Origin of the sequence: Olleya sp. UBA1516 (assembly GCF_002323495.1) — a bacterium.
In the GTDB taxonomy this organism is placed as follows: Bacteria; Bacteroidota; Bacteroidia; order Flavobacteriales; family Flavobacteriaceae; genus Olleya.
This window is the reverse complement of sequence record NZ_DCQO01000019.1, coordinates 1-98,113: the sequence shown is the minus strand read 5'-3', so window position 1 is coordinate 98,113 and position 98,113 is coordinate 1. Positions and strand designations below refer to the sequence as shown.

Sequence of the window (98,113 nt, the reverse complement as noted above, 5' to 3'; positions counted from 1 at the left end):
TTATAACTTGCTCCCCCTCTTAGGCTCGAACTAAGTACCCTCTGATTAACAGTCAGATGCTCTAGCCAACTGAGCTAAGGAGGAGTGTTTTTCGCTATTGCGAGTGCAAATATAAAACGTTTTTTGACTTCTGCAAAACAAAAATTAATTTTTTTTAATTAAATATTGCTTTAAAGATATCATTACCGTTTGCAAACAGCACTAAAGCAATCAAAATGAAGAATCCAACTAGCTGTGCTTTCTCTAAAAACTTTTCACTTGGCTTACGTCCAGAAATCATTTCGTATAATAAAAACATAACATGTCCTCCATCTAAAGCCGGAATTGGAAGTAAATTAAGCACACCTAACATAATTGATAAAAATGCTGTTAAACCCCAAAAGTCTGGCCAGCTCCAAGTACTTGGAAACACATCGTAAATAGCTTTAAAGCCTCCTACACCTTTATATGCTCCTGTGCTTGGATTAAAAATAGCTTTTAATTGTCCAAAATATGAGACGATCTGACTTTTAAATTTTGTAGCTCCTACTCCAAAACTTTCAAAAAACCCATATTCTTGTCTTACTATATCATAATATCCTAGGGACTGCAACTCTTTAGCACTTGCAGACGTGATTATATCTAATTTACCTTTATCGTCAACGATTAGTTCTCTACCAACAGTCATATTTCCTCTTCTAAAAATAGCGCTTATCGTTTGACCTTTGTTAGCTTCTAAAATTGGCTCTATTTGGTCATAAAACTCTGCAGGCTGACCATTTAAAGCATACATTATGTCTCCAGTTTTAATATCTACATTTTTATTTAACGAGGTATCTAAAACTTTATTGACAATAAAAGGTTTACGCATCCCAAACAAGCTTCTATCCTTACTTGAAGACAATTGACCTAAAAAGTCTACAGGAAGATCTATTGTGTTAGTAACGCCTTCTCTTTTATAAGTCACGCTGTTTGCTCCAATTATATTTTTGCTAATGTCAGATCTATTAATGATGTCAACATCGTCTACCTTTATAATTTGATCACCTGTTTTAAAGCCTAAATCTGTTAATAATGGATTTTCAATTAAAAAACCACCTTTAATACTAGAGGCAGCTATATCTGTATCTCCATATGCAAAAGACCCAATAATATAAATTACCAATGCCAAAACAAAGTTTACAAAAACACCACCTAACATTATAATTAATCGTTGCCAAGCTGGTTTAGATCTAAATTCCCATGGTTGAGGTGGTAAAGCCATTTGTTCTTTATCCATACTCTCATCAATCATTCCTGCAATCTTAACGTAACCTCCTAAAGGTAACCAACCAATTCCGTAAACGGTTTCTCCAATTTTCTTTTTAAATAACGAGTATTTTACATCAAAAAATAAGTAGAATTTTTCAACTCTAGTTTTAAATAATTTAGCAGGAATAAAATGTCCTAATTCGTGTAAAACAATTAATAATGACAGACTTAACAAAAACTGTCCGATTTTTATAATAAACTCCATGTAGTGTTTCTATTCTTTTTAATAATCGCCAAAAGTAAGTATTTACACTTAGTTTAAAAAGCAATAGCTTTAATGGTTTTAAGAATTAACAAATTTTATGAGTAATGTCATGGGACTTGCTAAACTTTTCATCGTATTTTTGTATAATAAAATTAAAACCTACAAAATGCTTTCTTTTTTCAAGGATTATAAGTTGTTTGCTATTGTTTTTGGTATAATTTCAATAATAATAATTTCTATTTTTTACAATATTCTAAAAGTAGAAAAGCCTTTACCAATTTATCAACCAGCAATGGTTAATACTGAGTTGGTTGATAGCACAATCCAACATCAAATTAATTATCATAAAATAGCCGACTTTAGTTTAACTAATCAAAACGGTAAAACAATTACTCAAGCAGATTATAAAGATAAAATTTACGTAGCAGATTTCTTTTTTACTACTTGTCAAACCATTTGTCCAATAATGACTGACAATATGGAAAAAATCCAGAAAGAGATTATTAATGATGATGATGTTATGTTACTATCCCATTCTGTTACTCCAGAGATTGATACCGTTGAGCAATTAAAAAGCTACGCTATAAAAAAAGGAGTTAATGATAAAAAATGGAATTTAGTAACTGGAGATAAAGGTGAAATATATAGACTAGCAAGAAAAAGCTATTTAGCAGTAAAAGACGACGGAATGCCTGATGATTATGGGATGGTCCATACTGAAAACTTTATGCTAATTGATAAAAAAGGTCAAATTAGAGGGTATTATGATGGTACCAAAACAGAAGATATTACTACACTTTTAAACGATATTAAAAAGTTAAAAAAGGAATACGAAGAGTAGTTTTTAGCTTTCAATTTTTTTAAGCTGAAATTTTGCCATACTTTTGCTTCTTTAAAATCAATCTAAATAAGCTTGAACCATACATTAGACACATTAAAAAGAGGAGAACGCGCTATAATTATAGACGTGTCTTCACATTTGATACCATTAAAACTCCTAGAAATGGGTTGTTTACCAGGCAATAGTGTAGAACTGGTTCAGGTCGCTCCATTTGCAGACCCATTGTACCTAAATATAAATGGAAGTCATTTAGCCATCAGAAAAGAAACCGCTATTCATATCATTATCGAAAAAGAAGTTTAATGAGTAAGCAAATCAACATTGCCTTAATTGGTAATCCAAATACTGGAAAAACATCTGTTTTTAACGCCTTAACGGGTTTAAACCAAAAGGTAGGAAACTATCCTGGAATAACCGTTGAGAAAAAAGAAGGGATTTGCAAATTACCTAGAGGTGTTAAAGCACACATCATTGACCTTCCTGGTACATATAGCCTAAACGCGTCGTCTCTAGACGAAAACGTAGTTATAGAATTATTACTAAACAAAAACGATAAAGATTTTCCGGATGTTGCAGTCGTAGTTAGTGATGTTGAAAACTTAAAACGAAACCTACTACTTTTTACACAAATAAAAGATTTAGAGATCCCTACAATCCTAGTCATTAATATGGCTGACAGGATGAAATACAAAGGAATTTCATTGGATATTGAACATTTAGAAAAAGAATTACAAACTAAAATAGCGGTTATTAGTACCAGAAAAAATGAAGGTATAGATAACTTAAAACAGTTAATTTCTAATTATAAAGAACTATCAACTACGCCTTGCTTAAATGCATCGGAAATAGATAAAGAATATTTTGACAAATTAAGAAAAGCCTTCCCTAACCAATTACTTTACAAATTATGGTTAGTAATTACCCAAGATGTCAATTTTGGTAAGATGGATCGTAATGAAGTCGAAGCTATTGCTAGTTTTAAAACTAAATCTAAAAGTGACTTAAAACGTTTACAACAAAAAGAAACCATTAAGCGCTATCAATTTATAAATAACACGCTTAAAAAAGGACAAACCATAGATGCTAGTCAAGCTAAGGATTTACGCACTAAATTTGATCGCATACTTACGCACAAGGTTTGGGGTTATGTTATTTTCTTTTTTATACTACTAACTATTTTTCAAGCCATTTATGACTGGTCAACAGTACCAATGGACTTTATTGATAGCGTGTTTGCAAGTCTAAGTGATTGGGTTAAAAACACACTTCCTGAAGGTGCTTTTACTAATTTATTAGCCGAAGGTATCATATCTGGTTTAGGAGGAATAGTTATATTTATTCCTCAAATAGCCTTTTTATTCTTGTTTATAGCAATTTTAGAAGAAACCGGTTATATGAGTCGCGTTGTCTTTTTAATGGACAGAATTATGCGTCGTTTTGGTTTAAGCGGAAAAAGTATTGTGCCTTTAATTTCAGGAACTGCATGTGCTATTCCTGCTATTATGGCTACCAGAAATATTGAAAGTTGGAAAGAACGATTGATTACTATTTTAGTGACGCCTTTTACAACATGCTCTGCAAGATTACCTGTATACTTAATTATAATAGCATTAGTTATTCCGGAAGGACGTTTTCTAGGGTTAAGTTACCAAGCTTTAACCTTAATGTTATTGTATTTACTAGGTTTTGGAGCTGCTGTTATTTCGGCATATATTTTAAATAAAGTATTAAAAATAAAAAGTAAAACGTTTTTTGTGGTTGAAATGCCAAACTACAAATTACCATTATTTAAAAACGTTGCGCTTACAGTTTTAGAAAAAACAAAATCGTTTGTCTTTGGAGCTGGAAAAATAATACTAGCAATTTCAATTATACTTTGGTTTTTAGCATCTTATGGTCCAGGAGAACAATTTAATAATGCAGAAAATATTGTTACTACAGAGTATGCTGCTCAAAATTTAAATGAAGAAGAACTTAATCAAAAAATCGCTTCTCACAAACTAGAGCATTCGTTTATTGGTATTGCAGGACATGCTATTGAACCCATAATTAGACCATTAGGTTACGATTGGAAAATAGGAATTGCAATAGTTAGTAGTTTTGCTGCAAGAGAAGTTTTTGTTGGTACTTTAGCAACCATTTATAGTGTTGGTAACGATGATGAAGACACTATTAAAAACCGAATGGCAGGTGAGGTTAATCCAATACTAGGAGGCCCTTTATTTAATTTTGCTTCAGGTATTTCATTATTACTTTTTTATGCTTTTGCAATGCAATGCATGAGTACTTTGGCAGTTGTTAAAAAGGAAACTAATACCTGGAAATGGCCAACGTTGCAATTGGTAATTATGACAGCAATTGCATACATATCTGCATTAATAGCTTATCAATTTTTAAAATAAAATTATGAACGCAATTATCCAAAACATACTGGTATTTATCACGCTAGGGTTTGCTTTATTTTTTCTTTATAAAAAATATTTCGTTAAAACGAAATCTAAAAAAGCCTGCGGAACTGACGACTGTGGTTGTCACTAGCAATAAATAGTATTAACACAACTATACCTCTTTTAAAAACAAGTTTTTAGCTACGTTTTGAGAGACCATTAACTCATGCTCTCCAAACTTAATTTTAACTGAGTTATCGTAAGGCTCTTTTTGGACAACAACAATCTTAGTTCCTAAAGCTATTTTATTACCATCTAAATATTTTAAAAACGCTGAAGAAGTATCATCCACACCTACACATTTATAAGTCTTTCCTATAATGGCTTGTGATAACATGATTTTTTCGATGTGTTTAAAATTTCCATGTTTATCCGGAATTGGATCTCCATGTGGATCATGATTAGGATACTCTAAAAAAGCATCTAATTCATCAATCAATTTTTCTGATCTGATATGTTCTAAATGCTCAGCAACTTCATGGACTTCATCCCAAGTAAAATTTAATTTTTCTACTAAAAACACTTCCCAAAGTCTATGCTTTCTAATAATATTAATAGCAACGGATTGACCTTTTTCGGTTAAATTAACACCTTGATACTTTACATAGTTAGCATATCCTTTTTCAGATAATTTTTTAAGCATATCAGAAACCGAAGACGCTTTAGTCTGTATAGATTCTGATATAGCATTAGTACTAACAACCTCTGCACCTTGCTTACCTAAGTGATAAATTGCTTTAATATAATTTTCTTCTGTAAGTGTAATCATAAACCTTATATGGATATAAGACAAATATAAGAATTAAATAAAACAAATAATAAATTTAGACTAATCTAAATTTATTATTACATTTGTAAAAAAAATATTTTAAGACATGAAGTATCTAATTACAATTATGTTTTGTTTTTCAGCTTACAGTCAAGCCCAAAATGCTTTTGAAATATCAGGTGTAGTTACCTCAAACGGACTACCACTACCCTTTGCAAACGTTTATCTTCAAGGCACAACAAAAGGAACTACAACATCAAGTAATGGATCCTTTACTATCCAAAATATAACAGAAGGACAATACACACTTACCGCTTCATATACTGGATTTAATACCTTTAAAAAAAGAATTGAGGTTATAGATGATTTAAAAATAAATTTTGAATTAACCCAAAATCAATCGTTAGATGAAGTCGTTGTTACCGGAACTTTAAAAGCAGTTAATAGATTAGAAAGTCCTGTTCCTGTTGAAGTATATACTAGCGAATTTTTAAAAAAGAATCCTACTCCAAATATTTTTGAAGCGCTTCAAAATGTAAACGGAGTGAGACCTCAACTAAACTGTAATGTATGCAATACTGGAGACATCCACATAAATGGTTTAGAAGGTCCTTACACTTTAGTTTTAATAGACGGAATGCCAATTGTTAGTGGTTTATCTACGGTTTATGGCTTGTCAGGAATTCCAAATTCATTAATAGATCAAATCGAAATTGTAAAAGGTCCTGCTTCGTCTTTGTATGGTAGCGAAGCTGTTGGTGGACTAATAAATGTCATTACTAAACATCCTGACAATGCACCACTGTTTTTTGCAGACAGTAATGTTAGTGGTTGGGGAGAAATAAACACAGATGTTGGCTTTAAAACTAATGTTGGGAAAAACACAAGTGTTTTGGTAGGCGTCAATTATTTTAACTATAGTAATCCAATTGATAATAACAACGACAATTTTACAGACTTAACATTACAGGATCGTATTTCTGTTTTTCAAAAATGGAATTTTAAACGTAAAAACAATAAAAAACTATCTATAGCTGGTCGCTTTTTTTATGAAGATCGTTGGGGAGGAGAACTACAATGGAACAAAAATTATAGAAGAGGAAATGAAGTCTACGGAGAAAGCATTTATACAACTAGGTATGAACTTCTAGGTGAATACCAACTTCCTGTAAAAGAAAACATGAATTTTCAATTTTCATATTCAGATCATGACCAAAATTCAGTGTATGGTGACACACCATACTTAGCACAACAACGTATTGCTTTTGGACAATTAACTTGGGACAAACCAACAAAAAACAATGATTTATTATTTGGTGTAACAGGACGTTACAATTACTACAATGACAACACAACAGCAACTATTGAGGCTGACAAGATATTTATTCCTTCAATATTTATTCAAGATGAAATAACATTAACAGAAAAACAAAAACTATTGTTAGGACTTAGGTATGACTATGATAAAAGACATGGTTCTATAGTAACACCAAGGTTAGCTTACAGATACAAACCAACAAACAATGATATATTTAGGATTAATGCAGGTACAGGGTTTAGGGTTGTCAATTTATTTACAGAAGAGCATGCTGCATTAACAGGATCAAGAGAGGTTGTTATTGAAGAAACTTTAAATCCGGAACAATCGTATAACATCAACCTTAACTATCTAAAAAAAATATATACAACAAAAGGCATGATTTTTACTGTGGATGCGTCCTTGTGGTACACACATTTTACAAATGCAATTATACCAGATTATGACACAAATCCTAATCAAATAATTTATGATAATTTAGACGGTTATTCTACATCAACAGGAGCAAGTTTAAATGTTGATGCTATTTTTGGTAGTGGTATAAGAGGAAGTTTGGGTGTTACTTTCCAAGATGTAAATCAAACTGAAAATGACATAACAACCAGACAAATTTTAACCGAAAAATTCACAGGTACCTGGTCTTTTTCATATAAAAACTACCCAACAAATTTAACCTTTGACTACACAGGAAACATTTATGGACCAATGCGCTTACCCTTATTAAGCGATCTAGATCCTAGACAAGAATATTCTCCTACGTGGAGTATTCAAAACATTCAAGCAACCTACGATGGACTTGAAAATTTTGAAATTTATGGTGGCATTAAAAACTTACTAAATTGGACACCAAATAACGGTAACCCTTTTATCATTGCCAGAGCAGATGATCCTTTTGATAATAATGTACAATTTGATGCGCAAGGTAACGCACAAGCAACACCAGACAACCCTTATGGATTAACATTTGACCCTTCATATGTATATGGACCAAACCAAGGCAGACGAGTTTTCCTAGGTATAAGGTATACATTAAACTAATTGTTTGTACTTTAGTACTTTCGTAATAAATATTTAGACCAATGAAAAAATTAATACTTCTTTCCATAATAACCTTAGTTTTTTTTAGCTGTAATGACACTACAAAAGATAACGGGAAGTTAAATATTGTGACTACAACCACAATGATTACTGATTTAGTAAAAAATATTGGTAAAGACAGTATAAATGTTAATGGTTTAATGGGAAGTGGTGTGGATCCACACTTATACAAAGCAAGCGAAGGTGATGTATCCAAACTTGTAAATGCAGATATCATTTTTTACAATGGATTACACCTAGAAGGAAAGCTTGTAGAAGTCTTTGAAAAAATGGGAAACACAACCAAAACACCTATTGCTTTAGGAGAAGACATTGACAAAAAAACATTGATAGGCTCAGATTATTTTGCTTCTAATTACGATCCACACGTTTGGTTCAATATTGAATATTTTAAGCAATTTGCTCAAAAAGTTACCGCTGTTTTAATCGAAAAAGATTCAAAAAACTCAAAATACTATAAGGCAAATGAAGATGAATACATAGCAAAGCTAAATACACTTCAAAAAACAATTACATCAAAAATTGAAACACTTCCAAAAGACAAACGCATATTAGTGACAGCACATGATGCTTTTAATTATTTCGGAAAAAATTACGGATTTGAAGTCGTAGGTTTACAAGGTTTATCTACAGCAACTGAAGCTGGTGTAAAAGATGTTCAAAATTTAGCTAATTTTATAATTGAAAAACAACTGAAGGCCATTTTTATTGAAAGCTCTGTACCAAAACGCACCATTGAAGCGCTACAAAAAGCAGTAAACTCAAAAGGACATAATGTACAAATTGGAGGCACATTATATTCTGATGCTTTAGGAAGCGCAGGAACTATTGAAGGCACCTATATTGGTATGTTTGAATACAATGTTAACACTATTGTTAATGCTTTGAAGTAAATTAGTATAAACAATAGTTATTTCAAATAATGAGATCCTGAAACAAGTTCAGAATGACGCGACACTAACTAAAATAGGTTTGCTGTAACTATATTTTTTGATTCGTTTTTTTTTAATAAAAATGAATATATTTTTAATTTAGTAAAACTCCCAATGACTTGGGAAATAGTTATGAAACAAAAAATAGCAGTAAAAGTAGACGACCTAACAGTAGCATACAACTACAAACCAGTACTTTGGGATATTGATTTAGAAATCCCCGAAGGTGTCCTTATGGCAATTGTTGGACCAAACGGAGCAGGAAAATCAACACTAATAAAATCTATTTTAGGCATATTAAAACCCATAGCTGGTAGTGTAACTATTTACGACAAACCATATGATAAGCAACGAAAACTAGTCGCTTACGTACCACAAAAAGGAAGTGTAGATTGGGATTTTCCAACCACAGCTTTAGATGTTGTGACTATGGGTACTTATGGAAGTTTAGGATGGATAAAACGACCAGGACAAAAAGAAAAGAAAGCCGCATTAGAAGCCTTAGAAAAAGTAGGTATGTTACCCTTTAAAGGTAGACAAATTAGCCAATTGTCTGGAGGACAACAACAGCGTATATTTTTAGCTAGAGCATTGGTTCAAAATGCATCTATTTATTTTATGGACGAACCTTTTCAAGGTGTAGATGCAACTACAGAAATTGCTATTATTAATATTTTAAAAGAATTACGAAAAGCCGGAAAAACAGTTATTGTAGTGCATCACGATTTACAAACCGTTCCAGAATATTTTGATTGGGTTACTTTTTTAAATGTGAAGAAAATAGCAACAGGACCGGTTAAAGACATCTTTAATGATGACAACTTAACCAAGACTTATGGTATTAATTATAAAGTAAGTATTCAGGAATAATGGATTTACAAGAATATTTTTCTTTGGTTTTTAGTGACTACACCTTAAGGACCATCACACTAGGAACTGCTATTTTAGGAGCAGTAACCGGTATGCTTGGAAGCTTTGCAGTGCTACGAAAACAAAGTTTACTTGGGGACGCTATATCACATGCTGCTTTACCAGGAATTGCAATTGCATTTTTAATTACAGGTGCAAAAGACAGTAATACATTACTTTTAGGAGCCTTAGTAAGCGGATTAATTGGAACCTTTTGGATTAGAGGTATTGTAAAAAAAACACATCTAAAAAGTGATACCGCTTTAGGATTAATATTATCTCTGTTTTTTGGGTTTGGTATGTTATTACTGACATTTATTCAAAAACAACCCAATGCTAATCAAGCAGGTTTAGATAAATATTTATTTGGTCAAGCTGCAACTTTAGTTGAAAGCGACGTTTGGCTAATGGCTATAGTTACAGCATTATGCCTATTTGTATTGTTGTTATTTTGGAAAGAATTTAAAATCTTACTCTTTGATGCTGATTACACTAAAACTTTAGGTTTTAACACTAAAGTCATCGACATTTTAATTACCAGCTTTATAGTCTTAGCCATAGTTTTAGGACTACAAACAGTTGGTGTTGTTTTAATGAGCGCCATGTTACTGGCTCCTGCTGCTGCTGCAAGACAATGGACTAACAGTTTATCAAAAATGGTGCTTTTAGCAGCTATATTCGGAGCGTTTTCTGGAGTTTTTGGAACAGCTATAAGTGCTAGTCAAACTAATCTATCTACAGGACCTGTTATTGTATTAGTCGCTGCTGTGTTTGTAGTAATCTCGTTTGTATTTTCCCCAAGTCGAGGTTTATTATTTAAACAAATTAGATTTATAAAAAATAGACGCGATTTAGAGCTTCATAAAACCTTGGCCTTTATGTATCATATTGCTGAAACACACGAAAATATTTCGCATCCACATACCGTAAAGCTTCTTAATAATTTTCAAGGGTTTACACGTAAAACACTACAAAAATTAGTAGAAAAAAATTATGTTACTTTGGATGGAAACATGTGGAGTTTGACAAAAATAGGGTTTGATACTGCTTCCAACCTTTATACAAAACAAACTACAGAAGATGAATAGTGCTCAAATAGAAATACAATTAATTGCTAGTTTAGTCGCAATTGCATGTGCTATTCCTGGTACCTTTTTAGTACTACGTAAAATGGCAATGATAAGCGATGCAATAAGCCATTCCATCTTACCAGGAATTGTAGTTGGTTTTTTTATTACGCAAGATTTAAATTCGCCATTACTAATTGTATTAGCTGCATTAACAGGTGTAATCACAGTAGTATTAGTAGAATATATCCAAAAAACAGGTTTAGTAAAAGAAGATACAGCAATAGGATTAGTGTTTCCTGCATTATTTAGTATTGGTGTTATATTAATCGCTAAAAATGCTAATGATGTCCACTTAGATGTTGATGCTGTTTTGGTAGGCGAATTGGCTTTGGCTCCTTTTGATAGGCTAATCGTTTCAGGTGTGGATATTGGCCCAAAATCGTTGTGGATTATTGGCATAATATTGCTAATTACAATTACGCTTTTGATTGCCTTTTTTAAAGAATTAAAAGTAAGCACCTTTGATAAAGGTTTAGCTGCTTCATTAGGCTTCTCTCCTGCAATTATACATTATGGATTAATGACAGTGTCTTCCGTTACAACGGTTGGTGCTTTTGATGCTGTTGGAGCCATTTTAGTTGTAGCATTAATGATTGCGCCTGCTGCAACCGCTTATTTACTAACTACCAACTTAAAAAAGATGCTAGCTTTAGCTGTGTTTTTTGGAGTATTTAGTGCTATTTCTGGTTATTGGTTAGCGCATTTATTAGACGCATCCATTGCAGGATCTATTACCACAATGTTAGGCTTATTGTTTTTAGCTGTGTACTTATTTGCACCTAGCAAAGGTGTAATTGCAGTTATGTATCGCGAAAAACAACAACGCACAGAAGTTAGCCTATTGACCTTTTTACTACATTTAAAAAACCATAATGAGGTTGAAGAACGTCACGTAAACCACTTAAGAGAACATATAAATTGGCAAAAAGTAAGAGCCAAAACGGTATTAGAATTGGCTCTTAAAAATAATATGATTGTTGTTAATAATGATATTGTATCATTGACTAAAAAGGGAGACACCTTTACCTCCAAAGCAATTGATTATATTATCACTAATAAAGATGCGCAGATAGAAGATATGAAGGACGATTTCTTTTTGTTTAGAGGATAAAGTCATTGCGAGGTACGAAGCAATCTGCTTGTCGTGAACTATATTCTTAGACTGCTTCGTACCTCGCAATGACACTTGCACCTCGCCAATAGGCGCTAATTAAAATCATTATTCAATTTTTGTAATTCAGATTTCAGCTGGTCTAAACTCACTGCTTTAAAATCAAATTTAAGCTCTGAAATTTCTTTAGTTGTAGCGTTTGTAATCCCTAAAAACAAATGACCCTCAATCATCTTTATCGCAACTATAACAACCTCTTCATTTAAAGCTACAGTACCAAAATCGTAAACACCATTAACCCTTCTACTTGGTAAAATAGAATTGTAAGATTTAAACACTATTTTGACATCTGCTCCGTTTGCATCCTTTATTTTTAGTTTAAATTTTATAGCATCTTTATTACTTCTAATAAAATGATCACAATTAATCCAACCTAATTTTGAACCATAAAAAGCATATCTAGACACATCATTAGCTGTTATAGTACCAACTAATCCTGTGGTCGTGGAATCTTTGTTTTGTAATCGCTCTTCAAATTTTTTCTCAAAAGACGTTTTATCCTTTATAGTAATAACACTTGGATTATTTTTTGTGCTACCATCAATATTAAAATTAATTGGTAAGCTATAAGGTACAATTACTGTGTAATCACGTTGCTTCCCTGGTTTTAGTTTTGGTATCAATTTTAAAACTCTAATAGCCTCTTTAGCCAATAAAGTATGCGCTGCAGAAGCCTGAATATCAACAACCTCTCCTTCTTTATCAATTTTAAACGATGTTGAAATTTTATGTTTTCCAGTTAGCTTTAAATCTTCAGCTATACTAGCATTAAAGTTTTTGGCTATTAGATTTGAAAGCGCTTGATCAAAACATTGTTTTTTCGCTGTGTTTGTACCATTTTCACATCCAGGAAACACAGGAACTTCTTCTACATATTGAATCGGTACTTCCACGTCTTCTTCTTCAATTAAAACCATTTCAGAAGTAGTTAAAACAGCATTACTTTTATGTGTGATATTATCTAAAGTCCAATTAACGCCATCTTTAATTTCTTCACCTAAAAAAAGCTGCATATCTTTTTTCTTACTTGCTTCTGAAGAGAATATATATTCAATACTGCTTCCAGGTTTTAACTGTAATTGTTTATTATCTTTTAATGCTTTTATTAACAGCATTCCTCCTGTTTCCAATTGTTTGCCATCAGATTTAGTAGTTAGATTGGCTAGCAACATATCTGATAATTTATAATACTCTGTAACTTCTATATTAACCTTTCCTCTAGCTAATTTCCCGTTTACATCAATAAAACATTTTGCTGGAATGATTAAAACTGTACCTTCCTTAAACGTTATTGTTGTTTCTTTTTCGTTATTAATCGTTTTTGTTTCCGGTTGTTTTTTTACTGAATTGTAAAATGATGATAACTCGTCGTTAATGAGTTTTGTTTCAGTAATTTTTTCAAGTTTTTTAGTACTTGAATTTACAATGGTTTCAGTAGATCCAAATTTTCTTTCATCTTTTTGAATATTTATAATAATTGAATCGTTTTTTGGAATTATATGCTTATAAGTTGGAAAGTTTTCTTTAAATTCTTGTTGAGTATAAGATCCTATTTTTTCAATTATAATAGTATCCTTTACAACTGTTATTCCTCCATAAAGATTAGTTAAACTATCTACTTCTACTTGTTTTACTATTCTTTTTACAACTACAAATTTCTTTTTTGAACTATCAATTTCTTTTAAGGTTTCTACTTTATCAATACTTGATATTGAATCAATATTAGTTTCAATTAAATTTTGATTTTTATGGTCAAAATCTTGAGTTGTTTCTGTTTTTAAAAGCAAGTTATAAGCTAAGATTAAAACTAAAGCAACAACACTTATTAAGCCAATAATTTTAATCCATTTTAGTTTAATATAACTGGTTTTTGCAGACGCAATTTCAGCTTTAAGTTGTGTGCGTTTTATACCTTCTAAGGCTATTAAATGCTCTTGGTAAATTGCATTAAATTCCGCATTAGTTTTAAGTTTGTTTTCAAAAGCTAAAATCTCTGTATTTGATAATTCTTTATTTAAATATTGATTGATTAAATCTATATGTTGTGTGTGATTTTCCATGTCTGAGCCGAATTAAGATTGATAATTTTTATGAAAGATGTCTTTTGCTTTTTTCAAGCATTTATACTTCTGGTTTTTAGCAATTTTTTCTGATTTAAATTGCATTGTAACTGCTATCTCTTTAAAAGGAATTCTTTTTAAATAAAATAGCTGAAGTAATTGCTGACATCGTTCTCCTAATTCGCGAAAAGCGTTCTCGGCAAAGCGATATTTTTTTTCTTCTAATACATGTTGAAATATTGAGACTTCGTTATCTTTTAAATCATGAAGCTCTTGGGTAGAAAATTTGTTTTGCATATCCTTCCATACAAATCTAGATACGGAATATAAATAGGTGTAAAACGAAGCTGTTAATTTAAAATCAGACTGTTCTAAATTACGATTTAGGATTATTAATGCTTCCTGAAACACATCTTGTGCATCAGATTGTTTCCCACCTTTGGATAAGACTAGTTTTTCTATTCTAGGATATAAACTATACAGCTGTTTAAACGCTTTGTCGCGTTGACCTGTTTTAAAGAATTCTAATATTTTTTTATCATTCATAAAATATCTTTATTCTTTAATGGTCAAAACATAAAAAGGTCTCCTATAGTTTTATTAAAATCGTCTCTCCTCTTGTAAAAACTCGTAAGCTTTTTGGACTTGTTTAAACTTATCCTCTGCTCCTTTTCTATGCTCTTCTCCAAGATGCTCTACACGATCTGGATGGTATTTTTTAGCCATATTACGGTAAGCCTTTTTAATTTGATCTACTGTGGCTGTTTTGTCTATTTCTAAAATAGTATAAGCATTATTGCTACTGTTATAAAACATAGCTTTAATACTAGAATAGTCACGACTACTGATGCCTAAGTAGTTAGACATTCGGTTAATTTGATCCTCTTCATCATCGGTAACCATTCCGTCTGCTTTTGCAATTCCGAATAAAAAATGTAATAATTGCAAACGTGATGCATGATCCATCATCTGTTGGATTTGCCCACAGACATCTCTTGTAGACACGTTTTGATTACTTATATTTTTAAATAATTTAAAAGCCTTATTTGCACGATCTTTACCGTAAAGCTCAACAAATTTGTTACGCACAAAATCCAATTCGCGTTGGTCTTGAACACCATCTGCTTTTATAATTACAGACGCTAAGATTAGTAAACTAACCTCAAAATCTCCTGACGTTGTTTGCGCACGACGTTGTTGTTGGGTTCTGTAATTAGGCTGTGTTCTGTAATTTGGTTCTCTTTTTTGCTGTTTGTTTGGGTTACCATTTCCTAAAAGGTTTCCTTTTTCTGACATAGCATCTCCTAGACTACCAATTGCCAACCCTATAATTGCACCAATTGGACCACCTAATGTCCATCCTAAAGTTGCACCTATCCATTTTAATCCAGCCATAAATTTTGTTCTAATTTTTTAAAAAGTAAATATACTACTTTGTTGGTATACTTTTAATTGCTTTTGTTACTGTTGTTTGCTGTTTAGTGCGTTAAGGATGGAGCGGTCTGTCTGAGCTCCTCGCAGAGAGCGAGTAGCGATAGCCTGACCTTATGACACCATAAGTGTTATAAGGTAACGCCATAATAATTTTTGCATGGTTTTTGATTATCTTTGCATGAGATAGATTTATAAATAAAAAATTACAAGAATATGTATCCAGCAGAATTAGTAAAACCAATGCGTGAGGACTTAACTAACGTAGGTTTTGAAGAATTACATACAGCTGACGCAGTAAATACTGCAATTGCAAAAGAAGGGACAACTTTAGTGGTTGTAAATTCGGTTTGTGGTTGTGCAGCTGCTAACGCAAGACCAGGAGCAAGAATGAGTTTAGCAAATGACAAAAAACCTACACATATAGTAACGGTTTTTGCAGGTGTTGACAAAGAGGCTGTTGATCAAGCAAGAGCACACATGGTACCTTTTCCTCCAAGTTCACCAAGTATGGCTTTGTTTAAAGATGGAGAATTAGTACACATGCTAGAACGTCACCATATTGAAGGTAGACCAGCAGAATTAATTGCTGAAAACCTTATTGATGCTTATAACGAGCATTGTTAAGCCTTTTTTAAAGGACAACTTAAGCTAAGTATTACAGAAAAACCACGTTTTTTAAACGTGGTTTTTCTATTTTTGATAGATAGAATTTTTATTAGAAAATGAGAAAAATTATTGCCTATCCTTTATCTGTTATTTATTTCCTGTTTTTTGGGTTAACATTAGTTATTTTTCACCCAATACAATGGATATGTTTTAATGTTTTTGGATATAAAGCACATAAAAAAAGTGTGGATTACCTTCAGTTTTGTTTAATGCGATGCGTAAACCTATTAGGCTCAACACACAAATTTATAAACCCTTATCCTTTAGATAATTCTCAACCTGTTTTAATTGTCTCTAACCATCAAAGTATGGCAGACATACCTCCATTAATGTGGTATTTTAGAAAACACCATGTTAAATTTGTTAGTAAAAAAGAGTTAGGAAAAGGACTACCAAGTGTATCCTACAACTTGCGTCATGGTGGCTCTGTATTAATAGATCGTAAAAATCCTAGGCAAGCCATTGTGGCGATTAGGAAATTTGCAGATTATATAGAAACTACTAATCGTGCTGCTGTTATTTTTCCGGAAGGTACCAGAAGTCGTGATGGACAACCTAAACCTTTCCATACTAAAGGTTTAGAAACTTTAATAAAATATGTGCCAAGCGCAGTAATAATACCTGTAACTATTAATAATTCTTGGAAGAATTTACGCTACGGTAAATTCCCTATGGGAATAGGTAACAACATCACCTTTACAGCTCATAAACCTGTTAAACCTATTGATTTTGAAACTACTGAAGCCTTATTAAATCACATAGAAACTACCATTAAAAATAGCATAAAAATATAACGTTATGTCATCAAAAAATGTAAGATTAGAAGTCATGTCTTTTTTAGAAAAAGATATTGATGCTTTAATAGAAAAATATTTAATCCCTGTTGAAAAAATTTGGCAACCCTCAGATTTTTTACCAAACTCTGAAGGTCCTAACTTTTTTGAAGAAGTAAGAGAAATTAGAGAATTGTCTAAAGAATTGTCTTATGATTTTTGGGTGGTTTTAGTTGGTGATATGATTACAGAAGAAGCTTTACCAACTTACGAATCTTGGCTTATGGATATAGAAGGAGTAGAACAAGATGGTAAAAATGGTTGGGCAAAATGGATTAGACATTGGACAGGCGAAGAAAACCGTCATGGTGATGTTTTAAACAAATACCTATACCTTTCTGGTCGTGTTAATATGCGCGAGATAGAACAAACCACACAACACCTTATTGCAGATGGTTTTGATATTGGTACAGCTAGAGATCCTTATAAAAACTTTGTTTACACCAGTTTTCAAGAATTAGCAACTTATGTTTCACACAATCGTGTAGCAAAATTAGCCAAAGAAAAAGGTAATAAGCAATTAGCAAGAATGTGTAAAATAATTTCGGGAGACGAAATGAGACACCACCATGCTTATAGCGAGTTTGTTGAACGTATTTTTAAAGTAGACCCAAGTCAAATGATGCTAGCGTTTCAATACATGATGAAACAAAAAATTACAATGCCTGCTCACTTTTTAAGAGAATCTGGAGGTAAAATTAGCACTGTTTTTGACGAGTTTTCTAATACTGCACAACGTATAGGTGTTTACACATCTATGGACTATATAGACATTTTACAAAAATTAATTAAGCGTTGGGAAATTGACAAAATAACAGACCTTAACGACGACGCTGAAAAAGCACGTGATTACTTAATGAAACTTCCAGACCGAATGTTACGTTTGGCAGACCGAATTAAAATTCCAGAAAATTCTTATCAATTTAAATGGGTTGAACCAGCCAAACTATAGTTTATGTCTAACCAAGAGCTAATTGAAGCCACTAAAACCTTTGTAAAAGACACTTTAAAAGATGCCGAAGGTGGACACGATTGGTTTCATGTGGAGCGTGTCTATAAAAATGCACTACTAATAGCTAAAGGCGAAACCGTTGATCCATTAGTTGTAGCGCTTGGCGCTTTACTACATGACATTGCAGATAGTAAGTTTTATGATGGTGATAGTACCATTGGTCCAAAAGTCGCTGGTGCTTTTTTGTTAAAACACAACGTAGACTCGGCAACCATTAATCATGTTATTAAAATTATTGAAAACATTTCTTATAGTTCTAATATAGGCTTAGAAAACACATTTAGGTCCATCGAGTTGGACGTTGTGCAAGATGCTGACCGTTTGGATGCTTTAGGAGCTATTGGTATTGCGCGCACTTTTAATTATGGAGGCTTTAAAAACAGGACTATATATAATCCAGACATTAAGCCTAATTTAAATATGACTAAAGCAGAATATAAAACATCTAACGCTCCAACAATTAATCATTTTTACGAGAAATTACTACTTTTAAAAGATAAAATGAATACCACTACTGGTCATAAAATTGCTAAACAACGACACCAATATATGGTAGACTTTTTAAAACAATTTGATGCAGAATGGGAAGGTGAGAAATAAAAAAAAGGTTATTTTAAGTTAGAAAATACTAACATTAAAATAACCTTTTTTACTGATTAAATGTGCTTACTCCATATAAGTAAAAGTAGTCGTATAAACACTTACGCTGTCATCCTCTAAATCTGTAGACGTTACAGTTCCTGTTGAAGGGTAATTTTGAGCATCATAAACATAATTAGCAACAATCTGATAGATTGGTGTTAAATCTTCATCTTTATAAGTAATTTTTTTAATGTTATTTGTAGGTAATAATAATCTAGCTTGTACAATTTCTGGTGCTTGAACATCCATACTAAAGTTTAAATCTACATTATCCAACACATCAATAATTCCGGCTGCTTCTAGCGTGTAAAAAAATGGATTTGGTGTTGCGTCGTATTCAATTTCCGCAAAATATTCCACTACACTCATTGTATTGGCAACAAAGTCAAACTCTTCTTCTAAAAATCTAATACTAACAGGATTCATGTTACTATCATATTGCAAAACTTCTCCAGTTTCAAAAGCATCATAAGGCGATTCATACAATTCTTCTACATTTAATGTTTCACCTTCTCCTGTTACATTTGTTAAGTTGTCATTGTCATAAACTAATATGCTAGTTTCTACACCATCTGTGATGTTAGAGACTTGATTATTTCCGTTATAATTAATGGTAACAGATTGGTTTTCTGAAGCATCTTGAGCAGACACAACAGACAAATTAGTGATTAATTTAACTGTGGCATTTTGATTTGCTTGGTTAAATTCGTCCGTTGCAGAATCTTCGCTACAGCTCATAAAAACAGCTAAAACAGTAAGTAAAGTAATTTGTAATTTTAGTTTCATAAATAAATTATTGATTAATTAAATTATTAAATAAGTCACGAAAATAACAAAATTTATAAATTTAAGACTGCACCATGGATTTTATTTCGCTTCTATATTTTGATGCGCTTTTACCAACCACTTCGTTAAAGACTTTGTTAAAATGAGAAAAGTTATTAAAACCACATTCAAAGCAAATATCTGTAATACTACTTTGGCTTTCTGTTAGTAATTTTGTGGCATAAAAGACACGATATTCGTTTACAAACTGCGTAAATGTTTTTCCTGTAATCTTTTTAAAATAACGACAAAAAGCTGGTACAGTAAGACTTACCTCCTGTGCTATTTGATCTAATGTAATATGGTTTTGAAAATTTTTATTAACGTATTTATAAATTTTATCAATCTTATTAGTGTCTTGTGGTTGGGTTTCAAAAACGTAACCGTTTTCATTAAGTAATGTATAATCATTGGTTATTGCCAACAATTCTAGAATTTCTAAAAGTTTAGCAATTCGTTTTATACCTTCATACTTAGGAAGCTTTTCTATTTTAGGACCTACTATTTTTTTTATTTCTGGCTTAAACAGAATTCCCTTTTTTGCGCGCTCCAACAATTGCAAAATATTTTTCATTTCTGGTAATGCATTAAGCGCGTCACCTAAAAATTGAGGATGAAATTGCACCAAGGTTTCTTTTCCTTTAGAAGTTAAACGGTCTGTAAATCCATTATGTGGCAAATTAGAACCAATTAATATTAACTGACTATTATTAAAGTATGACAAGTGATTACCTATATGTCGTCTTCCTTTTCCTTTATTAACATACACCATCTCTACCTCTGGATGAAAATGCCAAAACGCATCACTTCTTTTACGTTTTTTAGTTTTTTGAACCGCAATTATAGAGCTTCCAAAACTAGGTGTAATTTTTTTAAATGTAGGTTTAGTATTCACTGCATTAAACTTTTGACAAAATTACAACAACTTATAGTATGGTTGTATGCTAATTTAGCATTAATATGTGTTATTTTAACCTATAACGTTTTCGTAACACGTAATTAAGTTAAAATAGCATATAAAGTTGCCAAATGACTTGTTATTAAAACTACTCTTCTATATTAACTTTGCACCTGTAATCCTTAAAAAGATTTAGATTATGAAAAAAATTATGAAACACATTTTAGCTTTAGCAATCGTATTTGCTACGCTAAGCAGCAACGCAACAGAAGCCGTAACTTTTACAAACAAAGAGGACGGAAAAACGTTATTAATGTTTGAAAACGTTAGCCAAGGTGATCAATTATTAGTTAAAGATGCTTTTGGAATTATTTTATATAAAGAGTCTATCGAAAAAAGCGGTCAATATAATAAGTCATTTGATTTGACATCTTTACCTGATGGAAGTTATATTTTTGAATTAGATAAAAAACACCAAATTAGAACTTACCCATTTAAAGTAGATTTATCTGTAGTTACTTTTAATAAAGCTAAATTAATGGTAATTAATAAACCTGTGGTTAGCGCTAAAAACAATATGGTGTATGTAACATCATACAACCAAAACCCTACAGATTATAAAATTGAAATTTTTTACAACACTAACGGAAGCTATTTTGAAAAAATACATACCGAAACCGTTAAAGATGCTATCAATTTTGGTAAAAAATTCAAATTATTAGAAGATAAAAAAGAAGATTATAAAGTCGTTATTACTTACGAAGGACGCACATTTACATCAATTGTCAACTTTTAGTATTAGTATCCAAAAAACAAAAAAAGACGCAATAATGCGTCTTTTTTTTGTTTAATATTTAGAAAGCTATTTTTTAGTTTCCAGGAAAATCTGCTTTACGTTTTTCTAAAAAAGCAGTTGTACCTTCTTTAAAGTCTGCTGTACCAAAACAAGCACCAAATTCCTTAATTTCTATATCAAATCCATTAACACCATCTGTGTAGTTAGCATTTATTGCTTGAATAGCTTTACCAATTGCTACGCTTGAATTACGCATAATTTTACTTGCTATTTTTTCGGCAAGAGGTATTAATTCTTCTAAAGCTACAACGTGATTAACTAACCCATAATTTAATGCTGTATCAGCATCAATCATTCCTGCAGTCATAACCATTTCCATTGCACGACCTTTACCAACTAATTGTGGTAAACGTTGCGTACCACCATAACCAGGTATTACACCTAAGCTTACTTCTGGCAAACCCATTTTTGCGTTATCACTGGCAATTCTAAAATGTGCAGCCATCGCCAACTCTAATCCTCCACCAAGCGCAAAACCATTGACAGCTGCAATAACAGGAGTTTGTAAATTTTGAACAAAGTCAAATAACATTTCCTGACCAAGCGCAGCTAATTTACCACCATTTTCAACAGTAAAATTTGCAAACTCGCTAATATCTGCTCCTGCAACAAATGCTTTTTCTCCGCTTCCGGTTATAATAATCACCTTAGTGTCTGCATCTTTATTTGCATTATCAAATGCATGATGAAGCTCAGTAATAGTAGCCTTATTTAACGCATTTAATTTTGAAGGCCTATTAATTGAAATAGTTGTTATTCCGTTTGCTGTTTTAGTAAGTATGTTTTCGAAATTCATATGTAAATGTTTTAATATTCTTTTGGAAATGAAACCGTAAAGGTTGTTCCAACATCTTTAACAGATGTAAAGGTAATTGTTCCTTGATAGGTTTCTACTATATTTTTTACCATTGCCAAACCAAGACCCATTCCGCTAGACTTTGTTGTAAATTTTGGCTCAAAGACTTTGTCTTTATTTTGATCAGAAATCCCTATTCCGTTATCCGAAATAGTTAAAACAACACGATTGTTATCCTCAATTACTTTTACAATAATTTGAGGTATCCTATCATCTGGAATGGCTTGTATTGCATTTTTAACCAAATTGGTAATCACTCTAATTAATTGGGTACGATCAAATTTGGCAATAATTTCTTCTTTTTCTGGTGCAAATTGGATATAATCTTCATTAAAAATATCCAACGCTAAGTCTACAATTTTAACCACATCAAGTAGTTCGTTTTGTTGTGCTGGCATTTTAGCAAAATTAGAAAAAGCACCTGCAATTGCACTCATAGTATCAATTTGCTGTATTAGTGTTTTACTATACTCATCCAATTTTTGTACTATATCTGGATCTTCAGGATTAAACTTACGCTGAAAACTTTGAACCGTTAAACGCATTGGTGTTAATGGGTTTTTAATCTCATGAGCTACCTGTTTAGCCATTTCTCTCCAAGCTTGTTCACGCTCGCTTTTAGCAAGCTTAACAGCACTTTCTTCTAACTGATCAATCATGCTATTATATGCCTTTACTAAAGTAGAGATTTCTTCTGTTGTACTTTCTATTTCTATTTTTTCATTACGTTTTTCTAAACGTGTTTGATTCATTTTATCACTAATAGTTTTTAATGTTTTAGTTATATATTTTGACAAAAAATAAGCTAAAACAATCGCTATAATTAACATTAAAAGGTAGGCGTATCCCAAACGCTCAAAAAACTCATTTAACTCTTTAGATAAAAAGTCATCATTTTCTAAATAAGGTAAATTTAATATGGCTAATGGTTTAAATTTCTCATCGACAATGTAGGTATAAGACGATCTAAAACTTTCTCCTTTTTCTTCTCTTAACTCGACAAATCTATGAGTAGTGGTATTAGATAATGTATTAAGCGCTTCCGCTTTTACGCATTTTTCTGCAATATCATAAGGCAATGCTGCTTTGGAAGAAATTAGCAAGGACCCTTCTAAATCGTACAAGTTAACCTGAAGTCCATGTACGTTAGCTATTTTATAGATTTCATCTTTAAAAATTAATGGTAACTTTTCTGGAACCACCTCAAAAGAAGTTTCTTTAATAATAAAGTTAATGTGACGTTTTATACTAATTTCTTTTCTTTCTAAACGTAACTTATGGTAATCTTGAGTTTCTTCGCTATACTGATAAGCAGCAACTAATGCAATTAAAATGGATGCCAAAAGGACCAAAAAAATCATCGCAAAAAAAATGCGAAGTCGTAAAGAAAGTCTAGTAATTTTCATTGTTTAAATATAACAATAATCACACCAAAAACATAAGATTTAGCAATGCTTAGATTAAGCTTTTGGATTTTTCTCTCTGATGCGCTTATAAACCTTAAAGCCTAACATAAGTAAAACCCCTAAAACAAAAATACCTATAACGCCAAACATCCAGTTTATGGCACTTTTAAGTATTACTAAAAAGACAACTGCAAAAAGAATAAATGTAGCACCTTCATTATACATACGCATAAAATTTGAAGATTTTTTAACCACATCATTTTGTAATTGTTTAAAATAAACATGTGTTTGAAATTGATATAAAAATAACAATACCACAAAGGTTAACTTAACATGCATCCAAGGTTGCTGTAACCAAAACGGTTGTAAAATTAATAACCAAACTGCAAAAATTGTAGCTAATATAGCACTAGGCCAAGTAATAATAAACCATAAGCGTTTAGCCATAAGCTTTAACTGCTCTCCTAAAATTTCTTTATCTGGAGAGGGTTTATAAAAGGCTTCTATTTGATAAACAAATAATCTTGGTATATAAAATAAACCAGCAAACCACGTGACTACAAATATGAGATGTAACGATTTAATGTAATTATAGTACTCCATAGTTTTTTTTAAAATAACTAGTTAAATATAGGCAATTACTAATTTAGTTTAAGCTTTACTTCCCTACGTAAAAAGAAAGCGGTTACGATTGTAGATAAAATATCCGAAATTGGAAAGGACATCCAAATACCAAATTCGCCAAAATACATTGGTAATATATACATCAAAGGAATAAAGAAAATAGCCTGTCTTGTTAAGGTTAAGAATAACGCAGGTAAAGCCTTCCCTACTGCCTGAAAATAAGCAGCTCCAATTAACTGAATTGCTAATATAGGAATGGCAGCAAAAGTCCAACGCATATTGTTTGGTGTCACTTTTAAAACCTGTATATCTGTTGTAAATAATTTAGTAATAGCTTCTGGAAACAACATTAAAATAGCAAAAACTATAGTTGCCAAAATAGTCGCGTATTTAATAGCAACATAAATTACCTGTTTAACACGATCATACTGCTCTGATCCAAAGTTGTAACCTGCTATAGGAATAAATCCTTGCGTTATACCAAACACAGGAAATAACGCAAACATACTCATCCTTCCTACAATTGCATAGGCTGTTACAGATGTTTCGCCACCAAAATCAAACAAGGCATTATTAACTAGTAAGAAAGTAACACTAACTACAGCTTGTCTTGATAGGGTTACAAAACCTAACGAACCGATTTCGGTGACTATTTTTTTATGTAATTTAAAATGAGAAACGTCTATTTTCAATTCAGAATTATCTGATAAAAAATACCAGAAAATAAACAAAAATGACACGATATATGAACCAGTTGTAGCCCAAGCAGCACCAGACATTCCCATATCTAATATTCCAATAAAAATATAATCCAATACTAAATTTCCAACAGAAGGAATTAGCATAGCATACATTGCAAATTTAGGTTTACCTTCTGCACGTATAACACTATTACCCATCATTACGAAACCCAAAACAGGAACTCCGTATAGGATAATCTCATAATATACTTTTGCTGGATCAAAAATAGCACCTTTACCTCCAAAAGCAGGAATTAATTGGTCTACAAAATAAAGCCCAAAAGCAGCAAAACTTACAGTAAACAGCAATGTTAAAGAGACCTGATTACCAAAGGTTTTTAAAGCTTTTTCTTTATTGTCTGCACCTAAAGCACGCGAAATAATTGAAGAGCCTCCAATACCAATACTCATCCCTAAAGCAGCAATAAAAAAAGAGACTGGTAGCACAACATTTATAGCTGCAATTGCTGTAGACCCAATCCATTGACCAACAAAAATAGTATCCACTAAAATATTTAGTGACATTACCAAAATACCAATAGATGCAGGTACTGCTTGTTTTATCAAGAGTTTGCTTATGGCTTCTGACCCTAAGTTTGAAGATTTGCTTGTCTGCATTATCCCTTAACAGCAGTTTTAGACCAATCGTTAATCCAATCTGCTAATAAGTTTACCCAATTTTGATCTGTATTTAAACAAGGTATTGTTGTAAAGCCCTCACCTCCAACTTCATGAAAAATTTCTTCTCCTTCCATTGCTATTTCTTCCAAAGTCTCTAAACAATCGCTAACAAAAGCAGGTGTAACAATCGCCATGTTTTTTATGCCTTGTTTACCTAAACGCTCTATAGTACGATCTGTATAAGGTTGCAACCATGGATCAAAACCTAATCTAGATTGAAACGAGGTAGAATACGTATTGTCTTCCAAACCTAAATATTGTCCAACTAATCTGGTAACCTCTTTACATTGGTGTCTATAACAAAACTCATGTGCTTTACTTGCGGTTTCGCAACAACTACCATCAATTTTACAATGTCCATTAGTAATATCGCTTTTTCTAATATGTCGTTCTGGAACACCATGATACGAGAATAATAAATGCTCGTAATTTTCACCTTGTAAATGTCCTTTGATAGACTCGGCTAACACTTTAATATAATCAGGCTTGTTATAAAAAGCCGGTAAGCTATCAATTTTTAAATTAGGAAAATTGGCTTGTCTAACCTCCTCTGCTAATACCAAAATGGTTTCGGTAGTTGCCATAGCAAATTGAGGATATAACGGAATTAAAAAGACGTCTTCCACACCTTTATCAACCAATTCTTGCAGCCCTTTTTTAATAGTCATACTTCCGTAACGCATAGCTAGAGCTACCGGAAAGTCTACTTTTTCTTGAACCTTTTCTTGTAACTGCTCTGAAAGCACAATTAATGGTGACCCATTATCCCACCAAATTTTCTGGTAAGCTTTTGCACTTTGTTTAGGTCTAGTGTTTAAAATTATTCCTTTAACTAAAAGCGTCCTAGCCCAAAGCGGAACATCAATAACACGCTCGTCCATTAAAAATTCTCCCAAATATTTTTTAACATCTTTTGGAGTCGGACTTTCTGGTGACCCTAAATTTACAAGTAGTATTCCTTTTTTCATCTGTTATCTTTTTCAGATGCAAAAATACAACTCTAATTTAAAATATATAATAAACTTAAGACGTTGATTATACTTATAGCTTATTATAATATAATCAAAATCTTTCAGTTAAAATTAAGTTTGATATATTTACGAGTAGATATTATTAATATATGAAAAATTACATATTTGCACTTTTCTGTGCAATTTCATTTACCTCACTTTCACAAAATCAAAATAACGATCAAAGTTTGCTTTGGGAAATCTCTGGAAACAATTTAACTAAATCGTCATATATTTATGGCACAATGCACGTTAGTGCAAAAGTTGCTTTTAGACTAGATGATGTTTTTTTTAAGGCTTTAGAAAACAGTGAGAGCATTGCTTTAGAGTCTGACCCTTCCACTTGGCTAGCCTTTAATTACCAAACAACGACTTTAACTCCTCAAAATTACTCTCAGAGCTATGACAAAAATTTTTACTCAACACTTTTTGGAATAGAACATCCAGAAGAAGTTGCTATTAGAGGTAGCATAAGATCTGATAACAGAATGATTAATGGTTATCTGTATCGTAAAGATGGTTATGCCGATAATTTTGAAGAAGAAACCTACTTGGATATGTTTATTTATCAAGCTGGCAAAAAGAAAAATAAAGCCATTTATAGCTTAGAAGATATTGAAGAGTCTCGCTATTTAGTATCCAAAGCACAACGTAACGCAAGAAAAAACAAAATAGACCCTTGGTTAACTAAATTGTATGAAAAAGAAAACCCATATTTAGTTCAAGAAAACACTTATAGAGATCGCAATTTAGCTTTATTAGACTCTATCGGAGTTGCTTCCAACACGGAGTATTTTAGAGAAAACATGTTATACATACGCAATGCCAATATGGTACATGTTTTAGACTCATTAATGCAATCACAATCCGTATTTGCGGGTGTTGGCGCTGCACATTTACCAGGAAATAAAGGGATGCTTAAAATGCTTGAAGAAAAAGGTTACACAGTAAAACCTTTACTATCTAAACAAACGACCGTAGCACAAACTAAAAAAGAACAAATTGAAGCATTTATTGCACCAACTAGCATTACAAAACAAAGTACACCTGACGGTTTTTTAACCCTAAAGGCTTTTACGGAACTGTATGAGTTTTATTATGGTGGTCAAAAATATTACATATCACCAGACATGACCAATGGTGCGTATTTAACTATTAGTAGGTTTAATACTTTTGATTATTTACCAAACGACAAAGAAATTTCTTTAGATAGATTAGATAATTTTTTATTTGAGGATATTCCTGGAGATATTATCAAAAAAGAAATACTATCCAATCCGTATCCAGGTATTAGTATTTTAAATAAAACTAAAAAAGGTGACTATCAAAAATATCATATATACAAAACACCTTTAGAAGTAGTCGTGATAAAATTTGCTGGTCAAAAAGAGTATGTTTTAAAAAATGAAGCACCAATATTTAGATCTATAAAATTTAAAACACCAACTAATACATTAACAACCTTTACCTCTGCCTACAATAAATACAAGGTTAATTTTCCAGAATACCATACCACAGATAACGTCCAAAATGCAGGACAAAAATTAATCCAAGGTAAAATAAAAGACGATTATTATTTTGTAAAAGAAGTCGCTTTTAACGATGTCTACTACATCGAAGAAGATAAATTTGAAGCTAAATATATCGTCACTAACTTTTTCAAAGATTTTGAAATTGAAGATTCTACTGGAGAGTACAAAAACAACAAATATTATAGTTATGAAGGTATAGCAAAAAAGGACTCAACGTCTTTAGAAAACATCCACTTAAAAAGCATAGTAAAAGACGGAAGCTACTTTTTATTAGGCTACATTGGTACTAATAAAGACTTAGCAGACAACTTTTTTAAATCCTTTAAATTTACACCTATTAATCAGGAAGGGTTCACAAAAATAATTGACACATCGTTACATTTTTCTGTAGTCACTAACACAAAATCAACACCTCCATACGACTATTACAGCTATAGTGCACCTAAAGATTACGAAGAAAAAACTAAGCGTACCACTTACTATTCAAAATCAAATGAGCAAGTATACATAAGCAAACTAAAATTTCATGACTTGCAGATGTATAAAAATGTAGATAGCCTATGGAATGAAATTGATGCAGAATTAAAAGCTGTTGAAAAAATTGACGGATTCAAAAAATATAACATTTCTGACAAGAAAAAGTACAAAAAAGATAATCAGTATGTTTATGAGTACACCTTAAAAGACTCGTTAAGTGCAAAAGCAATCTTAGTAAAAAACATACTTAATAAAGGTGCTCTTTTTGAAATTAAAAGCCTAACAGACACGCTATCAAAACCAACACCTTTTATCGCTAATTTTTATAATACATTTCAACCTTTGGACACGTTGTTAGGAGAATCTGTTTTTAGTGACAAAACTGAACGTTTTTTTAAAGCACTACGTGATAACGACAGCATAGTATTTAAAGCAAAAAATAAAGTAAAGTTTAATAAATCTAACGCAAGTACTATGATAGATTTGATTAAAAACTTTGATTTTCCGGATAATAAAGAAGATTTTAAAACTTTTTTAATTTCAGAATTGGCAAAACTTGAAGACCCTAGAACAGATGCTTTTTTAAATAATTTATACGAAGAGTCTTACTCTAAACCTGATATTCAAAACACTATTTTAAGGTCACTTTTAAATAAATCAACAAAAAAATCTTACGCTACTTTTTTAGACCTACTTAATAAAGACCTACCCTTAAGTGGATCTATTAGCTCAATGTTTTATAATTATAACGACTCCTTAGCGCTTAAAAAAACACTTTTTCCTGACCTTTTAGAATATACATCAATTGAGGAATATAAAGAGCCTATTTACGAGCTGCTAGCAAAACTAAAAGACAGTAGTGTTATTAAAACAAAAGCATATAAAAAATACAGAAAGCAATTAATAAAAGATGGTAAAATAGAAGTTAAACGAAGCCTAAAATCTAAAGCAAGTTATAATTACAGATCTTATAGTAGCTCATTATATGCTTTTGTAAAATTAATTTTTCCGTTTAGAAAAGAAGCCGAAGCTAAAAACTTTTTTAACAAACTATTAGATAGCGACAATGTCACTGCCCTTACAACATATTATGTATTACTAGAAGAAGCTGGAGAAGCAATACCAGAAAAATTAAAAGAAAAAACAATAGACGACTATAAAAACCAAGCCAACCTAGTAGACAAAATGTATCGTAAAAAGCTATACAAACCGTATCTAACAGAAAAAATTAGTCAAGAAATGTATGCTAAATCTAGTTTGTTTGGAAACACGACTATCGAAAAAGAAAGAGATTCCATTCATTTTTTAGGCAAAAAAACCTTTAAAACAGACGACGATCAAGAGGGAGACATGTATTTTTATATGTTAGTACAAAAAGAGGATAAGGATGAAACCAAACGTTTATATTATGCAGGATTTTTAAAATCTAAAACAAAAGACAGACTCCAGACCGAAGTCTATTATGACTCTGGTTATAGTGGTAATTATATCGATCAAAACGAGGAAGAAGATAAATTAATGAAAGATGTTTTAGACCTAGTTATCCATAAAAACCGAAGACGACTAGACGATAGTGGTTACTAAATAAAAAAAGCGCTTAATAAATTAAGCGCTTTTTTTTTATATGGACTGTATGTACTTTTTAGGAGTAATCCCATACTTTTTTTTAAAAGCAGCAATAAAATGGCTAGCTGTACTATATCCAACACGCAAACCAACCTCGTTAACATTGTGCGAACCTGTCTCTAAAAGCTTTCTTGCAACCTCCATTTTATAATCAAACAAAAAACTAAAAACAGAGTCTCCATAAATCTGCTTAAAACCTTCTTTTAATTTTTTAAGCGATAAATTTATTTCTTCAGACAGTTCTTGTAAAGTTGGTGGCTCTGCCATTCTAGCAATTACAATATCTTTGGCTTGTTTAATTTTAGCAACATTAGATTCATCTACTAAAAAGGGACACTGATCAATGTTTGCATCCTCTCCTCTATTAAAATACAAGCTAAGTAACTCATATGCTTTTCCTTTAAAATACAAGGTTTTAATAGATGAGTTTAAGTTATAATTAATAATTTGATTTAATGCAATAGCCATAGATGGCGAAATCTTTCCATCCTTATAATATTTTTTATCCTTATTATCACTACTTAAAAACGTGATATAATCGGCTTCTTGAGAAAACAAACCATGAAACTTTTTTATAGATATTAAAACAGAAACTAACCAACAATCAGGCTTTACATGTAGATTAATAGGCAAGTCCTTTTGCGGATTATAAAGCAGCAATGAGGTTTCTTCAGCAATATTTAAAACGTAGTTACCATTGTTAAATATAAAGTCACTATTACCCTTTAAACAAAAATGAAATTGAATAAAACCACTATCAATAAAGCGCTCAACAATCTGATTATTAGACGTTTCATTTTGATAAGTTAAAACAAAAACATCCTGATCAACCTGTGTTTCGTTAAACGAACCTTCAGCGACATTTTTAAGATCTTTAATAAGTGCCATAAAATTATTTTATTTAGATTGATTCTAAATAACAAGCTTTAAAACCATTGATTTCACTACAAAAATATGATAAATATCATTGTTACGTTAAAATAACGATTAAAAAACCACAATCGTTATTAAAAGTTCTTTTAGCGTTACTTTTTAAATAATATACAACATAAATTTGCTAACAATAAAGTCCCAGTCAGGTAAATGGAGCACTATCACATGTCAACAGGTACATATTTTTACGCGTTAGGTTTAAGTTATAAAAAGGCAGATGCAGAAATTAGAGGTCATTTTAGTTTAGATGAATCTTCTAAAGAAGCCCTTTTAAACCAAGCTAGATCAAACGGAGTAGAAAGCCTAATCGTAACGTCAACTTGCAATCGTACAGAAATTTACGGTTTTGCAGAACACCCATATCAATTAATTCAACTATTGTGCGATAACACAAAAGGAACTATTGAAGAGTTTCAAAAATTTGCATATATCTATAAAGGCAAAGAGGCTATTTCGCATTTATTCAGAGTTGGTTCTGGATTAGACAGCCAAATTTTAGGAGATTTTGAAATAATTGGACAACTTAAAAAAAGTACTATCGAGTCTAAAAAACATGGCTTACTAAACCCTTTTATTGAGCGTTTAGTAAACTCTGTAATTCAAGCAAGCAAACGCATTAAAACCGAAACCGAAATTTCTTCTGGTGCAACAAGCGTCTCTTTTGCTTCTGTGCAATACATTTTAAATACTATTGAAGACGTAACCAACAAAAACATACTATTGTTTGGTACTGGAAAAATTGGACGTAACACCTGCGAAAATTTAGTAAAACATACTAAAAACGAGCAAATCACATTAATAAATCGTACCAAAGGAAAAGCAGAAGCTGTTGCTGGTAAATTTAATTTAGTGGTTAAGGATTATGCAAACCTACAAGAAGAAATAAATGAAGCTGACATTTTAATTGTAGCTACTGGAGCGCAAAACCCAACGGTTGATAAACAATTAATTCAATCTAAAAAAGACTTATTAATTTTAGATTTATCTATTCCTAAAAACGTAGACGAAAACGTAACAGATTTACCTAACGTAAAACGTATACATTTAGATGATTTATCGCAAATTACCGATGAGACTTTAGAGCGTAGAAAACTACAAATACCTTTAGCAGAAAGTATTATTGAAGACATAAAAGCAGACTTTATAGGATGGTTAGAAACCAGAAAATTTGCTCCAACAATCAAGGCTTTAAAACATAAACTACAAGGTTTTAAAAATGCCGAGTTAGATACACAACGCAAAAAAATGGCTAACTTTAACGAAGAACAAGCCGAAATTATAAGTAATAAAATTATTCAAAAAATAACCAATCATTTCGCTCATCATCTAAAAGATGATGCTTTCTCAACAGACGAAAGTTTGGAATTAATAAAAAAAGTGTTTCAACTAGAAAACACCGCAAAGCATGTCTAAAATAATTAGAATCGGAACTCGTGATAGCGAGTTAGCTTTATATCAAGCAAAAGCAGTACAAAGTCAATTACAAGTATTAGGTCATCAAACCGTATTAGTCCCTATAAAATCTACAGGAGACATCGTACTTGACAAACCACTTTACGAGCTAGGTATTACAGGAATTTTTACACGTACTTTAGATATTGCCATGCTAAATGGAGATATTGATATTGCAGTACATTCCCTAAAAGATGTACCAACACTACTGCCAAATGGTATTGTACAAGCTGCAGTATTAAAACGTGGTAATGTTAGGGACACTTTAGTCTTTAAAAATAACGAAGAATTTTTAGGGTCAAGAGAGGCAACCATAGCAACCGGAAGTTTACGTAGACGTGCACAATGGTTAAACCGTTTTCCAACACACACCTTAGTAGATTTAAGAGGAAATGTAAACACTAGATTACAAAAACTAGAAGATAGCGATTGGAATGGAGCTATTTTTGCTGCTGCAGGTATTGGTCGTTTAGACTTAAGACCAGAAGACGCTGTTAATTTAGATTGGATGATTCCTGCGCCTGCACAAGGTGCAATTATGATTGCTGCTTTGGCTGACGATGAAGAAACCTTAGCAATCTTATCAGAAATAAATCATCCAGAAACTGAAATTTGTACCAAAATAGAACGTGCTTTTTTAAACAAACTTGAAGGTGGTTGCACTGCTCCAATTGGTGCTTTAGCCTTTATTAAAGATGAAGAGCTAACTTTTGAAGGGATACTTTTAAGCAAAGACGGAACTAAAAAAATACAGGTTAAACGCGTTAAAGCAGTAGGAGAACATCATGATATTGCAGAATGGTGTGCCAATTACATTTTAGATCGTGGTGGTAACCGTTTAATGGACGAGCTTAAAGAGTCTCATATACCAACAAACATCTATTCTACCAAATCTTTAACTGAAGATCAACGCTTTTTATTTAATGAAAAAGTAAAAGCAGAAAGCTCTGATTTTGTAAAGATTAGTTTAAATAGAATACACCCAAGATTTGTTAAAAACGAAATAAAAAACGTAGTTATAACTAGCCAAAATGCTGTTGAAGCATTATTAAATAATTATTCTGCTATAGAGCTTCAATTTAAAAACATATACTGTGTAGGTCGTCGTACCAAAAAAATGATTGAAAAGCGTATTGGTAAAGTCACTCACACTGAAAAAAACGCAAAAAAACTAGCGCAATATTTAGTAGATTTTATTGAAGGCACAGAAGTAACTTATTTTTGTAGCGACTTAAGATTAGATGATTTACCATCAATTTTAAAAGAAAACAATATCACAGTTAACGAGATTGAAGCTTATCAAACTAAGCTTGACAGCATCAGTCTTCCAGAAAGTATTGAAGGTGTTATGTTTTACAGCCCTTCAACAGTGCAGAGTTATAAAAAAGAAAATGATGCTAATGGTATTGCTTTTTGTATTGGCGAAACTACCGCTAAAGAAGCAAGCAAACATTTTAAAGATGTACGTATAGCAAAAGTACCAACGGTAGAAAGTGTAATAGAGTTAGTAAACCAACATTACATGTCATAGTCCACCAAAAGGACATCATAAAGTATCAAGTAATAATAATTTAAAAGATTTTCCGTCTACGCGGAAAGGACACAAGGATATGTTGAAAAACGATTTATTTTTAAGAGCATTAAAAGGAGAAACAGTAGAGCGTCCACCAGTTTGGATGATGCGTCAAGCAGGTCGTTACCTTCCAGAATTTATGGAAATAAAGGCTAAATATGATTTTTTTACACGTTGTCAAACGCCAGAATTAGCTAGCGAAATCACTGTACAACCAATCCGTCGTTACGGTATGGATGCTGCTATTTTATTTAGTGATATTTTAGTTATCCCACAAGCTATGAATATTGAGGTACAAATGAAACCTAATTTTGGTCCTTATTTACCAAATCCAATTCGTACACAAAAGGACGTAGATAATGTTATAGTACCTGATGTAAAGGAAGCTTTAAACTATGTTTACGAAGCCATAAAAGCAACTAAAGAAAAACTTAACAACGAGGTGCCATTAATAGGTTTTGCAGGCTCACCTTGGACTATCTTATGCTATTGCGTGCAAGGTCAAGGCTCTAAAAACTTTGATAAAGCAAAAGAGTTTTGTTTTACAAATCCTATCGCTGCACACCAATTATTACAAAAAATAACAGACACAACGATTGCTTACTTAAAAGAAAAAGTAAAAGCAGGTGTTAATGCTGTACAAGTATTTGATTCTTGGGGAGGCATGTTATCTCCTGTAGATTACCAAGAGTTTTCTTGGCAATACATTCAACAAATCATAGATGCACTAAAGGACGAAACACCTGTTATTGCATTTGGTAAAGGTTGTTGGTTTGCATTAGAAGAAATGTCTAAATCTGGAGCATCTGCTTTAGGTGTAGACTGGACATGTTCTGCTAAAAATGCACGTTATTTAACTGGAGGAAACATCACACTTCAAGGAAATTTTGATCCTACTAGATTATTCTCTCCTCCTGCCGAAATTAAAAAAATGGTACACCAAATGATTAACGAGTTTGGTAAAGACAAATACATTGTAAACCTTGGTCATGGTATTTTGCCAAACATACCACTAGAAAATGCAAAAGCATTTATAGACGCTGTAAAGGAATATAAAGCGTAACAAAAACTTACTCTTAGCGTCTTATTAGTTATGATACAAAACATAATAAAAGGAATAAACGGATACTCTGGTGCATTTGCACTAATTTCAAAACTTAAACTTTGGAAGTATTTTTTTATTCCTATTATTATTAGTATTCTAACAGCAACTGTTATTGGATTTACAGCTTATGGACTTTCTGATAATGTTGGACAATTCATAGCAAAAATTTGGTTTTGGGAATGGGGTAAACAAACCTTTGCAACTATATCTACGGTCATTGGAGCCATCATTATTATAGCGTTAGGCATAATACTATACAAACACATTATTATGGCACTATCTGCTCCGTTTATGAGTCCTGTGTCAGAAAAAATAGAAACGCATCTCACTGGTGTGGTAAAACATAACCACAGACAAACATCGTTTCAAGAACAGCTTTGGCGAGGCATTAGAATTAACATTAGAAACTTAGGTCGCGAGCTACTAATTACTATGCCTATTTTATTGCTTAAATTTATTCCTGTAATTAATATCTTTTCAACAGCAATATTAATAATGGTACAATCCTATTATGCAGGTTTTGGTAATATGGATTACACCTTGGAGCGTCATTTTAATTACAAAGACAGTGTAAAGTTTGTTAGAGATAATCGTGGACTAGCAATAGGTAACGGACTTGTTTTTATCCTGTTTTTATTTATCCCAATTATTGGTGTAATTTTAGTACTACCCTTAAGTGTAACTGCAGCAACAATTACTACTGCAAAACGTCTTAAACCCGAAAATCAAAACATAATCTAATGATTGCAACTTTTGATAATTTTGAAATCAATCCCATACACAATGGAGATGCATGGAAAATTTGCGATTTCATGGTTACCAATCAAGACAGATTAAAACGTTATTTTCCTAAAACATTACAACAAAACCTAACACCTACTTTATCACAACTATTTGTAGATAAAAAAGTAAAACAATATAATAATAAAGAAGAGTTTTTATTCACTTTAAAATCTAGCGAAACTAAAACTTTAGCAGGACTAATTTATATAAAAGAAGTGGACCATCACATCAAACAAGGTGAGTTTGCCTATTGCATTGATTACAACTTTCAAGACAAAGGACTAATCACAAAGTCTGTTGCTGCATTATCATCTTACGCCTTTAAAAATCTAGATTTAAACACACTACAAATCATCGTTTTTAAAGACAATATTAGCAGTGTTAAAGTGGCAAATAACAATAGTTTTAAATGGATTAAAACCTTAAAAAACGAATTTACTCCAATTGGTGAAAACCCGCTTGATATGGAGTTATACGAATTACATAATGAAAGATAAATTTTTTGAATACATACATCAATTACAAGACAGCATAACTGCTGGATTAGAAAAAATAGATGGCAAAGCAACTTTCCAAGAAGACATTTGGAAACGACCAGAAGGTGGTGGAGGACGCACACGAGTTATAGAAAACGGAAATGTTTTTGAAAAAGGTGGTGTTAATATTTCTGGTGTACACGGTAAATTACCAGACAGCATGCAAAAATATTTTGGTGTTGAAGATGCCGATTTTTTTGCTTGTGGATTAAGTCTAGTTTTACATCCAAAAAATCCAATGGTGCCTACTGTACACGCAAATTGGCGTTATTTTGAAATGTATGACAAAGACGGAAATATTGTAGACCAATGGTTTGGTGGCGGACAAGACCTAACACCTTATTACTTATTTGATGAGGATGCAACACACTTCCATCAAACATGTAAAACAGCTTGCGATAAGCATAACCCAGAATTTTACCCAAAATATAAAGCACGTTGTGACGAGTATTTTTACAACTCACATCGTAATGAAGGACGTGGTATTGGAGGTTTATTTTTTGATTACTGCAAAGCTTCAGAAGACATGAACATGCAAAACTGGTACGATTTTGTAACAGAAGTTGGTGATAGTTTCCTAGAAGCCTATGTACCTATTGTAGCAAAAAGAAAAGATTTAGACTACACTAAAGCACAACGTGATTGGCAAGAAATAAGACGTGGACGTTATGTTGAGTTCAACTTAGTACATGATAAAGGAACCCTTTTTGGTTTAAAAACAAATGGACGTATTGAAAGCATTTTAATGAGCCTTCCGCCACATGTGCAATGGGTTTACGACCATCATCCAGAAACAGGAAGCGAAGAGGAAAGGTTAATTAAAGTATTACAAAACCCTAAGGATTGGGTCTAAAATGAATTGCTACTGCGGAAATAATAAAAGTTATAAAACCTGTTGTGAAGTGTTTCATTTAAATAATGGAAAAACCGAAACAGCAGAGCAATTAATGCGCTCAAGATATAGCGCATTTGTATTAGCAAATGGCGATTATTTAATGCAAACACACCATATTTCTACTAGACCAATTTCAGAAAAAAAAGCAATTGTAAAATGGGCTAAATCTGTAGAATGGATAAAACTTGAGATTTTAAAAACAACTGAAGGTTTAAGTAATAATGAAGATGGTACAGTACTGTTTAATGCCTATTTTTATGACAACGGAAACGTTGATGTAATACATGAAAACTCTGCCTTTATAAAAGAAAACAACAAATGGTATTACTTAGGTTATGCCAAAAAATAATATAATTATGTATCCAATTAAAAGAAATAGACGATTAAGAACAAACGAAGCTATTAGAAGCTTAGTACGAGAAACAATAATCTCTCCAAACGATTTTTTAGTACCTCTTTTTATTGTCGAAGGAAAAGGTATTAAGGAAGAAATTGCATCTATGCCAAACTACTATCGTTACAGCTTAGATTTATTACAAGCCGAAGTTAAAGAACTGTGGAAACTAGGTTTAAAATCGGTATTACTATTTGTAAAAGTTCCAGACCATTTAAAAGACAATAAAGGGACAGAAGCTATTAATCCTGATGGATTAATGCAACGTGCCATAAAAACAGTTAAAAATGCTTGTCCTGACATGTTAGTAATGACAGATGTAGCATTGGATCCTTATTCAGTATATGGACATGACGGAATTATTGAAAACGGAATAGTTGTCAATGATGACACTGTAGACGTTTTAGCAGACATGAGTGTATCACACGCTCAAGCTGGAGCAAATTTTGTTGCACCAAGTGACATGATGGATGGTCGCATACTGGCCATTCGCGAAGCTTTGGAAGACGAAGGATTTACAGATACAGGTATTATGAGCTATTCAGCTAAATATGCCTCAGCTTTTTATGGTCCTTTCCGTGATGCTTTAGACTCAGCTCCTGTGGATGCACAAGATATCCCGAAGGATAAAAAAACCTACCAAATGGATTATGCTAATCGTTTTGAAGCGCTACGCGAAACCGAAATGGATATAGATGAAGGTGCAGATATTGTAATGGTAAAACCAGGATTATGCTACCTAGATATTGTCCGAGAAATTAAAAACGAAGTCGACGTACCTGTTGCTGTATATCAAGTCTCTGGAGAATATGCAATGCTTAAGGCTGCTGCCGAAAAAGGTTGGCTAGACCACGATGCTGTTATGATGGAACAAGTTACAGCTATCAAACGTGCTGGTGCAGATGTAATTGCTAGTTATTTTGCTAAAGATATTGTAAAATTAATATCGTAAATTCGCAGTACATTAATTAAAAATCAATCCATGGGATTACTACTATTTTACGGAGTTATATCAATATTTTTTTCGTTTTTATGCTCTATTCTAGAAGCTGTTTTACTAAGTGTTACTCCAACATTTATCAACCTAAAAAAGCAAGAAGGTAAAGCGTTTGCAACAAATTTAGAAAATCTTAAAAAAGATGTAGATCGACCTTTAATTGCTATTTTAACACTAAATACAATCGCACACACTGTTGGTGCAATTTTAGTCGGTAAAGAGGCAGAAGGACTTTACGGAAGTGGTGATGGATACGGAGTATTTATAGTGTCTGCAGTTATGACTATTTTAATATTAGTCGCTTCAGAGATTATTCCAAAAACAATTGGTGCAACCTATTGGAAAAGTTTAGCTGGTTTTACAACAACAGCACTTAATATTTTAATTTTCCCATTAAAATGGACTGGATTATTATGGTTAATGCAACTTACAACAAAGTTAATTGGTGGTAAAGGTCATGGTAGCGTACTAAGTCGCGAAGGGTTTTTGGTTATGGCAGATATGGCTCATGAAGAAGGTGTTTTTGAGGGTAACGAAAGCAGAATTATTAAAAACCTGTTAACATTTAAAGAGGTTTTTGCTAAAAACGTAATGACACCTCGTACTGTAATGCAATCTGAAAATGAAACCACAACTGTGGAAGACTTTTTTAATAGAAACATGAACCTTCGTTTTTCAAGAATTCCTGTGTATTCTAAAACAGAAGATAATATCAAAGGATTAGTTTTAAAAGACGAAATTTTTAAAGAAATGGCTTTAGGAAATGGATCTAAGAAGTTAGTCGAATTAAAACGAGACATTATTATCGTAGATCGTAACTTACCTATTCCAACACTTTTTGAACAACTTGTAGAAACTAGAAATCATATGGCTTTAGTGGTAGACGAGTATGGATCTGTTAGTGGAATTGTAACTATGGAAGATGTTATAGAAACGCTTTTAGGCATGGAGATTATGGACGAAAGTGATAATGTAAGTGACCTACAAAACTTAGCTAGAAAAAGTTGGGAAGCGCGTGCTAAAAAACTAGGCATATTAGACGAAAACAACCCTGAGTAACAATGGAAACATGCATTATCAAATCACCTTTAGGTTTTACTAAAATAACAGGTGATGTTAATGGTATTGCATCAGTAATCGTTTTAAATTCAGAAGAACAAGTTTCGGTAAAAATACCTAAGGTTTTAAATGACTGCGTCCTTCAGCTTAACCAATATTTTGAAGGTTCACGAGAACAATTCAGCTTAAAGCTAAACCCAAAAGGTACCGCTTTTCAAAACAAGGTTTGGGACGCCTTACTAACCATTCCGTTTGGCAAAACCACATCTTATCTCCAGCTTTCAAAACGATTAGGCGATGTAAAAGCAATCAGAGCTGTTGCTAACGCTAATGGTAAAAACCCATTATGGATTATAATACCATGTCATAGGGTTATTGGCACAGACGGAAGCCTAACAGGATACGCAGGAGGTTTACACCGCAAACAATGGTTGTTAGACCATGAAAGTCCGTATAAACAGCAATCTTTATTTTAATGTACAAAGTACTCTCTCAATTTTTAACACGTTTTGTTAAACCAGCAACCATATATAAATACGGTTTTAACTGGTCACCAATGTATAGGCGCACAACCGCTAGACTTACAGAAGTTAGCGATGATTTACACTATGTCAAAATACGCTTAAAGCTTAATTATAAAAATCGTAATTACGCTGGATCTATGTTTGGTGGTAGTATGCTATCTGCAACAGACCCTATTTACATGATACAACTTATTCAAATTTTAGGTGACGACTATGTCGTTTGGGATAAAGCAGTTACTGCTAAATATAAACGTCCTGGTAAAAGCACGATTTATGGTGAGTTTGTTTTTACTAAAGAAGAAATTGAAGCCTTAAAAAATCAATTAAAAACAGAACAACAAGTTGATATTATCAAAACAATGCAATTGGTAAATACCAAAGCTGAAGTTATTGCAGAATTTTCCAAAACGCTATACATCGCGCAAAAAGCATACTACAAGAAAAAGCTTGCGCTAAGACTTAGCAAATAATAAATTTTGATTCATAATTTTATTATATTTAAAATCTAAACTAATAAAATAAATGAAATTCTTAAAAAAGCTTCTTAAAGTGCTTGTAGTTCTTTTTGGATTACTAATCGCAACCCTTTACATAACAGACACAGACTACTTAATTAAAGCTGTACGTACCATTTACATGCGTGGTTATACAACCGCCTTTTTAGATGACTACAAAAAATTTGATAACCAAGAGGTAAAAAATGGAACACCTCAACCTTGGCCTAATCATATTAACTACAATACAGTAACAGAAACCGAAACATTGCAAAAAGCCAATAAAGATTGGGGAACAATAGCATACGTTATTATAAAAAACGATAGTATCTGGTTTGAAAACTACTATGATGGTTACAACAAAGACTCTAAATCTAACTCGTTTTCTATGGCTAAAAGTTATGTCTCTGGGCTTATGGGAAAAGCGATAATGGAAGGTTACATTAAAAGTTTAGATCAGCCAGTTTGTGACTTTTTACCAGCATTTTGTAATGGCGAAGCAGCAAAAATGACTGTTGGAGATTTGTCTAGCATGTCCTCTGGCACCAATTGGGATGAAGCATACTACTCGCCTTTATCTATTACTACACGTGCTTATTTTGACGATGACTTAGCTAAAGTTATGAATGGTTTAAAAGTTGTAGACCAACCTGGTCAAGCTTTTAAATATGCTAGTGGAGACACACAAATGTTAGCAATGGTTATTGAAAAAGCAACAGGTAAAAAAATGTACGATTATTTAACCGAAAGCTTTTGGAAACCATTAGGTAGTGAAAACGAAACCTTATGGCAAGTCGATAGTGAAACACACGATTTAGTAAAAGCCTATTGCTGTATAGCTAGTAACGCTAAAGATTTTGCAAGATTTGGTAAACTATACAAAGACCATGGAAAATGGAATGGACAACAAGTTCTAGATTCTGCTTTTGTTGCTAAATCCTTAAAACCTCGTTTTACAGCTAGTCCAGAATATGGCTATGGTTGGTGGTTAAAAAACCAAATTGGTAAAGACTTTTTCATGATGCGTGGACATTTAGGACAATATGTAATTGTACAACCAGAAGACAATGTTATAATTGTACGATTAGGACATCAAAAATCTCCAGATGCTGGTGTTGGTGTATTTACTAATGATATTGCCTTATACATTGATGAAGCTTATAAAATGCTAAATATGAAACCTTGATATTTTGTTATTTAACATAGTGTTAGTTAATACGCTTTTAATTTATTCATTTTTTTGAGTAAACTAATCAACCATGAAAAAACTAATTTTTACATTTTATGTACTCTTATTGTGTAACAGTACGTATGCACAAGACTCATTAAATATTGACTTTGAAATCCTGAAAGAGAAAGAGGCTGTTGGATGGTCTTCCTTTGGAAACAAAGAATATAATATTGTTTATGACACAGCAATTTCTCAAAACGGAGTAACATCTGCATCTATAGAGGGTAATGGTAATACTGATGAGTTTCGAGTTTTAACATATACTATTCCTGCTGATTTTGGAGGAAAAAAAATAAAGCTAACTGGCTATTTAAAAACTGAAAACATAGTTAATGGTTGGGCTGGTTTATGGATGCGAATTGATCCAGATATAAGTATTGATAACATGGAATCAAGAAAGGTCCAAGGTACCACAGATTGGAAAAAATACGAAGTAGAATTAGAGACTAATAACAATGCAACATCTATTTCCTTTGGTGGTTTAATAGTTGGAACAGGAAAAATATGGGTAGATAATTTTAATATAACAGTTGATGGTAAACCACTGGATCAAGCTCCTGAGAAAGAATTGGACAAAGAATTTGATAAAGGTTCTAAAATCTCAATAGATTTATCTCAAAAAAACCAAATAGAAAATTTAACGCTTCTGGGACGAATTTGGGGTTTCTTAAAATACTACCATCCAGAAGTTGGAAAAGGAAATTTTAATTGGGATTACGAATTATTTAGAATATTACCAGATTATCAAAAAGCTAAATCTAATACAGATCGAGATAAAATCCTTAGTAATTGGATAGATAATTTAGGAACTGTAAAAATCTGTAAAAAATGTAAACCATTAGACGAAAATGCTGTTTTAAAACCTAATTTAAGTTGGATTACAGATGGTAATTTATCTAAAGATTTAAGTGGCAAACTACAGTTTATCACCCAAAATAGACACCAAGGAAACCATTATTATATTGATATGGTTCGCGGTGTTGGAAATCCAGAGTTTAAAAATGAAAATCCCTATGCTAACATGCCATATCCAGATGATGGTTTTAGATTATTATCGGTTTATAAATACTGGAATATGATTAATTATTTTTTTCCTTATAAACATATAATGGATAAAGACTGGAATGAAAGTTTAAAAGAAAATATTCCACCATTTATAAATGCTAAAAACGAATTAGAATATGAATTAGCAGCTTTAAAGATGATTGCAGACATTAAAGACACTCATGCTAATCTTTGGGGAGGACAAGATAAAATTAACGAAATACTTGGTGACAACTATCCAAATTTCCATGTTTCATTTATTGAAAACAAGCTGGTTATAGACAACTTTTATAACGAAGACAATGCTAAAAACGGTTTGAAAATAGGAGATATTATTACGCGTATTAACGGAAAAAAAGTTGAAGACATTGTTAGAGATAATCACGATTTTTATCCAGCTTCAAATCAACCAACACGCTTAAGAGATTTCAGTTTTAATTTATTACGCACAACAAGTGACAGCATAAGCATTGAAATAGAAAACAACGGAAACAAATTAATTAAAGCAATACCTGTCTATAACAAAAAAGACATAGCTGGTTTTTACAAATGGTATACTAAAGATGAAAATATTAGTAGTTTTAAGCTACTTAAAAACAATATTGGTTACGTTTCTCTTAAAAACATTAAAAACAAAGACGTGGACAAAATAAAAAAAGAATTTAAAGACACCAAAGGGATTATTATAGACATTAGAAACTACCCATCAGCCTTTATGCCTTTTACACTTGGTAGCTTTTTTACTTCATCTAAAACACCTTTTGTGAAATTTACGACAGGTAATATAGATTATCCAGGAGAATTCACGTTTGGTGACAATTTATACATTCCTTCAAAAAGAAAAACATATCAAGGTAAAGTAATAGTATTAGTAAACGAAATATCTCAGAGCGCAGCTGAATATACAGCTATGGCATTTAGAGCAGGAGATAATGTTTCTATAATAGGTAGCACAACAGCTGGAGCAGATGGTAATGTATCTACAATTTATCTTCCAGGAGGATTAAGAACTATGATTTCTGGAATTGGCGTATATTATCCTGATGGTACTCCAACCCAACGTGTTGGAATCGTACCAGATATTGAGGTAAAACCAACGATTAAAGGACTAATAGAAGGACGTGATGAATTGATTGAAAAAGCAATAGAAATCATTGATGACGCTAAAATTATACCAATAAACGCTAAAGATTGACCACTAATGATAACCAAACTCAACCTTGAAAACATCTTATTTCTAGACATAGAAACCGTTCCGGAAACACAACATTTTTCTGATTTAGACAAAACTAAGCAAGATCTTTGGGACGCTAAATCACGTTACCAACGCAAGGAAGAGTTTACAGCAGAAGCGTTTTACGATCGTGCTGGTATTTGGGCTGAGTTTGGAAAAATAGTATGTATTTCGGTTGGATACTTTACCATTAAAGGCGACACACGCTTGTTTAGAACAACATCCTTTTATGGAGAAGAACGTAAACTTTTAGTCGAATTTAAAAACCTTTTAATTTCTCATTTTAGTCAAACAAAGCATTTACTTTGTGCACATAACGGTAAGGAGTTTGACTTTCCATACATCGCTAGACGTATGATTATTCATAACATAGAATTACCTCATAAATTAAATCTTTTTGGTAAAAAACCTTGGGAAATTCCGCACTTAGACACCATGGAATTATGGAAGTTTGGTGACTACAAAACGTATACATCATTAAAGTTAATGACTAACGTTTTGGGCATTCCTAGTCCAAAAGATGATATTGATGGTAGCGAAGTTTATAAAACTTACTATGAAGACAATGACATTGATCGTATTATTATTTATTGCGAAAAAGACACCATTGCAGTAGCACAAATATTTTTACGTTTACGTGGCGACTCCATTCTTACTGATGATGAAATCATTCATATTTAAATAAAAACAAGGGTATTACATAAATAAAAAGCCTCAACTTACGTTGAGGCTTTTAGCAATAAAAAAATGATTGATTAATTAAGACTAATTGTTATTGCTTTATAAATTTTCTTGTTTCAATAGTATCATTTACTTCAAATTGTATTAGATATAATCCAGCTTCAAGCTTACTTACATTAATACCGTTTGATGTTGTAACACCTTTAACGACTTGTTGTCCTATCATGTTAATTACCGTAAATGGTAAATCCTCTATATTAGTTTTAACAAATAAGGCATCACCTTTTACTGGGTTTGGATATACAGCAATTTCTACTCCTAGATGTTGTACAAACCCTTCGTTAGATGTTCTTGCTGTTCCGCAAGCACCTAGATTAGTCCATCCACTTGCTGTTCTTTCATATAAATTACCTAAATAGGTTACTTGGTCTCCAACTGAGTAAGATTGGCTACCATTATATTCTGCAACTCCTGCACACTTATCTGCAGATCCATTGGTTAAACTTATAGCGTCTACTGCCATATCACCTTGCCAAGTTGTACCTGTTGTCCCATCAAATCTTAATCTTACTGAATTTCCTGAGTAAGAGGACAAATCTACATTTGCATCTAACCAAGAATTACCTTGATTACCAGATCGCGTCCAAATTGTTGACCAAGTTGATCCATTGTTAGTACTAATAGCTAAACTTAAACTTCCCATTGCAGATGTACCATACATATGATATTTAAAGCTAAAGTTTCCGTTATTAATTCCAGATAAATTAAAACAAGGCGATACTAATAAGGCACGTTTAGTAGAATAATTTGGTGCTGAAGACTCCATGAATACATATTGAGATCCTTCACTTGCGCTAGATGGTCCAGTGTTACTTGACGGAGTAGACCCACTTCTTCTAGTCCAATTAAAGTCGTCACCACTACCTTGTGTCCAAGCGCCAAAACCTGATTCAAAACCTTCGTTATAAGGAAAAGAAGAAATTGCTCCAGAACAACCAGTAGTACTTGCTGGACTTACTACAATACTTCTAGAGACTTGGTTTGCTGCATTACCTGCTGCATCACTAACATTATAGTTTCTTGTATACGTTCCTGCTGTATTAGTATTAACTGTTCCTGAAATTACAATACTAGAAGTAAGGTTTCCATCAACATTATCCGTTGCTGTAGCACCTTGTTCTGTATATGTATCACCAACGGTTAAGTTAATCGTAGATCCTCCAATTAAACTAATAACTGGTTTAACAGTATCTGCAGCTCCAACCGTTAAATTAATAGTGTAATCTTCCACTTCTCCATAAGAAAAAGTTTCACAAGATGTAGGCACTGCATTATATTTCATAGATACTCTTAACCTAGTGCTACCTGTAACAGCACTACTTGGCACTGTAAAGCTTCCTGTTGCTGGAGTTGCTGTTGATGCAGCTTTAGAGAAAATTTGTTCTCCTGAATCTGTAAAATCACCATCGTTATTATAGTCAATCCAAGCTGCATAACCCTCTGCATAAGTGGTTCCTGTCCAAGTTGGTGTAATTGTAATAGTATTAGAAGATCCTTTAGTTAAATTAGTTGTTATGCTAGTAAAATCTGAATATAATTGTGCTCCTGAGGCATTGTTAATAGACCCTACCTGAACACGACTAATATACTCGTCACTAACACTATTCCCTTGCGAAGCACAATATTGCGTACCTGTTGTGCAAGGTGTACATGCAGAACCACCACAATCAACTCCTGTTTCGTCTCCATTTTGAACACCATCTGTACAAGTTGGTGTAGTTCCACCTCCTCCACACTTATCAGATAATCCTAAAGCTGCACGAGGTCCACCACTAAGTAACGTTGCTCGCATACGCGCTTTTTGTCCTTGTGTAAATAAATTCATACAAGAGTCATTAGTGTAATCCATATAGTTTTGCACCATATCTGTAGATCCACAAGAGACTTGTCCTACTGGACATCCACCATTTGATGTTTGATGTGTAGGTGTATCACTTACAAAATCATTACCACAATTAGCATCTCCCCAAATATGACGTAAATTTAAAAAGTGACCTACTTCGTGTGTTGTTGTTCTTCCACCATCAAAAGGCGCACTAACATTACCTACTCTACCAAAGTAATTGTAACCCATTACAACACCATCTGTTGCTGCGCTACCACCAGGAAATTGAGCATAACCTAAAATAGTATTTCCTCCACTTGTCATTTGTGGTACAATCCACATGTTTAAATACACACTAGTATTCCATGGGTTAACACCTCCAGTTGACGTTCTCTTCATATCATCAGACGTTCCCCAATCTTGACGTGTCACTTGTTTTCTAGTAATACCTGTTGTTGTATTTCCGTTTGGATCAATGGTTGTTAAACAAAACTGAATTTCAGAATCAGCTGCCTGTGACCACGTATTATCTGCATCAGGATTAGTACGTCTAAAATCTTCGTTTAAAACATCTAATTGTGACTGGATTTGAGCTACACTAATGTTTTCGGTACTGTTTCTATACAAAACATGCACTACGACTGGTATAGTAATTATGCTTCCATCAATTCTCGCATTTTGGGATTGTGCAACACGTTGTTGCGTAAAAGCTTCGATCTGATCCATCCTTTGCTCTAGGGTTGGATCTAATTGTTTTCTGTATTCTAAGTTCTCCATTGTTGAACAATTTCTATCTTGCTGAGCAAAAACAGAAAGCGTTAACAAAAAACTTAATAATGATAAAGTAATTGTTTTTTTCATATTAATTATTTAATAGATTATTATAATTATTAATGATTTGTTACGTAAATTATTAAAACTTTAACAATAAATCATTTTTAACCATTTGTTTTTCGATTAAAAACAACGTATTAAAAAACATTCGCTTTTAAGTGTGGTTTAACCCACAATCATTTGAAAGAAATTAATTACTTTTACCCTATATGAGCGAGATTTTACTTAAAACAGAAGGTCTAACAATTGACGTAAAAAATGGATCTGACTACAAGACCATTATTAATAACATTTCATACCATATTAATACTAACGAAATTGTTGGTGTAGTAGGAGAATCTGGTTCTGGTAAATCCGTATCGTCTTTAGCTATTTTAGGGTTGCTATCTAAAGCTATTTTTAAAATAACTTCAGGAAGTATAATTTTTGAAAATAAAGACTTAACAACTTTAAGTAATAAAAATCTGCAAACCATAAGAGGTGCTAAAATTGGAATGATTTTTCAGGAACCAATGAGCTCTTTAAATCCATCTATGACATGCGGTAAGCAAGTTGAAGAGGTCTTACATCAACACACTTCTTTAACTAAAAAACAAATTAAGGCAGAAACACTAGTATTACTCGAAAAAGTAAAACTTCCAAATCCTGAACGCGTTTATCAAGCTTATCCTCACGAAATTTCTGGTGGACAAAAACAACGTGTCATGATTGCTATGGCAATTGCATGTAAACCTCAACTACTTATTGCTGACGAGCCAACCACAGCTTTAGATGTGACGGTTCAAAAAGAAATAATTAGTCTATTAAAAGAGCTACAAACCGAAACTAAAATGAGTATTATTTTTATTACTCACGATTTAAGTTTAATATCAGAAATTGCAGACCGAGTGCTTGTTATGTATAAAGGTCAAATTGTAGAGCAAAATACTGCTAACACAATTTTTAACAAGCCAAAAGACAATTATACTAAAGCGCTTATTAAATCTAGACCATCATTAGATGTTAGACTTAAAACACTACCAACAATAGCTGATGTATTAAAAAATGAAGTTTCGGAAGTAGTCGTGACTAGCGCTATGCGTCAAATTCAGCATAAAAAAATATATGCTAAATCACCATTATTAGAAGTTAAAAATCTTGAAAAAGAATATATTTCTAAATCAGGTTTTTTTGCTAAAGCAGAAACATTTAAAGCAGTTAATAACGTTAGTTTTAATTTGTACGAAGGTGAAACTTTAGGACTAGTAGGCGAATCCGGCTGTGGTAAATCTACCTTAGGAAACGCCATCCTACTACTAGATAAAGCCACTAAAGGTCAAATTTTATATAAAGGCAAAGACATTACCAATTTAACTAAAGCTGAAACAATAGCTATTAGGAAAGATATTCAAATCATTTTTCAAGATCCTTACGCCTCACTAAACCCAAGGCTAACTATTGGTAATGCTATCATGGAACCTATGAAAGTGCATAATTTATATACTAATGATACTGAAAGAAAAGCAAAAACTTTAGAGATATTAAATCGTGTTGGACTAGATGACACTGCCTATAATAGATATCCACATGAGTTTTCTGGAGGACAAAGACAACGTATAGGAATAGCGCGTACTATTGCATTACAGCCTAAATTAATTGTTTGCGACGAGTCTGTGTCTGCTTTAGACATATCTGTACAAGCACAAGTTTTAAATTTATTAAATGAACTAAAAGAAAAGTTTGGTTTTACCTACATTTTTATTTCTCACGATTTAGCAGTAGTAAAATACATGAGCGATCAACTTTTAGTAATGAATAAGGGTAAAATAGAAGAATTAGCTGATGCTGATATAATATACAACACACCTCAAAAAGCCTATACAAAAAAGCTAATTGCTGCCATCCCAAAGGGACTATAGCATAAATACTTTTTTGGTTAAATAGAAAACGCTGCTAATAAAATTAACAGCATTTTTAAATCCTTTTCTTAAATTCTTAAAAAACATAGTAGGTCAAGTTTTTGATAAATTTGAAACAAAAAAGTATTAAAAATAGATTAAGTCATGGTAGACTTGGGTTATTTCTAATGGTTAGGTTTGGGATTGTAAACATACAACCTCTTTTCATGATAATCAGACAAAAAGCATTATTATTCGATGAAATACAGTTAATTTTAACATTTAGTGTGTTTACTAGACCTTTTTACTTTGTTTTTTTAGCTTGTTTAGTAGTCAAAACACCTCTAGTAGGATAGTAACTTCTACCGTAATTAGAACGTCTATCCTCACCTAATCTAGCTGCCACTTGGTTAGTCATTTTAATTACAAACACCTCCTCAGCATTTGGAAACGACAAATCGCGTCCATCTGCATCTATTTTTTGACCTTTAGACGTATGATTTCTCTTTCTAGCTAAATAATCTTCTGTGTCATATAACTCATTATAACAATGGATTAATTCATGAGATAATAAGGATACAGGAGAATTGTATCCTTTATTGCGTTTAAACCATCTTTTTTTATGATTTTTCCTAAAAATAACACCATGTGTATCGTAAAACATAATGGTGTTATATTTAGGGCTGTAAGCATTTTTTTGACCTGAAACAATTGTTATATTATTATCTACGTCTTGAATTAATACATCAATAACATCAACATTATGTGTTTGATTGTCCTCTTTAAAAGTTATGGTAAGCGCACTACTTTTTACTAAAAAATCCAAAGCAATGGTCACATTTTTTAAAAACCGATCTTCAATTATATCATGATTTCTATCTAATACATAATGATAGTCTACAAACTGATTACTTAAGGTCTTAATACGCATTATTATATATCCATTTCTGGGATATCCCCTTCAATAATCAAATGACCTTCAGTAGCTTTTTGAATTTGATCTACAGTAACTCCTGGTGCACGTTCTAATAGTTTAAAACCGCTATCTGTAACTTCAATAACAGCTAAGTTGGTAACAATTTTTTTAACACAACCAACACCTGTCAAAGGAAGACTGCACTTTTTAAGCAGCTTAGATTCGCCTGCTCTGTTGGTATGCATCATTGCCACAATAATATTTTCTGCACTAGCTACAAGATCCATAGCTCCACCCATACCTTTAACCATTTTACCTGGTATTTTCCAATTGGCAATATCACCATCTTCCGACACTTCCATAGCACCTAAAATAGTTAAATCAACATGTTGTCCTCTAATCATAGAGAAGCTCATCGCTGAATCAAAAAAGCTAGCTCCTGGTAAGGTCGTAATGGTTTGTTTTCCTGCATTAATAATGTCTGCATCTTCTTCTCCATCAAAAGGAAAAGGTCCCATACCTAAAACACCATTTTCAGATTGAAATTCTACTTCAATATCCTCACGTACATAATTGGCAACTAACGTTGGAATACCAATTCCTAAATTAACATAGTAGCCATCTTGTACTTCTTTAGCTATTCGCTTTGCTATTCCTGTTTTATCTAACATAATGTATGTCTTTAACTTCTTTGTCTAACTGTTCTTTGCTCAATTCTTTTCTCATATTTTTCACCCTGAAAAATACGTTGTACAAATATACCTGGAATGTGTATTTGATTAGGATCTAAATCACCAACCGGAACCAACTCTTCCACCTCAGCAACAGTAATTTTAGCTGCTCCAGCCATGCACGGATTAAAGTTTCTAGCTGTACCTTTAAAGATTAAATTTCCGGCTGCATCACCTTTCCATGCTTTTACAAAAGCAAAGTCTGCTTTAAAAGCGTGTTCTAGCACATACATTTTACCATCAAATTCTCTAGTTTCTTTTCCTATTGCTACTTCTGTACCAAAGCCTGCTGGAGTAAAAATAGCTGGAAATCCTGCTTGAGCAGCACGACAACGTTCGGCTAAAGTCCCTTGCGGAATTAGCTCTACATCTAATTCGCCAGACAACATTTGTCTTTCAAACTCGTCATTTTCTCCAACGTAAGAAGAAATCATTTTTTTTATTTGCTTTTTTTGAAGTAGTAAACCTAAACCAAAGTCATCAACACCTGCATTATTTGAAATACAAGTTACACCTTTAACATTACGCTTTACCAGCTCTGCAATAGCATTTTCCGGAATACCGCTAAGACCAAAACCACCTAACATAAAGGTCATATTATCTTGCACACCATCTAAGGCATCTGAAACTGAATTAACTGTTTTTAGAATCATTATTTTCTAATTTTTTGTGGTTTAAATTTAATAAATAAAAAAGCCATTCTGAAGAGAATGGCTTTTAATTTTTAAGTTACATTTCTAACTCATCTGGGACTTCGTCATCTAATAAGTCTAACCCTTGCGAATTTCCTCCATCTGGAACATACCCTTCGCAGTCTACAGCAATTGATAAGTCCGAAGGACGCTCAAAATTTGCTTCAGAAACGTCTAGTGTTTCATCTTCGTAACAACTTTTCATGTACATTCCCCAAATTGGTAATGCCATAGCTGCTCCTTGTCCATAAGTAATGCTTTTAAAATGCACAGCTCTATCTTCTGCACCAACCCATACACCAGTAACTAGATTAGGTACCATTCCCATAAACCAACCATCTGACTGGTTTTGAGTAGTTCCTGTTTTTCCTGCTATTGGATTTTTAAACTCATAAGGGTAACCTGTTATAATTTCTGGGTACACTCCTGTTTTAGGCATCCATGTTCTGCGTAGTCTTGATCCTGATCCAGATTGTGTAACACCTTCCATTAACTTAACGGTTACATATGCTGTTTCTTCACTTAAAACATCTTTTGTTTCTGGTACAAATTGGTATAATACCGTATCATTTTTATCTACAATTGTGGTTACCATAACCGGTTTTGTATAAACCCCTTGGTTAGCAAAAGCGGAATATGCGCCTACCATTTCATATACACTTATATCTGGTGTACCTAATGCAATAGAAGGCACTAATGGTATGTCTGATGTTATTCCTAAATTTTTAGCTAATTCGGCTACTGGTTGTGGACCAACCTTATCCATTAATCTAGCAGTAATTGTGTTTACAGAGTTTGCTAATGCTTCTTTTAATGTTAACTCACCATTATAATTTCCGCCATCATTTGTAGGTGCCCAAGGCTCTGGGTTTCCATATTTATTAGCCTCAATAGTTAAAGGAGCCAATGGTAGCTTATCGCAAGGCGACATATGCAATTGATTAATTGCTGTAGCATAAACAAAAGGTTTAAAAGTAGAACCTACCTGACGTTTACCTTGTTTTACGTGATCGTATTGAAAATGTCTATAATTCATACCACCAACCCATGCTTTAACATGACCAGTTTGTGGATCCATACTCATCATTCCTGGGTGTAGGAAAGACTTGTAATAACGCATAGAGTCAATAGGCTTCATTATGGTATCAAATTCTCCTGGACTACCATCTTTTTCCCATTTAAAAAGGGTCATTTGAGCTGGCTTATAAAAAGACGCTCTAATTTCTTTATCATTTTTACCAGCATTTTTTAAGATTCTCCAACGCTCACCACGTTTCATTGCTGTATTTAATAACTTATCAACTTCATCTGAAGATAAATCTAAAAAAGGAGCAGTTTTATTTCGCTCTGGTGTATTTTGATTAAAAAACTCTGCCTGAAGTCTTGGCATATGTCTAGCAACTGCTAACTCAGCATATTTTTGCATACGCGAATCTATAGTTGTATAGATTTTTAAACCATCATTATACAAACTATACTTAGAGCCATCTGCTTTTCTGTTTTTTGGATCTGCAATCCATTCTTTCATAAATTCTGTTAGATAACCTCTAAAATAAGTTGCAGATCCTGAACTATGACTATCAGGTGTATAATTTATACCTAAATCTGTTTTTTGAAGCAAATCTTTTTCAACATCTGTGATATAACCATATTTAGCCATTTGATCAAACACGGTATTTCTACGTTGTTTGGTCCTAATAGCACGTTGCCCTTTATCTTTAAGTGGATTAAAAAGTGATGGATTTTTAAGCATCCCAACAATCATTGCAGACTCTTTAAGTGTTAACTCTTTAGGCTCTTTACCTCCAAAATAAATCCTTGAAGCTGAGCGAATCCCATCTGCATTATTGTCAAAATCCACAATGTTAAGATATTGCGCTACAATTTCTTCTTTGGTATATTGACGCTCTAATCTTATAGCTATAATCCATTCTTTAAATTTTTGAAGGACTCTTTTTACTTTATTGCTAGAGGCTCTTTTTGTAAATAGTTGCTTAGCCAATTGTTGCGTAATTGTACTTGCTCCTCCACTTCCAGGCTTTAAAACTGCACGTAAAGTACCACGACCATCAATACCAGAATGTTCCATATACCTTACATCTTCTGTTGCAATTAATGCTTGTACTAAATGCTCTGGTAACTCGTCAAAACTAACTGGTGTTCTATTATCACGAAAATAAAAATTACCTAATGTTTTTCCGTCAGATGAAATAATTTCTGTAGCTAAGTTTGTTTTTGGATTTTCTAATTGTGTGTGATCTGGCATTTCGCCTAACACTCCCCAAGATGCTAGTAGAAACAATAACACTACTGATAATAAACCTCCTAAAAACAGCATCCAAAACCATCTAATATACTTATCAAAGTTTGTTGCTTCTGCTTTTTTTGTTTTTGCCATATCTATCTGACTTGATTATTCTGTTTTTTCTATTCTAAATCCTACGTCTGTAATACCTTCTAGATTAACGATACCATTAACTTGACCACTACCTCTCATAGCTTGTTGCACATTAACATTATACGTGCCACTTTCGTTAAAAATAACGCCTTTTTTGTACCACAATTTATTTTCTTTTACGGACGATAACCCTTCACCTAACCACTCACCATTTTTTTTAGTCATATCGTACTCTAAAGTATCTGTTAAAGTTTTTCCGTGAGGAAAATTCATTTCGACGATTAAATACAAATTACTAAATTTATAATCATTTGTATTTCTAACATTAACAAATAAATTATAAGGATTGATAGAGTCTGGCGCGTTTATTTTAAAATTAACTACATCTTTTTTGTTCCAAGATGTTGAAACACTTTTATACTGATCAAACACCGCTTTATCATCGCATGACGATAACAATACTAGCAATAAGACAACTACAATTTTACTTATTTTCATTAGTTGGATTGTTATTGTTTTCAGGTCTTTTTTTGTTTGGCTTACGTTTTGGCCTAGGTTTAGGTTTTGGCTTAGCACTATTTGCCTGACTTTTATTTGGTTGGTTTTTATTTGGTTGCGCTTTGCTATTAGCCTGATTTTTATTATTTGTATTAACCCTTTTGTTAGGTTTAGCTTTTTTGTTATCGGTAGTTTTAACCTCAGCTTTGTTATGAACAGGCTTTTTGTTTCTACTTCTATTGTTTTTACGTTTTTTATTGCCTTTTGGACTATCAAAACGTGTTAGGCTATCTTGACCTACAACGTTTTCAAACTCTGTTTTAGTATCTACAACTAGATCTACAGCATACTCTTCAAGGCTTGCCACCTTTTCTCTTTTTTTATTTATTGCAATAATTTCTCTAGCTTGATCTGTAGTAATTAAGTGCCAATTCATCCATTCTCCTTCATAGGCATACCACATATGTCCTTTAAAAATGTCTGTTTTTTGACACACAGCAGTTCCTTTTTCTGTGTATAATTTAGTATCTGGTTTTGGAAATGCCTTTAAGGCGTCTAAGTACGAATCCAACTCGTAATTTAAACAACACTTAAGCTTACCGCATTGACCTGCTAATTTTTGAGGGTTTAGTGATAATTGTTGGTAACGTGCAGCACTTGTGCTTACAGACCTAAAATCTGTTAACCAAGTAGAACAACATAACTCACGACCACAAGAGCCTATACCACCAAGTCTAGAGGCTTCCTGACGGAAACCGACTTGTTTCATTTCGATACGTATTCTAAACTCTCTGGCATATATTTTAATAAGCTCTCTAAAATCTACGCGCTCTTCAGCTGTGTAATAAAATGTTGCTTTACTACTATCACCTTGAAACTCGATATCAGAGATTTTCATGGATAGTTTTAAATCGATAGCAAATTGACGTGCTTTAACCTTCATAGGTTCTTCTTTATCACGTGCTTCGCTCCAGATATCTATATCTTTTTGAGAGGCTTTACGGTATATTTTAAGAATATCGTTTTTAGTATCTATTTTTTTACGTTTGATTTGAACGCGAACTAATTCTCCCGTAAGGGTAACCATACCAATATCATGACCAGATTGTGCTTGAGTAGCAACAATGTCTCCAATACTTAGTGTTAAATTTTCTGAATTATGATAATAATGTTTACGTCCGTTTTTAAATCTAACTTCAACCCAATCAAACGGTTTTTCGCCATTTGGGACAGACATATTTGCTAACCAATCAAACACGGTTAATTTATTGCAACTATCTGTACCACATGTTCCGTTATTTTTGCAACCTTTTGGTTGTCCGTCTTTTCCTGTAGCGCAACTTTGACAAGCCATACTATTTATATGTATATATTGAATCTTAAGGTGTTAACCCAAAGATGAAGATTAATAATTAGTTGTTTCCGCGAAAGCGCATACCAACTCTTGTTAATGTGTAAAGATAAGATTATTTAGGTGACTTTAAAATATAAAAAAAGCGCAGTAAAATTTACCACGCTTTTTGCAATATTAAAATAGTGTTTTTTACTTTTTAAAAGTTTCAAATATATTACGTAAATCTTTTTTATATGGTAAATGATCTGCACGACCTTTTTTAAAGATATCGTTACTATTACCTTGTCCTTTTCTTAGTTCTTTTTGCTCTTCAAATGGTAACGCATGTATTTCTTTACAAGCTGTAGAACAGCAATTATCCATTTCGGTCTTACAATCTTCACATTGTATAAAAAGTAAGTGACAGGCATCATTAGCACAATTTACATGTGTATCACATGAGGTACCACATTGGTGGCATTTTGCAATCACGTCATCACTAATTTTTTCTGATCGACGCTCGTCAAATACAAAGTTTTTTCCTATAAATTTATTGTCTATCCCTTCTTCATTAACCTGTCTGGTGTATTCAATAATACCACCTTCTAGTTGATAGACATTTTTAAATCCTTTATGTTTGTAGTAAGCACTTGCTTTTTCGCAACGGATACCTCCTGTACAATACATTAGTAGGTTTTTTTCTTCTTTATGCTCGCGTAAATCTGCTTCGATTATATCTAAAGATTCTCTAAAAGTATCTACATCTGGAGTTACTGCACCATCAAAATGCCCAATTTCACTTTCATAATGGTTACGCATATCTACACATACTGTGTTTGGATTTGCTAACATGTCATTAAACTCTTTAGCGGATAAGTGTACACCTTTATTGGTGACATCAAAAGTAGCGTCGTTTAATCCGTCTGCTACTATTTTGTCACGAACTTTAACTTTTAGCTTTAAAAAAGACATGTTGTCCTGTTCTACAGCTATATTTAATCTAACATCTTTTAAAAAATCGATGCTATCTAAATGGTTTTTAAAGGCGTCAAATTGATCTGCTGGTAATGATAGTTGTGCATTAATCCCTTCGGTAGCGACATAAATACGACCTAGGACGTCTAAACTATCCCATTTAATAAATAATTGGTCTCTTAATTGTTGTGGATTGCTAATTTGAGCATACTGATAAAAAGATAACGTTAGACGGTCTTTTCCAGCTTTTTCTATAAGTTCTGCTCTTTCAATAGCGCTTAATTTGTTGTACAGTTGCATGCTATACTTAGTTTTAAGTGTTAATAAAAAGTTTTTGCAAAGGTATTATTTAAAATGAATTAGCCAATTTACATCCAAAAAAAAGTCCCTTGCGCTTTGCAAAGGACTTTTAATAGACTAACTCGTTAATAATTTTTTAATATTAATTAAAAAATGTTACGAGTTAACCTCCATCGGCTTTACAGTTACTATTAAGTAAAACAGCAACTGAAACGCCTAATGTTTTTGTAAATACTAGTCTTTTTAAATATCTCATACCTCTAATTATTAAAGGATTAACATTTTAAAAGCGGATTAAATTTTCTTTTTCATAGCATATTTTTTCCACTTCAATAAGTAGATGCAAAAACTTTAAAAAGGTTGCGTCATAAAATTAAAATTCGCTAAAAAAAGTAGTATTTTAGCATAGAATTTTTAATAAACTATTGACGATGAGTAAAGAAAACGAAGCAAAACTAAAAGCACTACAACTAACTTTAGACAAGTTAGATAAGGCTTACGGTAAAGGAACAGTAATGAAAATGAGTGATGCTGCAGTAGTGGATGTGGAAGCTATCCCTACAGGATCTTTAGGTTTAGATATTGCTTTAGGCGTTGGTGGCTACCCTAGAGGAAGAGTCATTGAAATATATGGACCAGAATCTTCTGGTAAGACTACTTTAACATTACACGCTATAGCAGAAGCGCAAAAAGCTGGTGGAATTGCTGCTTTTATTGATGCAGAACATGCTTTTGATAGATTTTATGCACAAAAATTAGGCGTAGATATTGACAACTTAATTATATCTCAGCCTGATAATGGTGAGCAAGCTTTAGAGATTGCTGACAATTTAATTAGATCTGGAGCAATTGATATAGTAGTAATTGACTCGGTTGCAGCTTTAACACCTAAAAGCGAAATTGAAGGTGAAATGGGAGACTCTAAAATGGGACTTCATGCAAGATTAATGTCTCAAGCACTAAGAAAATTAACTGCATCTATTAGTAAAACTAATTGTACTGTTATTTTTATTAACCAATTACGTGAAAAAATTGGTGTTATGTTTGGTAACCCAGAAACAACAACTGGTGGTAATGCTTTAAAGTTTTACGCTTCTGTTAGGTTGGATATTAGACGATCTACACAAATAAAAGATAGTAATGGAGAAGTACTTGGTAATAAAACCAGAGTTAAAGTAGTTAAAAACAAAGTAGCTCCACCTTTTAGAATGGCTGAATTTGACATTATGTATGGTGAAGGCGTAAGTAAAGTTGGAGAAATATTAGATGTAGCAGTTGAAAAAGAAATTGTCAAGAAAAGTGGTTCGTGGTTTAGCTATGAAGACACTAAACTTGGTCAAGGTCGAGACGCTGTTAAACTAATAATTAAAGATAATCCAGAATTATTTGAAGAGTTAGAACAGAAAATTAAACAAGCTATTAAAGACAGTCTTTAAAACAAAAAATCCCGATTTATCGGGATTTTTTTATTTTAAGACGCAACCTTTTAACTTATTAAGCATCTACACTTTAAACAACGTTAGTTTACACAAAACAATGAAGCCATTTTTTATTTGTTTAATAGCTCTTTTTGCTTTTTCTTGTAGTATTGAAGAAGAAGATAATACAAATAGCTACATAGCAGTTTTGCCTATTGCAAGTGTCTCTATGCCTCAATACTTTGAATATGGCGAAACTTATCAAATAGAAATAACTTACTTAGCTCCTACCAATTGTCATTATTTTAATGATATTTATTATGACCTAGAAGGAAACACAAGTCATGTTGCTATTTTAAATACAGTAGTAGATAACGGAAATTGCGAAACAACAAATCTAGAAGCCCAAACGTCTTTTAACTTTGAAGCAAATACTACTGGATTACATATCTTTAAATTCTGGCAAGGCGAAGATGAAGATGGACAAGATATGTACCTATTAATGGAAGTTACTGTTGAGTAAATAATTATTAACTAACACCTTGTTTAAATTTGAGTTTAGAACAACTCATACATAAATGTAAGTCTAATGATACTAAAGCGCAAAGCGAATTATACCAGCTTTTTTCAAGCAAATTATTCTCTGTTAGCTTAAAGTATTCAAGCTCCTATGCGCAAGCTGAAGATAATTTACAAGATGCATTTATAACCATTTTTGCAAAAATAAAACAATATAAAAACAAAGGTAGTTTTGAAGGTTGGTTAAAAAGAATAACCATTAATACCATAATGCAACGCTACAGAAGTCAAAAAGTTTTTGAAATAATTAATGAAGAAGCTATAATTGACGAAAGCATTGACATAGATGACGAGGATGTTGGGATAGATTTTTTACTGCAATGTATACAAGAGTTACCAGATAGGTATCGCTTGGTTTTTAATTTATATGTTTTAGACGGTTATTCGCATAAAGAAATTGCAGAAATGCTTGCAATAACAACAGGAACAACAAAATCAAATTTAGCTAGAGCTAGACAATTATTAAAAGAAAAAATAGTAGCCTATAAAACGGGACAAAAATCCCAATTGTTATAATGAGTAGTAAAAAGAATATAGATCGCCTATTTCAGGAAAAATTCAAGGATTTTGAAGCTAAACCCGACCCAAAGGTTTGGCAGAATATACATTCAAAATTAAAAGAAGAAGAGGAAGATAACAAACCTATTGCTATCCTTCCGTTATGGTTAAAATTAAGTGGTATTGCAGCCTCATTTGTCTTACTTTTAGTTTTAGGAAACAGCTTTTTTAGTAGTCCTTCTGCTGTAAATACACAAACAACAGTAGATAATCCAAGTCCAAATATCAACACCATAAAAAACAGCCCAACTTTAAATGAAAAGCAAAAGCTGGAACAAAATAAATCCAATATTAATGAAGCAACTACTGATGCATCAGAAACTATAAACAAAGACAACAGTACTATAATTACTAATAACCAAGACCCTAAAAACACGAAAATTAAAGTTAATAGCAAAAAAGACAACAAAGCTAATTTAACCCAACAGCAATCAGCTTCAAACTATACTAAGTCTTCTATTGCTACTAACACTATTCAGAACAACAATAAGGTAACAAACGGTAATTATACTATTCCAAAAAATAAATTCTCAGTTTCTTCAAACAAAACAGCAACAGATAATCAAACTAAACAATTACAAGAATCTGTAGTTAAAAACCAGGTGAATCCTATAAAACAACCTACTAATATTATAAACAAAGACAATATAATTAAAGCTATAACTCAAGAAAACATAGCAACAAACACTATTGTAAAGGATACTATACAACAGCAAAAACCATCTATTGAAGATGCACTTGCAAATAATAAAGCTATTGAAGACCTTATTGAAAAAGAAGAAGAAGAAGAAGAAGATGCTAATAACAGGTGGAATGTTTATGCTAACATTGCGCCTGTTTATTACAATGCATTTGGAGAAGGATCACATATAGATGAGCAGTTTAACAAAAACAATAAATCAGGAGAGGTTAATACAAGTTATGGCGTTAAAGTAGGTTATACTTTAAATGATAAATTAACTATTAGATCAGGTATTAATAAGTTAAATTTAAGCTACGACACAGACGACGTTATTGTATATCAAAACGTTAGTACCAATCCTAGTCCTAAAGAAATTAGAAACATAGATTTTAATCCAGAAAACAACCAATCAATCAATATTATAAGCAGTAATAGCTTGCTATTGGGTAACAACAACTCCAGTTTAATCAAAAATGTTGGGCTTAGTCAAAGAATATCTTATTACGAAGTCCCTGTAGAAATTGAATATGCTGTAGTTAATAATCAATTTAGCTTGAACCTAATTGGAGGTCTAAGTACATTTGTTTTGGATGATAATAAACTGGTTTCAGAATTTGATGGTTTTAAAATGGAGATTGGTAGCGCTAATAATATTAACAACTTAAGTTTTAGCGCCAATTTTGGTGTGGGTTTAAATTATAAATTTTCAGAATCTATAATTTTTAATTTTGAACCAACCTTTAAATATCAATTAAATGCATTTTCCAACACCTCTGGAAACTTCAATCCTTATATTATAGGAGTTTACACAGGGTTTAGTTATAGATTTTAAGTATTGATTTAGTTTTTAAGTGTCCCTTTAACTAGGGAATTAATACTGTAAGAGCTGCTCTGTGCCAAGAGCAGCTTTTTTTATGCGTTATAAATCTCTAATTGCTTTAAAATAACCTCTCTAGATTTTTTATTTAAAGATTTAGTATCGTCTATAGTCAAATCATTTGTGGGTATAAAATGGTGCACTTTAGCTCTTAATACTCCTGGTCCACCACTAAAAAAAGTATAAGAAAAACGTTTTTTATTATCTGCAAAAGTTATTGGCACAATAGGTGTTTTATGGTTTATCGCTAAACGGAAAGCACCATCTTTAAACTGGTCTAATATTATATCTTCTTCTGGGACTAACCCTTCAGGAAAAATACAAATGCTTAACCCTTGTTTAAGTCGTCTTTGCGCTCTTAAAAAAACTGCTTGCCTACTCTTAACGCTATTTCTATCCACTAATATGCATGTTCTTTTATAGAAAAATCCAAACAATGGTATTTTAGCCAGCTCAGCTTTTCCAACAAAAACAAAAGGATTTTTAACAGTAACCAACATTAACATAATATCTAGCATAGAGGTGTGATTACCTATAAACATATAGCTTTTGTTACGCTCCGGTTTTTGCAAATACTCTGTTTTAGTTGGCAATCCCATACCTATTAAAATAAATCTAGCCCAAATACGAGCTAATTTGAAAAAATAAGGATACCAAGATTCTTTTAAAATAGAAACAATCAATAACGGAAATAGTATTATAATTGGTATTGCTACTAATATGTAGAACCAAATACGATATAATACCCAAAAAATATACTTAAATACTATCATTTGCTGTCAAAACTAACTAAATTTATTGAGGTATTCTACTAAAAAAAGTACCTTTGCTTAATAGAATAGCTTAATAATTATGTCAAGAATACTTACAGGAATACAAAGTACAGGAACACCACATTTTGGTAATATAATGGGAGCATTGCGTCCTGCAATTGCATTAGCTAATGATGCAAAAAACGAGTCGTTTTTATTTATTGCAGACATGCACTCTTTAACTCAAATTAAAGATGCTGAGACACTTAGAAACAACACTTACTCTACAGCTGCTACATGGATGGCTTTAGGATTAGACATTGAAAAAACAGTGTTTTACAAACAAAGTGATATCCCACAAACTACTGAGTTGTCTTGGTATTTAAGTTGCTTTTTTCCGTTTCAACGTTTGACTTTAGCACATAGTTTTAAAGACAAAGCAGACCGTTTAGTGGATGTAAACGTTGGATTATTTACCTATCCAATGTTAATGGCAGCAGATATCTTATTGTATGATGCAGACATTATTCCTGTAGGAAAAGATCAATTGCAACATATAGAAATGACACGCGATGTGGCTTCTAGATTTCATGCTAAATTAGGCGAAACATTTGTTATACCTGAAGGGAAAATCCAAGAAAGCAACATGTTAATTCCTGGTACTGATGGTGCAAAAATGAGTAAGAGTAAAGGAAACACTATTAATATCTTTTTACCAGAAAAAAAATTACGCAAGCAAATTATGACTATTGAAACCGATAGTACAGCATTAGAAGACCCTAAAGATTGGTCAACTTGCAACTGTTTTGCTTTATATAAATTATTAGCTTCGGAGAGCGAAATTGAAACCATGAAAGCTAATTACGAAAACGGTAATTATGGTTATGGTCATGCTAAACAAGCATTATATGAGTTAATGTTAACTACTTTTAAAACGGAACGTGAACGTTACAACCATTATATGTCTAACTTACATGAAGTAGATGCTGCTTTAGAAAAAGGTGCCGAAAAAGCTAGAAAAATAGCTAATGATGTATTAGCAAGAGTTAGAGCAAAAGTTGGGTATTAATATAATATCTAAATAACCTCAAATAATTTTCCAGGAAGTGGTCTTACCACACCTTTTAATTCCATATTAAGTAATATGCCAGCTAGCTTATAGGTTGGCATATTACATTTAATAGCAATACTATCTAACAACGCCTTATTATTTTCTTTTAGGTAATTATACACAATCTTTTCGTCAGGATCTAACTCAATAAACAACTGCTTTTGTACAGGTGGTTTTTGTAAGTTTTCTAATTGCCAGTTTAAAATATAAGGCACATCTAAAGGTGTAGATAGCAAATGCGCTTTTTGTTGTTTAATTAGATTATTACAACCAATACTTTGACTATCTGTGACACGTCCAGGGACTGCAAACACATCTCTGTTATATGAGTTTGCAATATCTGCTGTAACCAGACTTCCGCCTTTTTCTGCAGATTCAATTACTATAGTCGCTTGACTAATTCCTGCTATAATGCGGTTTCTTTTTAAAAAATTATTACGATCAAAAGTATCACTACTCCAAAAGTCAGTAAAAAAGCCTCCATTATTTTCAACTTCTGCGACGTATTTTTTATGCACTTTAGGGTAAATTTGGTTTAAGCCATGTGCTAAACAACCAATAGTTTGTAATTTATTTTTAATGGCAGCTTTATGTGCTGTAATATCTGTACCATAAGCAAATCCCGAAATTATAATTGGTTTATATATGGCTAACTCTTCAATTAATTTTTCACAAAATGCAATACCTGATGTGGTGATTTTTCTAGCTCCAACAATACTAATAATATGTTTATTATTAAGGTTAATGTTTCCGCTATCAAACAAAACTATAGGACTATCAATGCAATGTTTTAGGTTTGATGGATACGTTGGGTCAGTAAAAACGTGATGTTTTATGTTTTCATCATTAATAAATTTTAGTTCTTTATCTGCTTCTTCAAAATGACTAGATTGATATAATTCACTTAAAATAATTTCGCCTATACCATCAATTTTTAAAAGGTTTTGTTTCTTTTCTTTAAACACAGCTTCTGCACTTCCGCAATGGTTAATTAGCTTTTTTGCGGTAGTATCTCCTATTTTAGAGACGTGTTGTAAGGCTAAAATATAGCGTAATTGGTCGTCATTCATTTTTTATTGCACTGATTTTGAAACTACAAGAAAAGAAATTTAAGTCTGTTAATAACTAATACGTACTAAATTTTATTGGTTTTTAAAATTTTCTAACTTTGTTACTATGCAATTAGAACATTACATAAGCGATTTATTATACAGATATGATTGTGTTACGGTTCCAGAATTTGGATCGTTTTTAACACAACGTAAATCTGCGCAAGTACACGATAGTACCAATGCCTTTTATCCTCCTAAAAAGCAATTGTCTTTTAACGAGCAAATACAAAATAACGACGGTTTATTGGTACGTTATATAGCAGATGTTGAAAAAATACCTTTTGAAACTGCTGCACAAAACCTATCTAAACGTGTTAAGTCTTTAAAGTCTTATTTAGTTGAAGGTGAAACGTTAAGTTTTGAAAACATTGGTGAGTTAATTTTAAATAATGAAGGTAAAATAGAATTTAATCCATCTTACCATTTAAATTATTTAACGGATGCTTTTGGTTTATCACAGTTTGTATCTCCTGCAGTAACTAGAGTTGTTTACAAAGAAGAAGCCGAAACCATTGAGCGTGTTATCCCAATTGCGGTAACACCAGAAAAACGTCAAAGTAAATCATACCTTAAGTATGCTGCTATTGCAGTTGTTGCTTTAGGCTTAGCTGGTTTTGGTTTTAATAACTACGTTAATACAGTAGCGCAACACAACCAAATTGCACAAGAAGAGGCAAACACGCAATTAGATAGCCAAATACAAGAAGCTACTTTTGTAATTAGCAACCCATTACCTGCTATTACTTTAAATGTAAATAAGCAAACAGGTAACTATCATATTGTTGCTGGTGCTTTTAGAGTCGAAGAAAACTCTGATAAAAAAGTTGCAGAATTACAAGAACAAGGTTTTAAAGCGCGTAAAATTGGTGCAAACCAATATGGTCTACATCAAGTAGCTTATGCAAGTTATACGTCCAGAGAAGAGGCTAATAACGCTTTAAACAGTATAAGAACAGAACAGAATAAAGATGCTTGGTTATTAATTAAGTCTTTGGACTAAAACTAAGCCATTAAGTATATTAAAAACCTCGTAAGTGCAAATTTACGAGGTTTTTTAATTCTTAATTTATTCTAAAATGCACTAACTAAATCTTAAAATCAGTTTACCTTTGCGCCTGAAAAGAAAAAATTATGATGAACGCAAGAACAGCTGAACACTCTAGAACCGTAATGACAGATTTAGTTTTACCAAGTGAAACTAATCCTTTAAATAACCTTTTTGGTGGCGAATTACTAGCTAGAATGGATCGTGCAGCAAGTATAAGCGCAAGACGACACTCTAGACGTATTGTTGTTACAGCATCTGTAAATCACGTAGCCTTTAACAAAGCAGTCCCTTTAGGAAGTGTAGTTACAGTTGAAGCTAAAGTATCTAGAGCCTTTAAAACCTCAATGGAAATATTTATTGATGTTTGGGTAGAAGACAGAGAGTCTGGAAATCGATCTAAAGCAAACGAAGCTATTTATACCTTTGTTGCAGTGGACGAAACTGGAACACCAGTTGCAATACCAGAATTAATCCCAGAAACTGACTTAGAAAAAGAACGTTTTGCTGCTGCCTTAAGACGTAAACAATTAAGTCTACTACTAGCAGGAAAAATTAAACCAAACGATGCTACAGAGCTTAAAGCTTTGTTTGAATAACATTAAATAAAAAACCCAATGCTTTGCATTGGGTTTTTGTTTTTACACGTTTTACATCTTATAAATCCATTCTGCTGGATCCACTGAAGCATCATTTTTATACAAACTAAACCATAAAAGTGTTTCGCCTTCACTATTAGTAAATACCTCTCCTATTTCTTGTTTAGTTACTATTTTATCACCTGTTTTAACGGATATTTTCTTTAAATTATGATACGCAGAGATGTAATTACCATGCTTTATTAAAACAGTAGGATTACCTCTTTTTTGAATTATAATTTTTAAAACTTCTCCTTTAAAAACAGATCTAACAATAGCATTTTGCTCTGTAGCAATACGCACACCACTACTGTTTATAGTTAGTGACGCATCTGTTGGATGACGTTGCACACCATATTTAACTTTAACCAAACCTTTTTCTACAGGCCAAACTAATTTACCTTTATTGCTTAAAAAATCTGCTGCTAATAGTTTTGCTTCAGGAGTTAATGCAAACGTACTAGACGCTTTAGTTGTTGTGGTTTTTGTACCAGCTTTTTTGTTAGAATTTGCAATAGCCTCTTTAATAATACGATCAATTTCGCGATCAACCTCTCTTGCTTCTTGTTGCTTTTCTTTAATCTGAGCAGTATACTTATTTAAATCTTTTTTAATAGAAGCCATGATGGTTTCATGCTGCTTCATGTCTTCCTCCAAAGCTTTTTGCACCTCTCTGTTTTCTGCTATTAACTTATCTTTAGCTGCTTTTTGCTTACCAAGTTCAAGGTTTAAATTTTGAAGTTTTAATGCTTTTTCTTTGATGTTTTCTCCTTGTTGCTTTTGATATTTAGAGTACTGATTCATGTACTGTAAACGCTTGTAAGCTTGTCTAAAATTGTTGGAAGACAATAAAAACATAACACGACTTTGGCTGCTTTTATTTTTATACGTATTCAATATTGTTTTAGCGTAATTGTCCTTTAAAATAACCAACTCATCACGTAATCCAGATATTTTTTTTTGGTTTACAGCAATTTCTCGGTTAATCAAATTAGCTTGTTGGTTGGTAACCTTAATCAAGTTACGTCTAACGCTTAATTTGTAATTTAAATCTTCAATTAGTGTTGTTTGGCTTTTTTGCTTGGACTGGTTTTGAAACAGTAAAGCATTGATTTGCTTTATTTGGTTTTTAATTTCAATACGTTTAGCCTCTAATTGATCAATTTTATTTTTTTGCGCTAAAGCGGAAGTTGTGCCTAATATTGCAAAAAAAGAAACTAGTAATAGTAATTGACGATACTTCATAAATTACAACTCTATTTTTTTATAGCCAGAAGGTATAGTAAATGGAAAACGTACGTCTTCATTTAATTTTACAGACTTAAGCTCTAAATTAATCTCTAATTGCTCTTCATCTTCTATTGCTAGTATTTTGGTTAGTTCAGGTAAGGTTTTGTCATCTACTTTTTGATAAGCTAAATAATCAATATGTAATATGCGCTTATCATTAGGTTGAGAGATTTCTTGAGCGTCCATTTTAAAATGCGACGGATTTACAAATAAAAACAACTCAAATAGTTCGCGTTGTTTTTTAGGCTGTAAAATATAGGATTTGTCATTAACCGACAGGTTATATTTATCATCGTTTAAGTCAAAAAGCGATTGACCTAATAGCATATTTTGCACCTTATTAAAATCCAAATCTGTACCTAGTAGGTTACTTAAATAAGCAAAATCACCATCAAAATAAGTATTATCCCATTTGTTATAAAAGGCAACTCTTGCTGGCGTAATAAGTACTTTAGCAATCCCTAAATAACTCATCCAAATGGTTTTATCTTTTTCCATTCTAAAGCTTAAAGACACACCTTTTGATTTTTGATTTTGTGTGTAATCTACTTTTAGCTTTCCTGTTAAAGACGTAAAATCTATATTAGCTTTTGTACTATTTTTAATAAGTTGTTTAACTGATAGTTTAGTGTCTATCGTTCCATTAGTCACTAAAGTTTTAGACCCTTTACAGCCAGATACTACCATAGTGATTAATAGTATTACAAAAGATATGCGTGTTTTAAATGCCATTAGTTTAAACCTTCTAGTTTTTTTGCTTTATCTGTAAACGTTTTTGCTTTAGAAAAATTGTTAGTAGCAGTGTAAGCTTTGGCTAACTGCTTGTAAAAATCAATCTCCATTTTTGGGTCTTCAATTATATAATCCACACCTACTTCCAAGCTATTTATTGCGTCTTTAGGACGATTTAAATAATTTAAAGCGACACCATTTGCTAAATATAAAACGGGTTGCGAAGGAAAAACCTCTAAACCTTCTTCACTTTTTTGATGTGCTTGATCAAACTGTGATAAGTCTATGTGAAGTAAAATAATGTTTCGTAAAATACCAAAGTTTTCTTCTTCTTTCTGTAACGCTTGCTCGTAAAAATTTAATGCTTTTTGCTTTTCGCCTTTTACTAAATAATACTGTGCCAACTCTACTAAAGTTTTTCCGCTGGATTCTATTTTAGTAAGCATGGACGTGACCTCTACCAAATCTTGCTCGTATTGCTGATTTATGCTGACAAATTTTACAAAATCTGCTAATACCTTGATTTTAGATTCTGGATTAATTTGTGAGCTTTGCAATGTGACTTTCATGGATTGGATAGCCTTTTCATTTTCTCCAGCTTCTAAATAAAACTTATACAAAGCTAAATGTACTAGCTCTGATTTAGGGTTAACTTCCAATAATTTTTTTGCGGTTTCAAATGCTTTTTTGGTGTCTCCACTTTCGCTGTAACGATAAATTAATCTTAAATAAGTGTCTTCAGAATCTGGGTTTTTATCTACTCGTTCTTCTAGATTTTCAATTTGATCTTTCTTACGACCTGTTGCGTTATAAATCCTGTTACGTAACAAGTCACGATCCTTATTAATACCAAGCTCTTCATCTAATTCATCTAAAATTTTAAGTGCCTCTTTAAAATCTCCAGTTTGCATATATATATTAGCCAAATCTTCTTTATAATCTGGATGATACTTAACTAGTTGCCTAACTGTTTTTATGGCTTTTTTATATTCTTTTTGATGAATATAAGTACTATACAATTCATCTAAAAACCACTCGTTATCAGGAATTTTGTTGACAGCTGTTTTTAGCGCATCCTCTGCTGCACCAAAGTTTTTAAGTTGGTTATAGTTTTTACCTAATTCAAAATATAAAATAGCTTCAGAATCATCAATTTCTATGCACTTTAATAAGTTATCTATAGCACGTTGGTAGTTCTCTATTCCTTTTTGTTTTAGGGCTTCAAAAAAGTATTCTTGGTAAGCGTCTGAAACATCTCCTAAATCATCATCAGGTTTTTTGTCAAAATCAATTTGCGCAGTATTAACCTGCGGAAATAGAAATATCCCTAATATGATAAGTAGTATGTAACCTTGTTTTTTCATTAATTTGACGCTTCGCTTTGCTTTAAATTTTATTCTAATACAGAATAATCTCCTATACTAATTTTGGTGAATTTTCCATCAAACTTAACATGGTTACCAATCATAGCTTCGTCTAAATTAGCATTTTTAATAGACGTATGGTTTTGTATTAGACTATTTTTAACGGTTGAGTCTTCAATAACACAGTTGTTTCCAACCGAAACGTATGGTCCAATTGTTGTGTTTTTAAGCACTACATTCTTGCCAATGTAACACGGTTCAATAATGGTTGCATTTTCGGTTTTAACCGTGTCTGACACTAACTGTTCTTCTCCATCTGCTTTTAAAAAGCCTAACATGCGTTGATTAGTTTCTAAGGTAATGGCTTTATTTCCGCAGTCCATCCACTCGCTAACAACACCTGTTTTAAATACTTTACCTTCAGACATCATCCCTTTAATACCATCATTAATTTGGTATTCTCCACCATGTATAATATTGTTGTCTAAAACGGTTTGAAGTTGCTTTTTAAGTTGGCTTACTTCTTTAAAATAATAGATCCCAATAACAGCTAAATCGCTAACAAATTGTTCTGGTTTTTCAACAAGCTCAATAATTTCGTTATTATCGTTTAGCTTAACAACACCATAAGCTTCCGGTTGATCTACTTGCTTAGCCCAAATTACAGCGTCCGCTTCTGGATCCAAATTAAAATCTGCCCTAATTAACGTGTCTGCATATGCAATTACTGCAGGACCAGATAATGAATCCTTTGCACACATTATAGCGTGACCTGTCCCTAAAGGTTGGTCTTGTCTATAAATAGATGCTTTAGCACCTAAGCTTTTTGCTAAATCCTTTAGGCTAGATACCACGTCGTCACCAAACCAAGCTGGATCGCCTAAAACAAAAGCAATCTCTGTAATGGGTTGATTTAAAACTTTAGCAATATCCTTAACCAATCTATGGACTATTGGTTGTCCTGCTACTGGAATTAAAGGTTTTGGTACTGTTAAACTGTGTGGTCTTAGACGAGAACCTCGTCCTGCCATAGGAACTATTATTTTCATGTCATTAAATGCCTACCTAAGCAGGAATCTTGTTATAGTTAAACTAATATTTTATTTTAAATTAAATTTTTGGCTTACAGTACTTTTATTTTGTGCCTGTACTACCAAATCCACCTTCACCTCTATCGGTTTTAGAAAGTGTTTGTACTTCTACCCATTCTGCACGTTCATGTTTTGCAATTACTAATTGTGCTATACGCTCGCCATTCTGGATTATAAAATCTTCGTTGGAAAGGTTTACTAAAATAACACCAATTTCTCCTCTGTAATCAGCATCTATTGTTCCTGGTGCATTTAATACGGTTACTCCGTTTTTTGCTGCAAGACCACTTCTAGGTCTAACTTGAGCTTCTAATCCTATAGGCAATTCAATAAACAAGCCTGTTTTAACGATAGTACGTTGTAAAGGCTGCAATTGTATTGCTTCAGTAATATTGGCTCTTAAATCCATTCCTGCAGACGCTATTGTTTCATAGTGTGGTAATGCATGATTGGATTTATTAATTATTTTAATTTGCATATTGTTTACTTCTTTCTGTTTAACCTGAGTTTCAGGTTAATTTAATTTCTTTTTAATAAACGTTTTATTTCTTTCTTTTCAAAAAGAACTATTAAACCCAAAAATACTAAAACTATAATAGTATTAATGTAATAGTTAGCTTTTGTACTTAATGCTACAATAGATAGCGCTACAGCCATAAATAAGTAGCCTAAAATTTGCTTTAAATTATACGGTACTGGATAATGTTTTTGTCCCAATAAATAAGACAATATCATCATAATCCCATAAGCTACCAAAGTTGTCCAAGCTGCTGCTATAAAACCAAATTTGGGTATTAAAGTAATATTTAAACCAATTGTAACAATTGCACCAACAATAGACAAGTACATACCGTATCTGGTTTTGTCTGTAAGTTTGTACCAAATAGCTAAGTTAAAATAAATACCTAAACATAAATTAGCTAATAATACTATTGGTACGATTTGTATGGCTTGCCAATAACTAGAATCTGTAACTAACAAGGCTTTAAAAATATCTAAATAAGCAATTATAAAAACAAGCATTAAGCTACCTGCTATTACAAAATACTTCATGATTAAAGCGTAGGTCTGTTTTGCGTTTTTTTCTTTTGCATGAGAAAAGAAAAAAGGCTCTGCACCTAACCTAAAGGCTTGTATAAAAATAGTCATGAACATTGCTATTTTGTAACAACCACTGTAAGCACCATTAATGTCTTTGTCTAATAAATTAGGTATAATCCATTTATCAAAATTCTCATTAATAACATAAGCTAAACCAGCAACCATAATTGGCCAACCGTAATTAATTAATTGTTTAAAAATGGTCTTACTAAAGTATAACTTGGTTTTGAAAAAGTAAGGTAACAACAATAATAATGTTACTGCACTTGCTGCCAAATTTGCGATAAATATATATTGGACTAAGTCTGAAGTATCATACCAAGAAAAAGTCATATTAAATTTTGGAATACACCAAAGGAAAAAATAATTAAGCAAAACATAAATTAATATGTTACTAATTTTAATTGCTGCAAATTTAATTGGTCGTCCTGTTGCACGTAAATAAGCAAAAGGAGCCACTACTAATGTGTCTAACACAATGACACCAATTAATAAATTAAAATATTTTTGAGAAATGCCAAACATACTAGATAGTTGTTGACTATAAAGTAGCATCGCTATTAAAAACAAAAAAGTAGTAACAACTAAACTGATAAACGTAGTAGAAAATATCTTGTCCTTTTCTTTAGATTTTGTAAAAAATCTAAAGAAAGCTGTTTCCATTCCATAGGTAAGCAACACATTAAAAAATGAAGCGTAAATATAAAAGGTTGTGTTATCAGAAAAGCTTGTGGTTTTTAAGTTACCTGTGTGAAGAGGCACTAAAACAAAATTCATAAGACGAGGTAATACAGTTGCTAAACCATAAATTATAGTGTCTTTAAAAAACTTTTTTAGTACGCTCAAGGTATATTACAATTTGAATTATAAGAGTCCGTGTGAAGTTAACAAAAATAAGGTTTAAGCTTTATTATTGTTTATTCAGATTTCTTGGTGGTGCACTTGGGTATTGCTCCATTTGTTTTTCGACTAGATTCTCAATCTTTAAGTACTTAGTTGTACCATTTTCTGTATAACTAACTACTGCTTCGTTATCCTTTAAGTCAAAAGGAATATCTGATGTATCTACACTATAATCTTTTGGCTGATTGGCATTAGTTGTTATACGTCCAATGTATAAATCAGGAAAATTAGGTTTAGTTTGTAAGGGTACTATATGTCCTCTAAAATATAAACTATCTAATTTTAAATTTTTAGAATTAGAGTCTATAGGAATAAACACATTTATACCAGAACCACCATCCTTAAGACCTGCTACCCATTTTTGATAGTAGGCTTTATCTGTTTGAAAAGCTGCTTCCTTTTGAAGTTTTTGTGCGCTAGAGCATTGCATAAATAAAAAACTTGATACTATCGAAAGGCTTAAATACTGTATAAATTTCATAATTGTAGGAATTTGTATAAAGGTAATTAATCAAAAGCTATTCCATAAAAAAAACCTTATCCAATTTGAATAAGGTTTTAATGTATAAAACATTCTACTAAAGTAGAAAAATTGTATTAGTTATTTAATGCTTCTGCACCACCCACAATCTCTAAAATCTCGTTAGTAATTGCTGCTTGACGCGCTTTGTTATATGTCAACTTAAGTTGATCTCTTAACTCTGTTGCGTTGTCTGTTGCTTTATGCATAGCAGTCATACGTGCACCATGCTCTGAAGCAAAACTATCTCTAATTCCTTTATATAACTGCGTTTTTAAAGACTTAGGTATAAGTTCTTCAACTATTTCTAGTTTAGATGGTTCAAAGATATAATCAGAATTGTTATCTGCTTCACCTTCTATCGGCACAATTGGTAAAAACTGTTCCGTCATTACTTCTTGTGTTGCTGCATTTTTAAATTTATTATATACGATTTCGATTTTATCAAATTCGCCTTTAGTAAATTTATCCATTAACATTTCTGCAATATCTGCAACACTGTTAAAGGTTAAGTCGTCATAAATGGCACTTTGGTTACCAATTACAATTCCTTTTTTAGCAAATGCATCATTCGCTTTTTTTCCGATAGCTAAGACAGATACTTTTTTACCTGCATAGACATTAGAAATCAAGTGTTGTGTTTGCTTGATAATGTTAGAATTAAAAGCACCACATAAACCTCTATTAGAAGTTATAGATACGATTAAAACGTTATTAATCTCGCGTTGTTCTGCAAATTTACTTCCAGCATCTTCATCTAAAGTTGCACTTAAACTTTGTAAAAGCTCAGTTAACTTATCTGAATAAGGACGCATAGCAGTAATAGCATCTTGAGCTTTCTTTAACTTAGCAGCAGATACCATTTTCATGGCACTAGTAATCTGCATCGTTGAAGATACTGAAGATATTCTATTACGTATTTCTTTTAGATTAGCCATTCTTTATATTATAAAGACTCTTCGACACGCTCCGAGTGACATTAGTTTAATAATTCAAATTTATAGTTATAGACGACTAATCTATAACTATAAATTTATAATTGTTATGCTCTATATTTAGCTGAAAGGTCTTTACATACAGCGATAAGTGTATCTGTAACCTCGTCAGTTAATTTACCTGCTTTTAAAGTATCTAAAACACCTCTGTGCTTAGCATTTAAGAATTCAAGATAATCTCTTTCAAATTCTTTAATTTTATTTACAGGTACGTCTTTTAATAAGTTTTTAGATCCAGCATAAATGATTGCTACTTGATCCTCAACAGTAAATGGATCGTTTTGACCTTGCTTTAAGATCTCTACGTTACGTTTACCTTTTTCAATTACGTTTAAAGTTACTGCATCTAAATCTGAACCAAACTTAGCAAATGCCTCAAGCTCACGATATTGTGCTTGATCTAACTTTAAAGTACCTGATACCTTTTTCATTGATTTAATCTGTGCATTACCTCCTACACGAGATACAGAAATACCTACGTTAATTGCTGGACGTACACCAGAGTTAAATAAATCTCCATCTAAGAAGATTTGTCCATCTGTAATAGAAATTACGTTAGTTGGGATATATGCTGATACGTCACCTGCTTGTGTTTCAATAATTGGTAATGCAGTTAAAGATCCACCACCTTTTACGATTGGTTTTAATGATTCTGGTAAATCATTCATCTCTTTAGCAATCGCGTCATTATTAATAACTTTTGCAGAACGCTCTAATAATCTTGAGTGTAAGTAAAATACATCTCCAGGATACGCCTCACGTCCTGGTGGACGACGTAATAATAAAGATACCTCACGGTAAGCAACAGCTTGTTTTGATAAATCATCAAATACAATTAAAGCTGGTCTACCAGTATCTCTAAAATACTCTCCAATAGAAGCTCCTGTAAAAGGTGCATAAACTTGCATTGCAGCAGGATCTGATGCATTTGCAGCTACTATTGTAGTATAAGCTAAAGCTCCTTTTTCTTCTAAAGTTTTAGCAATAAGTGCCACTGTTGACGCTTTTTGTCCAACAGCAACATATATACAATATACAGGCTCACCTGCATCAAAAAATTCTTTTTGGTTTAAGATAGCATCAATACAAACTGCAGTCTTACCTGTTTGTCTGTCACCAATTACTAACTCACGTTGACCTCTACCAACTGGGATCATAGCATCAATTGCTTTAATACCTGTTTGTAATGGCTCAGTTACTGGCTCTCTGTAGATAACTCCAGGTGCTTTACGCTCTAAAGGCATCTCATAAGTTGTTCCAGTGATTGGTCCTTTACCATCAATTGGGTTACCAAGTGTATCTACGACACGTCCAACAATACCTTCTCCTACTTTAATAGAAGCAATACGGTTAGTACGTTTTACTGTAGATCCTTCTCTAACTCCTACTGAAGTTCCTAAAAGTACAATACCTACATTATCTTCTTCAAGGTTAAGTACGATACCTTCTAAACCACCATCGAATTCTACTAACTCACCATATTGTGCGTTAGCTAATCCGTAAGCACGTACAATACCATCACCTACTGTTAATACTGTTCCAACTTCGTCTAATGAAGCGCTAGCTTCAAAACCTGAAAGTTGTTGTTTTAAGATTGCTGATACTTCAGCTGGTTTTACTTCTGCCATCTTTATTGATATTTAGACCCTTCGACAAACTCAGGGTAAGTCTTAGTTTATTGTAAATTCTCTTTTTAACTTGCTTAATTGGTTAGCGATACTAGCATTATACTGCGTATCTCCAACACGTAAAATGAAACCACCTAAAATGCTTTCATCTACTATATTTTTTATTGCTGCATCTTTACCTGTAAGTTCTTTAACTTTTGCTAAAACTTTAGCTTCTAAAGCTTCTGTTAAAGGAACTGCTGTTGTAACTGTAGCAATTTGACTACCTTTTTGTTGCTCGAATAAAGTTATAAACTTTGAAGCTACTTCTGGTAATAAATCTGTACGTTTGTTTGTAATTAGAGTATCTATAAGGTTTACCGTTGCTGGATTAATACCTTTAAAAACTTCTAATAATGCAGATTTTTTAATGCTAGAACTAATTACAGGACTGTAAAGCATATCTTTTAAATCTTTACTTTGCGCTACTGTATTATTAATTAGCTCCATGTCATTGTTTACAACGTCTGTTGTATTATTATCTGTAGCTAAGCTTAAAACTGCTTTTGCGTAACGTATTGCTGCTCTTTCTCCTGCCATAACTTAAACTTAGTTTAATTTAGCATCATTTAACATAGACTCAACTAACTCTAATTGCTTGTCTTTGTTAGATAATTCTTGACGTACTACTTTTTCTGCAATGTCTAAAGATAATCCTGCTACGTGATTTTTTAATTCTGCCATAGCTGATTTCTTTTCGCTTTCAATAGCTGCTTGTGCTTGAGCAATCATATTGTTTGCTTGAGCTTGAGCTTCCGTTTTAGCGTCTTCGATCATTTTGTTTTTCAACTCTCTTGCTTCTTTAAGCATAGACTCACGCTCTGCACGTGCTTCTTTTAATAACTTCTCGTTATCTGCTTGAAGATTTTGCATTTCTAGCTTAGCATTTTCAGCTGAGTCTAATGCATTTTGTATACCGTCTTCACGAGTTTGTAAAGCGTCTAAAATAGGTTTCCATGCAAATTTTCTCATTAATACAATTAGTATTATTAAGATAACACCTTGCATAATGAATAAACCTACCGAAAAGTCATTTAATAAAGTTTCCATACTATATAGATTACTGTAATTCTTTGTTTGTTTAATTTAAAACAGTTCCTGCAACCAACCGTTGCAGAAAGCTGTTTCTTTTTGTTTTAGGATTATGCTCCTAAGATTAACGCACCGAATGCTAAACCTTCTAATAAGGCTCCGATGATGATCATCGCAGTTTGGATTTTTCCAGCTGCTTCTGGTTGACGAGCAATACCTTCCATTGCTTTTCCTCCAATTTGACCTAATCCGATTCCTCCACCGATTACGATTAATCCTGCTCCAATTAAATTGTACATACTAATTTGGTTTTATAAATATTAATTAAACAAATTCTTGTTAGTGATGATCGTCGTGTTCTTCGACTGCCATTCCTATAAATAACGATGATAACATCGTGAAAATAAACGCTTGTAAAAAGGCTACTAAAATTTCAATAACCGAAATAAATAAAGCTAACACTAAAGACATCCCTGTTGATCCAACAGCTCCAAATGATTCTTTCATTGTTATCATTAATGCTATTAAGCTCATTACCACAAAGTGACCTGCTGTCATGTTTGCAAATAAACGCACTAATAATGAGAAAGGTTTAATTAACACAAAACCTATTAACTCTATTACTGCTAATATTGGACGTAAAATAACTGGCACTCCTGGCATCCATAAGGTGTGTTTCCAAAAGTCTTTACTTCCACTAAATAAATATATAACTGCTGTAAAAATTGCTAGACAAGCTGTTACTGCAATCTGACCTGTAACATTAAACCCAATTGGCGTTAATCCTAATAAGTTTAAGATCCAGATAAAGAAAAATACAGTTAATAAAAAGCCCATAAACTTGCGGTACTTTTTCTCTCCAATATTTGGTTTAGCAATATCGTCTCTTACATATATTACTAAAGGCTCTAAAACCCTACTAAATCCTTTTGGTACAGAGTGTCCTTTTTTATAACCTCTTGCTAACGCTGTAAAAGCTAATAACATTAACACTCCTGTTAATAACATTCCAAAAACAGATTTTGTAATTGAAAAATCTATAACTTTATGTGCATTTGTTGGATGGTGTGCATCATCAAAAGCTACTGTTGTTGCGCCATTATCTAACTCGTAAATTTTACTATGTAGCTTTACTAAACGTGTGTCTCCTTTTTCTACAATTACACTTCCACTATCATCATGGTGAAATGCTGAAGACATAAATGTTTTTAAACCATCTTTAGTCCAAACGATAACTGGTAATGGAAAACTGATAGGCGTTCCAGACTCATTGTGTGTAAACAAATGAAAGTCATGAGAATCTTTTAAGTGATGTTTGATATACTCTTTAATTTCTTGAGCAGTATTCACCGGATTTCCTGGTTCTTGCTTATCATCACTTCCATAAGAGGACACTGAAAATAAAGTCAGAACTAATATCGCTATAAAATTGATAGATTTTTTTGCCAACATCATACTTTTTGTAACTAATAAATTTATGGTCTGTAAATTTTGTGCAAATGTAAGTAATAATTTAAAAAGGTAAACGCTTTTTTTAATTAGATTTTTTTTAAGGTTTTAATAACCACTATTATTCTTTATTTCAAGCACTTACTTACTTTTTAATAATTTTGCTATGCAAACAGCCTCTACTATTAAAAATAAAAAAAATGGAATTAATAATCCTAAGCGATGTTGTATCGCTAAATCTTGCTCAGTAAATATCGTGGATTTAAACAATAGTATGAAAATTCCTATTTTTAAAAACATCATTGTTAGGTATGCTGCACCTATTTGATTGGGCATTTTATCGTAAATAAACTCTATGCTTAGATATACTATCAATACTGCTATACCATGAAATAAATATAGCTTTTGTAAAGAGTAAGGTAATACGTCTTGGGTTAAATAATTTTGAAGGTTGTAAGCAACTGCTAATAATACTAATATTATAACAACTACATATAGTATGCGTTTATTCATTTTTAGTCTTTTGATCGTTAGTTATTTTAACAACTTGCTTGATTACAGCGTACATTGCAATAAAAACAGATAATAATGTAATTATTTTAAAATATAATTGACTACCATCACCATATTTGCTATCCAACCAACTACCTAATTGGCTACCTAACCAAATAGTCAAACCCATTTGTATGGCAATAGATGTAAACCTAATATATGGATTAAGCTGTTTTTTTTGTTTTTGATCCGCCATTTATATCTTTTACAGTCGTTTTCATAACACACGATACATTAAAAGTTGCTCCAGGCTCTACAGCCAGTTTTTGTGTGACTACTTCACCTTCTATATGTGCAGTAGACTTTAAGGTTAAGGTTTCGGTTAACTCTAAAGCACCTACTAGTTTACCTTCAAAATAGGCATTACTACATTTAAGAGTTCCTTTTATTTCGCCTTCTTTACCAATAACTACTTTACCAGACGCCTCTACATTACCTTCGATTAACCCATCCACACGTAGGTCGCCTTCGCTAAAAAAGTCTCCTACTATTTTAGTGCCTTTTGCTATTATATTTTGAATAGAAAATTGCTCTTGTTGCTTTTTTTTCATTTTTAGGGAAATTATTGATTTTCTAAATATTGATTTAGATTTTTATGTATTTGAAGTATTTTATAATTGTCAGAAGAAATTCCAAAATAAGGTCTATCTATTTTATATTTATCTTCTGCTTTTAAAATCTCTGCAAACCCTTTTGCTCCATCTACGCTTTTTAAACCATGAACCACTACAAATGAAGTTTCGGGATTATAAACATCTACAGATGTTGACAAATTATAATATTGCACCTTAGGTGTTACCTCGTCTAATATTTTTTTAAATGCAGTTATCGCTTCAGTATTGTTTTTTTCAAATTGGAACAATACTTTAAAAGACGTAGACTCAGTATTTGGTTTAAACGTTTTATCACTTACAGATTTTAAGCTGTTAACTATAGCTTCCGCTTTAATAGCCTCTGGCATGTTTGCATAAGCTAATGCTACGTCATTAAGTCCATCTACGTAGGCTTGATATCCATTTAACCTACCATTTGCTGTTGCTTTTAAAAGTGCAAATTTTGCTACTATTGGCTCGCCATCAAAAAACTTAATATATTTATTTGACTTTTCAATGACCTGAGCATAATCTTGTTCTTCCAGTAATTTATAGGTTGCTTCATATAGACTTTCCGGACTACTTTTGTCTCTAGCTGCTGCTAATTCTGGGTTTTTCAAAATCTCGGCATATCTAGAACTTGAATAGTTGGCTATAATATCTGTTTTGATGATTTGTGCTTCGTCGTTTTCGCCTAAAATCTCATATATTTTATATAAGTTATATTTAGAAGGTAAAATTAATTTTTGTTCAGGATTACTAGCTAATAGGTTTAAAAACTTGCTTTTAGACAAATTATATTCCTTAAATTTTTCTTTATAAATCAGACCTAACTGATAATAGGCATAATTACGATCCTTTTTTAAACTATCAAGTTCTTTTTGTGCTGTAGGGATTTGCGCTATATAAAATTGCGGATCTAAAAACTCTTGATCTTGCTCTAAAACTGCTGCTATATCAGAATTGGATTGATTGCCAATTGCGCTTCCGCTTGCAGATGACCATCTCCAATCGTCTTGATTTTTACGGTCTCCCCAAATACGCGTAAATTCGTTTTTACCATAAGCAACTGTGCTTTGGTTATAAAAATAAAAATTACTACCAACACCTGGTAATCCACCTCTTGGCTTAGTGACATTATTTGTTGGCGTATTTGTTGTTGCTAATCCTTTTTTTCTAGCTTCGATTTCTAAACGTTCTTTTTCTTTTTCAGCTTCTATCTTAAGCTTGTTGGTGTAGTCTGTAAAAAATGTAACACGATCTGCATCAGACATGCTAACTAGTTTAAGTATGCTATCATTAACTTCGGCTACGCCTTCATAATAAATAACATCATCTAAGTTTTCGCGTTTACGCTTAATGGTTCTGTAAGGTTTACTGTTTTCAACCATACTAGTCATTGTACTATCAAAATAAGCTCCTGCTACTTTATAGTTATTTCTATCAAAATAAAAATCGCCTAGAGTTTCGTAGTTTTTGGCTGTTAAAATTTTATCTGTAGATTTTTCTCTTAGTGATTTATTGTAATATACTACTGCTAAAGAATCCGATTTATTAGTTAAATGAAACTCGCCAATTTGGTGATATATCTTATCTAGGTACGGACGATTTTCTCGGTCTTTTTCTAATTTGGTTAGGTACTTTAAAAATGCAATTTTATCGCCTTTATCGTAATCAAAGTTTTTAGCTTTCTCAACATGTGCAGCCATTAAGTAACGACGTGGAATTTTTCGGTTTAAATCTATAACCTCGTCAAATGCAATATTTGCACTATCCTTGTAAGTAAGTACGTTGTATAGTTGTCCTGTTATAAAACCAAAACGTCCTTTTTCGTCATTATTTTTAGTTGCTTTAGCTGCAATCTTAATTTGCGTTAAAGCACTGTCTAAAGACTTTGTATTGATGTAGGCTTGTGCTAAAATGGACGTCGCATCCGCTAGTTCCTGACCTTCTAACTCTTCTTGTTCTATTAGACGTTTTAGATTTTTAATGGCTAACTCGTCATTATCCAAACGCATGTTAGTTTTTTCTCGCCAAACCTTTGCAGTGTTTATTTTATCTGAAGCAGGATATTTGTAAAGGATGTAATTAAAAGCTTCTAGAGCTGGCACAAAGCGTTGATCAAAATATCTAGCTTCTCCTAACAATAAATAGGCTTCATCAATTTGAGGGTTATACTCTTTACCTTGAATATTCATCCCATGTTTTTGGATGGCTTTTACCGCTTTTTCTTCTGCTTTAGTAAAACTTTCGTTTTTTGATTGTCCTGGTAAAACAATCTCATCACTAACTTGCATACGCTCGACAGGTAAGATGTCCCAATAGTTGTCCTTGTAACCATCGTTAAGACTGTTTTGTCCTTGTTTTAAGGCCTCGTAACCATTAAACAAAGCATTATACTCTGCAGTAACTGCATGAAAATTACGATTTATAAAACTGTTTTTTTTTCTTGAACAACTAGTAATTGTTGCTAAGATCAAACCAGAAACTATACAAATTTTTAATGCTATCTTCAATGCGGTTGTATTTAGTGTAATACATAACTAATTAATGCCATAATTATTATTTATAATTATTGACAGGTGCGTAAAAATAAGCATCTTTTTTACTTTTTGCCAAAAAATGAACTGAAACTTAGATGTTTTAGTCATCCAACAGCATATTACATTGGATTTACTGTACCAGAAAAATGCGCTTCCAACTCTTTTAAAGTTGCTTCGCTAGTTTGTATATCTTTAATTACTTGACCTTTATCTAAGACCACAATACGCTCGCATACATCTGTGACGTGCATTAAATCGTGACTTGACACTAAAACAGTGACTCCTTTTTTTTCTGCTAAATCCTTAATAATTTGTTTTAATCTAATTTGTGTTGTTGGATCTAAATTAGCAAAAGGCTCATCCAAAATAATTACCTCAGGATTACCAATTAATGCAGCGACAATACCTGCTTTTTTCTGATTTCCTTTACTTAAATCACGAAGGTATTTTTTTTGACCCAAAATTTCGCCATGAAAAAAGTCTTCAAACTGTGACACTAAATTGTCTACGTCTTGTTTGTTTTGTCCACGTAAATCACCAATAAAATAAAAATATTCTTCTGGTGTTAAATAGCCAATTAAAAAGCTTTCGTCAATAAAAGCAGACGTAAAAGGTTTCCAATCTTCGCTTTCGTTAACTAATATTCCATTAGTTTTAATATAACCAGTAGTAGGTTTTATTAAATCCAACAACAAACTAAAGTACGTTGTTTTTCCTGCACCATTATTACCCACAAGACCAAAACTTTGACCTTTAGGTATGTCTAAATTAGAAATATTTAAAACTTCGTTTCCGCTATATTTTTTTGAAAGATCTGTTGTTGTTATCATAGTTAAAAAGTTTTGTAAATATTAATTGTCTTGGTTAAATGCTTTTATCATTTCATACTTAGAGTCTAAGTACTTACTGGTAATAAAGCGCATGATTTTTTGATGAAAGATAATTCCGATAACTCCTAGTAGTATTAACGCAGATATACCTGCATAAAAACTAACAAAATGAGATAATAACCCAAAAATAGCCAATGGTAAAAGTAACAATGGGATACCAATTAACCATTGTACTGCTCCTGTACCTTGAAAGTTAAAAGCCGCACGTTGATTTAAGTCTATTTTTTTTCGATTAAAAGATCCACCAAGCATTATAACATAAGTATTAACACCTATATTATACACTGCTGCTGCAAAATGCGCAACTAAAATTTTCCAACCAAAATATACATATGGAATACTTAGCACAAACATGATAATAACACTAAGTACCATTAAGGTGTATTTAGATTTTAAATACTGCTCATACTTGATGTTTTGGCTCATTAGCATTTTGTAATATCCACTATCCCAAGCTGGAATAAATTGTCCAAAATTAATTAAGAAAATACCAGTCACAAATACACCAATAAAACCATACATAATAGGCATGTCTCTGTACATTGGTTGTGGATAAAAAAACAAACCATATAATAATCCAAATACCAACATAAAAACTGCAGACCTTGGACGTTTGTTTCTCCAAATTAATTTTAAATCTAATTGCATAAAAGGTGCACTATCACCAAATCGCTTGGTCCATCCTAAATCTGAAGTGGTTACCTCTTTAATTTTTGTTTTAAGTGAATGGTCTAAGTATAATTTTTTAATTAATATTTTATGATTAAACAAGTATAAACCAATTAAAATTACAATCAAAATTAGCAGTAATAATGGATTGTTTACTATGGCTAACATAGCTGAAGACAAAGCACCTGAAATATTAATAATATTAAAATAGTTAAGTCCAAATAGCGTACCAGCAAATATGATTATAGGCAGAAATGAAAGTTCTGTTTCTGCAGAAAAACTTTCAATAATAAAATTTAAAAAATTATTTATTAAGGTTAGTAAAATCATGGCAGCAGCCCAAGTCATTACGTTTGCTAGTTGATAATCCTTAGTAATAAGAATAATACTAAAAGGTATTATGGCAAAAAGAGGTAAAAAATTAAAAAAGGACACTGCAGATTTTCCTAAAACAAAATGCACAATACTACTTCTTTTAATGGGTATGGTAAGCAAAGGTTTGACACTCATTACTGGTAATTTTTGAAGAAAAAAACGCAATAATAAATCGCCTAAAAACCAAAAAAAGATAAATCCGTTAACCACTATAAAAGGGTCTTGATCCGGAAAAGTTTTCTCTAAAATTGGATATAATCCAAAGCCTAATGCTAAAAACACTAAAATAAAATATAAAGCAAAAAAGCCCATGACAATTTTTATTGCTAAGCTTTTACCAAAGCTTGCCGAGCGTATAAAAGATTTCCATTCTAGGCTTAAAAATTTAGTAATCATATGCTGATGGTTTTGGTTGGTTTAATAGATAAGTATACAAATGTTTAAAAATGTTACAAACAAAATTCTGGATAGGTTTCGTTTAGAAGTTTTTCTGCTTTGTTTGGTATAACCTCAAAACTAATGTACATCCAAAGACAAAACAGTGTCGAAAAAATAGACAAGCCCAGAACAATGTAAGGATAACTAAAAATATTACCAGAAAAATTATACCATTGTGGCAACTGAGTTAGTAAAACTATTGCAGAAGCTCCTGCTTGTTTAAATATTATTTCTTCTAACATCCATTTTTTATTGGACAGCGCTTTACGCTGTTTAAATTGTTTTTTTAGTTGTACGCTTTTGTAGATTGTAAAAACACATATTATTACAAAAAGACCAATTAAAAACGATTTTGCAAAAATTGTAGACAACCCTAAATAAATACAAAAAAACAAAGCTAGCGTAGTAATTAATTTAGGAAACGTAAACCATTGCTTTAGCTCTGTCCACAGGTATTTGAAGTAACGTTTATTCATTGCTTTTTGACGACGTTCTAACACGTCCATAAAACCAAATACTCCAAATTTTTTGAAGGCTTGGTCTCTTGCTTCTTCAAAAGATAAGTTGGTTTCTGTTTGCCATACAGACTCAATGTCGTTTGCTAAGTGATCTACTAACTCGGTTTGTAAATCGTAATGCTCTACATAATGTTGTCTTGTAAAGGCGTATAGGTTTTGTATTTGGTAATTGGTTAAATTCATGATTTAGACACTAGTTCTTGAATACTCTAAAATTTTATTCTTTTTGTTAAGCAACTCGATGCCTCCAGCTATGTTAAATAAAATTGCTAAAAACCAAAAGGCAATAAAAAAATATTGATTTTCTAACCATGGTTTAGCTGCTCCCATAGTATATAAAAACAAAGACGGTAAAGCCATTATTGAATATAAAGGCTGTGCCATTTGCAACTTTTTAAAGGTTTTATAATGTGAATAACCAGTAATAAGTGCCCAAAAATGTATCATTGACAGACTAACTATAAGTATTAAAGTAAGTGCTTTATTTGGCTGAAACTGCTGCATCCAATACACTGCAAATCCAAATACTATAGTAAAGGGAAGATAATTAGGCTTATAAAAAAACATAGCCAAACGTCGCCACATTTCTCTTTGATAACTCCAATGGATTGTTTTTTGACGTTTCTTTTCAAAATCTTGAATAAAATCTATTTTAGATTTAAGATAATCTTCTAATTGCTCTTCTTTATTAGATGCTTCAAAATCTGATGCTAAATGATCAATAAGTTCCAATCTAACATCTACATACTTAATCTTAAGTTTAATTAGGTAGTTATCAATCTGGTTTATTTGTTGTTGGCTCAACTTCATACTAATCCAAACTAAATTTAGGATTCATAAAGGTTTCCATGGTCTTAATGTAATCCTTAAGCTCTTCCAATTTACTAACTGTTTCTTTATTACCTTTTTCGGTAAGTTTATAGTATTTACGCAATCGGTTATCTACTTTTTTGACCTCGACATCTAGCAATCCTTCAGCTTCAAGTTTATGCAAAGCAGGATACAAAGCACCTTCGGTAATATTAAGTTCACCTTTAGTTATTGCTTTCACTTTTTGTGTCATTTCGTAACCATACATTTTTTCGCTTTCATTTAAAAGCTTTAAAATAATAGTGGTCAGACTACCCTTATATAATTTTGAATTTGCCATATTACAAACATACATAATTTTCTTATGCATAATAAACTTATGTATTAATTTTTTTCTAAACAGAAGGCAAAACGGTAAAGCTTCATTATTTTTACAAAAAAATTAAAACCATGTCTCAATTTAATACACTAACTATTTCGGATATCACACGTCAAACAGACCAATGTGTTACGTTGACTTTTGTTGTACCAGATAATTTAAAACAAGACTACGCCTTTAAAGCAGGTCAATATATTACACTAAAAACTAAAATTAACGACGCAGAAGTAAGACGTGATTACTCATTATGTTCTTCTCCGTCAAGCGGAATACTAACCGTTGCGGTTAAAGCAGTACCAAACGGAACCTTTAGTACTTTTGCCAACAGCAGTTTAAAAGCTGGTGACACATTAGAGGTTGCAAAACCACAAGGACGTTTTGTTTTTGAACCAAAAGCATCTGAGGAACGTACTATTGCAGCATTTGCAGCAGGAAGCGGAATTACACCAATTTTAAGTATTGCAAAAACAGTATTAGAGCAAGAACCTAAAAGCCACTTTGTATTAGTTTACGGTAACAAAACGGTTAATGACACTATATTTTTAGCAGATATGTTAGCCTTACACCATCAATATCCAGAGCGTTTTTATGTACAATTTTTATATAGTAAATCTCAAGAAGACAACGCCTTATTTGGACGTATCGAAAAAAGTACCGTTAACCTTATTGTAAAAAACAAATACAAACATGTTACAATAGATGCTTTTTACCTTTGTGGTCCAGAAGCAATGATTAACACCGTTAAAGAGGTTTTAATTGAAAATAATATTGCAGAAAATACTATTCATTTTGAATTATTTACTGCTGCTACCCAAAATACTACAACCACTGTAGAAGCAACTGATGGTAACACACAAATAACAGTGACTGTGGATGACGAGTCGGAGACCTTTACAATGTTGCAAAAACAAACCGTTTTAGAAGCTGCATTAAAGCAAGACCTAGATGCACCATATTCTTGTCAAGGTGGTGTTTGCAGTAGCTGTATTGCAAGAGTTACAGATGGTAAAGCAGTCATGAGACAAAACAACATACTTACCGATGCCGAAGTGGCTGAAGGTTTAATTTTAACCTGTCAAGCACATCCTACAACACCAACATTAGTTGTAGATTATGATGATGTTTAGACCAAAACATACATTTAAACGTTTTTTTAACACCTTTTACCGAATCACATCTAAATCTGACCTTCAAAAAATAAAACTAGTATAGTATCAGATATCTTTGAAACAGATTATAACACTGAAATTTGTTAGTTTAAGGGATGATATTAATTTTATATTAGTAGTTAAAATCTAAAAGCCTCAAGAAATTGAGGCTTTTTTTATGCGTTTAAAACAGCAGTAACTTTTTCTGTAATTTGTTTAGGTTGTATACTTCCAGCGACATGTTTATAATCTTCTGGATATTTATTACCGTAGATAGACGTCGGTAATTTAGGATACATCATTTTGTCTGGTGTAATATTATAGCTTTTAGGCTGATTAAATGCAGCAAAACCAGCATAAGGATGTGTAACTCCCCAAATAGTAATCACTTTAACACCAAGCATAGCTGCCAAGTGCGCATTGCCAGAATCCATGCTTATCATGACATCCAAGTTAGATATTAAATCTAACTCCTGGCTTAAATTATATTGACCTGCAACATTTAATACAGCATCACTATTTGCTGCCAATGAGTCTAGTTTAGCTTGATCTGCTTTACCACCAAACAGAAAAATAATATAATGCTCCTTTAATATATTAATAACCTCTTGCATTTGATCCAATGGATACATTTTGGATGTATATTGTGCAAAAGGCGCAATCCCAATCCATTGCTTTGTGTTTTGGTTATTTACGGTATTTAAAATTGTATTAGGAAGTGGTTGTTTACCAGGAAAACTTGGGTTATCTAAACTAAGCTTAAAACCTAACGCTTTAAAAACGTCTGCATAACGTTGGTGTGTACTTTTTAAAGGATGAAAATTTTGTCCATTAACTAGCGCTTTCTTTTCGCTTCGACCCTTATCTATTTGTTTAAATTTTTTTCCAAAGAAAAAAAGCTTTAAAATCTTAGTTCTTAAAACATTATGTAAATCTGCAACAGCATCAATATGCAATGCTTTTAGTTGCTTGGATAGTTTATATAATCCAAAAACACCTTTGTGCTGCTTGTTTAAATCAATAGCAAAAACCTCAACATTTTTTAAATCTCTGAAAAAAGGAGCAAAAAACGGACGTGTTAAAAGGGTTAGTTTAAGGTCTGGATAATGTTGTGTTAACGCTTGTAAAACAGGAACAGTCATAGCAACGTCTCCCATTGCAGAGAGACGTATTACTAAAATATGCTTTGGTATTTTGGACATACTAAAAACACGTGCTAAAATTACAAGTGCACGTTTTATTTCTGGTTTCTTAAAACAGGATTAAGCTCGTCGTCATTATACATTTTCATTTGCTTATATACTTTCATGTATTTATCACCACTTTGGATATCAGATAATAAGGTATCAATAGCAGTGCTTAAATCCACACGTTGTTCTAATAAAATATCTAATTTAGTTTGGCAAGCAGCTTTATGAGAGGCTGACGCATCTGCTCTAGTTGCTTCCTCTTCCATGTGGTATACTTTTAATGCAAGGATAGACAATCTATCAACTCCCCAGGCAGGACTTTCTGTATTAATAGTCGCGTCACTTTTAGGTGTTACGTCTTTATATTGCTCTAAAAAATAGCTGTCAATATATTCTACCATATCTGTTCTGTCTTGGTTAGAGGCATCAATTTTACGTTTTAAAGTTAATGCTGCAACTGGATCTATTTGTGGATCACGAATAATATCTTCATAATGCCATTGTACAGTATCTATCCAACATTTACGGTATAAAAGATGTTCTAACAAGTGCGTACTTTTGTCATAAATATTAGTAAACGGTTGGTCTACCGTATTAGTGATATGGTACTTTTTTATAACGTCTTGGAATATTGTATTTGCTGTATCTGTAAACATATTGTTATTTTTAAGACTGTAAAATTACATAAATTAAACTGAATTTTAGGCTGTACGCGTTTTGGCTTTTTAAATATTAGAGTAACTTTACTTTTTAAAGAAACAATTATCATGCATATTCATAATCTATCTGAACAAAATTCTATTTTAAATCAATTTATTGCTGAAATCAGAGACGTTTCTGTCCAAAACGACAGTATGCGTTTTAGAAGAAATATTGAGCGTATTGGAGAAATTTTAGGCTACGAATTAAGTAAAGCTTTAGAATTTGAAACTAGATCTATTACAACTCCTTTAGCAACGATAACAGCAGAAACCCCAAAAAACGATGTGGTTTTATGCTCAATACTTAGAGCTGGAGTCCCATTACATAATGGTTTACTAAACTATTTTGATAAATCAGAAAATGCATTTATATCTGCCTACAGACACCATTTAGATAATCCTGAATCTTTTGAAATAGTTGTCGAATATCTAGCGTGTCCAGACCTTACTGGTAAAACTTTAATACTTGCAGACCCTATGTTAGCCACAGGACAATCTTTAATTGCAACTTATAAAGCTTTAGAGCCTTTTGGAAAACCAAAAAACGTGCATATTGTAGCTGCAATTGGTGCAGAACCTGGCGTTGATTATTTAAAAAATAATTTACCAAAAGACACTAATCTGTGGATTGCTGCAATAGATAAAAGCTTAAATAATAAAGGTTATATCGTTCCTGGATTAGGAGATGCTGGCGATTTAGCTTTTGGAGCAAAACTACAACACTAATAGGACTATTGGAATAACTAATAACAATCCTAAAAACAATTCTTTAAACCATTTTTCTTCAATAGTTTCAATGTAATTGGTAATTATTACAGCTAAAGGTGCAAAAAGAAATAAGAGTTCGCTTCCGTTTTTTTGTGGTGCAAATGCTGCTATAATGCTAGCAAAAATACAAGCTAAAAACAAGATTTTATAAGATGGTCGGTAACTTCTCATTTTCTTTTTAATATCTTTTAAATAAAACAAAGACGACCAAATCCCAAAAGATAACAACATGGTTATTGCTGTTATAAATTGTACCGAATTATAGCTGTTAAAGTCAAAATTAACTGCTGGATTTATATTTAGTGCTAAAAAATAATCATCGTAAACTACTATCGAAAAACTAATAGTCAAAACAACAACTGTTGCAAAACCAATAAACGGAACCAAGTAATATTTTACGTTAGTCTCTGAAAACAACAACATAGCTATAAACAGCAACGGAAAAAACAAAATAGCCCAAAAATAAAATAGCGACGCCACAGCAATTAAAAACCCTGAATCAAATAGCTTTTTAATTACGTCTTTTTTTGACCTAATACTTATTAAACGTCTTAATGTAAGCAAGATAAAAAAATTAGAGACTACAATTTTATAGTCCAAAAAGGCTTGCGGAATAGCCAAAAAAAACAGCGCAAATAATAAAATTTCGTAGTTATTTTGTTGCGATAATAAGTTTTTAGTTACTATAAAATTAAGCAGTAATATAGACAAATAGACTAATACAAAAACAGCGATATTGGTCCAAATGGACGTTTCAGCATTAACCAAATTTGGGTACTTAAAAGGCAGCAATAAAAAAGCAATTAGTGTGATACTAAAAACAATTAAAAAATTAATTGGTTTGGATTTGCTAAAAATTGTTGTAATCATTAACTCTTTTTGTATTTTTGTACTATAAATATACTATTATATAATTATGAAAGATTTTTTTGAAGCTATAGCAAGCCTTTTTGTTGACGTATTATTTGCTCCTTATGACGCATTAAGAGCCTTAGAACTAGAAAACTGGTGGGCAGCAAACTTTATGTCATGGATATTTATCATCATTGGATTTGTAGCGTTTATTTATTGGATGTTACAATTAAAAGGTTACGCAGCTAACAACGAAGAAGATAAAAGTATCTCTTCACACTCATATTTATAAAACTTATAGGTCAAAACCTATATCTTTTCTATAATTCATCTTATCAAAGTTTAGTTTATCTATACTTTGGTAAGATTTTTTTATGGCCTCTTGGTACGTATCTCCATAACTAGTAATTGCCATAACACGACCACCTGAGGTCACAATACCACCATCTTTGTTTTGTGCGCCTGCATGAAACACGATAGAGTCTTCAATATTTTCTAGACCTGAAATTACTTTTCCTTTTTCATAAGCTTCAGGATAACCACCAGATACTAACATAATTGTAGTTGCTGCTCTTGGGTCTACATCAATAGTAATTTGATCTAACGTTTGGTTAGCAATTGCTTGAAAAACCTCAACTAAATCGTTTTTAAGTCTTGGTAATACGACTTCTGTTTCTGGATCACCTAAACGCACGTTATACTCGATAACTTTAGGCTCATCGCCTACTTTTATCAATCCAATAAATACAAACCCTTTGTATGGTAAATTATCTTTTTGCAAACCAGCAATCGTTGGTTTAACCACTTGCGCTTCGACTTTATCCAAAAAGGCTTGATTAGCAAAAGGTACAGGAGACACTGCTCCCATTCCGCCTGTATTTAAGCCAGTATCACCTTCGCCAATACGTTTATAATCTTTAGCAGTTGGTAAGATTTTATAATTTTTACCATCGGTTAGCACAAAACAACTTAACTCTATTCCGTCTAAAAATTCTTCGATAACCACTTTAGTACTTGCTTGCCCAAACTTAGCATCCACAAGCATGCTTTTTAATTCGGCTTTAGCCTGATCAATATCATTTAAAATAACAACCCCTTTACCTGCTGCTAATCCATCTGCTTTAAGTACAAATGGAGGATTTAAGGTTTCTAAAAACGCGTAACCATCTTCCACAGTGTCTTTATTAAAGCTTTGGTAAGCTGCTGTTGGTATGTTATGTCTGTACAAAAACTGTTTTGCAAACTCTTTACTACCTTCTAAAGTTGCAGCTGCTTGTTGTGGTCCAATTACCGCTACGTTTTTAAGTGCGTTATCTGCTAAGAAAAAATCATGAATACCTAATACTAAAGGATCTTCAGGACCAACCACTACCATAGTAATTTTATTATTTAAAACCACCTCTTTTATGGCTTCAAAATCGGTTACACTAACAGGAACATTTTTTGCTATTTGCGCTGTTCCAGAGTTTCCTGGTGCTACAAAAAGTGAGCTACATTTTGGGCTTTGTTTAAGCTTCCATGCAATTGTATGTTCTCTTCCTCCTGATCCTAAAATTAAAATATTCATTGTAGTAATGTTGTGTTGTTGTTGTTTCCACAAAAATAATTATTTAAAAGAATTTGATTGACTTTAAATCCAATAGTTTTTTATTTCTTTATTTTACAGAAAATCTATTGCATTGAAACAATTTGAATGGTCTTTACGGTTAAAAGGATTTCCTGTTAATGAAGCTAAAAAAACACAAGCTATTATTGATGGATTTACACAAGCTGATTATGCTAATTACCTAAGTAAGCAACTACAAGCCATTGTTGCGTTTCATTTAGAACACACACCATTTTACAACACTTTATGTCAAGGGATTGACACCAAAGATTGGAGTGCCTTACCTGTGTTAACCAAAGCTAACTTGCAACAACCTTTAGCTAATAGATTATCCGATAAGTATACTTTAAAAACCGTACATAAGCATAAAACCTCAGGATCTTCCGGAACCCCTTTTGAGTTTGCTAAAGATAATTTTGCGCATGCCATGACTTGGGTGACGTTTATGCAACGTTATAGTTGGTTTAATATAGATTTAAACACCTCTAAACAAGCGCGTTTTTATGGCATTCCGTTAGATACCAATGGATATTATAAAGAACGTTTAAAGGATTGGTTAGGTAACCGTTTTAGATTTTCGGTGTTTGATTTAAGTGATGCAGCTTTAAATAAAGTATTACATAAATTTAAACGCACAAAATTTAATTACATTAACGGTTACACTAGTGCTATTGTACAATTTGCAAAGTTTTTAAAACGAAATAATATTGTTTTAAAAGACGTTTGTCCCACATTAACTGTTTGTATTGTCACCTCTGAAATGCTATTTGATGATGATAAAAAACTACTTGAAACACAATTTAATATTCCTATTGTAAATGAATATGGCGCAGCCGAATTAGGGCTTATTGCTTTTGAGGACCAAGACGACAATTGGATAGTAAATACCAACCATTTATATGTCGAAATTTTAGACAACAACAACCAACCAGTCCCTTATGGTCAACCTGGTAAAATTGTGGTCACCGATTTATATAATCGTGCACACCCTTTTATACGTTATGAGCTTGGCGATTTAGGACAGTTGTCCACTAAAAGCACATTACAACGTCCAATTTTAGACTCTCTAACAGGACGTACCAGTGATTTTATTACGCTTCCAAGCGGAAAAATTGCAGCAGGTTTAACCTTTTATTATGTGACTAAAACCGTCATGACCAAAGACGCGAATGTAAAAGAGTTTATAGTCGAACAAATTGAAATTAATACCTTTAAAATTGACTATGTTTCTACCGAAGAGTTAAGCCAACCTCAGCAAAAGGCTGTACAATTAGCTGTAGATAAGTATTTGGAACCTAATTTAAATTTAATTTTTGAACAGAAAGCTGTTTTGGAACGGGAAGTTAGTGGTAAACTAAAACAGTTTAGGTCTAGATTGTAGATTAAAATCTATATTCTGCTTTTAAAAGTACCATGCGTGGTAGCAATCTAACTTCTGTAGTTGAAGACCCTAAATCGCTAATAGAAAAACTAGTGTAACGTTTGGTATTAAATAAGTTTTTACCAGTTATGCCTAGCGTTAGTTTTTTATCAATCAACTTATATTGTGTTTCAAAATCTAAAAAATAATAGGTATTGTCTGTATCTAAACTTCCAAAATGGTAACGTTCCGTTTTTACTTTTGCATCAAACTTTTTATTAAAGATAAAGTCAAGGTCTAAAAAAGATTGATTATTAGTAAACTTACTATTAGCAAAGGTTTCAATTTTATTGGTTGTCCAAGCAGTACCTAAATGGTAATTAAAAATGCCTTTAAAAGCAGACCGTAATTCTAATCCATAATTATAATTATTAGATACTACTGTTCTTAAATTAGAATTGTTTACGACATTTTTAAATTCGTTTTTAGTATACCCTAAATCTAACTTTAGGTTAGATGACATAAACTTAAAATAGTAATCAAACTTGGTATTAATGGTAAAAAACCGACTGTCTTTAATAAGTGTTTTCTGGGTTTGTGTGTAGTTTTGATTGATTAGCGTGTTGGTTGATAAAAAATCATGGTTTTTAGTATATAGCACCAAGGTGTTTGCAAAAAACCGATTTGCCCAATTACCCAATTGATAATTAAGCATCACACTAGAGGCTTTTAATTGGTTAAACGTATTTGTTCCTTTAGTGAAAGATCTAAATCCTGTTAATACATAATTACTGTACACATCTAATACTTTGGCATTAGTCGTATTGTAACTATAAGTGGTTTGTATTTTATTATTACTATTTATTGTCCACTCTGCACCAACACTTGGATTAATATAAAAAGGAGTTTGTTGCGTAGATACATTGTTACTATGTAAAGTATTAAACAGCTGATGCGCTTCAAGGTTACCACTTAGTGCAATATTATCAAGTTTTATCCTGTATTTGCTTTTAAAATATAAATCATTAACCTGGTATTTAGTCTGATTTTGATACTCTATTGGCTGATACAACGAAACGTTATCTTCTAATAGTGTAAAACTGGTGTTTAATTTATCCTCTCTAAACTGGTTACCAAATTGCAACTCTAATAAATGTCCATTTGATTTACGGTCTAAAATATGCGCATTTACACCAACAAACTGCATTTGATTATTACTAACCTGAAAGACATTATTTGCAGTATTATACTCCGGAAATAAATCTTGATATAAAAACTGATTTATAGTATAATTTTGTGGCTTTTTTTCGGTTATAAATCGACCGGTAAGCAACAGTACCTTTTTGTCTTTAAACTTATTAGTATAATTTAGTTTTTGATCAAAAAAAGTATTGTTCTGTTCTAAATTTTGAAGTGTGGAAACGCCATTAAAAACTAAATTAGCATCATTATTATAATTACCATTATTGTACTTTGTAGTGGACTCTAACATTTTAGTTTTAGAAGGCTTGTAAATAAAATCTAGCTTTCCAAAAGCCAATTGTCTTTTATTATCTAGTTTATAATCTTCCGTGTTAGTAAAACTGTTAGTGTTTGTGGTAATATTATCCAATTGATTTCTAAAAAAAGAGGTTTCGTCCCAATTAAAAAATCCTAACGTTTTAATCTTTAACTTATCAGACGGATTAAATATGGCGTTTAAAGAGACTAACTCGGCATTATTAAAATTGGTGCGTTCTTTTTTAAAATTAGAATCCGAATCTGATAACCCTATTAAATTACCAACCGATTGGTTATCTCCGATACTTCCTGGCTGATTAAACCTAAAAGGTTTTATTAATTGCTGTATATCTCCAGTCGCATTGTATCCAATACTATTGGCATTGGCTAAAAAATAGTATTTATTTTTCTTTCCAAAATTCATTAAATTAGCCTTGTAATGATAAAAACTATCGTTACCAACATTAGCCTCCAAATTACCAAACCAAATGCGTTTTGACTTATCGTCTAATTTTAAGTTTAAAGCTACCTTATCGCTTACTTCTATATCTTTTAGCAAATGGTTGTTGGAGTAATTTTGTAATACCTCGACCGTTTCAATAGGATAAGCAGGCATGTTTTTGGAAAGTATTTTATACCCTTTTTCAAATAAATCGTCACCATCAATCATTAGTTTTTCAATCTCTTTATTACCAACTTTTATAGTGCCTTCACTGTCGATATTTAAACCTGGTATTACTTTTAGTAAATCCTCGACTGTATGTTCATTTCCTCTTGTAAAGTATTTAGTTTTAAAGGTTATGGTATCCTTTTTTATTACCATTGGACGTTCAGATTTTATAACAACCTCATCTAATGTAAAAGGTTGCTCTTCTAAAACTGCGTTTATGGTTATATTATTTTGAGTACCATCTAAGACTAATGAAATTGTTTTGGTTTTATAGCCTAATGCATTAAAAACCATATTAAACTGACCTTGGTTTTTGGTAACCAAGGTATAGTTTCCGTTGTTGTCTGAATATGTGTAATTTAAAATACGATTAGTTAACGTATCTTTTATAGTTATGCTAACGGAATATAAGCTGCCATTACTATCTGAGACAGTTCCAGACAATGTAGACTGCGAAAAGCCAATGGTTTGGAACACTAACAATAACGTTATGAAAATTAGTTTTTTCAATATTATTATTTTTTGTCTTCCCATTCAAACAACAACTCACGTCCTTGTCTTGTATTAAAGGTATCTACAGAGACATTTGTCCCTCTGTCTTGTCTAGATTTTAGATTATTTTTAAAGTTATTCATCTTTGTATTAAACAACTCTTCTCTTAACGCTACAAATGCTTCTAAACTAATGTTTACATCGTGCTTGTCTTGATTAAGTATCTTTTCATTAATCGTTTTTTTAGTTATTTTAGTGACAATCCATTCGTATTTATGTGTTTGGTCATACATATCTAAAATTAGTCCAGGTAATCCGTGAAACTTCCATGGTCCAAAAGTAATTGGGATGTCATTAGTGTACCATGCTATATAATTTCGACCTCTAAAACTTGTTGTAGCTTTATTGCACATATATGTGCCAATTTTAAGGGTATCTGGATGGCTTAGATCCCAATCTAGTTTTGGGAGTGCTTCCGTTACTAAATACAAACTGTTGTCAAACGTTATAGTCTCTGTAGATGATAGCTTATTTGTATTAAGGTTTGTAAAGTTTCGTTTTATAACATTTTTTTTACCAATAACAATTGTTTCATTTATTTCCGAATCATCCGCTTCGTCTTTTGTTGCATTATCTTCATCAAAAGGCATTTCGTAATAATTAGATTTATTTTCTTTTAAATATGGGATTAAAATTCCTTTTTTAGAAAGCGGAATATAAGTATTGAAATTAACTGTGTATTCTATTTGGTATTGGTTGTTAAGCGAATCTGACAGACTTGTTTTGTCTGAATTTTGTGCACTTATAAGCTGTATTGAAAATAATAAAGCAATTAAAATTTTAATTTTCATGATTGATTGATTTATTAAAACAGCAATAGTATATCATGAGATATACCATTGCTGATTAATTAAAGATTAACCGAATAATTCATTATAAGTTTCATAAGTGTCATCAATTAATTCGTTTGAAGCTCCTTTACAAGTTCCAGATGATATTGTAACGGTATAATGAACAGACATTATTAAATTTCCTTCTGCATCAACCACGTTGTGAGTAATGCTACAAGTTTTAAAATATATCTCATCGAAGGAAAATTCATAAAATGAATTTTTTTCTATTGAATTATCTACAGAAGGCAATTTTACAATATCGTTATGAGCCGATGCAAAAGATGTTATTAACATAAGTGCAAAAACAAAAATTAATTTTTTCATAATTTCTAAAATTTTAAACCAGTTACATTGTTTAAACTGGTTGATTATTAATTAAGTTATTAGTCGATATTAAATTAATAGTTGTCGCTATTAAATTTGTAATAAGTTGTCGAAAAAATAAAAAAACAAGCGCTTGTTAAAGATTAATCTTGTGTCTCTAGCTAGTAGTTAAAATCGACAAAGTTTAACTATTTTACTATTAACAAATCGAAGCTAAGTTTAAAAAAATAAAACAACAGTTTTTTAATCGTTTTTTTTTTGCGC

General features: G+C 32.1%; 92 protein-coding genes and 1 tRNA gene. 40 read left to right on the top strand and 53 right to left on the bottom strand.

The window, feature by feature from the left end; all coding sequences use genetic code 11:
* Positions 1–10: 10 nt before the first annotated feature.
* Positions 11–84 (bottom strand) — tRNA-Asn (locus tag B2989_RS12330).
* 70 nt (positions 85–154) lie between these two features.
* Positions 155–1,495 carry an RIP metalloprotease RseP gene (gene rseP, locus B2989_RS12325; protein WP_292948850.1) on the bottom strand — a complete coding sequence of 447 codons (1,341 nt, stop codon included), beginning with the start codon at positions 1,493–1,495 and terminating at the stop codon, positions 155–157.
* 166 nt (positions 1,496–1,661) lie between these two features.
* Here rseP and B2989_RS12320 point away from each other — a divergent pair, with 166 nt between their 5' ends.
* The 3 genes from B2989_RS12320 (at position 1,662) to feoB (ending at position 4,738) form a co-directional block, all read left to right on the top strand.
* On the top strand, positions 1,662–2,336 hold the full coding sequence (locus tag B2989_RS12320; protein WP_292948847.1) for an SCO family protein: 675 nt from the start codon (positions 1,662–1,664) through the stop codon (positions 2,334–2,336).
* A 72-nt stretch (positions 2,337–2,408) separates the two neighbouring features.
* Positions 2,409–2,639: a FeoA family protein gene (locus B2989_RS12315; RefSeq protein ID WP_028282394.1), complete on the top strand. Its 231-nt coding sequence runs from the start codon at positions 2,409–2,411 to the stop codon at positions 2,637–2,639.
* Entirely contained in the window at positions 2,639–4,738 is a 2,100-nt protein-coding gene (gene feoB / locus B2989_RS12310) for a ferrous iron transport protein B (protein WP_292948842.1), read from the top strand. Before B2989_RS12315 ends, feoB begins: the two co-directional genes overlap by 1 nt.
* A gap of 157 nt (positions 4,739–4,895) precedes the next feature.
* On the opposite strand, the gene B2989_RS12300 is transcribed toward feoB, so the two are convergent.
* The gene (locus B2989_RS12300) at positions 4,896–5,552 is read right to left on the bottom strand and encodes a metal-dependent transcriptional regulator (RefSeq protein WP_292948839.1); all 657 of its coding nucleotides are present in this window, start codon (positions 5,550–5,552) and stop codon (positions 4,896–4,898) included.
* Positions 5,553–5,658: 106 nt separating this feature from the next.
* Between B2989_RS12300 and B2989_RS12295 the strand changes: the two genes are divergently transcribed.
* The 5 genes from B2989_RS12295 to B2989_RS12275 all read left to right on the top strand — a co-directional run bounded on the left by B2989_RS12295 (position 5,659) and on the right by B2989_RS12275 (position 12,050).
* Entirely contained in the window at positions 5,659–7,908 is a 2,250-nt protein-coding gene (locus B2989_RS12295) for a TonB-dependent receptor (protein ID WP_292948836.1), read from the top strand.
* Positions 7,909–7,949: 41 nt separating this feature from the next.
* Positions 7,950–8,861, top strand: coding sequence for a metal ABC transporter solute-binding protein, Zn/Mn family (locus tag B2989_RS12290; protein WP_292948833.1), 912 nt, complete (start codon positions 7,950–7,952; stop codon positions 8,859–8,861).
* A gap of 171 nt (positions 8,862–9,032) precedes the next feature.
* Positions 9,033–9,770 (top strand): metal ABC transporter ATP-binding protein, encoded by a 738-nt coding sequence (locus B2989_RS12285; protein ID WP_218702029.1) that lies wholly within the window; start codon positions 9,033–9,035, stop codon positions 9,768–9,770.
* Positions 9,770–10,897, top strand: a complete 1,128-nt coding sequence (locus B2989_RS12280) for a metal ABC transporter permease (protein ID WP_292948830.1) — start codon at positions 9,770–9,772, stop codon at positions 10,895–10,897. The genes B2989_RS12285 and B2989_RS12280 overlap by 1 nt, the downstream gene beginning before the upstream one ends.
* Positions 10,890–12,050 (top strand): metal ABC transporter permease, encoded by a 1,161-nt coding sequence (locus B2989_RS12275; RefSeq protein WP_292948827.1) that lies wholly within the window; start codon positions 10,890–10,892, stop codon positions 12,048–12,050. The genes B2989_RS12280 and B2989_RS12275 overlap by 8 nt, the downstream gene beginning before the upstream one ends.
* 95 nt (positions 12,051–12,145) lie before the next feature.
* Here B2989_RS12275 and B2989_RS12270 read toward each other — a convergent pair whose 3' ends face one another.
* The 3 genes from B2989_RS12270 to B2989_RS12260 are packed head-to-tail and all read right to left on the bottom strand — an operon-like array spanning position 12,146 to position 15,565.
* Positions 12,146–14,170 (bottom strand): energy transducer TonB, encoded by a 2,025-nt coding sequence (locus B2989_RS12270; protein ID WP_292948824.1) that lies wholly within the window; start codon positions 14,168–14,170, stop codon positions 12,146–12,148.
* A 12-nt stretch (positions 14,171–14,182) separates the two neighbouring features.
* Positions 14,183–14,716, bottom strand: coding sequence for an RNA polymerase sigma factor (locus B2989_RS12265; protein ID WP_292948821.1), 534 nt, complete (start codon positions 14,714–14,716; stop codon positions 14,183–14,185).
* A gap of 54 nt (positions 14,717–14,770) precedes the next feature.
* Positions 14,771–15,565 (bottom strand): TerB family tellurite resistance protein, encoded by a 795-nt coding sequence (locus B2989_RS12260; protein WP_292948818.1) that lies wholly within the window; start codon positions 15,563–15,565, stop codon positions 14,771–14,773.
* Between the two features lie 252 nt (positions 15,566–15,817).
* Between B2989_RS12260 and B2989_RS12255 the strand changes: the two genes are divergently transcribed.
* From B2989_RS12255 to B2989_RS12240, 4 genes are all read left to right on the top strand, one after another.
* Positions 15,818–16,228, top strand: coding sequence for a BrxA/BrxB family bacilliredoxin (locus B2989_RS12255; RefSeq protein WP_145004630.1), 411 nt, complete (start codon positions 15,818–15,820; stop codon positions 16,226–16,228).
* Positions 16,229–16,326: 98 nt separating this feature from the next.
* Positions 16,327–17,064 (top strand): lysophospholipid acyltransferase family protein, encoded by a 738-nt coding sequence (locus B2989_RS12250; protein WP_292948813.1) that lies wholly within the window; start codon positions 16,327–16,329, stop codon positions 17,062–17,064.
* Positions 17,065–17,068: 4 nt separating this feature from the next.
* A complete protein-coding gene (locus B2989_RS12245; RefSeq protein ID WP_292948810.1) occupies positions 17,069–18,055 on the top strand; it encodes an acyl-ACP desaturase in 987 nt (328 codons plus the stop codon).
* Positions 18,056–18,058: 3 nt separating this feature from the next.
* Positions 18,059–18,715, top strand: a complete 657-nt coding sequence (locus B2989_RS12240; RefSeq protein ID WP_292948807.1) for an HD domain-containing protein — start codon at positions 18,059–18,061, stop codon at positions 18,713–18,715.
* A gap of 66 nt (positions 18,716–18,781) precedes the next feature.
* Here the strand turns inward: B2989_RS12240 and B2989_RS12235 are convergent, their stop codons facing one another.
* Both B2989_RS12235 and B2989_RS12230 read right to left on the bottom strand, forming a co-directional pair.
* The gene (locus B2989_RS12235; protein WP_292948804.1) at positions 18,782–19,543 is read right to left on the bottom strand and encodes a hypothetical protein; all 762 of its coding nucleotides are present in this window, start codon (positions 19,541–19,543) and stop codon (positions 18,782–18,784) included.
* Positions 19,544–19,604: 61 nt separating this feature from the next.
* Positions 19,605–20,477, bottom strand: a complete 873-nt coding sequence (locus tag B2989_RS12230; RefSeq protein ID WP_292948802.1) for an AraC family transcriptional regulator — start codon at positions 20,475–20,477, stop codon at positions 19,605–19,607.
* Positions 20,478–20,691: 214 nt separating this feature from the next.
* Between B2989_RS12230 and B2989_RS12225 the strand changes: the two genes are divergently transcribed.
* Positions 20,692–21,276, top strand: coding sequence for a hypothetical protein (locus B2989_RS12225; protein WP_292948800.1), 585 nt, complete (start codon positions 20,692–20,694; stop codon positions 21,274–21,276).
* A gap of 73 nt (positions 21,277–21,349) precedes the next feature.
* Here the strand turns inward: B2989_RS12225 and B2989_RS12220 are convergent, their stop codons facing one another.
* Genes B2989_RS12220 through hemH form a run of 5 tightly spaced genes read right to left on the bottom strand, consistent with a single transcriptional unit; the run spans position 21,350 to position 26,611 of the window.
* A complete protein-coding gene (locus tag B2989_RS12220) occupies positions 21,350–22,132 on the bottom strand; it encodes an enoyl-CoA hydratase/isomerase family protein (RefSeq protein WP_292948798.1) in 783 nt (260 codons plus the stop codon).
* 11 nt (positions 22,133–22,143) lie between these two features.
* Complete coding sequence (locus B2989_RS12215; RefSeq protein ID WP_292948796.1) at positions 22,144–23,598, bottom strand: sensor histidine kinase; 1,455 nt, start codon at positions 23,596–23,598, stop codon at positions 22,144–22,146.
* 54 nt (positions 23,599–23,652) lie between these two features.
* Positions 23,653–24,201, bottom strand: coding sequence for a CopD family protein (locus tag B2989_RS12210; protein WP_099568519.1), 549 nt, complete (start codon positions 24,199–24,201; stop codon positions 23,653–23,655).
* A 38-nt stretch (positions 24,202–24,239) separates the two neighbouring features.
* On the bottom strand, positions 24,240–25,580 hold the full coding sequence (locus tag B2989_RS12205; protein ID WP_292948793.1) for an MATE family efflux transporter: 1,341 nt from the start codon (positions 25,578–25,580) through the stop codon (positions 24,240–24,242).
* Positions 25,580–26,611, bottom strand: a complete 1,032-nt coding sequence (gene hemH / locus B2989_RS12200) for a ferrochelatase (RefSeq protein ID WP_292948791.1) — start codon at positions 26,609–26,611, stop codon at positions 25,580–25,582. The genes B2989_RS12205 and hemH overlap by 1 nt, the downstream gene beginning before the upstream one ends.
* Before the next feature lie 152 nt (positions 26,612–26,763).
* On the opposite strand from hemH, the gene B2989_RS12195 reads away from it, so the two are divergent.
* The gene (locus B2989_RS12195; protein WP_292948789.1) at positions 26,764–30,246 is read left to right on the top strand and encodes a TraB/GumN family protein; all 3,483 of its coding nucleotides are present in this window, start codon (positions 26,764–26,766) and stop codon (positions 30,244–30,246) included.
* 36 nt (positions 30,247–30,282) lie between these two features.
* Here the strand turns inward: B2989_RS12195 and B2989_RS12190 are convergent, their stop codons facing one another.
* Positions 30,283–31,176, bottom strand: coding sequence for a helix-turn-helix transcriptional regulator (locus B2989_RS12190; RefSeq protein WP_145004675.1), 894 nt, complete (start codon positions 31,174–31,176; stop codon positions 30,283–30,285).
* 195 nt (positions 31,177–31,371) lie between these two features.
* Here B2989_RS12190 and hemA point away from each other — a divergent pair, with 195 nt between their 5' ends.
* The 14 genes from hemA to B2989_RS12120 all read left to right on the top strand — a co-directional run bounded on the left by hemA (position 31,372) and on the right by B2989_RS12120 (position 45,223).
* Entirely contained in the window at positions 31,372–32,634 is a 1,263-nt protein-coding gene (hemA, locus tag B2989_RS12185; RefSeq protein WP_292948786.1) for a glutamyl-tRNA reductase, read from the top strand.
* The gene (gene hemC, locus B2989_RS12180; protein ID WP_292948784.1) at positions 32,627–34,204 is read left to right on the top strand and encodes a hydroxymethylbilane synthase; all 1,578 of its coding nucleotides are present in this window, start codon (positions 32,627–32,629) and stop codon (positions 34,202–34,204) included. Before hemA ends, hemC begins: the two co-directional genes overlap by 8 nt.
* A gap of 79 nt (positions 34,205–34,283) precedes the next feature.
* A complete protein-coding gene (hemE, locus tag B2989_RS12175; protein ID WP_292948782.1) occupies positions 34,284–35,309 on the top strand; it encodes a uroporphyrinogen decarboxylase in 1,026 nt (341 codons plus the stop codon).
* Positions 35,310–35,339: 30 nt separating this feature from the next.
* Positions 35,340–36,092 (top strand): EI24 domain-containing protein, encoded by a 753-nt coding sequence (locus B2989_RS12170; RefSeq protein WP_292948780.1) that lies wholly within the window; start codon positions 35,340–35,342, stop codon positions 36,090–36,092.
* Complete coding sequence (locus tag B2989_RS12165; RefSeq protein ID WP_292948778.1) at positions 36,092–36,631, top strand: GNAT family N-acetyltransferase; 540 nt, start codon at positions 36,092–36,094, stop codon at positions 36,629–36,631. The genes B2989_RS12170 and B2989_RS12165 overlap by 1 nt, the downstream gene beginning before the upstream one ends.
* Complete coding sequence (gene hemF, locus B2989_RS12160; protein ID WP_292948776.1) at positions 36,621–37,523, top strand: oxygen-dependent coproporphyrinogen oxidase; 903 nt, start codon at positions 36,621–36,623, stop codon at positions 37,521–37,523. Before B2989_RS12165 ends, hemF begins: the two co-directional genes overlap by 11 nt.
* 49 nt (positions 37,524–37,572) lie before the next feature.
* The gene (locus B2989_RS12155; protein WP_292948774.1) at positions 37,573–37,914 is read left to right on the top strand and encodes a YchJ family protein; all 342 of its coding nucleotides are present in this window, start codon (positions 37,573–37,575) and stop codon (positions 37,912–37,914) included.
* 7 nt (positions 37,915–37,921) lie between these two features.
* On the top strand, positions 37,922–38,911 hold the full coding sequence (hemB, locus tag B2989_RS12150) for a porphobilinogen synthase (protein ID WP_292948772.1): 990 nt from the start codon (positions 37,922–37,924) through the stop codon (positions 38,909–38,911).
* 30 nt (positions 38,912–38,941) lie between these two features.
* Positions 38,942–40,015 carry a CNNM domain-containing protein gene (locus B2989_RS12145; protein WP_292948770.1) on the top strand — a complete coding sequence of 358 codons (1,074 nt, stop codon included), beginning with the start codon at positions 38,942–38,944 and terminating at the stop codon, positions 40,013–40,015.
* Between the two features lie 2 nt (positions 40,016–40,017).
* Positions 40,018–40,491 carry a methylated-DNA--[protein]-cysteine S-methyltransferase gene (locus B2989_RS12140; RefSeq protein WP_292948768.1) on the top strand — a complete coding sequence of 158 codons (474 nt, stop codon included), beginning with the start codon at positions 40,018–40,020 and terminating at the stop codon, positions 40,489–40,491.
* On the top strand, positions 40,491–41,009 hold the full coding sequence (locus tag B2989_RS12135) for a DUF4442 domain-containing protein (protein ID WP_292948766.1): 519 nt from the start codon (positions 40,491–40,493) through the stop codon (positions 41,007–41,009). Before B2989_RS12140 ends, B2989_RS12135 begins: the two co-directional genes overlap by 1 nt.
* Positions 41,010–41,061: 52 nt before the next feature.
* Complete coding sequence (locus B2989_RS12130; RefSeq protein WP_292948764.1) at positions 41,062–42,219, top strand: serine hydrolase domain-containing protein; 1,158 nt, start codon at positions 41,062–41,064, stop codon at positions 42,217–42,219.
* Between the two features lie 73 nt (positions 42,220–42,292).
* Positions 42,293–44,503, top strand: coding sequence for a S41 family peptidase (locus tag B2989_RS12125; protein ID WP_292948762.1), 2,211 nt, complete (start codon positions 42,293–42,295; stop codon positions 44,501–44,503).
* Between the two features lie 6 nt (positions 44,504–44,509).
* Positions 44,510–45,223: a 3'-5' exonuclease gene (locus B2989_RS12120; protein ID WP_292948760.1), complete on the top strand. Its 714-nt coding sequence runs from the start codon at positions 44,510–44,512 to the stop codon at positions 45,221–45,223.
* Positions 45,224–45,314: 91 nt separating this feature from the next.
* Here the strand turns inward: B2989_RS12120 and B2989_RS12115 are convergent, their stop codons facing one another.
* Positions 45,315–47,969: a GEVED domain-containing protein gene (locus B2989_RS12115; protein ID WP_292948758.1), complete on the bottom strand. Its 2,655-nt coding sequence runs from the start codon at positions 47,967–47,969 to the stop codon at positions 45,315–45,317.
* Positions 47,970–48,151: 182 nt separating this feature from the next.
* On the opposite strand from B2989_RS12115, the gene B2989_RS12110 reads away from it, so the two are divergent.
* Positions 48,152–49,840: an ABC transporter ATP-binding protein gene (locus B2989_RS12110; RefSeq protein ID WP_292948756.1), complete on the top strand. Its 1,689-nt coding sequence runs from the start codon at positions 48,152–48,154 to the stop codon at positions 49,838–49,840.
* 283 nt (positions 49,841–50,123) lie between these two features.
* On the opposite strand, the gene B2989_RS12105 is transcribed toward B2989_RS12110, so the two are convergent.
* From B2989_RS12105 to B2989_RS12075, 7 genes are all read right to left on the bottom strand, one after another.
* Positions 50,124–50,750, bottom strand: a complete 627-nt coding sequence (locus B2989_RS12105; protein WP_292948754.1) for a hypothetical protein — start codon at positions 50,748–50,750, stop codon at positions 50,124–50,126.
* 2 nt (positions 50,751–50,752) lie between these two features.
* Complete coding sequence (locus B2989_RS12100; RefSeq protein WP_292948752.1) at positions 50,753–51,406, bottom strand: CoA transferase subunit B; 654 nt, start codon at positions 51,404–51,406, stop codon at positions 50,753–50,755.
* A gap of 11 nt (positions 51,407–51,417) precedes the next feature.
* On the bottom strand, positions 51,418–52,119 hold the full coding sequence (locus B2989_RS12095; protein WP_292948750.1) for a CoA transferase subunit A: 702 nt from the start codon (positions 52,117–52,119) through the stop codon (positions 51,418–51,420).
* 76 nt (positions 52,120–52,195) lie between these two features.
* Positions 52,196–54,556, bottom strand: coding sequence for a penicillin-binding protein 1A (locus B2989_RS12090; RefSeq protein WP_292948749.1), 2,361 nt, complete (start codon positions 54,554–54,556; stop codon positions 52,196–52,198).
* 15 nt (positions 54,557–54,571) lie between these two features.
* The gene (locus B2989_RS12085; protein ID WP_292948748.1) at positions 54,572–55,054 is read right to left on the bottom strand and encodes a gliding motility lipoprotein GldH; all 483 of its coding nucleotides are present in this window, start codon (positions 55,052–55,054) and stop codon (positions 54,572–54,574) included.
* Positions 55,041–56,408 (bottom strand): PSP1 domain-containing protein, encoded by a 1,368-nt coding sequence (locus tag B2989_RS12080; protein WP_292948746.1) that lies wholly within the window; start codon positions 56,406–56,408, stop codon positions 55,041–55,043. The genes B2989_RS12085 and B2989_RS12080 overlap by 14 nt, the downstream gene beginning before the upstream one ends.
* 189 nt (positions 56,409–56,597) lie before the next feature.
* Entirely contained in the window at positions 56,598–57,662 is a 1,065-nt protein-coding gene (locus B2989_RS12075) for a rhodanese-related sulfurtransferase (protein WP_292948744.1), read from the bottom strand.
* Between the two features lie 431 nt (positions 57,663–58,093).
* On the opposite strand from B2989_RS12075, the gene recA reads away from it, so the two are divergent.
* From recA to B2989_RS12055, 4 genes are all read left to right on the top strand, one after another.
* Entirely contained in the window at positions 58,094–59,098 is a 1,005-nt protein-coding gene (recA, locus tag B2989_RS12070) for a recombinase RecA (RefSeq protein WP_145004751.1), read from the top strand.
* 100 nt (positions 59,099–59,198) lie between these two features.
* On the top strand, positions 59,199–59,603 hold the full coding sequence (locus B2989_RS12065) for a hypothetical protein (protein WP_292948743.1): 405 nt from the start codon (positions 59,199–59,201) through the stop codon (positions 59,601–59,603).
* Between the two features lie 29 nt (positions 59,604–59,632).
* Positions 59,633–60,175: an RNA polymerase sigma factor gene (locus B2989_RS12060; protein ID WP_292948741.1), complete on the top strand. Its 543-nt coding sequence runs from the start codon at positions 59,633–59,635 to the stop codon at positions 60,173–60,175.
* Positions 60,175–61,731, top strand: a complete 1,557-nt coding sequence (locus B2989_RS12055; RefSeq protein ID WP_292948739.1) for a hypothetical protein — start codon at positions 60,175–60,177, stop codon at positions 61,729–61,731. The genes B2989_RS12060 and B2989_RS12055 overlap by 1 nt, the downstream gene beginning before the upstream one ends.
* Before the next feature lie 80 nt (positions 61,732–61,811).
* Here the strand turns inward: B2989_RS12055 and B2989_RS12050 are convergent, their stop codons facing one another.
* Positions 61,812–62,549 carry a lysophospholipid acyltransferase family protein gene (locus B2989_RS12050; protein ID WP_292948737.1) on the bottom strand — a complete coding sequence of 246 codons (738 nt, stop codon included), beginning with the start codon at positions 62,547–62,549 and terminating at the stop codon, positions 61,812–61,814.
* A gap of 79 nt (positions 62,550–62,628) precedes the next feature.
* Between B2989_RS12050 and trpS the strand changes: the two genes are divergently transcribed.
* Positions 62,629–63,597 (top strand): tryptophan--tRNA ligase, encoded by a 969-nt coding sequence (gene trpS / locus B2989_RS12045; protein WP_292948735.1) that lies wholly within the window; start codon positions 62,629–62,631, stop codon positions 63,595–63,597.
* Positions 63,598–63,605: 8 nt separating this feature from the next.
* Here the strand turns inward: trpS and dprA are convergent, their stop codons facing one another.
* Positions 63,606–64,709, bottom strand: coding sequence for a DNA-processing protein DprA (gene dprA / locus B2989_RS12040; RefSeq protein ID WP_292948733.1), 1,104 nt, complete (start codon positions 64,707–64,709; stop codon positions 63,606–63,608).
* A gap of 106 nt (positions 64,710–64,815) precedes the next feature.
* Between dprA and B2989_RS12035 the strand changes: the two genes are divergently transcribed.
* Entirely contained in the window at positions 64,816–65,751 is a 936-nt protein-coding gene (locus B2989_RS12035; RefSeq protein ID WP_292948731.1) for an SPOR domain-containing protein, read from the top strand.
* 134 nt (positions 65,752–65,885) lie between these two features.
* On the top strand, positions 65,886–66,395 hold the full coding sequence (locus tag B2989_RS12030) for an acyl-CoA thioesterase (RefSeq protein WP_028282450.1): 510 nt from the start codon (positions 65,886–65,888) through the stop codon (positions 66,393–66,395).
* A gap of 51 nt (positions 66,396–66,446) precedes the next feature.
* On the opposite strand, the gene B2989_RS12025 is transcribed toward B2989_RS12030, so the two are convergent.
* From B2989_RS12025 to B2989_RS11920, 22 genes are all read right to left on the bottom strand, one after another.
* Positions 66,447–67,679, bottom strand: a complete 1,233-nt coding sequence (locus B2989_RS12025) for a murein hydrolase activator EnvC family protein (RefSeq protein ID WP_292948729.1) — start codon at positions 67,677–67,679, stop codon at positions 66,447–66,449.
* Positions 67,680–67,682: 3 nt separating this feature from the next.
* Positions 67,683–68,456 (bottom strand): DUF4292 domain-containing protein, encoded by a 774-nt coding sequence (locus B2989_RS12020; protein ID WP_292948727.1) that lies wholly within the window; start codon positions 68,454–68,456, stop codon positions 67,683–67,685.
* On the bottom strand, positions 68,456–69,820 hold the full coding sequence (locus B2989_RS12015) for a tetratricopeptide repeat protein (RefSeq protein WP_145004780.1): 1,365 nt from the start codon (positions 69,818–69,820) through the stop codon (positions 68,456–68,458). Before B2989_RS12015 ends, B2989_RS12020 begins: the two co-directional genes overlap by 1 nt.
* Before the next feature lie 29 nt (positions 69,821–69,849).
* Positions 69,850–70,869, bottom strand: a complete 1,020-nt coding sequence (locus tag B2989_RS12010) for a sugar phosphate nucleotidyltransferase (RefSeq protein WP_292948724.1) — start codon at positions 70,867–70,869, stop codon at positions 69,850–69,852.
* 85 nt (positions 70,870–70,954) lie between these two features.
* The gene (gene dut, locus B2989_RS12005) at positions 70,955–71,389 is read right to left on the bottom strand and encodes a dUTP diphosphatase (protein ID WP_292948722.1); all 435 of its coding nucleotides are present in this window, start codon (positions 71,387–71,389) and stop codon (positions 70,955–70,957) included.
* A gap of 41 nt (positions 71,390–71,430) precedes the next feature.
* Positions 71,431–72,858, bottom strand: coding sequence for a polysaccharide biosynthesis C-terminal domain-containing protein (locus B2989_RS12000; RefSeq protein ID WP_292948720.1), 1,428 nt, complete (start codon positions 72,856–72,858; stop codon positions 71,431–71,433).
* Between the two features lie 64 nt (positions 72,859–72,922).
* Complete coding sequence (locus tag B2989_RS11995) at positions 72,923–73,396, bottom strand: hypothetical protein (RefSeq protein ID WP_292948718.1); 474 nt, start codon at positions 73,394–73,396, stop codon at positions 72,923–72,925.
* A gap of 116 nt (positions 73,397–73,512) precedes the next feature.
* Entirely contained in the window at positions 73,513–74,373 is an 861-nt protein-coding gene (gene atpG / locus B2989_RS11990; protein ID WP_145004794.1) for an ATP synthase F1 subunit gamma, read from the bottom strand.
* A 104-nt stretch (positions 74,374–74,477) separates the two neighbouring features.
* Complete coding sequence (gene atpA / locus B2989_RS11985) at positions 74,478–76,058, bottom strand: F0F1 ATP synthase subunit alpha (RefSeq protein WP_145004797.1); 1,581 nt, start codon at positions 76,056–76,058, stop codon at positions 74,478–74,480.
* A gap of 42 nt (positions 76,059–76,100) precedes the next feature.
* The gene (atpH, locus tag B2989_RS11980; RefSeq protein ID WP_292948715.1) at positions 76,101–76,637 is read right to left on the bottom strand and encodes an ATP synthase F1 subunit delta; all 537 of its coding nucleotides are present in this window, start codon (positions 76,635–76,637) and stop codon (positions 76,101–76,103) included.
* Between the two features lie 9 nt (positions 76,638–76,646).
* On the bottom strand, positions 76,647–77,147 hold the full coding sequence (locus B2989_RS11975) for a F0F1 ATP synthase subunit B (protein WP_145004803.1): 501 nt from the start codon (positions 77,145–77,147) through the stop codon (positions 76,647–76,649).
* Between the two features lie 92 nt (positions 77,148–77,239).
* Positions 77,240–77,428: an ATP synthase F0 subunit C gene (gene atpE / locus B2989_RS11970; protein ID WP_090837241.1), complete on the bottom strand. Its 189-nt coding sequence runs from the start codon at positions 77,426–77,428 to the stop codon at positions 77,240–77,242.
* A gap of 40 nt (positions 77,429–77,468) precedes the next feature.
* Entirely contained in the window at positions 77,469–78,584 is a 1,116-nt protein-coding gene (gene atpB, locus B2989_RS11965; RefSeq protein ID WP_292948709.1) for a F0F1 ATP synthase subunit A, read from the bottom strand.
* Positions 78,585–78,719: 135 nt separating this feature from the next.
* Complete coding sequence (locus B2989_RS11960) at positions 78,720–79,091, bottom strand: DUF6168 family protein (RefSeq protein ID WP_292948707.1); 372 nt, start codon at positions 79,089–79,091, stop codon at positions 78,720–78,722.
* The gene (locus tag B2989_RS11955; RefSeq protein WP_191099556.1) at positions 79,084–79,326 is read right to left on the bottom strand and encodes an AtpZ/AtpI family protein; all 243 of its coding nucleotides are present in this window, start codon (positions 79,324–79,326) and stop codon (positions 79,084–79,086) included. Before B2989_RS11955 ends, B2989_RS11960 begins: the two co-directional genes overlap by 8 nt.
* Complete coding sequence (locus B2989_RS11950) at positions 79,295–79,681, bottom strand: bactofilin family protein (protein ID WP_145004814.1); 387 nt, start codon at positions 79,679–79,681, stop codon at positions 79,295–79,297. The genes B2989_RS11955 and B2989_RS11950 overlap by 32 nt, the downstream gene beginning before the upstream one ends.
* 11 nt (positions 79,682–79,692) lie before the next feature.
* Positions 79,693–82,239, bottom strand: coding sequence for a tetratricopeptide repeat protein (locus B2989_RS11945; protein ID WP_292948701.1), 2,547 nt, complete (start codon positions 82,237–82,239; stop codon positions 79,693–79,695).
* Between the two features lie 146 nt (positions 82,240–82,385).
* Positions 82,386–83,096 carry an ABC transporter ATP-binding protein gene (locus B2989_RS11940; RefSeq protein WP_292948699.1) on the bottom strand — a complete coding sequence of 237 codons (711 nt, stop codon included), beginning with the start codon at positions 83,094–83,096 and terminating at the stop codon, positions 82,386–82,388.
* A gap of 21 nt (positions 83,097–83,117) precedes the next feature.
* Entirely contained in the window at positions 83,118–84,596 is a 1,479-nt protein-coding gene (locus B2989_RS11935; protein ID WP_292948697.1) for a DUF5687 family protein, read from the bottom strand.
* A 53-nt stretch (positions 84,597–84,649) separates the two neighbouring features.
* The gene (locus B2989_RS11930; RefSeq protein ID WP_292948695.1) at positions 84,650–85,339 is read right to left on the bottom strand and encodes a hypothetical protein; all 690 of its coding nucleotides are present in this window, start codon (positions 85,337–85,339) and stop codon (positions 84,650–84,652) included.
* Between the two features lie 3 nt (positions 85,340–85,342).
* The gene (locus tag B2989_RS11925; RefSeq protein WP_292948693.1) at positions 85,343–85,966 is read right to left on the bottom strand and encodes a hypothetical protein; all 624 of its coding nucleotides are present in this window, start codon (positions 85,964–85,966) and stop codon (positions 85,343–85,345) included.
* 1 nt (position 85,967) lies between these two features.
* Complete coding sequence (locus tag B2989_RS11920; RefSeq protein ID WP_101202823.1) at positions 85,968–86,306, bottom strand: PadR family transcriptional regulator; 339 nt, start codon at positions 86,304–86,306, stop codon at positions 85,968–85,970.
* 110 nt (positions 86,307–86,416) lie between these two features.
* Between B2989_RS11920 and B2989_RS11915 the strand changes: the two genes are divergently transcribed.
* Positions 86,417–87,472 carry a ferredoxin--NADP reductase gene (locus B2989_RS11915; protein WP_292948691.1) on the top strand — a complete coding sequence of 352 codons (1,056 nt, stop codon included), beginning with the start codon at positions 86,417–86,419 and terminating at the stop codon, positions 87,470–87,472.
* Positions 87,473–87,669: 197 nt separating this feature from the next.
* Here the strand turns inward: B2989_RS11915 and B2989_RS11910 are convergent, their stop codons facing one another.
* Positions 87,670–88,695 (bottom strand): glycosyltransferase family 9 protein, encoded by a 1,026-nt coding sequence (locus tag B2989_RS11910; protein ID WP_292948689.1) that lies wholly within the window; start codon positions 88,693–88,695, stop codon positions 87,670–87,672.
* A gap of 35 nt (positions 88,696–88,730) precedes the next feature.
* Positions 88,731–89,339 carry a DUF4254 domain-containing protein gene (locus B2989_RS11905; protein WP_292948687.1) on the bottom strand — a complete coding sequence of 203 codons (609 nt, stop codon included), beginning with the start codon at positions 89,337–89,339 and terminating at the stop codon, positions 88,731–88,733.
* A gap of 111 nt (positions 89,340–89,450) precedes the next feature.
* Between B2989_RS11905 and upp the strand changes: the two genes are divergently transcribed.
* On the top strand, positions 89,451–90,110 hold the full coding sequence (gene upp, locus B2989_RS11900; RefSeq protein WP_292948685.1) for a uracil phosphoribosyltransferase: 660 nt from the start codon (positions 89,451–89,453) through the stop codon (positions 90,108–90,110).
* Here upp and B2989_RS11895 read toward each other — a convergent pair.
* The gene (locus tag B2989_RS11895; RefSeq protein WP_292948683.1) at positions 90,099–91,022 is read right to left on the bottom strand and encodes a DUF6427 family protein; all 924 of its coding nucleotides are present in this window, start codon (positions 91,020–91,022) and stop codon (positions 90,099–90,101) included. The two genes, upp and B2989_RS11895, sit on opposite strands and share 12 nt — an antisense overlap.
* Positions 91,023–91,068: 46 nt before the next feature.
* Between B2989_RS11895 and B2989_RS11890 the strand changes: the two genes are divergently transcribed.
* The gene (locus tag B2989_RS11890; RefSeq protein WP_145004840.1) at positions 91,069–91,296 is read left to right on the top strand and encodes a DUF6341 family protein; all 228 of its coding nucleotides are present in this window, start codon (positions 91,069–91,071) and stop codon (positions 91,294–91,296) included.
* 3 nt (positions 91,297–91,299) lie between these two features.
* Here B2989_RS11890 and purD read toward each other — a convergent pair whose 3' ends face one another.
* Positions 91,300–92,571: a phosphoribosylamine--glycine ligase gene (gene purD, locus B2989_RS11885; protein WP_292948679.1), complete on the bottom strand. Its 1,272-nt coding sequence runs from the start codon at positions 92,569–92,571 to the stop codon at positions 91,300–91,302.
* 112 nt (positions 92,572–92,683) lie between these two features.
* Here purD and B2989_RS11880 point away from each other — a divergent pair, with 112 nt between their 5' ends.
* Entirely contained in the window at positions 92,684–93,991 is a 1,308-nt protein-coding gene (locus B2989_RS11880; protein WP_292948677.1) for a phenylacetate--CoA ligase family protein, read from the top strand.
* A gap of 1 nt (position 93,992) precedes the next feature.
* Here B2989_RS11880 and B2989_RS11875 read toward each other — a convergent pair whose 3' ends face one another.
* From B2989_RS11875 to B2989_RS11865, 3 genes are all read right to left on the bottom strand, one after another.
* The gene (locus B2989_RS11875; RefSeq protein ID WP_292948675.1) at positions 93,993–96,674 is read right to left on the bottom strand and encodes a carboxypeptidase-like regulatory domain-containing protein; all 2,682 of its coding nucleotides are present in this window, start codon (positions 96,672–96,674) and stop codon (positions 93,993–93,995) included.
* Positions 96,656–97,483: a GLPGLI family protein gene (locus B2989_RS11870; RefSeq protein ID WP_292948673.1), complete on the bottom strand. Its 828-nt coding sequence runs from the start codon at positions 97,481–97,483 to the stop codon at positions 96,656–96,658. Before B2989_RS11870 ends, B2989_RS11875 begins: the two co-directional genes overlap by 19 nt.
* Positions 97,484–97,549: 66 nt before the next feature.
* Positions 97,550–97,849, bottom strand: coding sequence for a hypothetical protein (locus B2989_RS11865; protein ID WP_292948671.1), 300 nt, complete (start codon positions 97,847–97,849; stop codon positions 97,550–97,552).
* Positions 97,850–98,113: the final 264 nt, after the last annotated feature.

Excerpts from the sequence above, each read along its gene's own strand:
- B2989_RS12110 (WP_292948756.1), top strand. The coding sequence starts at position 48,152 with ATGAGCGAGATTTTACTTAAAACAGAAGGTCTAACAATTGACGTAAAA.
- B2989_RS12050 (WP_292948737.1), bottom strand. The coding sequence starts at position 62,549 with ATGATAGTATTTAAGTATATTTTTTGGGTATTATATCGTATTTGGTTC.
- B2989_RS11950 (WP_145004814.1), bottom strand. The coding sequence starts at position 79,681 with ATGAAAAAAAAGCAACAAGAGCAATTTTCTATTCAAAATATAATAGCA.
- rseP (WP_292948850.1), bottom strand. The coding sequence starts at position 1,495 with ATGGAGTTTATTATAAAAATCGGACAGTTTTTGTTAAGTCTGTCATTA.
- B2989_RS12205 (WP_292948793.1), bottom strand. The coding sequence starts at position 25,580 with ATGCAGACAAGCAAATCTTCAAACTTAGGGTCAGAAGCCATAAGCAAA.
- B2989_RS12320 (WP_292948847.1), top strand. The coding sequence starts at position 1,662 with ATGCTTTCTTTTTTCAAGGATTATAAGTTGTTTGCTATTGTTTTTGGT.
- B2989_RS12020 (WP_292948727.1), bottom strand. The coding sequence starts at position 68,456 with ATGGCATTTAAAACACGCATATCTTTTGTAATACTATTAATCACTATG.
- B2989_RS12225 (WP_292948800.1), top strand. The coding sequence starts at position 20,692 with ATGAAACACATTTTAGCTTTAGCAATCGTATTTGCTACGCTAAGCAGC.
- hemC (WP_292948784.1), top strand. The coding sequence starts at position 32,627 with ATGTCTAAAATAATTAGAATCGGAACTCGTGATAGCGAGTTAGCTTTA.
- B2989_RS12015 (WP_145004780.1), bottom strand. The coding sequence starts at position 69,820 with ATGAAAAAACAAGGTTACATACTACTTATCATATTAGGGATATTTCTA.
- B2989_RS12260 (WP_292948818.1), bottom strand. The coding sequence starts at position 15,565 with ATGGCTGGATTAAAATGGATAGGTGCAACTTTAGGATGGACATTAGGT.
- feoB (WP_292948842.1), top strand. The coding sequence starts at position 2,639 with ATGAGTAAGCAAATCAACATTGCCTTAATTGGTAATCCAAATACTGGA.
- B2989_RS12145 (WP_292948770.1), top strand. The coding sequence starts at position 38,942 with ATGGGATTACTACTATTTTACGGAGTTATATCAATATTTTTTTCGTTT.
- B2989_RS12290 (WP_292948833.1), top strand. The coding sequence starts at position 7,950 with ATGAAAAAATTAATACTTCTTTCCATAATAACCTTAGTTTTTTTTAGC.
- B2989_RS12065 (WP_292948743.1), top strand. The coding sequence starts at position 59,199 with ATGAAGCCATTTTTTATTTGTTTAATAGCTCTTTTTGCTTTTTCTTGT.
- B2989_RS11925 (WP_292948693.1), bottom strand. The coding sequence starts at position 85,966 with ATGAAGTTGAGCCAACAACAAATAAACCAGATTGATAACTACCTAATT.
- B2989_RS12170 (WP_292948780.1), top strand. The coding sequence starts at position 35,340 with ATGATACAAAACATAATAAAAGGAATAAACGGATACTCTGGTGCATTT.
- B2989_RS12265 (WP_292948821.1), bottom strand. The coding sequence starts at position 14,716 with ATGAATGATAAAAAAATATTAGAATTCTTTAAAACAGGTCAACGCGAC.
- B2989_RS12010 (WP_292948724.1), bottom strand. The coding sequence starts at position 70,869 with ATGAAAATAATAGTTCCTATGGCAGGACGAGGTTCTCGTCTAAGACCA.
- B2989_RS12140 (WP_292948768.1), top strand. The coding sequence starts at position 40,018 with ATGGAAACATGCATTATCAAATCACCTTTAGGTTTTACTAAAATAACA.
- B2989_RS11955 (WP_191099556.1), bottom strand. The coding sequence starts at position 79,326 with ATGGCGGATCAAAAACAAAAAAAACAGCTTAATCCATATATTAGGTTT.
- trpS (WP_292948735.1), top strand. The coding sequence starts at position 62,629 with ATGTCAAGAATACTTACAGGAATACAAAGTACAGGAACACCACATTTT.
- atpA (WP_145004797.1), bottom strand. The coding sequence starts at position 76,058 with ATGGCAGAAGTAAAACCAGCTGAAGTATCAGCAATCTTAAAACAACAA.
- B2989_RS11940 (WP_292948699.1), bottom strand. The coding sequence starts at position 83,096 with ATGATAACAACAACAGATCTTTCAAAAAAATATAGCGGAAACGAAGTT.
- dut (WP_292948722.1), bottom strand. The coding sequence starts at position 71,389 with ATGCAAATTAAAATAATTAATAAATCCAATCATGCATTACCACACTAT.
- B2989_RS12035 (WP_292948731.1), top strand. The coding sequence starts at position 64,816 with ATGCAATTAGAACATTACATAAGCGATTTATTATACAGATATGATTGT.
- B2989_RS12250 (WP_292948813.1), top strand. The coding sequence starts at position 16,327 with ATGAGAAAAATTATTGCCTATCCTTTATCTGTTATTTATTTCCTGTTT.
- B2989_RS12030 (WP_028282450.1), top strand. The coding sequence starts at position 65,886 with ATGAACGCAAGAACAGCTGAACACTCTAGAACCGTAATGACAGATTTA.
- atpB (WP_292948709.1), bottom strand. The coding sequence starts at position 78,584 with ATGATGTTGGCAAAAAAATCTATCAATTTTATAGCGATATTAGTTCTG.
- B2989_RS12135 (WP_292948766.1), top strand. The coding sequence starts at position 40,491 with ATGTACAAAGTACTCTCTCAATTTTTAACACGTTTTGTTAAACCAGCA.
- B2989_RS11875 (WP_292948675.1), bottom strand. The coding sequence starts at position 96,674 with ATGGGAAGACAAAAAATAATAATATTGAAAAAACTAATTTTCATAACG.
- B2989_RS12115 (WP_292948758.1), bottom strand. The coding sequence starts at position 47,969 with ATGAAAAAAACAATTACTTTATCATTATTAAGTTTTTTGTTAACGCTT.
- B2989_RS11920 (WP_101202823.1), bottom strand. The coding sequence starts at position 86,306 with ATGGCAAATTCAAAATTATATAAGGGTAGTCTGACCACTATTATTTTA.
- hemA (WP_292948786.1), top strand. The coding sequence starts at position 31,372 with ATGGAGCACTATCACATGTCAACAGGTACATATTTTTACGCGTTAGGT.
- B2989_RS11890 (WP_145004840.1), top strand. The coding sequence starts at position 91,069 with ATGAAAGATTTTTTTGAAGCTATAGCAAGCCTTTTTGTTGACGTATTA.
- B2989_RS12285 (WP_218702029.1), top strand. The coding sequence starts at position 9,033 with ATGAAACAAAAAATAGCAGTAAAAGTAGACGACCTAACAGTAGCATAC.
- B2989_RS12165 (WP_292948778.1), top strand. The coding sequence starts at position 36,092 with ATGATTGCAACTTTTGATAATTTTGAAATCAATCCCATACACAATGGA.
- B2989_RS12080 (WP_292948746.1), bottom strand. The coding sequence starts at position 56,408 with ATGGCTTGTCAAAGTTGCGCTACAGGAAAAGACGGACAACCAAAAGGT.
- B2989_RS11870 (WP_292948673.1), bottom strand. The coding sequence starts at position 97,483 with ATGAAAATTAAAATTTTAATTGCTTTATTATTTTCAATACAGCTTATA.
- B2989_RS12190 (WP_145004675.1), bottom strand. The coding sequence starts at position 31,176 with ATGGCACTTATTAAAGATCTTAAAAATGTCGCTGAAGGTTCGTTTAAC.
- B2989_RS12095 (WP_292948750.1), bottom strand. The coding sequence starts at position 52,119 with ATGATTCTAAAAACAGTTAATTCAGTTTCAGATGCCTTAGATGGTGTG.
- B2989_RS11865 (WP_292948671.1), bottom strand. The coding sequence starts at position 97,849 with ATGAAAAAATTAATTTTTGTTTTTGCACTTATGTTAATAACATCTTTT.
- B2989_RS12270 (WP_292948824.1), bottom strand. The coding sequence starts at position 14,170 with ATGGAAAATCACACACAACATATAGATTTAATCAATCAATATTTAAAT.
- B2989_RS12220 (WP_292948798.1), bottom strand. The coding sequence starts at position 22,132 with ATGAATTTCGAAAACATACTTACTAAAACAGCAAACGGAATAACAACT.
- dprA (WP_292948733.1), bottom strand. The coding sequence starts at position 64,709 with ATGAATGACGACCAATTACGCTATATTTTAGCCTTACAACACGTCTCT.
- B2989_RS12130 (WP_292948764.1), top strand. The coding sequence starts at position 41,062 with ATGAAATTCTTAAAAAAGCTTCTTAAAGTGCTTGTAGTTCTTTTTGGA.
- B2989_RS12025 (WP_292948729.1), bottom strand. The coding sequence starts at position 67,679 with ATGAAGTATCGTCAATTACTATTACTAGTTTCTTTTTTTGCAATATTA.
- B2989_RS12120 (WP_292948760.1), top strand. The coding sequence starts at position 44,510 with ATGATAACCAAACTCAACCTTGAAAACATCTTATTTCTAGACATAGAA.
- upp (WP_292948685.1), top strand. The coding sequence starts at position 89,451 with ATGCATATTCATAATCTATCTGAACAAAATTCTATTTTAAATCAATTT.
- hemH (WP_292948791.1), bottom strand. The coding sequence starts at position 26,611 with ATGAAAAAAGGAATACTACTTGTAAATTTAGGGTCACCAGAAAGTCCG.
- B2989_RS11915 (WP_292948691.1), top strand. The coding sequence starts at position 86,417 with ATGTCTCAATTTAATACACTAACTATTTCGGATATCACACGTCAAACA.
- B2989_RS12255 (WP_145004630.1), top strand. The coding sequence starts at position 15,818 with ATGTATCCAGCAGAATTAGTAAAACCAATGCGTGAGGACTTAACTAAC.
- B2989_RS12055 (WP_292948739.1), top strand. The coding sequence starts at position 60,175 with ATGAGTAGTAAAAAGAATATAGATCGCCTATTTCAGGAAAAATTCAAG.
- recA (WP_145004751.1), top strand. The coding sequence starts at position 58,094 with ATGAGTAAAGAAAACGAAGCAAAACTAAAAGCACTACAACTAACTTTA.
- B2989_RS12105 (WP_292948754.1), bottom strand. The coding sequence starts at position 50,750 with ATGCGTATTAAGACCTTAAGTAATCAGTTTGTAGACTATCATTATGTA.
- B2989_RS12085 (WP_292948748.1), bottom strand. The coding sequence starts at position 55,054 with ATGAAAATAAGTAAAATTGTAGTTGTCTTATTGCTAGTATTGTTATCG.
- B2989_RS12075 (WP_292948744.1), bottom strand. The coding sequence starts at position 57,662 with ATGCAACTGTACAACAAATTAAGCGCTATTGAAAGAGCAGAACTTATA.
- B2989_RS11960 (WP_292948707.1), bottom strand. The coding sequence starts at position 79,091 with ATGAATAAACGCATACTATATGTAGTTGTTATAATATTAGTATTATTA.
- B2989_RS12210 (WP_099568519.1), bottom strand. The coding sequence starts at position 24,201 with ATGGAGTACTATAATTACATTAAATCGTTACATCTCATATTTGTAGTC.
- B2989_RS11995 (WP_292948718.1), bottom strand. The coding sequence starts at position 73,396 with ATGAAATTTATACAGTATTTAAGCCTTTCGATAGTATCAAGTTTTTTA.
- B2989_RS12235 (WP_292948804.1), bottom strand. The coding sequence starts at position 19,543 with ATGAAACTAAAATTACAAATTACTTTACTTACTGTTTTAGCTGTTTTT.
- B2989_RS12195 (WP_292948789.1), top strand. The coding sequence starts at position 26,764 with ATGAAAAATTACATATTTGCACTTTTCTGTGCAATTTCATTTACCTCA.
- B2989_RS12240 (WP_292948807.1), top strand. The coding sequence starts at position 18,059 with ATGTCTAACCAAGAGCTAATTGAAGCCACTAAAACCTTTGTAAAAGAC.
- B2989_RS12090 (WP_292948749.1), bottom strand. The coding sequence starts at position 54,556 with ATGGCAAAAACAAAAAAAGCAGAAGCAACAAACTTTGATAAGTATATT.
- B2989_RS11930 (WP_292948695.1), bottom strand. The coding sequence starts at position 85,339 with ATGAATTTAACCAATTACCAAATACAAAACCTATACGCCTTTACAAGA.
- B2989_RS12215 (WP_292948796.1), bottom strand. The coding sequence starts at position 23,598 with ATGAAAATTACTAGACTTTCTTTACGACTTCGCATTTTTTTTGCGATG.
- B2989_RS11895 (WP_292948683.1), bottom strand. The coding sequence starts at position 91,022 with ATGATTACAACAATTTTTAGCAAATCCAAACCAATTAATTTTTTAATT.
- B2989_RS12125 (WP_292948762.1), top strand. The coding sequence starts at position 42,293 with ATGAAAAAACTAATTTTTACATTTTATGTACTCTTATTGTGTAACAGT.
- atpG (WP_145004794.1), bottom strand. The coding sequence starts at position 74,373 with ATGGCTAATCTAAAAGAAATACGTAATAGAATATCTTCAGTATCTTCA.
- hemF (WP_292948776.1), top strand. The coding sequence starts at position 36,621 with ATGAAAGATAAATTTTTTGAATACATACATCAATTACAAGACAGCATA.
- B2989_RS11975 (WP_145004803.1), bottom strand. The coding sequence starts at position 77,147 with ATGGAAACTTTATTAAATGACTTTTCGGTAGGTTTATTCATTATGCAA.
- B2989_RS12295 (WP_292948836.1), top strand. The coding sequence starts at position 5,659 with ATGAAGTATCTAATTACAATTATGTTTTGTTTTTCAGCTTACAGTCAA.
- B2989_RS11905 (WP_292948687.1), bottom strand. The coding sequence starts at position 89,339 with ATGTTTACAGATACAGCAAATACAATATTCCAAGACGTTATAAAAAAG.
- B2989_RS12280 (WP_292948830.1), top strand. The coding sequence starts at position 9,770 with ATGGATTTACAAGAATATTTTTCTTTGGTTTTTAGTGACTACACCTTA.
- atpE (WP_090837241.1), bottom strand. The coding sequence starts at position 77,428 with ATGTACAATTTAATTGGAGCAGGATTAATCGTAATCGGTGGAGGAATC.
- B2989_RS11935 (WP_292948697.1), bottom strand. The coding sequence starts at position 84,596 with ATGATTACTAAATTTTTAAGCCTAGAATGGAAATCTTTTATACGCTCG.
- hemB (WP_292948772.1), top strand. The coding sequence starts at position 37,922 with ATGTATCCAATTAAAAGAAATAGACGATTAAGAACAAACGAAGCTATT.
- B2989_RS12245 (WP_292948810.1), top strand. The coding sequence starts at position 17,069 with ATGTCATCAAAAAATGTAAGATTAGAAGTCATGTCTTTTTTAGAAAAA.
- hemE (WP_292948782.1), top strand. The coding sequence starts at position 34,284 with ATGTTGAAAAACGATTTATTTTTAAGAGCATTAAAAGGAGAAACAGTA.
- B2989_RS12275 (WP_292948827.1), top strand. The coding sequence starts at position 10,890 with ATGAATAGTGCTCAAATAGAAATACAATTAATTGCTAGTTTAGTCGCA.
- B2989_RS11910 (WP_292948689.1), bottom strand. The coding sequence starts at position 88,695 with ATGTCCAAAATACCAAAGCATATTTTAGTAATACGTCTCTCTGCAATG.
- atpH (WP_292948715.1), bottom strand. The coding sequence starts at position 76,637 with ATGGCAGGAGAAAGAGCAGCAATACGTTACGCAAAAGCAGTTTTAAGC.
- B2989_RS12300 (WP_292948839.1), bottom strand. The coding sequence starts at position 5,552 with ATGATTACACTTACAGAAGAAAATTATATTAAAGCAATTTATCACTTA.
- purD (WP_292948679.1), bottom strand. The coding sequence starts at position 92,571 with ATGAATATTTTAATTTTAGGATCAGGAGGAAGAGAACATACAATTGCA.
- B2989_RS12100 (WP_292948752.1), bottom strand. The coding sequence starts at position 51,406 with ATGTTAGATAAAACAGGAATAGCAAAGCGAATAGCTAAAGAAGTACAA.